This window comes from Luteibacter anthropi (genome assembly GCF_011759365.1).
GTDB lineage: Bacteria > Pseudomonadota > Gammaproteobacteria > Xanthomonadales > Rhodanobacteraceae > Luteibacter > Luteibacter anthropi.
The window spans coordinates 56,136-171,478 of the sequence record NZ_JAARLZ010000001.1 but is presented as its reverse complement, the minus strand read 5'-3'; the positions used below and the strand labels follow the sequence as shown (position 1 = coordinate 171,478).

General features: G+C 63.9%; 84 protein-coding genes and 1 pseudogene (2 of these 85 cut by a window edge). 52 read left to right on the top strand and 33 right to left on the bottom strand.

The features are described from left to right. The 3 genes from HBF25_RS00675 to HBF25_RS00665 form a co-directional block, all read left to right on the top strand. Positions 1–384, top strand: partial view of an SDR family oxidoreductase gene (locus tag HBF25_RS00675; protein ID WP_166945604.1) — the 3' portion only. It extends 357 nt beyond the left edge of the window; 384 of the gene's 741 nt are visible here — the last part of the coding sequence; its start codon lies off the left edge, out of view; its stop codon occupies positions 382–384. Between the two features lie 31 nt (positions 385–415). Next, entirely contained in the window at positions 416–1,186 is a 771-nt protein-coding gene (locus HBF25_RS00670) for an SDR family NAD(P)-dependent oxidoreductase (RefSeq protein WP_166945602.1), read from the top strand. Positions 1,187–1,825: 639 nt separating this feature from the next. Then, positions 1,826–4,648, top strand: coding sequence for a TonB-dependent receptor plug domain-containing protein (locus HBF25_RS00665; protein WP_166945600.1), 2,823 nt, complete (start codon positions 1,826–1,828; stop codon positions 4,646–4,648). Between the two features lie 38 nt (positions 4,649–4,686). On the opposite strand, the gene pdxR is transcribed toward HBF25_RS00665, so the two are convergent. After that, complete coding sequence (gene pdxR, locus HBF25_RS00660; RefSeq protein ID WP_166945598.1) at positions 4,687–6,171, bottom strand: MocR-like pyridoxine biosynthesis transcription factor PdxR; 1,485 nt, start codon at positions 6,169–6,171, stop codon at positions 4,687–4,689. 102 nt (positions 6,172–6,273) lie between these two features. On the opposite strand from pdxR, the gene HBF25_RS00655 reads away from it, so the two are divergent. The 7 genes from HBF25_RS00655 (at position 6,274) to HBF25_RS00625 (ending at position 25,883) form a co-directional block, all read left to right on the top strand. Further along, positions 6,274–7,008: a GNAT family N-acetyltransferase gene (locus tag HBF25_RS00655; protein ID WP_166945596.1), complete on the top strand. Its 735-nt coding sequence runs from the start codon at positions 6,274–6,276 to the stop codon at positions 7,006–7,008. A 349-nt stretch (positions 7,009–7,357) separates the two neighbouring features. Next, the gene (locus tag HBF25_RS00650; protein ID WP_166945594.1) at positions 7,358–14,203 is read left to right on the top strand and encodes a beta-1,3-glucanase family protein; all 6,846 of its coding nucleotides are present in this window, start codon (positions 7,358–7,360) and stop codon (positions 14,201–14,203) included. Between the two features lie 365 nt (positions 14,204–14,568). Next, on the top strand, positions 14,569–16,044 hold the full coding sequence (locus HBF25_RS00645) for a DcaP family trimeric outer membrane transporter (protein WP_166945592.1): 1,476 nt from the start codon (positions 14,569–14,571) through the stop codon (positions 16,042–16,044). A 12-nt stretch (positions 16,045–16,056) separates the two neighbouring features. Beyond that, positions 16,057–17,400 carry an arginine/agmatine antiporter gene (adiC, locus tag HBF25_RS00640; protein WP_166945590.1) on the top strand — a complete coding sequence of 448 codons (1,344 nt, stop codon included), beginning with the start codon at positions 16,057–16,059 and terminating at the stop codon, positions 17,398–17,400. Between the two features lie 3 nt (positions 17,401–17,403). Beyond that, entirely contained in the window at positions 17,404–19,707 is a 2,304-nt protein-coding gene (locus HBF25_RS00635; protein ID WP_166945588.1) for an Orn/Lys/Arg family decarboxylase, read from the top strand. 258 nt (positions 19,708–19,965) lie between these two features. Then, complete coding sequence (locus HBF25_RS00630) at positions 19,966–20,505, top strand: hypothetical protein (RefSeq protein WP_166945586.1); 540 nt, start codon at positions 19,966–19,968, stop codon at positions 20,503–20,505. Positions 20,506–21,206: 701 nt separating this feature from the next. Then, positions 21,207–25,883, top strand: coding sequence for an autotransporter outer membrane beta-barrel domain-containing protein (locus HBF25_RS00625; RefSeq protein ID WP_166945584.1), 4,677 nt, complete (start codon positions 21,207–21,209; stop codon positions 25,881–25,883). 144 nt (positions 25,884–26,027) lie between these two features. Here the strand turns inward: HBF25_RS00625 and HBF25_RS00620 are convergent, their stop codons facing one another. Together HBF25_RS00620 and HBF25_RS00615 are read right to left on the bottom strand one after the other, a co-directional pair. Next, positions 26,028–28,136, bottom strand: a complete 2,109-nt coding sequence (locus HBF25_RS00620; protein ID WP_166945582.1) for a TonB-dependent receptor — start codon at positions 28,134–28,136, stop codon at positions 26,028–26,030. Between the two features lie 163 nt (positions 28,137–28,299). Continuing rightward, a complete protein-coding gene (locus HBF25_RS00615) occupies positions 28,300–28,998 on the bottom strand; it encodes a lipopolysaccharide kinase InaA family protein (protein WP_166945580.1) in 699 nt (232 codons plus the stop codon). A gap of 133 nt (positions 28,999–29,131) precedes the next feature. Between HBF25_RS00615 and HBF25_RS00610 the strand changes: the two genes are divergently transcribed. After that, a complete protein-coding gene (locus HBF25_RS00610; protein WP_166945578.1) occupies positions 29,132–30,205 on the top strand; it encodes an NAD(P)H-dependent flavin oxidoreductase in 1,074 nt (357 codons plus the stop codon). Between the two features lie 237 nt (positions 30,206–30,442). On the opposite strand, the gene HBF25_RS00605 is transcribed toward HBF25_RS00610, so the two are convergent. Continuing rightward, entirely contained in the window at positions 30,443–31,750 is a 1,308-nt protein-coding gene (locus HBF25_RS00605) for a lytic polysaccharide monooxygenase (RefSeq protein ID WP_166945576.1), read from the bottom strand. Between the two features lie 223 nt (positions 31,751–31,973). Here HBF25_RS00605 and HBF25_RS00600 point away from each other — a divergent pair, with 223 nt between their 5' ends. Together HBF25_RS00600 and HBF25_RS00595 are read left to right on the top strand one after the other, a co-directional pair. After that, positions 31,974–32,636 (top strand): M24 family metallopeptidase, encoded by a 663-nt coding sequence (locus HBF25_RS00600; protein ID WP_243852910.1) that lies wholly within the window; start codon positions 31,974–31,976, stop codon positions 32,634–32,636. A 67-nt stretch (positions 32,637–32,703) separates the two neighbouring features. Continuing rightward, the gene (locus HBF25_RS00595) at positions 32,704–34,977 is read left to right on the top strand and encodes a CocE/NonD family hydrolase (RefSeq protein ID WP_166945574.1); all 2,274 of its coding nucleotides are present in this window, start codon (positions 32,704–32,706) and stop codon (positions 34,975–34,977) included. Between the two features lie 76 nt (positions 34,978–35,053). Here the strand turns inward: HBF25_RS00595 and HBF25_RS00590 are convergent, their stop codons facing one another. The 3 genes from HBF25_RS00590 to HBF25_RS00580 are packed head-to-tail and all read right to left on the bottom strand — an operon-like array spanning position 35,054 to position 37,178. Continuing rightward, positions 35,054–35,323: a DUF3325 domain-containing protein gene (locus HBF25_RS00590; protein ID WP_166945572.1), complete on the bottom strand. Its 270-nt coding sequence runs from the start codon at positions 35,321–35,323 to the stop codon at positions 35,054–35,056. Then, the gene (locus HBF25_RS00585) at positions 35,320–36,873 is read right to left on the bottom strand and encodes a PepSY-associated TM helix domain-containing protein (RefSeq protein WP_166945570.1); all 1,554 of its coding nucleotides are present in this window, start codon (positions 36,871–36,873) and stop codon (positions 35,320–35,322) included. The genes HBF25_RS00590 and HBF25_RS00585 overlap by 4 nt, the downstream gene beginning before the upstream one ends. After that, the gene (locus tag HBF25_RS00580) at positions 36,870–37,178 is read right to left on the bottom strand and encodes an iron transporter (protein ID WP_166945568.1); all 309 of its coding nucleotides are present in this window, start codon (positions 37,176–37,178) and stop codon (positions 36,870–36,872) included. The genes HBF25_RS00585 and HBF25_RS00580 overlap by 4 nt, the downstream gene beginning before the upstream one ends. Before the next feature lie 214 nt (positions 37,179–37,392). Between HBF25_RS00580 and HBF25_RS00575 the strand changes: the two genes are divergently transcribed. Further along, the gene (locus tag HBF25_RS00575) at positions 37,393–39,504 is read left to right on the top strand and encodes a TonB-dependent siderophore receptor (protein WP_166945566.1); all 2,112 of its coding nucleotides are present in this window, start codon (positions 37,393–37,395) and stop codon (positions 39,502–39,504) included. 86 nt (positions 39,505–39,590) lie between these two features. Here HBF25_RS00575 and HBF25_RS00570 read toward each other — a convergent pair whose 3' ends face one another. Beyond that, a complete protein-coding gene (locus tag HBF25_RS00570) occupies positions 39,591–40,811 on the bottom strand; it encodes a chitinase (protein WP_208392351.1) in 1,221 nt (406 codons plus the stop codon). Between the two features lie 335 nt (positions 40,812–41,146). Here HBF25_RS00570 and HBF25_RS00565 point away from each other — a divergent pair, with 335 nt between their 5' ends. Next, positions 41,147–41,731 (top strand): TetR/AcrR family transcriptional regulator, encoded by a 585-nt coding sequence (locus HBF25_RS00565; protein WP_166945564.1) that lies wholly within the window; start codon positions 41,147–41,149, stop codon positions 41,729–41,731. Here the strand turns inward: HBF25_RS00565 and HBF25_RS00560 are convergent, their stop codons facing one another. Next, the gene (locus HBF25_RS00560) at positions 41,732–42,655 is read right to left on the bottom strand and encodes a patatin-like phospholipase family protein (protein ID WP_166945562.1); all 924 of its coding nucleotides are present in this window, start codon (positions 42,653–42,655) and stop codon (positions 41,732–41,734) included. It lies immediately after the preceding gene. Positions 42,656–42,764: 109 nt separating this feature from the next. Continuing rightward, on the bottom strand, positions 42,765–43,790 hold the full coding sequence (locus HBF25_RS00555; RefSeq protein ID WP_208392350.1) for a class 1 fructose-bisphosphatase: 1,026 nt from the start codon (positions 43,788–43,790) through the stop codon (positions 42,765–42,767). A 131-nt stretch (positions 43,791–43,921) separates the two neighbouring features. Here HBF25_RS00555 and HBF25_RS00550 point away from each other — a divergent pair, with 131 nt between their 5' ends. The 7 genes from HBF25_RS00550 (at position 43,922) to HBF25_RS00520 (ending at position 49,596) form a co-directional block, all read left to right on the top strand. Next, the gene (locus HBF25_RS00550) at positions 43,922–44,095 is read left to right on the top strand and encodes a hypothetical protein (RefSeq protein WP_166945558.1); all 174 of its coding nucleotides are present in this window, start codon (positions 43,922–43,924) and stop codon (positions 44,093–44,095) included. After that, the gene (locus HBF25_RS00545) at positions 44,092–44,733 is read left to right on the top strand and encodes a glutathione S-transferase family protein (protein ID WP_166945556.1); all 642 of its coding nucleotides are present in this window, start codon (positions 44,092–44,094) and stop codon (positions 44,731–44,733) included. The genes HBF25_RS00550 and HBF25_RS00545 overlap by 4 nt, the downstream gene beginning before the upstream one ends. 69 nt (positions 44,734–44,802) lie before the next feature. Beyond that, a complete protein-coding gene (locus HBF25_RS00540) occupies positions 44,803–45,501 on the top strand; it encodes a helix-turn-helix transcriptional regulator (RefSeq protein WP_166945554.1) in 699 nt (232 codons plus the stop codon). A 212-nt stretch (positions 45,502–45,713) separates the two neighbouring features. Beyond that, the gene (locus tag HBF25_RS00535; RefSeq protein ID WP_166945552.1) at positions 45,714–47,438 is read left to right on the top strand and encodes a DUF885 domain-containing protein; all 1,725 of its coding nucleotides are present in this window, start codon (positions 45,714–45,716) and stop codon (positions 47,436–47,438) included. A 332-nt stretch (positions 47,439–47,770) separates the two neighbouring features. Further along, on the top strand, positions 47,771–48,172 hold the full coding sequence (locus HBF25_RS00530) for an MbcA/ParS/Xre antitoxin family protein (RefSeq protein WP_166945550.1): 402 nt from the start codon (positions 47,771–47,773) through the stop codon (positions 48,170–48,172). After that, positions 48,169–48,870, top strand: coding sequence for an RES family NAD+ phosphorylase (locus HBF25_RS00525; protein ID WP_166945548.1), 702 nt, complete (start codon positions 48,169–48,171; stop codon positions 48,868–48,870). The genes HBF25_RS00530 and HBF25_RS00525 overlap by 4 nt, the downstream gene beginning before the upstream one ends. Before the next feature lie 18 nt (positions 48,871–48,888). Beyond that, positions 48,889–49,596, top strand: coding sequence for an SGNH/GDSL hydrolase family protein (locus HBF25_RS00520; protein ID WP_166945546.1), 708 nt, complete (start codon positions 48,889–48,891; stop codon positions 49,594–49,596). A gap of 867 nt (positions 49,597–50,463) precedes the next feature. On the opposite strand, the gene HBF25_RS00515 is transcribed toward HBF25_RS00520, so the two are convergent. After that, positions 50,464–50,694 carry a hypothetical protein gene (locus tag HBF25_RS00515; RefSeq protein ID WP_166945544.1) on the bottom strand — a complete coding sequence of 77 codons (231 nt, stop codon included), beginning with the start codon at positions 50,692–50,694 and terminating at the stop codon, positions 50,464–50,466. Positions 50,695–50,764: 70 nt separating this feature from the next. Beyond that, positions 50,765–51,655 (bottom strand): phenylalanine 4-monooxygenase, encoded by an 891-nt coding sequence (gene phhA / locus HBF25_RS00510; protein ID WP_166945542.1) that lies wholly within the window; start codon positions 51,653–51,655, stop codon positions 50,765–50,767. 139 nt (positions 51,656–51,794) lie between these two features. On the opposite strand from phhA, the gene HBF25_RS00505 reads away from it, so the two are divergent. The 12 genes from HBF25_RS00505 (at position 51,795) to HBF25_RS00450 (ending at position 60,403) form a co-directional block, all read left to right on the top strand. Continuing rightward, the gene (locus HBF25_RS00505) at positions 51,795–52,274 is read left to right on the top strand and encodes an Lrp/AsnC family transcriptional regulator (RefSeq protein ID WP_166945540.1); all 480 of its coding nucleotides are present in this window, start codon (positions 51,795–51,797) and stop codon (positions 52,272–52,274) included. 83 nt (positions 52,275–52,357) lie between these two features. Next, positions 52,358–53,158 carry a lysophospholipid acyltransferase family protein gene (locus HBF25_RS00500; protein WP_166945538.1) on the top strand — a complete coding sequence of 267 codons (801 nt, stop codon included), beginning with the start codon at positions 52,358–52,360 and terminating at the stop codon, positions 53,156–53,158. Beyond that, positions 53,155–54,156, top strand: coding sequence for a YheT family hydrolase (locus HBF25_RS00495; protein WP_166945536.1), 1,002 nt, complete (start codon positions 53,155–53,157; stop codon positions 54,154–54,156). The genes HBF25_RS00500 and HBF25_RS00495 overlap by 4 nt, the downstream gene beginning before the upstream one ends. A gap of 55 nt (positions 54,157–54,211) precedes the next feature. Further along, on the top strand, positions 54,212–55,306 hold the full coding sequence (locus tag HBF25_RS00490) for a PQQ-dependent sugar dehydrogenase (RefSeq protein WP_166945534.1): 1,095 nt from the start codon (positions 54,212–54,214) through the stop codon (positions 55,304–55,306). Positions 55,307–55,319: 13 nt separating this feature from the next. Continuing rightward, the gene (locus tag HBF25_RS00485) at positions 55,320–55,961 is read left to right on the top strand and encodes a YbhB/YbcL family Raf kinase inhibitor-like protein (protein ID WP_166945532.1); all 642 of its coding nucleotides are present in this window, start codon (positions 55,320–55,322) and stop codon (positions 55,959–55,961) included. Positions 55,962–56,075: 114 nt separating this feature from the next. Beyond that, positions 56,076–56,234 (top strand): DUF1328 domain-containing protein, encoded by a 159-nt coding sequence (locus HBF25_RS00480; RefSeq protein ID WP_166945530.1) that lies wholly within the window; start codon positions 56,076–56,078, stop codon positions 56,232–56,234. Positions 56,235–56,315: 81 nt separating this feature from the next. After that, positions 56,316–56,705 carry an ElaB/YgaM/YqjD family protein gene (locus HBF25_RS00475; protein ID WP_166945528.1) on the top strand — a complete coding sequence of 130 codons (390 nt, stop codon included), beginning with the start codon at positions 56,316–56,318 and terminating at the stop codon, positions 56,703–56,705. A gap of 23 nt (positions 56,706–56,728) precedes the next feature. Then, entirely contained in the window at positions 56,729–57,217 is a 489-nt protein-coding gene (locus HBF25_RS00470) for a phage holin family protein (protein WP_243852909.1), read from the top strand. 3 nt (positions 57,218–57,220) lie between these two features. Beyond that, on the top strand, positions 57,221–57,538 hold the full coding sequence (locus HBF25_RS00465; protein WP_166945526.1) for a hypothetical protein: 318 nt from the start codon (positions 57,221–57,223) through the stop codon (positions 57,536–57,538). Beyond that, a complete protein-coding gene (locus HBF25_RS00460) occupies positions 57,535–58,695 on the top strand; it encodes an AI-2E family transporter (protein WP_341778000.1) in 1,161 nt (386 codons plus the stop codon). The genes HBF25_RS00465 and HBF25_RS00460 overlap by 4 nt, the downstream gene beginning before the upstream one ends. Positions 58,696–59,810: 1,115 nt before the next feature. Further along, entirely contained in the window at positions 59,811–60,101 is a 291-nt protein-coding gene (locus tag HBF25_RS00455; protein ID WP_166945524.1) for a hypothetical protein, read from the top strand. Next, positions 60,101–60,403 (top strand): hypothetical protein, encoded by a 303-nt coding sequence (locus HBF25_RS00450; RefSeq protein ID WP_166945522.1) that lies wholly within the window; start codon positions 60,101–60,103, stop codon positions 60,401–60,403. The genes HBF25_RS00455 and HBF25_RS00450 overlap by 1 nt, the downstream gene beginning before the upstream one ends. 780 nt (positions 60,404–61,183) lie before the next feature. Here HBF25_RS00450 and HBF25_RS00445 read toward each other — a convergent pair. Genes HBF25_RS00445 through HBF25_RS00430 form a run of 4 tightly spaced genes read right to left on the bottom strand, consistent with a single transcriptional unit; the run spans position 61,184 to position 67,789 of the window. Then, positions 61,184–61,957, bottom strand: a complete 774-nt coding sequence (locus HBF25_RS00445) for an SDR family NAD(P)-dependent oxidoreductase (protein WP_166945520.1) — start codon at positions 61,955–61,957, stop codon at positions 61,184–61,186. Continuing rightward, a complete protein-coding gene (locus HBF25_RS00440; protein WP_166945518.1) occupies positions 61,954–63,387 on the bottom strand; it encodes an efflux transporter outer membrane subunit in 1,434 nt (477 codons plus the stop codon). The genes HBF25_RS00445 and HBF25_RS00440 overlap by 4 nt, the downstream gene beginning before the upstream one ends. 3 nt (positions 63,388–63,390) lie before the next feature. Beyond that, complete coding sequence (locus HBF25_RS00435; RefSeq protein WP_166945516.1) at positions 63,391–66,582, bottom strand: efflux RND transporter permease subunit; 3,192 nt, start codon at positions 66,580–66,582, stop codon at positions 63,391–63,393. A 7-nt stretch (positions 66,583–66,589) separates the two neighbouring features. After that, positions 66,590–67,789: an efflux RND transporter periplasmic adaptor subunit gene (locus tag HBF25_RS00430; RefSeq protein WP_166945514.1), complete on the bottom strand. Its 1,200-nt coding sequence runs from the start codon at positions 67,787–67,789 to the stop codon at positions 66,590–66,592. 185 nt (positions 67,790–67,974) lie between these two features. Between HBF25_RS00430 and HBF25_RS00425 the strand changes: the two genes are divergently transcribed. Continuing rightward, on the top strand, positions 67,975–68,958 hold the full coding sequence (locus HBF25_RS00425; RefSeq protein ID WP_166945512.1) for a LysR family transcriptional regulator: 984 nt from the start codon (positions 67,975–67,977) through the stop codon (positions 68,956–68,958). A 15-nt stretch (positions 68,959–68,973) separates the two neighbouring features. Here HBF25_RS00425 and HBF25_RS00420 read toward each other — a convergent pair whose 3' ends face one another. The 3 genes from HBF25_RS00420 to HBF25_RS00410 all read right to left on the bottom strand — a co-directional run bounded on the left by HBF25_RS00420 (position 68,974) and on the right by HBF25_RS00410 (position 73,233). Further along, a complete protein-coding gene (locus tag HBF25_RS00420) occupies positions 68,974–70,443 on the bottom strand; it encodes an alpha/beta hydrolase (RefSeq protein WP_166945510.1) in 1,470 nt (489 codons plus the stop codon). Between the two features lie 129 nt (positions 70,444–70,572). Beyond that, positions 70,573–72,174, bottom strand: coding sequence for an alpha/beta fold hydrolase (locus tag HBF25_RS00415; RefSeq protein ID WP_166945508.1), 1,602 nt, complete (start codon positions 72,172–72,174; stop codon positions 70,573–70,575). A gap of 264 nt (positions 72,175–72,438) precedes the next feature. Then, positions 72,439–73,233: an undecaprenyl-diphosphate phosphatase gene (locus HBF25_RS00410; RefSeq protein ID WP_166945506.1), complete on the bottom strand. Its 795-nt coding sequence runs from the start codon at positions 73,231–73,233 to the stop codon at positions 72,439–72,441. A gap of 154 nt (positions 73,234–73,387) precedes the next feature. Here HBF25_RS00410 and HBF25_RS00405 point away from each other — a divergent pair, with 154 nt between their 5' ends. From HBF25_RS00405 to HBF25_RS00395, 3 genes are read left to right on the top strand one after another with little or no spacing between them, the layout of a single operon-like run. Next, a complete protein-coding gene (locus tag HBF25_RS00405; RefSeq protein ID WP_166945504.1) occupies positions 73,388–74,884 on the top strand; it encodes an efflux transporter outer membrane subunit in 1,497 nt (498 codons plus the stop codon). Continuing rightward, positions 74,881–76,284 carry an HlyD/EmrA/EmrK family protein gene (locus HBF25_RS00400; RefSeq protein WP_166945502.1) on the top strand — a complete coding sequence of 468 codons (1,404 nt, stop codon included), beginning with the start codon at positions 74,881–74,883 and terminating at the stop codon, positions 76,282–76,284. Before HBF25_RS00405 ends, HBF25_RS00400 begins: the two co-directional genes overlap by 4 nt. Before the next feature lie 3 nt (positions 76,285–76,287). Then, positions 76,288–77,829, top strand: coding sequence for a DHA2 family efflux MFS transporter permease subunit (locus HBF25_RS00395; protein ID WP_166945500.1), 1,542 nt, complete (start codon positions 76,288–76,290; stop codon positions 77,827–77,829). 151 nt (positions 77,830–77,980) lie between these two features. On the opposite strand, the gene acpA is transcribed toward HBF25_RS00395, so the two are convergent. Next, positions 77,981–79,648 (bottom strand): acid phosphatase, encoded by a 1,668-nt coding sequence (acpA, locus tag HBF25_RS00390; RefSeq protein ID WP_166945498.1) that lies wholly within the window; start codon positions 79,646–79,648, stop codon positions 77,981–77,983. Positions 79,649–79,995: 347 nt separating this feature from the next. Between acpA and glnA the strand changes: the two genes are divergently transcribed. Beyond that, a complete protein-coding gene (gene glnA, locus HBF25_RS00385) occupies positions 79,996–81,408 on the top strand; it encodes a type I glutamate--ammonia ligase (RefSeq protein ID WP_166945496.1) in 1,413 nt (470 codons plus the stop codon). Positions 81,409–81,460: 52 nt separating this feature from the next. Here glnA and HBF25_RS00380 read toward each other — a convergent pair whose 3' ends face one another. The 9 genes and pseudogenes from HBF25_RS00380 to HBF25_RS00340 form a co-directional block, all read right to left on the bottom strand. After that, positions 81,461–83,011: an alpha/beta hydrolase gene (locus HBF25_RS00380; protein ID WP_166945494.1), complete on the bottom strand. Its 1,551-nt coding sequence runs from the start codon at positions 83,009–83,011 to the stop codon at positions 81,461–81,463. Positions 83,012–83,143: 132 nt separating this feature from the next. Continuing rightward, the gene (locus HBF25_RS00375) at positions 83,144–84,673 is read right to left on the bottom strand and encodes an alpha/beta hydrolase (protein ID WP_166945492.1); all 1,530 of its coding nucleotides are present in this window, start codon (positions 84,671–84,673) and stop codon (positions 83,144–83,146) included. A gap of 168 nt (positions 84,674–84,841) precedes the next feature. After that, the gene (locus HBF25_RS00370) at positions 84,842–86,395 is read right to left on the bottom strand and encodes an alpha/beta hydrolase (protein ID WP_166945490.1); all 1,554 of its coding nucleotides are present in this window, start codon (positions 86,393–86,395) and stop codon (positions 84,842–84,844) included. A 9-nt stretch (positions 86,396–86,404) separates the two neighbouring features. Then, positions 86,405–86,641: pseudogene (locus tag HBF25_RS00365) on the bottom strand (hypothetical protein); the annotation flags it as partial. A 12-nt stretch (positions 86,642–86,653) separates the two neighbouring features. Continuing rightward, positions 86,654–88,018, bottom strand: coding sequence for an alpha/beta fold hydrolase (locus tag HBF25_RS00360; RefSeq protein WP_166945486.1), 1,365 nt, complete (start codon positions 88,016–88,018; stop codon positions 86,654–86,656). Positions 88,019–88,162: 144 nt separating this feature from the next. After that, positions 88,163–88,939, bottom strand: coding sequence for a 3-hydroxybutyrate dehydrogenase (locus tag HBF25_RS00355; RefSeq protein ID WP_166945484.1), 777 nt, complete (start codon positions 88,937–88,939; stop codon positions 88,163–88,165). 46 nt (positions 88,940–88,985) lie between these two features. Continuing rightward, complete coding sequence (locus HBF25_RS00350; protein ID WP_166945483.1) at positions 88,986–91,160, bottom strand: glycoside hydrolase family 3 N-terminal domain-containing protein; 2,175 nt, start codon at positions 91,158–91,160, stop codon at positions 88,986–88,988. A gap of 150 nt (positions 91,161–91,310) precedes the next feature. Further along, positions 91,311–93,791: a hybrid sensor histidine kinase/response regulator gene (locus HBF25_RS00345; RefSeq protein ID WP_166945481.1), complete on the bottom strand. Its 2,481-nt coding sequence runs from the start codon at positions 93,789–93,791 to the stop codon at positions 91,311–91,313. A gap of 55 nt (positions 93,792–93,846) precedes the next feature. Beyond that, positions 93,847–94,656 carry a BUD32 family EKC/KEOPS complex subunit gene (locus tag HBF25_RS00340; protein WP_166945479.1) on the bottom strand — a complete coding sequence of 270 codons (810 nt, stop codon included), beginning with the start codon at positions 94,654–94,656 and terminating at the stop codon, positions 93,847–93,849. Between the two features lie 352 nt (positions 94,657–95,008). Here HBF25_RS00340 and HBF25_RS00335 point away from each other — a divergent pair, with 352 nt between their 5' ends. The 6 genes from HBF25_RS00335 (at position 95,009) to lanKC (ending at position 104,119) form a co-directional block, all read left to right on the top strand. Then, entirely contained in the window at positions 95,009–95,740 is a 732-nt protein-coding gene (locus HBF25_RS00335) for an ABC transporter ATP-binding protein (RefSeq protein WP_166946370.1), read from the top strand. After that, positions 95,737–98,103 (top strand): ABC transporter permease, encoded by a 2,367-nt coding sequence (locus tag HBF25_RS00330; RefSeq protein WP_166945477.1) that lies wholly within the window; start codon positions 95,737–95,739, stop codon positions 98,101–98,103. The genes HBF25_RS00335 and HBF25_RS00330 overlap by 4 nt, the downstream gene beginning before the upstream one ends. After that, positions 98,046–99,530 carry a sigma-54-dependent transcriptional regulator gene (locus HBF25_RS00325; RefSeq protein WP_243852907.1) on the top strand — a complete coding sequence of 495 codons (1,485 nt, stop codon included), beginning with the start codon at positions 98,046–98,048 and terminating at the stop codon, positions 99,528–99,530. Before HBF25_RS00330 ends, HBF25_RS00325 begins: the two co-directional genes overlap by 58 nt. 10 nt (positions 99,531–99,540) lie before the next feature. Then, the gene (locus tag HBF25_RS00320) at positions 99,541–100,905 is read left to right on the top strand and encodes a sensor histidine kinase (RefSeq protein ID WP_166945475.1); all 1,365 of its coding nucleotides are present in this window, start codon (positions 99,541–99,543) and stop codon (positions 100,903–100,905) included. 211 nt (positions 100,906–101,116) lie between these two features. Continuing rightward, positions 101,117–101,239: a hypothetical protein gene (locus tag HBF25_RS22345; RefSeq protein ID WP_279588113.1), complete on the top strand. Its 123-nt coding sequence runs from the start codon at positions 101,117–101,119 to the stop codon at positions 101,237–101,239. A gap of 159 nt (positions 101,240–101,398) precedes the next feature. Continuing rightward, positions 101,399–104,119, top strand: coding sequence for a class III lanthionine synthetase LanKC (gene lanKC / locus HBF25_RS00315; protein ID WP_166945474.1), 2,721 nt, complete (start codon positions 101,399–101,401; stop codon positions 104,117–104,119). On the opposite strand, the gene HBF25_RS00310 is transcribed toward lanKC, so the two are convergent. The 3 genes from HBF25_RS00310 to HBF25_RS00300 form a co-directional block, all read right to left on the bottom strand. After that, complete coding sequence (locus HBF25_RS00310; RefSeq protein ID WP_166945472.1) at positions 104,116–106,413, bottom strand: TonB-dependent receptor; 2,298 nt, start codon at positions 106,411–106,413, stop codon at positions 104,116–104,118. The two genes, lanKC and HBF25_RS00310, sit on opposite strands and share 4 nt — an antisense overlap. Before the next feature lie 42 nt (positions 106,414–106,455). Further along, the gene (locus HBF25_RS00305) at positions 106,456–106,815 is read right to left on the bottom strand and encodes a DUF2946 domain-containing protein (RefSeq protein WP_166945470.1); all 360 of its coding nucleotides are present in this window, start codon (positions 106,813–106,815) and stop codon (positions 106,456–106,458) included. Between the two features lie 100 nt (positions 106,816–106,915). Further along, positions 106,916–108,052, bottom strand: a complete 1,137-nt coding sequence (locus tag HBF25_RS00300) for an FAD-dependent oxidoreductase (RefSeq protein ID WP_166945468.1) — start codon at positions 108,050–108,052, stop codon at positions 106,916–106,918. 103 nt (positions 108,053–108,155) lie between these two features. Between HBF25_RS00300 and HBF25_RS00295 the strand changes: the two genes are divergently transcribed. Then, positions 108,156–108,992 carry an AraC family transcriptional regulator gene (locus tag HBF25_RS00295; protein ID WP_208392349.1) on the top strand — a complete coding sequence of 279 codons (837 nt, stop codon included), beginning with the start codon at positions 108,156–108,158 and terminating at the stop codon, positions 108,990–108,992. On the opposite strand, the gene HBF25_RS00290 is transcribed toward HBF25_RS00295, so the two are convergent. Further along, positions 108,937–109,827, bottom strand: a complete 891-nt coding sequence (locus tag HBF25_RS00290; RefSeq protein ID WP_166945464.1) for an acyltransferase — start codon at positions 109,825–109,827, stop codon at positions 108,937–108,939. The genes HBF25_RS00295 and HBF25_RS00290 overlap by 56 nt on opposite strands. A gap of 130 nt (positions 109,828–109,957) precedes the next feature. Between HBF25_RS00290 and HBF25_RS00285 the strand changes: the two genes are divergently transcribed. The 6 genes from HBF25_RS00285 to HBF25_RS00260 form a co-directional block, all read left to right on the top strand. Beyond that, positions 109,958–110,863 (top strand): LysR family transcriptional regulator, encoded by a 906-nt coding sequence (locus tag HBF25_RS00285; RefSeq protein ID WP_166945462.1) that lies wholly within the window; start codon positions 109,958–109,960, stop codon positions 110,861–110,863. 72 nt (positions 110,864–110,935) lie between these two features. Then, complete coding sequence (locus HBF25_RS00280) at positions 110,936–111,406, top strand: VOC family protein (protein WP_166945460.1); 471 nt, start codon at positions 110,936–110,938, stop codon at positions 111,404–111,406. A 64-nt stretch (positions 111,407–111,470) separates the two neighbouring features. After that, the gene (locus HBF25_RS00275) at positions 111,471–111,737 is read left to right on the top strand and encodes a DksA/TraR family C4-type zinc finger protein (RefSeq protein ID WP_166945458.1); all 267 of its coding nucleotides are present in this window, start codon (positions 111,471–111,473) and stop codon (positions 111,735–111,737) included. A 43-nt stretch (positions 111,738–111,780) separates the two neighbouring features. Beyond that, positions 111,781–112,386, top strand: a complete 606-nt coding sequence (locus HBF25_RS00270) for a histidine phosphatase family protein (protein WP_166945453.1) — start codon at positions 111,781–111,783, stop codon at positions 112,384–112,386. Between the two features lie 116 nt (positions 112,387–112,502). Beyond that, positions 112,503–114,299, top strand: a complete 1,797-nt coding sequence (locus HBF25_RS00265; protein WP_166945451.1) for a GGDEF domain-containing protein — start codon at positions 112,503–112,505, stop codon at positions 114,297–114,299. A 102-nt stretch (positions 114,300–114,401) separates the two neighbouring features. Continuing rightward, on the top strand, positions 114,402–115,343 hold the 5' portion of the coding sequence (locus HBF25_RS00260) for a methyl-accepting chemotaxis protein (RefSeq protein ID WP_166945449.1). 618 nt of this gene lie beyond the right edge of the window; only the first 942 of its 1,560 coding nucleotides appear in the window; the start codon lies at positions 114,402–114,404; its stop codon lies beyond the right edge, outside the window.

The following is a 115,343-nucleotide window of genomic DNA, read 5'->3' as shown; positions in this document are numbered from 1 at the left end:
GCGGTGTCGCCGCTGTTGCGCGAGGGAGCCTCGGTGATCCTCAACACCTCGTGGCTCAACGAAGTGGGCACGCCAGGCCTGTCGATGCTGTCGGCATCCAAGGCAGCCGTGCGTTCGCTGGCGCGCACATGGTCAGCAGAGCTGCTGGCGCGGCGCATCCGCGTCAATGCCGTCAGCCCTGGCGCCATCGACACGCCCATTCACGGCAGCGCATCCGATGCGGATGTCTCCGCTGCGAAGGCCCGCATTGCGCAACGCGTACCGCTTGGAAGGCTTGGTTTGGCCGACGACATCGCGCAGGCCGCGCTTTTCCTCGCCAGCGACGACTCCCGCTACATGCTGGGCGCAGAGATTGCCGTCGACGGCGGCTTTGCCCAGATCTGATCTCCCTTTAAAGACAACAGGACACAACGACATGCGTTTCGAAAACAAGGTCATCGCCATCACGGGTGGCGGTTCGGGTATCGGCAAGGAAACCGCACGGCGCTTCGTCGCCGAAGGCGCGAAGGTGGTCATCAATGGCCGCGATCGCCAGAAGCTTGTCGCCGCGGCGAAGGATATCGACCCGTCGGGCAGCCACGTGATCGTCACCGACGGTGACATCGCCGATCCGCGCACGGGGCAGGAGCTCGTGGACACCGCCGTGCGTCGCTTCGGTCGTCTCGACGTGCTGGTGAACAATGCGGGTGTGTTCAATCCGAAGCCCTTCCTCGACCTCACCGAAGCCGACTACGACTGGTACCTGGACACGATCCTCAAGGGCAAGTTCTTCACGGCACAGGCCGCGGCGCGTGCCATGAAGGATTCTGGCGGCGGTGCCATCGTGCAGACCGGTTCGATGTGGGCGATCCAGGCCATCGGCGCCACGCCGTCGGCGGCGTATTCGGCGGCGAATGCCGGTGTCCACGCCATGGTGCGCAACCTGGCCATCGAACTGGCACCACATCACATCCGCATCAACGCGGTGGCACCTGCCGTGGTCGAGACCCCGGTGTACAACACCTTCATGAGCGACGCGCAGGTGAAGGAAGTGCTGCCCACGTTCGATGCCTTCCACCCGCTGGGCCGCAACGGCCAGCCCGGCGATGTGGCCGAAGCCATCCTGTTCCTTGCCTCCGAACAGGCTGGCTGGATTACGGGTACGGTGCTTCCGGTGGACGGTGGCGTCACCGCCGGACGCCAGTAAACGATCCGCGCGATGGCTCGTTCATAGGTCGCCGTACCCTGCCAGGTGTCGGTCGTATCGACGGTCGAGTGCGCGTTTCAAGGGCTGGATGACGGCAGTCACCGGCCCTTTTCTATATGGTCATTTCTTATGTACTTATAACCATCGGTTATAAGACGGGTCGCTCCAGATCCTGTGCACGTAGCGGTCACCTCAATCCATGTCCATGGTTTTGCCGGTGATTTCTGGAAACGCGGCCGCCTCCGTCCTGCGGCGCGACTTTCGTGATTTCCTGCTCCGGGCCGCCACGTTGGTCCATGTTCCGCAAGTGCGCTGCGGAACTTTATTGACACCATGAAAAATAGATGAAGAGAATGATCGTGCCGGACATCACGAATGATGATCCGTGCCTGTTCCCCCACCTCTTCACGACCACGAATGGCTATGAACATCCAGTGCCTGAAAATCGCTACCTGCGACGCTTGTTGTCGTGGCGTCGCGCACTGTTGTTGATCGGGTCGTTACGTACGGCTGTCCCCACAGCCTGATTCCTGCTCCACCTCCCATGCCCACTGACAGCGCACGCTGTCGATCACCTTGCACCCTGAAATCCTGGCCCTGATGCCGGGACGGGTTGCCGAACCCAGGATTTGCCCTCCCATGTCCAGTCCAGGCTTTACTTCCACTCGCGCTACCCGGGTTTTCCAACGAACGGCCCTCGCCGTCGGCATCATGCTGGCGATGCCGGCATGGGCACAGACGGCGACGGTACCGACGTCCGACGCCGCACCTTCGTCAGCGCCCGGCGATGGCAAGGATTCGCCGCGGCAGTTGCAGGAAGTGGTGGTTACCGGTTCGCGCATTCCACGCACCGAACTGGAAGGCGCATCGCCCGTTACCACCATCACGGCCGATGAAATCGACGCCCGTGGTTATCGCAATGCCTTCGATGCCCTGTCGCAGCTCACGCAGAACACCGGACAGGTGCAGGGTCAGGATTTCGGCAGCACCTTCACGCCGGCGGGCAACTTCCTCAACCTGCGCAACCTTGGTGCCAACCACACCCTGGTGCTGGTCAACGGTCATCGCCTGGCGGAGTATCCGGTGGCTTACGATGGCCGCGTCAATGCGGTCAACCTCGCCAATATTCCCTCCGAATCCATCGAGCGCATCGAAGTGACCGATGCGGGTGCGTCGGCAATCTATGGTTCGGACGCCATCGCCGGCGTCGTCAACGTGATCCTGAAGCAGCACTACGACGGCACCGACATCAAGGTACGTGCGGGCGGAACACAAGGTGGCGGTGGCGCCAACCAGCGCCTCCAGCTCACCCAGGGTATCGATGCGGGCAAGCTGACCGGTGTTGCCGGGCTTGAATTGAACAACACCCAGCCGCTGGAGTTCGGCGACCGGCACCTGAGTTCGTCCTACACGCGTAATGCGATTGACCCCACCACCTCCGTACCGGGCGTGGCGACCATTCGCGATCCGATATCCGGGCGTTATCTCGCGCCACCCGATGGCGCATGCCAGGGCCTCGGCGGCCTGATGGGCGGCAGCGTCGGCCTGGATACCAGCAATAATCCGAAGCGCCCTGGCACGTACTGCGGGAGCGACCGGTACTACAACGTCGGCACGCTGGGAGCGGCCAAGAAGCAGGCCTCCGGTTTTGCCAGCCTGCAGTACAAGATCAATGACCACACCTCGCTCTATGGCGACTTCCTGGCCGACGACACCCGTGTCACCAGCCACCTGATCGGGCCGCCCAGCTGGTCCAGTTCGTCCGTCGCAGGTCCGTTCTGGGATACCCAGACCCAGCGCCTGGAAAACCTCACGCGCGTCCTTGCCCCGGACGAAGGCATCGGCCTGCAAGGGTACGACCGCACCTATCTGGAGCGCTCGTTCACGGCGTCGGTGGGTGCCCGGGGTGACTTCGGCAGCAGCGACTGGCACTACGATGCCAACTACACGTACTCCCATTACAGCAGCGACCAGACGCGGCAACGCTTCCTCAATAGCGTGGATACGTACTTTCTCGGCCAGCAGGTAGGCAGCCACGTTGTCGATGGCACGACGTTTCCCTCCTATGCGCCGAACCTGGCCAACTTCTATAGTCCGTTATCAGCAGCGCAGTACGAAAGCCTCGCGGCATCCAGCACGAGCAAGAACAGTTCATGGACGCAGACCGCCAGCCTCGCGGTAAACGGCACCCCATTCACACTGCCCGGCGGTGATTTTGGCGTAGCGGCGATTGCGGAGCTGGGCGACCAGGGCTACCACCAGCACCCGGATCCACGTATCGACCAGGGCTACTTCTGGAACACGGGTACCGCCGATTCGTCCGGGGGCACCCGGCGCAACCAGGCCGTAGGCGTGGAATTCAATGCGCCCGTGCTGTCGTCACTGACGGTGTCGGGTGCCGCGCGCTACGACGTCTTCCACTTCGCCGGCAACAGGATCAGCAAGCCCACCTTCAACGTGGGCCTGGAATACCGACCCGTGGAAAGCCTGCTGATTCGTGGCAACTACGCCACCAGCTTCCGTGCGCCGGACATGAACTACATCTTCTCCAATGCCACGCTGGGCTATAACCCCGGGCAGACCGATTATTACCTGTGCCGCCTCGGCAACCAGCCGTACGGAAGCTGCGACCAGACCTACAACATCAACTACACCCAGAGCGGCAACAGCAAACTGAAGCCGGAGACGGCCCGCTCCTTCACCTATGGCGTAGTGTGGTCGCCCAGCAGGAACTTCGATCTGTCGGTCGATTACTACCATATCGCCATCACCGACGAGGTGACGAACCTCAGCATGGACCAGCTGCTGCGAACCGATGCCGACTGCCTTGCCGGCCAGACCCTGTCGGGTACACCGGTGGACCCGCAGTCCTCGCTTTGCAGTGATGCCATTGCCCGTGTCCACCGTGTTGCAGCCAATGCACTGGTGAATGCCAATGGCGTGACGAGCGTGGACGTCAATCCGATCAACGCTTCCAACGAACACACCAGCGGACTGGATGCAAGTTCAAACATCCGCTGGGGCGGTGACCGCTTCGGCCTGTTCGCCCTGAAGCTCGATTACACGACGGTGTTCAGCCACAAGTACGAGCAGTTCGGTGGCGATGCGATACAGGACTACCTGAGCCCCGCCTACCAGACCGAATGGCGCAGCAAGGTCAATGCGGCACTGAGCTGGCATCGCAACGACTGGTCGGCCACGGTCAACGGCATCCGTTACGGAAGAATCCCGTACGGAAACCAGCTGGGTTACCGGGCGCCGTACACGTTGTTCAATACGAGCGTGGCCTACCAGTTGAACAAGGAGGCATCCGTCTCTCTCGTCATCAACAACATCGCCAATCGCATGCCCGTGGATCGCACGCAGGGATGGCCCAACTATCCGTCCAGCATCTACGACATCTACGGGCGGCAATGGTGGATCCAGTTCGACTATCACTTCGGTGGCAAGTCGAAGGCCTGACGACACCGCCAGGAGGCAGCGCGATAAGCGCTGCCTCCCTAGCGCGTGACCGCTCGTTCGATGAGCGTTGCAAGGCTGCGCACTAGTGCTTTCATCCGTGAGGCATCGGTATTTCCATAGCCGAGTACGAGCCCGTTGCATGTGGGATGCGCTGAGGACGCGAAGGCGGACAAGGGCTCGGGCGCCATGCCGTGTTCCCGCGCCATGAAGGCCAGCCGGCGGTCGGGGACATGAGCCGGCAGGTGAAGGCTCAGGTGCATGCCGCTGTCGCCACCGGTGATCCGGTGTGGCACGGACAGCTGCGTCGCCAGGGCCTCCTGCAATGCATCCCGGCGCTGACGGTAGAGCCGGCGCATGGCGGAGAGGTGGCGACCGAAGCCGCCGCCGTGGATGAAGTCTGCCAGGGCCAGCTGTTCCACGCGTCGCCCCCCACGCAATAGTTCGGCCAGCACAGGCGCCATCACGGGGCGCAAGGCCTCGGGCAGTATCATGAAACCCATCCGCAATGCAGGGAACAGTGTCTTGCTGAAGGTGCCGACATAGAGCACCGGCGCGTCCGGGAGCATGCCCTGCATGGCACCGATGGATTCGCCCGAGCGGCGGAACTCGCTGTCGTAGTCATCCTCGATGATCCATGTGCCGTGCGAGGTAGCCTTCTCTATCAAGGCCAGCCGACGTGCCGCGGAAAGCACCGAACCGAGCGGATACTGGTGCGATGGCGTGGTGTAGACCAGCTTCGGCGAACGTGCCTGCCATGCTTCGTCTGCGATGACGATGCCAGCGTCGTCCACCGGACAGGCCGTGACGTCCAGTGCACCCGCGGCGAAGGCCTGCTGTGCACCGCGATAACCCGGGTCCTCGATCCACCCCGCATCTCCGGCATCGGCCAGCAGGCGCACGCAAAGGCCAAGGGCCTCCTGCGCGCCAGTGGTGATGACGACCTGCTCCGGCGTCGCCCGTACGCCACGCGAGAGGGTGAGATGCCGCAACACAGCGGCACGAAGCGCCGGTTCGCCGAAAGGATCGCCGTGGCCCAGCAACGTGTCGCCATGGGCTGCCATGGCCTTGTCCATGCAACGCTTCCAGGTTCCTGCCGGAAAGTGATCCAGGGCAGGGACGCCAGGCCGGAAGGCCAGCGTATCGTCTGCCGTAGCGGCACGACGAGGGATGCGCATGGCGCGCTCCGACAGCACCGGCGCCCGCGCCACGCGGACGTCGGCAGGTGATGTTCGCAAACGGGGCAGGGCGGCGACGCGGGTGCCCTGGCGGCCGGCAGCGATGAACCCTTCGGCTCCCAGCAGTTCGTAGACAGCCGTGACGGTATTGCGCGATACGCCTACGGCATCCGCCAGCGCACGCGAGCCGGGCAGTCGGCTGCCCGCAGGCAGCCGGCCGTCGAGGATGCCCGCGCGCAAGTGGCGCAGCAGCTGACCTTGCAGGGATGCACCATCGCGGCGCAGGGGCGGCGATCCGGCGAGGAAGTCGGACCAGGCGGCGTCATCGGCATGGGGTGGCATGGGCATGGCGATCCTGCAGTGTGGCTCCATCATAGTGCCAGCATGTGGCACTACCGGAAGAGCCACGAAAGCCTAGCCTTGCTGTCGAGCCCTTCTCCGGAGAACGACATGGCAGACACCCTTAATTCCCTCGGCCAACCGGTTGGCATCGCCCTGCCGGACTGGCGCCCGCGTACCCGACCCGCCCGCGTCAGCCTGGAAGGGCGCTTCTGCCGGCTGGAGCCCCTGGAAGCGGAGCGCCACGCTTCCGAGCTGTGGAATGCCCACGCGATGGCACCGGATGCCTCGGGCTGGACCTATCTGCCGGTGGGGCCGTTTACCAGCGAAGCCGCCTTCGCAGGCTACGTGCGCGATGCGGCAGCCAGCAGCGATCCGTTGCATTACGCCGTGGTGGACCAGCGCACGGGGGCAGCCGTAGGCACGATGTCACTGATGCGCATCGATCCGGGCAATGGTGTGATCGAAGTAGGTCATGTGGTGTTCTCGCCCCGGCTGAAGCGCACGCCCATATCCACCGAAGCGCAGTATCTGCTCATGAGCTACGTGTTCGATGAACTGGGGTATCGCCGTTACGAATGGAAGTGCGACAGCCTCAACGCGCCCTCGCGCGAGGCAGCGTTACGACTTGGCTTCATGTTCGAGGGCATCTTCCGGCAAGCGAGCGTCTACAAGGGACGCAGCAGGGACACGGCGTGGTTTTCGGTGATCGACGGCGAATGGCCTGCGTTGCGCGATGGATTCGTCCAATGGCTGTCCGAGAGGAATTTCGACCGCGACGGTCAGCAGCGCCAGTCACTGGCGGCGATACGCACTTGTGCGCCCATGCAAGTTCCTGAGGGTTAGTCCAGCGCTCGAAATATCGTGGCAGGTGGTCCGGTCGTCTTGGATAAACCTGTCGGCACCACGCGTTGTGCGGGCCGGTTCATGGAACGGCATCGTGGAGCAGGCGATCAAGGGCGTACACCCCTGAATAGGGTATGCCGGTGGATGAACGCATCCATACGCTCCCCCGCGACATCGTCCCGATGCCCTCGTCCACCCGACACGGTGGGAGTGCTTCGACGCGCAAACAGGGGAATCACCGCTGTGCACCGTCGGCGACATCGACGGTGATTGCAACGGCCTCCGGCCATGCCCGGACCTGGGGCGGGAGTTGTCCTCACCGCGACTTCAACCAGGGAACGTACACCCCATGAAGAGTCACCCCGCGTCACCACCGGGCAGCCCGGGGCGAGGAAGGCTATCCGCCTTCATCGCCATGGCGCTCCTTGGTGCGACGGTCACGGCCCACGCCGTGACACTCGCGCCTTCGGATCGCCAGGACATCAACATCGGCGCCACGCCGTGGAAGTACATCAAGCAGTACATCAACCAGTCGGGTCATGCCGCCGTGCCGAACGGCGACGACGGCGCGAATCCGTCCTATGACGATTCCCAGTGGGAAGTGGTGGGCCTGCCGCATGCGGCCAACGACTTCACCACCTTCATCAACCAGGAATCCGGTGGCGGCCAGGGCAGCCTCGACGGTAGCCTGAGCTGGTACCGCAAGGTGCTGACCGACTCGGCGTCGTACCGTGGCAAGAAAGTGATGATCGAGTTCGAAGGCGCGCACACGGGCGACCGTGTCTACGTCAACGGGCAGTTCATCCCGGGTACCGGCACGCTCAACCAGCCGAACCAGCCCAATGCCAACGCCACCCATGTATACGGATTCATTCCGCATATCGTGGACCTGACCCCATACCTGCGTTACGACGGCACGGACGTCATCGCGGTCAAGGTCGAGCGCGATGGTGGTGACATCTTCCAGGACCCGGGCTTCGGCGGTGCCTTTCGCTTCGGCCAGTCCGAGGCGGGTATCTTCCGTCCGGTGAAGCTGCACGTGACCAACCTCGTGCACATTCCGGAGAACGTGTACGAAGGCCAGAACACCTGGGGTACCTACGTCGGCACCCAGAGCCTGGGTGCGAACAACCAGTCGGCCGTGATCGACGTACAGACCAACGTCGTCAACGACACGGACGTACCGAAGACCGTCACGCTCACCACGCAGATCGTGGACGAGAACGGCAAGGTGGTGGCCAGCGACCAGAAGCAGCAGGAGCTGGCTCCGCACCAGGCACCAAATGACGTCGCGCCGGTGTTCGACCAGCACCTGACGGTGTCGGGCGCCGACCTGCACCTGTGGTGGCCGAACGGCAGCCTGCACAACGTGGCGCGGCCTGGCGACACCGGCCGTCCGCGTCCGTACATGTACAAGGTGTTCCACACCGTCAGCATCGACGGCGCCATCGTGGATGCCAAGCAGAGCCCTCTGGGCATCCGCATGATCACCTGGGACAAGAGCTATCCCTACGTCAACGGCGAGCGCTTCCGCGCCGATGGCGCTTCGGGCCGCTACGATTACCCGGCGCTCGGCTCGTCCGTGCCGGAAGAACAACAATGGCGCGACCTGCAGCTGTTCGCCGCCGGTGGCGGTGACATGTGGCGGCCTGGCCATTCGTCGTCGAGCCCCGAGTTCGTCGAGGCGGCCGATGCCCTGGGTGTATTCATCATCCAGCCCAGCGGTGACGGCGAAGGCGGCTTCGACAAGGAGTGCGCGTCCAAGGGCGACGCCACCGCCGTGTCGCAGTGCCTGTACATGCGCAACGTCAAGCGCGAAGTGCATCGCGACATGGTGATCCGCGATCGCAGCCACCCATCGATCCTTGCATGGGAAACCGACAACGGTGCGATCCTGAACTCGTTCGCGCTGGAGCTGCGTGCCCTGGCCGCGAAGTGGGACAACATCGCTCCCAGGGCAGCGTCGGATCGTAGCGGAGCAACCGATCCCACGACGGGCCAGCCCATCATCAACGGTGACCTGTTCAGTTGCAGCAAGGCCGGCTGCGAGACCTCCATGAAGGCTGGTGCCTTCAAGAACCTGCCCGTCTGGGGCGCCGAGTACTGGGGTATCGGTTCCCAGCGCCAGGCCTACGACGCGCAGCTGGCGATGTTGCTGAACTACATGGTGCCGTACTCGCAGGCGCGAAGCGTAGGTACCTTCGGCATGTCCCAGTGGTACTTCGCGGATACCCCGGGTGAAACCGGCAATTTCGACGAAGGCACGGAAGACTCGACGCACTGGACCTACCAGCATGTGAACGGCGATCCGAACCAGCCTATCGCGCAGTATCCCGATGGCACGCAGATCAAGAACTTCGCCCACAACGTGCGTTCGCTGGGCGATTCCATGGTCGACCAGAATCGTTTCCCGAAGCTGATCTACTACGCATACGATGCCCTCTGGACTCCGTTCCAGCTGCAGCCGGTCGTGAAGCTCGCCAACACCTGGAACCGGTCGGGTGACATCCGCGTCAGCGGCTTCACCAACTGCCCGGCCGCCCGCCTGCTCATCAACGATGTGCAGCAGGGCACCGACCAGCAGCCGAACGACTGGACCAGCATCGACCAGGCTTCTTATAACCTCGTCAACGGCAATGCGGGCGATCCGAACGGTCCCAGCGAGACCACGGGCAAGATGCAGAACGTGGCCCAGGCCGCCGCCACCACCAAGCTGCCCCAGCAGGTGCACTGGGACGTGACCTGGCAGTCCGGTACCGCCAAGCTGCAGTGCATCGGCACCGACGGCAACGTGGTGCAGGACGCCAATAACCAGCCGGTAGAGGATGTGCTGAACACGGCCGGCAAGCCGGACCACATCCTGCTCACCGTGGTGCCCGACGTGGCATTGACGAAGCCGGATGGCAGCTCCTTCGCCGTGACCGCGAACGGCTCCGACGCCGCGTTCATCGAAGCCCGCGTGCTCGATGCCAACAACGTGCTCGTGCCGGTCGAGGGTGACGTCAACGTGACCTTTACCGTCACCAGCGGCGACTCGCTGGTGACCTACCAGGGCGGTACGCAGCAGCTGGTGGACTGGTCCGCCGGTTCGACCACGAACTTCGATGGTTCGCAGGAACCGATCCACGGTTACCACTCGCCAGGCGATCATGAACTGAAGTTCGAGGGCGGCCTGCAGAAGATCGCGCTGCGCACGAAGTTCACGCCAGGCCAGGTGACGGTCACCGCCACTGCGACGGGCATGACGGCCGGCTCGGCGACGTTCCAGATTTCGCCGGTGCAGCAGCCGTCGACGCCGCTGGGGCCGCCTTCGCTGATCGCCACTCCACAGGATGATTCGGTCACCGTGGGAAGCAGTGGGCATTTCGAAGCCGCCGTCTCCGGTGCCCAGCCGATGACCTTCACCTGGAAGAAGAACGGTGTGGTGATCGATGGTGCGACCACGTCGGCCTACGACACGCCGGCTACCGTACAGGGTGACGATGGTTCGACCTATACGGTGTCCGCGCACAACAGCCTGGGCGACACGCCGGACTCGGCACCTGCCACGCTGCACGTGTTCGCGGCGCAGGCCGTGACCATCACCCAGCCGTTACAGGCCGTGACGGTGGATGCCGGCCAGCCAGCGCACTTCCAGGTGGCCGCCGGTGGTTCGCCGAAGCTGAGTTACAAGTGGTTCCACAACGGAACGCAGATCGTCGGTGCAGATGGTCCGTCGTACGACATTGCGGCGGTGCAAGCCTCGGATGCAGGCAATTTCTCGGTCGAAGTGGACAACCCGGTGGCTCCCGCTACGTCGGGCCCGGTGGCGCTGACCGTGAATGCGGCTCGTCCGCCGGTTTTCACCGCCTCGCTGGGTGATGTCCGCGCGAACCTCGGCCAGTCTGCCTCGTTCACCGCAAACGTGGCCGGCTCCTCGCCGTTCCACTACCAGTGGATGCACGGGACCCTGGCTGTCGGTACGGATTCGCCGACGCTCACCATTCCCGCCGTCAGCCAGACCGACGTGGGCGGCTACCAGGTCATCGTGACCAATATCCTGGGTAGTGCTTCGGCTGCCACCAGTAATACGGCACAGCTGACCCTGGCTCCCCCGGGCGCCAATCTGGCGCGTGAGAAGGTGACCTATGCCAGTGGCGTGCAGGATGCGAACGGTACGCCGTCCTCCTATGCCGTCGATGGCGATGACACCACGCGCTGGGCATCGGAGCAGGATTCCGATCCGGCCAAGACGGATGCCGCATGGTTCGAAGTGGACCTGGGTGCCGTGCAGACATTCGATCACGTGGTGATCAAGTGGGAAGCGGCTTATGGCGCCGACTACAAGATCCAGGTGTCGAACGACAAGGACACGGGTTTCACCGATGTACTGGAGAACTCGACCGGTACGGGCGGCACGGATGACCTGAGCTTCCCCCACCCGGTCAGCGGTCGTTATGTCCGCATGCAGGGCGTGAAGCGTGGTACCAACTACGGCTACTCGATGTATGAGTTCGAGGTGTTCAACACGCCCAGTTGCTGCGATGCGCCGTCAAGATACATCGTCCAGGACGATAACCACGTCACCGACACGCTCAGCGGCCTGACCTGGGAGCGTCACGAACGCAGCCTGGCCGACGAAGGTGCGCAGTACAAGCGTTCCAAGGCGGCCGACGACTGCGCCCAGGTGAATGCACGCCTGCCATCCGCTGCCGAAGCACTGGCCATCAGCGGCAAGAACCTGTCCACCAATGCCTTCCCGCAGGACTGGTCTACCTGGACCACCGACAATGATCCGGGCGATGCCGACAAGGCACTGATGGTGAGTCGATCCGGTGATGTCACGCCGCAGCTTGCCGAAAACTATCCCGGTAGCGCCATCTGCGTCTCGGGTTCGGCGACGGCACTTCCGGCACCGCTGATCTCGGCACCGCTCGTGGCCCAGACCGCCGGCGTGGGTCGTTCGGCGCACTTCGCCGTGGCGGCCACCGGCACCGGTCAGATGACCTACGAGTGGTTCAAGAACGGCGACTCCGTGTCGGTGACCTATGACGGCACCTACGCGACGCCGGCCCTGACCGCGGCCGACAACACGGCGCAGTACCAGGTGAAGGTCACCAACGCACAGGGTATCGCCACGCTGAGCAACGTCGTGCAGCTGACGGTGGACAACTCCACCAGCGGCTTCGACCTGCCGCCGTGGGAAACCCCTCCGCAGAACACCGGTGGCAATCAGGGCAACAACGGCGGCAACTCGGACAATCCGGGTACGCCGGGTGACGGCCAGAACGGCGTCAACGTTGCGCTGCATGCGTCGGCTACCTCGCTGAAGAACGAGAACGACACCTACCTCGGCCCGGGCAATGCGGTCGATGGCGACTTCACCACCCGCTGGGGTTCGTCGTTCGATCCGGAAGCCTGGATTGCACTCGACCTAGGTTCGCAGCAGACCTTCGACCACGTGATCCTGCGCTGGGAGAATGCCTACTCGACGTCGCACAACATCGAGGTGTCCAACACTGGCAACGGCACCGACTGGCAGCCTGTGACGGCCCAGCCGTTCACCGGCCAGGGCGGCGTGGAACGCGTGGATTTCCCGGCGCAGACCGCACGTTACGTGCGCATGCACAGCCTGGCGAAGAATACGGTGGGCTACGGTGTATCGCTGTGGGAATTCGAGGTGTACCAGCCGGTGACCCCGCAGTTCGTGTCGCAGCCTTCCGCGCAGGCCCTCACGGCCGGCCAGACGGCGACCTTCACGGTCAGCGTCAAGGCCTCCGGCCAGCCCACCTACCAGTGGCGCTTCAACGGCGTGAACATCCCGGGTGCGACCCAGGCCACCTACACCAAGGTGGTGGCCACGACGGACGCGGGTAGCTACGACGTGGTGGTGACCAATGGCCTTGGCCAGAGCGTAACCAGCAATGCGGCCGTACTAAGCGTGGCAGCGGCACAGGGCTCGGGCAACCAGGGCACCGGTACGGGCACGGGCGGTACGGGTACCAGCGGCACCGGCAACGGTGGCAGTAGTGCGAACAATGATCCGCCGGAAGGTTTCAACTACGACATCTATCCGGGTTTCGTCGGCGTGCAGCTGCGCAACACGACCAATGGCAAGTGGAGCGACGACCAGATCTACGTCGAAGTGATCGCGAAGGATCCGGCAACCCAGCAGTACGCCTGGATCGATCCCAACGGTGACATCGCGCCGATCACCGTGGCCGACAACACCGCCACGGGCCACCTGACCAAGAATGGAAATCCGTACCCGAACTATGCGTTCACGCTGGCGCAGACCAAGCTGCTCAAGCTGCCGAAGTCGTTCGCGGGCCGTATCTTCATCTCGTTCGGCGAACCGCTGTACATGGCCAACAACGTCGCGGCGGATGGAACCGTCGGCTTTGCGGGTCCGAGCCTGACCAACGCCACCGATCCGAACATCAACACCTACTACGACTGGTATGAGTACACCTGGGCCGACAACGGCATGTGGATCAACACCACCCAGGTCGACCAGTTCTCGTTCCCGTTGGTGGTCGATCTGTACGGCGACAACAAGACCACGCACCAGACCGCAGGCATCACGGAGACGCGTTCGCAGATCTTCACCGAGTACAATCAGGAAGTCGGCCCCGAATTCCAGATTCCGAACCTCGGCGACAGCTCGCTGCGCATCCCGGCTCCGAACGACGATGCATTCCAGGCCAGTGGTTCGCAGGCCCACTACTTCGATCCGTACATCGACGAAGTGTGGCAGTACTACACGACCAACAACCTGCACATGACCATGGGTGCCATGCAGTTCGATGGCAAGGTGATCGACGGCGTGCTGACCCTGACCCACACCAACTGGGCCGATACCCAGCAGCCGGGTGAGGAGCAGGGCAGGCTCTACCAGATCAAGAAGCCTGCCTCCGTGGACGTGTTCGGCGGCGAAGGCCATCTCGCCGACGGTACCGATCCGTGGGGCATCGTGGAGCAGCTGGAAGCCCAGATGGCGGGTGCGTTCAACCGCCACGTGATGGAAGACGTAACGAAGTGGAACGACGACACGCAGTACTACCTGCAGGCGCCGACGAACTACTACGCCAAGTTCTGGCACAAGCACAACATCGGTGGGAATGCCTACGGCTTCTCCTACGATGACGTGGCCAACCACAGCTCGTCGCTGCAGAGCACGCAGCCCGAGCACCTGGAGCTCAGCATCGGCTGGTAAGCCGTTGCAGGGCATGCTGTAAAGAAAAGGGCGGTGGAGCAATCCACCGCCCTTTTTGTTTTCTGTAGGAGCGCGCGTGCGCGCGACCGGTGATATCGCAAACACTGGTCGCGCGCAGGCGCGCTCCTACAGAGGAGGTGATTGCTTGCGGTCCGGTGTCGCACCGCCCGGACAAAAGGAGGGCCCTTGCGGCTGCGCCACTACCATCGCCGTGCGACGGCCAGGCTACTGTGAGAGCTGTCACAACCTTGCCGCAAATGAGCGGGTAGGGTGGGCTGAAGGCTCCTATATTTCGTCGAGGCAGGCACCGCGTTCTTATACGCGGGCGGCGTATTTCCATGGGTGGGAAAGGAGGCATCCGGTACATGAAACGGATTCGATGGCTTGCCCTCGCGGCGGGCATGGCGTGTTTCGCCATGGGGGCCCAGGCGCAGGACAGCGGTGAGGCGCAGCTGCGCAAAGAGAACGCACAGCTGCGCGCCGAGGTGGATGCCTTGCGTGACGTGGTCAAGCGCATGGGTGAACGGCTGGACGCGGTAGAGACCGCGCAGGTACAGAAGGCGGCACCGGCCTCGGTTCCTCCAGCCGGGGCCGTTCCCGGCAGCCAGCCCATCGTGGCGACGACCCCGGCAGAAAAGGTATCCACGGCGACGGCGGTCGGTGTGCCCGCGTCACGTCTTCCCTCACAGAACTCGGTCGCTGACCAGGGCGCCGGTGCCTCGCGTGTCAATAATGCCCCCCCGCCCACGGACCCCGAGCTCAAGGGGTTTTTCGACGTGCCGGGTACCGAAACGAAGATCCGCATCGGCGGGTACGCGAAACTGGATGCCATTGCCGACAACCACGATGCCGGCAACGACGAGCAGTTCATCCCCGGGGCGTTTCCCGCGGGAAGCACCTCGCGCGACCACGAGCATTTCAACATGCACGCGCGTCAGACCCGCTTCACCTTCGAGGCGCGCCGGCCCACGGAATACGGCAGCCTGCGCTTCTATCTCGAAAACGACTTCTACGGTGGCGATGCCAACAGCTACCAGTTCCACCTGCGTCACGCGTATGGGCAGATCGGCAATACCTATGCGGGCTATGGCTATTCCGCCTTCATGGATGCGGATGCGCTGCCGGACACGCTCGACTTCGCGGGTCCGGGCGGGCAGATGTTCGTCCTGCAGCCGGGCATCCACCAGGCGTTCCCGTTTGGAGAAGGCAACAGCCTCACGATCTCGGGCGAGCGGCCGCAGTCCGAGGTGGCATCCACGGTAACGCGGGCGGACATGAAGGGGGCGACGCGGGTGCCGGACCTGGTGGTCGCCCTGCGTCGCGAGCGCGACTGGGGCCATGTGCAGGCCGGCATGCTGTTGCGCAGGCTGGGTTATACGGACGGCAAGTCCGATGGTTACGCCACGGGCTGGGGCGTGGCCCTCAGCGGCACCTTTGCCCTGATCGACAAGGACCTGCTGATGATCAGCGGCGTCTATGGCAAGGGCATCGCCCGCTATCTCTCCGACACCAGCGGCAGCCGGCTCGATGCCACGGTGGACGATGCCGGGCGCCTGCATGCCCGCAAGGCCTGGGGCTGGTATGGCGCATACACCCATTACTGGTCGCAGCAGTGGCGCTCGAACCTGGTCTACGGGCAGGCGCGCGTACCGTCCAATCACCTCAACGACGATACCGCGTTCGCCATGACCGACTACGCGGCATTGAACATGATCTGGAGCCCGACACCCACCTGGACGATGGGCATGGAACTGCTCCACGGCACGCTTGAGCAACGCAATGGCAGCCGGGCCAACGATACCCGGCTGCAAGGATCGGTGCAGTACAGCTTCATCAAATAACAGGAGCATCCCATGGCGGCTGGCGACAAAAAGATAGGCGTGGTGGCAGCCACGTTTCTCGTGGCAGGCAACATGATGGGGTCGGGGGCGTTCCTGCTGCCCGGCAACCTGGCCAAGCTGGGTTCGGTATCGATGTGGGGCTGGACGGTGACCACGCTGGGTTCCCTGTTGCTGGCGTTTGTTTTCGCCAAGCTCGGCAAACTGGCGCCGAAGGAAGGTGGCCCTTACGCCTACGCACGTGATGCCTTCGGGCCTTACATGGGCTTCCAGACCAACACCATCTACTGGTTTGCGAACTGGATCGGCAACGTGGCGCTTCCCATCGCGGCCGTGGGGTATTTCAGCTACTTCATTCCCGCATTGGCGAATCCCTGGATACGTACCCTGGCGGTGGTGGGCCTGATCTGGCTGTTCACGTTTGCGAACATCGCCGGTGCGCATGTGGTGACGCGCATCCAGTCGATCACCACGTCGTTTGCGCTGATACCGCTTTTCGGCGTGGCATTGCTGGGCTGGTTCTGGTTCAAGTCTGACGTATTCACGGCAGCCTACAACGTCTCTGGCAAGAGCGATTTCCAGGCCATCTCCAGTTCGGCATCGTTGACACTTTGGGCATTCATCGGCGTGGAGTCGGCATCGGTGTCCGCCGGTGTGGTGCGCAATCCCGAAAAGAATGTCGCCATCGCGACGCTCGCGGGCGTGGCGCTTGCTGCCGTCGTATATATCGCCAGTTCGGCGGTGATCATGGGCATGGTGCCCAACGACCAGCTCCAGGTGGCCGATGCGCCGTTTGCCCTGGCGGCGCAGGTCGCCATCGGCCAGGTCGGTGGCGGCATCGTCAGCCTGTGCGCCACGCTGGGCGCGGCCGGTTCGCTGGGCGGCTGGATCCTGCTGACGGCGCTGTCGGCCAAGGCGGCGGGTGACGACGGCCTGTTCCCGGCCGTGTTCAGCCGCACCAACAAGGACGGCACGCCCGTGAAGGGCCTGATCATCGTGGGCGTGCTGATGTCGCTCGTGGTACTGGCCACGGCCACCTCGCCGTCGGCATCGGCGCAGTTCGGCCTGGTGACGTCGGCGGCCGTGGTGCTGACCCTGCTGCCGTATATCTATTCCTGCGTGGCCTGCTACTTCGTCGTGGAGCAGAGCCATAGCACGGTGCATGTGGGCGTGTACTGGGTGCTGACCAGTATCGTGGTCTGCTACTGCCTGTGGGCCATCTTCGGCACCGAAGGCCAGCTCGTTACCTGGGCCTTCCTGTTCATGCTCTTCATCACCGTGTTCTACCCGTTCTTCAGCGAGGAACGGCGCAAGAAGACGCTCTCCCAGAAGATCGCATCCCCGTCCGCCCGGAGCTGAGCCATGTATTTCAATTCGCTGGATTACCCGATCGTCATCATCGACGACGACTTCAACTCGCCGCGCATCAACGGCATCCTGATCCGCGCGCTGGCCGAAGAGATCGCCACGCATAACCAGCGTGTGCTCACGGGCCTTAACATGGCCGATGCGCATGCAGCCGGTCGTACCTACACGGCCGCGTCGGCCGTGTTGATCTCCATCGACGGCACGGAAGAGGGGCCGTCCCAGTTCGACGACCTGTACCAGTTCCTGGACGAGCAGGATGCCCGTCGTGGCGACCTTCCGGTGTTCCTCTACGGTGAACGGCGCACCATCGAGCAGGTGCCGACGAAGCTGCTGGGGCGCGTGCACGGGTTCATCTATCTTTACGAAGATACCAAGGCGTTTATTGCGCGGCAGATCATGCGCGCCGCCGACGATTACATGGAGCGTCTGCTTCCGCCTTTCTTCAAGGGGCTTCTGATCCATTCCTCGCGCTCGAACTACAGCTGGCATACGCCGGGTCATGCCGGCGGCATCGCCTTCACCAAGTCGGCGGTGGGTCGTGCGCTTCACCAGTTCTTCGGCGAAAACACCTTGCGCAGCGATCTTTCCATTTCCGTACCGGAGCTGGGCTCATTGCTGGACCACAGCGGCCCCATCAAGACGGCGGAGCAGGAAGCCGCCCGCAACTTCGGCGCCGACCATACTTTTTTCGTCACCAACGGAACATCCACGTCGAACAAGATCGTATGGCATGGCGTCGTGGCCCGTGGCGACGTGGTATTCGTGGACCGTAACTGCCACAAGTCGCTGCTGCACTCGATCATCATGACCGGCGGTGTCCCGGTTTACTTCCGTCCGAGCCGTAATGCCCACGGCATCATCGGCCCGATCAGCCTCGACCAGTTCGACCCGGCCGATATGGCCGCACGTGTCGCAGCACACCCCTTGGCGAGCAAGGCCCATATGGACGGTGCGAAGGTGCGCATCGCCACGGTCACAAACTCTACCTACGATGGCCTGTGCTACAACGCCGAGTCCATTGCCGAGCGTATCGGCTCTGCCGTGGATTACCTGCATTTCGACGAAGCCTGGTATGGCTATGCAGCGTTCCACGAGCTGTATGAAAACCACTATGCGATGGGCAAGGGCAAGGAGCGGACGCAGGACGCCGTGATGTTCGCCACGCAGTCCACGCACAAGCTGCTGGCGGCGTTTTCGCAGGCATCGATGATCCACGCGCGCGACGGTCGCGAGCACAGCCTTGATGCCGAGCGCTTCAACGAAGCGTTCATGATGCACACGTCCACGTCGCCGCACTACGGCATCATCGCTTCCTGCGACATCGCCTCGAAGATGATGGAAGGCAAGGCGGGTCGTTCGCTGGTACAGGAGACCCATGACGAGGCCATCGCCTTCCGCCGGGCCATGCTGCATATCGAGCGCGAGCTGTCGCGCGAGGAGTGGTGGTTCCAGGTATGGCAGCCGGATGCATTGCGCAGCCAGCTGGAAAAAGATCTCGACACCATCGGCCCGGTGACCACGGCGCAGAAGGACTGGTCGCTGGCATCCGGTGCGGCCTGGCACGGTTTCGGCGACCTGCCCAACGACTACGTGATGATCGACCCGATCAAGGTCACCGTGCTGACGCCTGGCCTGGACATGCATGGCAAGTCGACCGAAGAGGGCGGCATCCCCGCCGCCGTGGTGACCAAGTTCCTGTGGGAGCGCGGCATCACCGTCGAGAAGACCAATCTCTATTCCTTCCTGTGCCTGTTCTCCATGGGCGTGACCAAGGGCAAGTGGAGCACGCTGGCCACTGAGCTGTTGTCGTTCAAGGGTCTTTACGATCGCAATGAATCATTGCGTAATGCCTTGCCGTCGCTGGTGGATGCTTATCCGGAAGTGTACGAGGACGTCGGCCTGCGTGATCTTTGCGATGCGTTGCACCGCTTCAACGTCACCCATGATGTCGCCCGGATCATGAGCGAGATGTACACCGAACTTCCCGAGCCCGTCGTTACGCCGGCGGAGGCCTATGACCGTCTTGTCCAGGGCAAGGTTGAGCGCGTGGATATCGATGCACTCGACGGCCGCATTGCGGCCACGATGATCGTGCCTTATCCGCCCGGTATCCCCACGATCATGCCTGGCGAGCGTTATGGCGGTACGAACCACGCCATCCTTGAATCGCTTCAGCTCGCGCGCGAGCAGAACCAGCAGTTTCCAGGCTTCGAATCCGACGTGCATGGCCTTATCGTCGAGGTGGACGAGGACGGCCGGGATCATTACGTGGTTGAGGTTCTCTCCGTCGACGCCTGATCGATATATACGGTGAGAACCGGTCGCGCGCGAGGCGCGCTCCTACAGAGCATCTTGTGTAGGAGCGCGCCTCGCGCGCGACCAGGCCAGCAAAGAAACGTACAAGGTACCGACAGACAAATAAGCCATAAATCCAGTGTCCGCGACTCCCGTCACAAAACAACCATAGGACTAGTCCGAAAAACCGATTTTGGCGATGTATCCGACAGACACATGCTGGCCTCCTGCCGACAGTTCGCCTTTTGCCAGGAACGCCGCATGCACCATACGATGGGCGAAGACACGCCTTTTCGAGGTATCGAAAGAGGCCACCATGTCAAACTGTGGTGCACTGGCGGAACACATGTCCTGGGGATGGTCGACGCGGTTGACGCGCGAAGCCGCGTCCTACGGTTCGACTATCCCAACCCGTTGCCTTCCCATGGCATGAATGAGCACCGGCAGACCGAGGTGCCTTTCGATGGCGTGCTGGCTATCCGCCATTTCTCCAGCACCGCAGTGGCAGCGCTTGAAGCTCGCCTGACCCGGCTTTGCATCGGTCACCACGTGGTGGCGTCATTTCTCCGCCACCGGAGAAACAGCACACGGAAATGTCGCGGCATGCTCCACGACGTGGACTGGTCCCAGCGCAGACTGACGTTGATCGAGACGGGCGATGCGATGGTGGTGGCCTTCGACGATATCGCCTGCATCGAGCGGCGAAGGGGCTTTATCTGCCTGGACAGCAATCCGTTGCCCGCACAAACACCCGACTGGATACGTCGCTACGGCGGCGGCTGGCTCCGCAAATCCAGCTGATCGCGAAACCCCTGTAGGAGCGCGCCTTGCGCGCGACAGGTTGCGTTGAAGGTGGCATACGTTCTAGTCGCTTCGCCTCGCATCGGTCGCGCGCAAGGCGCGCTCCTACAGGGGCGATGTGCGCATGTACGGCCCATGCTTAATTGGCAAATACCGCGTGTCCATGCGCCTTATTGCCGGTAATGCAGGTATCGCCGGCACGAAGTGGGGACACCATGAGTTCCGAAGGGCATCAAGCATCCAACGTGTGCGAAGTCATACACATTCGTGCACGTGGCGTGAATAAAGATAATGCATCTCCTGAATAACGAAGCCCTTTCAAATAATGAGACGTTTCGTAATTCAGGGTGATCCGATGAAAATTCCCGGTAAATGAAGGCGCGGGCGTCGCCAGCGGAAAACCAGATGTATCAAGGCATTCAAGGGTGCGCCATGCGCCTGCCGTGCATATGGACGCCGGCATATGACGCAGACACGGCGTCGCGGCAACGCTGAATGCTTCCAGGAAAAGGAGGTGCCAGGCACTCATCACACCCGCTGATTCGGCAACGCAATGGTAATATTGTGATCTGGGTCACATTTTTGATTAGGCGCTAGCGCTTCAAGCGCGCCCTGGCCCCCGCTCCCCAACAACACAGCGAATCGCTGTCCGTGCCTTTGCACGGGCACGGGCTGTTGCGCCTGTCCAGAAGGAGGAAATCATGTTGCTCAGTCCGTCGCCGCGCGATGCGCATGGCGCTCTTACGTCGTCCCTGCTCGTGGGCCTGCTTGCTTTCGGTGTGCTCTATGCGGAGCCGGGAAAGGCCACCTGTGTCACCAATGGCAATGCCACGACATGCGATGCCAACGCCCCCAATCCCTATACGTCGATCATCGGTAACGGCCCCAATACGGCTTCGGGCTCTACCGTAACGATGTCGCCCAACGCGCAGCTCACCGTGGGCAACACCAGCGCCATCAGCCTCGGTGACAACGTGGCGATCACGCTGAACCAGGGTTCGAGCGTGCAGAACAATGCCAGTTCCGGTGCGGGCCTGTGGAACGCGGGCAAGAACACGATCGAGTTCGGTTCCAACGGCACGATCAATATCGCGCAGGGTGCGCAGGTCATCGCTACCGGTACGCAGACCAATGCCGAAGCGATCAACGTCATGGGGTCGGGCAACCGCATCGTCAACAACGGCCTCATTGCCGCACAGAACGCCGCGGCCATCTGGTTCGAGGATCGCTCGACGGGCGCATCGAACGTAGTGGACAACTACGGCATCATCCGCAGCAGCGCCTCGGCCAATGCCAATGTCATCGGCAATAGCGGCAGCGGCAATGTCACCTTCATCAATCGCAGTGGCGCCCGCGTGGAGGGCAGCCTGTCCTTCGCGGGGGGCAACGACAACCTGACGCTGGAAGCGAATTCGGTTATTACCGGCAGCTTCGATGGTGGCGGCGGGACCAACACGCTGACCCTGGCGGGTGCCTCCGGATCCAGCGACTCGCTGGCGGGCAATATCAGCAACTTCCAGACGCTGACCAAGACCGGTGACGGCATCTGGACGCTCTATGGCTCCATCGGCAATGCGGGTGGCAGCCCGCTGGCGGTCAACGTGCAGCAGGGCACCCTGGCCCTGACCGGCAACAATACGAACTTCAATGGCAGCGTGCAGGTGGATGCTGCCGGCATTCTGGAGGCGCGGGCACAAAGCCTGCCCGAGGCCATCGCCAATGGTGGCCTGGTGCGTTTCACGCAGCCTGACGACGGCACCTATACCGGTGTCATCAGTGGCAGCGGTGCCGTGGAGAAGACCCAGGCGGGCATTCTTACGCTGACCGGCATCAATGGTTACACCGGCGGAACCACGATCCAGGGCGGTGCCATTGCCATCAGTGCCGACAACCAGATCGGCGCGGGCGGCAGTGCGGTAACGCTCGATGGCGGTGCGCTGAGTTTCATCAACAGCTTCGATCTCGGCGCACAGCGCGCCGTCTCGGTGACGGCAAACAATGGTGCCATCGATACCGCCGCGGGGGTGACGACGACGCTTTCCCAGCCGGTGACCGGCGCAGGCCAGCTCGGCAAGACAGGCGATGGCACGCTGATCCTGACCGGCACCCATGCCTATACCGGCGGCACCGCCGTGACCGGCGGTGTGCTGCAATTGGGTGATGGCGGCACCAGTGGCAGCGTGCAGGGCAATATCATCAACAACGCGCAGCTGTGGCTTGATCGCGCCGATACGGTGGCCCTGGGCAACACGATTTCAGGAGCAGGTGCCGTTCGCCAGGCAGGCACGGGCACCACCGTGCTCACCGCAGACAATAGTTATGCCGGCACCACGGACGTTGATAGCGGTGCGCTCTATGTCAACGGCAATCAGTCCGCCGCCACGGGTGATACGAACGTCGCCAGCGGTGCGACGCTGGGCGGCCGTGGCACGATCGGCGGATCGGTGATTGTCGCCGATGGCGCCACCCTGTCGCCGGGCGACAACAGCATCGCGCCGGGTACGCTCACCATCGGCCGTAACCTCAACCTGGGCAGCGGCTCCATCCTCGACTACAGCTTCGGGCAGGCCAACGTGGCAGGCGGTCCGTTTAACGATCTCACGCGCGTGGGTGGCGACCTCGTGCTGGATGGCACGCTGAACGTATCGGTGGCGCAGGGCGGCACCTTCGACACCGGTCTGTACCGGGTGATCGACTACACCGGATCATTGACCGACAACGGACTGGACATCGGCACCATTCCCTCGCCGGATTTCTTCGTGCAGACCTCGGTGGACAAGCAGGTCAACCTGGTCAACACCAACGGCCTCACCCTCAATTACTGGGATGGCGCGGCAGGCCCCAAAAACGACGGCCACATCGACGGTGGCGACGGCACCTGGCAGAACTTCAGCGGCAACGACAACTGGACCGACGCCAGTGGCGCCGTCAACGCGCCGTTCTCGGACCGCGCCTTCGCCATCTTCTCGGCCGCCCCGGGGACGGTCACGGTGGACAACAGCCTGGGCAACGTCAATGTCGCCGGCATGCAGTTCGCCAGCGATGGCTATGTCGTCACCGGTGATCCCATCACCATGGTCGGCACGGCAGCTGATCCCGGCCAGTCGACCATCCGCGTCGGCGACGGCAGCTCCCTCGGTGCGGGCTATACAGCCACCATCAACAGCGTCCTGACGGGACAGACCGCACTGCGCAAGTCCGACCTGGGCACGCTCGTGCTCGGAGCCGACAATACCTATACGGGCGGTACTGCCATCGACGGTGGCACGGTGCAGGTCTCGAAGGACACCAACCTGGGTGCCGCGAATACGGGTGTCGACTTCGACCAGGGCACCCTGCGTACCACGACGAATTTCGGTACGAACCGTACACTCACCCTGCATGACGGCGGTGGCACGCTCGCCACGGCAGCCGGCACCACCTTCACGGTGAACAGTGCCATCGGCGGCAACGGTGCATTGACCAAGAGCGAAGGTGGCACCACCGTACTGACCGCCGCCAACACGTATACCGGCGGCACCACGATCAGTGGCGGCACCTTGCAGCTCGGCACGGGTGGCACCAGCGGCAGCATCCTTGGCAATGTCGTGGATAACGGTGCACTGGTCGTGAACCGTAGCGATACGCTGTCCATGGGTGGAACCATCTCGGGCAGCGGCACGCTGACCCAGGCAGGAGCCGGAACGACGGTGCTCAATGGCGCGAACACGTATACCGGCCTGACGACGATCGCCAGGGGCAACCTCGTCGTCGGTGATGCACGGAACGCGCAGGCCACGATCTCTGGCAATGGCGGCGTGCAGGTGGCCGCCGGCACCACGCTGGGTGGCTATGGCGCCGTGTCCGGCACGGTAAACAATCTTGGCACCGTCGCGGTAGCCGACGCCATGCCCCTGTTCGCAGGGCAGGCAAAGGGCAACTTCACGGTAAACGGCACGCTGGTCAACGCCGGTGCGCTCAACCTTGCCGGCACGGGAACCGGCAATACGCTGACGACGACGAATTACGTGGGCCAGAACGCGGTCGTCAACATGAACACGGTGCTGGGCGGCGACAATTCGCCGACCGATCGCATCGTGATCAACGGTGGCCAGGCGAGCGGCCGCTCGACATTGAACGTGACCAATGTCGGCGGCCTGGGGCAGGCTACGCCGGGCAACGGCATCCTGCTTGTCGACGCCCAGCGCGGCGCGACGACCATGGCCGATGCCTTCGCGCTTGGTGGCCGCGCGATTGCAGGCCCCTACGAGTACGCGCTGTATCGTGGCGGCCGCGACGGTGCCACGCCGGAAGCGTGGTACCTGCGCTCGCAGTACAACGGTCCGGATACCAATGGCATCGATGGCGGAGAGGGTGACAATGGCGGTGATCCGGATACGGGCCCGGGTCCCGGTCCCGATCCACGCCCGGACTACCGTCGCGAAATCTCCGACTACACCGCGCTGTCGTCGATGATGGTGAACTATGGCCGCGCCACGCTGGGCACCTTGCATGAGCGCATGGGCGAGCAGGCCGACCTCACGGCCGACCAGAGCAATGGTGTCTGGGCCCGCGTGATCGGCCAGGATGGCAAGTGGAATGCGCGTCGCGGCGGCTTGTTCAACGAAGGGCCGTCGTTCGACGACAACTTCGTGGCCTTGCAGGCAGGCGGCGACCTCGTCCACGAGCGTTTTGCCGACGGCTCGCGCAATCGTGCCGGCCTGTATGCCACCATCGGCCACAGCAACGGCAGCGTCACCCACTACGACGGAAGCCGTGCGGGCACGAACAAGTTCGATGCCTACACCTTCGGTGGCTACTGGACGCACTATGGCGCGAAGAACTGGTATCTGGATGCCGTGATGCAGGGCACCTGGTACACCGCTCGCTCGGGTTCGGGCCAGCTTGCCGACCTGAAAACCGATGCCTTCGGTTTTGCCGCCTCACTGGAAGCCGGTTACCCGATCCAGCTGCGGGATCACTGGATCATCGAGCCGCAGGCACAGCTGGTTTACCAGGGCGTTACTGCCGATGAGGCCTCCGACCCCGTGGCTACCGTACGTTTCGGTACCGCCAATTCACTGGCCGGCCGCGCGGGTGCACGACTGGCACGTACCTGGGCACTCGACGACGGCATGCAGCCACGCCTGCTCACGACGTGGTTGCGCGGTAACGTATGGAAGGAGTTCTCGGCGAATCCGCGCACGGAGATTTCCTCCGAAGATGGCTTCGTACCGTTCCATTCGAACCTGCGCGGCAGCTGGTACGAAGTGACGGCGGGTGTCAGCGCACAGGTGAGTCGCCTGACGTCGATCTACGCCAACCTCGGTTACCAGAAGGCCTTCGGCAGTGGTATCCAGGCGGTGAACGGCACGATCGGCGTGCGCGTCAACTGGTAAGAAAAGAGGGGCCGGACGCTGATCCGGCCCCTTGCTTCTGTAGGAGCGCGCCTGCGCGCGACCGGTACAAGCGATGTCTTCAAATCACCCATACCCTCTTGCCTGACCGGTCGCGCGCAAGGCGCGCTCCTACAGGGCCACGGATTACAGATCCAGTGTGGCGCTGACCATCGCCGTACGGCCCAGGCCCACGGACAGCAGGTTGGAACCCGCCGCACTCCAGTAGCGCTTGTTGCCGAGGTTCTCCAGGTTCAGCTGGAAGGTGACGGGCTTGCCGGATAGCACCGTGCGGTAACGCGAGCCGGCGGAGAACAGCGTATAGCCGCCGATCCATGCCTGGTCCTGGTCGTTGATCGGCCGGCTTGCGGTGTAGAACGCACCCGCGTTGACATCGAGCCCGGGGAGGGACGCGATATCGTAGGCGAGAAACAGGCTGGCGCTGGTGTGGGGGGTGTTTTCCGGTGTCTTGCCCTCGATGGTGGGATCGGTCGAAGCCACCTGGCGCGCATGCAGCCACATGGCAGAGGCCGCCACCGACAGCTGGGTGGTGACATGTCCTTGTGCCGAGAATTCCATGCCGCGATAGCGGGCACGGCCGTTCAGCGCATACACGTTGTTGGCGTCCACGCCGGCCGATGGCTGGCGGATGTCGAACGCACCCACCGACACCAGCATCTCGTTGTCGAAGCGGTGCCGGTAGCCGATCTCACTCTGCCGGCTCACGGCGGCGGGCAGTACCTGGTAGGGGTTTTCCGCCGTACCTGGTGCGCTGCCGGCGGACTCCAGGCCTTCGATGTAGCTGGCATACAGGCTGCTCTGGCTGTCGAGGCGATAGACCACGCTGGCCGATGGTGTGTTCTTGGTGATATCCGTGGAAGGCGTGCCGAACTGCTGGCTTTCGTAGGTGGAGCGACGCAGGCCGCCAGTGACTTCCCAGCTTTCGCCCAGCGAGACACGGTCGAATACGTAGGTGCCCGTGTTCCACACCGTCTGCGCATAGAAGGGCTTGGGTGCGCCGGATGACTTCAGCACCAGGTTCTGTGTCGGGTCATAGAGAGACTGGCTGGCGACGAAGAAATTCGTGGTGAAGTCGGGCTGGAAAAGACGATTGCGCGAGAAGCCGATGGTGACGTTGTGGGTGACCGGGCCGGTATCGAAGGCGCCATTGATCTCCGCGCGGCCATTGGTGTTCTGGTAGCGCTGGCCGTTCTGCTGGCTGGCCTGGAGCTGGCCCTTGCCGGTGACGAGGCTGTAGTTGCGGAAGATCCAGGCCCAGCGGTCGCGCTCGGTGGTGGAGCGGCCGATCGACACCATGCCTGCCCAGTTTTCGCTCAGGGCGAAGTCGGCGCGCAGCAGGTGCGTGTCGGCACGCGCGCGGGTGTTGTGCTGGCTGGAAGACAGCAACTGGCCGGGGTCGGGAAGCCTCGGCAGTGTCACCTGGCCCTTTACGGCAGGCAGCGGCGTGATGCCGGCCTGCTCGGGCAGGTCCTGCTCCACATGTTCGTAGTCGTACTTCAGCAGCACGCTATCGGAGACCTTCCAGTCGGCGGCGAGGCTCGCCATGTGGCGATTGCCGTGCGCGTCGTCGATAGGGGCGTGGATGCTCTGCGTGGCGGCGTTGACACGTACACCGAACTGCTGGTGGTCGCCAAAGCGGCGGGCGACATCGATCGTGCCCTTGACCGAGCCGTTGTTGTCCACCGACGTACCGATCTGGGTTACTGGCGTATCGCCAGCGCGTTTCGTGGTCATGTTGACGATGCCGGCGGGCACGGCGAAGCCGTAGTAGAGCGCCGATGCACCCTTGAGCACTTCGAAGCCCTGCTTGTCCTCCATGGGAATCGCAATATTGTTGTCGAACGGCAACACGCCGTTGAAGTAATAGCTGGAGCGGTTGTCCAGCGCGATGCCGCGCAGCGACAGGTTGTCGTACGCCAGGCCGTTGAGCTGGAGCCGGGTCACGCCGGCCACGTTGCGCAGCGCGTCGTACAGGCCGGACGGCTGCTGCAGGTCGAGCAGGTCGCGGGTCACCACGTTTACCGTGGCGGGAATATCCAGGATGTCCTGCCCCTGGAAGGGACCCACCTCGACCCGGCGGGCCGCAAAGCCCTCCGTACGGGTGGCGGTGACGCTGACTTCCTTGAGCGCGGTGGGGCGGGTGTCGGTGGGCGCATCGTCGGCAAGGGTCACCGAGCAGAGCGACAGGCACGAAAGGGCGGCCGCAAGCGGGCGCCGCGCAGGCAGGAAAGGCATGGACGAACCGGTAGGGAAAGGACGCTTGAATGATAACGGTTATCATTTAAGTGTCAATTCCGTGATGGAATATTTCGAGCTGGCGCAAGACCTTACTGGCGGTGACCTACCCATGTCGGCCGAGATGCCTCACCAGGAGGAAATGGCGCGAATGAGCCCGTCTTCAATAAGCGCGTTGCCTTGCGCGTGGTGCGATGCGCTCGTCGCGCAAGGCGATACCGTTACGTCTGTAGTGATCCACCATGGCCTGGCACAGGGGAGCCTCTACACCCAGGTTGCGCAGCGATGGCAGCAGATGGCGAAGATCGGATTCGGCAGCATCGCGCACGCGAAACTGGCGACGGCTCAGCTCAAGATCGAGAAAGCACAGTCGTGGTTGCGTGCCGCGATCATCAACGAAGATTTCCTTGGGATAGAGGTGGCCATGCCGGCGTCGTGCACGGTGCAGTATCTCCGTGGCATCGGTGAGAAGGCGAAGGATGGCCTCCTTCTGTGCATGGCGCCAGCGTGCAGAAAGCAGGCCATCCTGCAGGCTGACGTAACCTTCGAGTGCATGCGTGACAAGTACGGCTTCCCACGCGCCATCGCGGTAGCGCATGTCGAAATACGCCACTTCAGGTGTTGCGATGCCGAGCTTGCGCAAAGCACGCATGGCAAGCATCTCGCGTAGCGCGGTGGGCCTTCCGAATGGATGGCGAAGGCTGCGATAAAGGTATCCACGCTGGCGTTTCACGTAGAACGTACCGGCACCGTGAATGGTGCGTCGCTTCACCCAGCTGGTGCCACCACGGCCTTGATTCGCAGGCTCAACCAGTTCACCTTCGTCGTTCCACCAGATATCCGCTGGTATGCCTTGCACCATCGTCCTGCCCTGCCAGCTGCACACTTCAATGCGGTGACATGGGAGCTCGGTCCGTGTGGATCAAGAGGCGTATACTCGGACGGATGCGTGACGCTCCCCTTCACGCGCCTGCCAATCATGTAAAGGAGTCGTCATGACCGTCTGGACGGACCGCCGCGTCCTCGATCTCCTCCATGTGTCGCAGCCCTTGCTGCTGGCACCCATGGCCGGTTCCGGCCTTGCCGATCTCGCCATTGCGGTGGCGAAAGCCGGCGGACTTGGTGCGATACCGTGTTCGTCCATCAGCGTCGAAAAAGTCACGGCGGAAGTGGAACGCTTTCGTGCAGCGATAGACGCACCGGTCAACCTCAACTTCTTCGCGCATACGCCCATCGCCCCTACCGATGAGGACATGCAGCGCTGGTTGTCGCGTCTTGAACCTTACTTCAAGGAATTCGCTGTCGATACATCGGCCATCGCCGCCGCGGGGGGCCGTGCGCCGTTCGACGACACCATGTGCGCGATGGTGGAGCGACTGCGGCCGGAAGTGGTCAGTTTTCACTTCGGCCTGCCGGATACGGCGCTGCTGAAGCGCGTGAAGGCGACCGGTGCAAAGGTGATCGGTTGCGCGACGACCGTGCAGGAAGGCCGCTATCTTCAGCAGCACGGCTGTGATGCTGTGATCGCACAGGGATACGAAGCCGGCGGGCACCGTGGCAATTTTCTTACCGACGACATGGCGACCCAGCCGACCACGCTGGCGCTTGTTCCGCAGATGGCCGATGCGCTGGATGTGCCTGTGATCGCGGCCGGTGGCATCGGTGATGGTCGCGGCATGGCCGCTGCACTTTGCCTGGGTGCGGCGGCGGTGCAGGTGGGTACGGCGTTCCTGCTGTCCGATCAATCCACCAGCGCTACGGTACACAAGGCTGCGCTGCGTGTTGCCAGGGATGACAATACGGCGGTGACGAACGTGCTCACCGGGCGTCCTGCGCGTGGTGTGATCAACCGGGTCATGCGTGAAGTGGGGCCATTGTCGGACGATGCGCTACCGTTTCCCCTGGCGGGCGGACCGCTTGCACCGCTGCGTGCGGCGACGGAGCCCCAGGGCAAGGGAGATTTCCAGCCGTTGTGGTCGGGGCAGGCCGGGGTTTTTGCGCGGGAGGAATCGGCCAGTGTCATTGCCAGGCGCATGCTGGATGAGGCGGTTCGCATCCTGCGTCTTTAAGGGGGGGGCGTTATTCCACGCCTTGTTCAGAAGCCGATGTGACGTTCTCGCCGTGCTGGCGAACCGGGGCGCTGGGTTCCAGCTTTCGCTGGAACGACGGGTAGGGAGATTACCTCCATCTCCCAACCGGCGACTTCGGTAGGGTTACCGCCACCTTCCTACCCGTCGTTCCTGTGAAAACAGGAACCCAGCGCGAGGCAGCCGGTTTTAGCGACTACCTCCCCTACGAACCAGCGTTCAACCAGCCCTCACCCAGGCACGCTGATCCTCATCGGCGGGCATGGCCGCGCTACCCGGCGCATAAGGCCACGACTCCGGTGCCGTGTTCGGCTTGATATTGCACCAGGCGCCGTGAGGGTGGCCCTTGCAACGCCACAGGTTGCCATCGATGCCCTTCACGACATCGCCCGCCTTGTAAGCACCCAACCCCTCGGGCCATGCAGGATGATCACCCGGGCCAGGTCCCGGGCCATCGGCCGGGATGATGCGCATGGCGCTGCTGGAACCCTCATCACGCAGCCACACCTTGTTCGCATAAATGCTGGCGCCATCGAAGCGCACGGCATCGCCGTCACGCACGCCCACCTGTACATGCGCGGCATGCGAAAGGTTCAGTACGGAAGCCAGCTCGGCAACCCACTGCACGGGATGCCTGTTGCCATCGGTAATGGCCAGCTTCACATCGACCACTTCCCTGCCGGATGCATCGCCACCGAGCACGCGAAACTGCACCTGCTCGCCCGGTACAGGCTTCATCGATTCGGCGACGAACGGCTTCTCTTCGACCCACGGAAAGTCCGGAATGCCGGCATCCTGGATGGTGACGTCACTGCAGTTGAAAAAGCCTTCGTTACCCGGATCGCGGCGCTGCCAGACGCTGTACACCATCGCATCGCCATGCCGGCCTGCCGGAAACGGCACGCGGTAGCGGTACACGTTCGGGTATACGCTGCGATCCGGCTCCGGCGATTCGCCCTTGTAGATGAGGTCGAGATCTTCCCAGTGCAGCTCGCTGCCCGGCGACCAGCCCGGCTTCGTCAGGAACACCATGAGGAAGGACGGGTTATGTGCCGCCGTAGCTTCCCATGCCATGTCGACGAAACCGCCTGCCGGGCGCAACACCGACTTTGCCCAACCCTTCGACTGCGGGACATCGAGACCGCGCTTGCGCGGATCGCCGCCTGCGCACAGCAGGCCATTGGGAACCGTGACCATGATCGATGCCATGTCCTCGTAGCGCGGGGGGTTGGCAGCTACCTCGTTGTACTGCTGGAACGGATAGATGCCGGCCTGCTGGCCTTCGGTGGCGGCGACGGCGAGATACGCCGCACGGCAGCCCGCATTGGGAATCTTCGAACCGTCAACGGCACCCCAGTAACCCTCGTCCTTCTTGCACTGGTACTGCCGGGCGATGGGACGCGAGGCCATGCCATGGGCGTCGACGGCGGACGGCGCCCACTGGGCGCACAGGCCCACGATGACGGATGCCAGGCCGACTTTCAGGGGGACGCGCGCACGCGACGGCAGCGGAACGGATGTATTCACTCTTCACTCCTTTGATGAGACGGAAAACCGAAGGGTGGCGCGATTCTCGCTGTGAGGCGTCTATCCCGATATCCGGTGTTGTCCTAATTGCATCAGTGGCATTCGCTGACGTGGCACAGCTCACAAATCCGCTTGCCCGCCTTGCACAGGACGGCGCTATGGCCCATGCAGCAAATCGGCACTAAGCGGATAATGTCCCGCTCCGCCAGAGCAGGATGTCCCCATGCCCGTCGCCACCGCCGAGAACGTAGGCTCCTCCTTTTCCCATGAGCACATGCTGCATGCCCGCGAGCAGGCCTGGGTTGCCCTGCGGGACATCGCATCGCGTATCGCGCCGGGCATGGCCGAAGCCGACGCAGCCACGATGGCCGGTGAGCGCCTGCATGCCGCCGGCATGCAGCGCATCTGGCATCCGAGCATCATCCGTTTCGGTGCCAACACCCTGAAGACCTTCCGCCAGCGCTCCGAGCCGGACACGGTGCTGGGGCAGGACGATATCTTCTTCGTCGACCTGGGCCCTGTCTTCGATGGTCACGAAGGCGACGTTGGCGACACCTTCGTGGTCGGTGGCGACCCCGTCATGCACGCCTGTGCGGAAGCCGCCCGCGAATTGTTCCGGCGCACTGCCGCGCGCTGGCACGAGGGGCTGGATGGCATCGCGCTCTACGCCTATGCCGGGAAGGAAGCCGAAGCCATGGGCTGGCGCCTGAACCACGAGACCAAGGGACACCGGGTGGGCGACTTCCCGCATGCCGTACACAAGGCCGGTTCGCTGGGCAATCATGACGCCGTGCCGGTGTCGGGACTATGGATCCTGGAGATCCAGATCGCCCATCCCGAACGCGCCATCGGCGCCTTCTACGAAGACCTGCTGGTTCGCGACTAAGGGCACTGGCGTCGGGCAATCGGGCGCTGGCAGCATCGGCCTTCCTCATACCCGTCGGAAACGAGCCATGCGGAAGGGAATGCTGTGCTGGACGGTATCGCTGGGATTGGCATGGGGGATTCCCGCATGGGCGGCGGACGATACGCCCATCGCCTGGAGCGTGCCCCATGGCACGGACAACGGCGAGGCGCTGCGCCAGCTCGCCGCGGGCCTGATTCCGCGCTACAACTCGCCCGATCCCGTCATCCTGCTCGACACGCGCGCTCAGTTGCAGATAGCCGCCGGTCGCTATGACGACGCCCTGAAGACCCTCGCCGAACTTCTGCCGCTGCGTCGCGACAGCGTCCGCCCCCTGGATGCGGCGGGCACCGTCCGCTGGCAGATCTACGCGCGGGCGCGCCAGATCGAGGCGAAGGAGGGCACCGCCTTTGGCGACGCATATGCGAATGCGTTCCACGAGATCGTTCCACCCCTGGAGAATGTGCTGTCCTCCCAGGTCATGGCCAGCTTCGGTTCCGACGACGACCCGTACAACGTGCAGCCGGTGGAACTGCGCCGCGACTTCGGCACGTTGCTGAAGGCGCAGGTGGGCAAGGACAGCATCACGCAGGACAACGCGGTGGCCCTGGTCAAGGCGCATCTGATGGCCGAGGCCTATACCGCTTTCCGTCCCTATACGGCCAAGCTGGTCGCCGAAGACGACGCGCGCCGTTATGACGTGCACGCACCCGTGCTGGTGCGCACGCCCGATGGCGCGCAGGTCACGGCACTGGTGATGCTGCCGAAGAAACACGACAAGCCGTTGCCTGCCTTGCTCGGCTTTACGGTATACGCCAACCCGGTGTGGTCCGAGCTGGAACTGCGCCTCACCGCGGCGCACGGCTACGCGGCGGTCGTGGGTTATACACGCGGCAAGGGCATCAGCCCGGATCAGGCCGTGCCTTACGAGCACGATGGCGCCGATGCCGACGCAGTCATCGAATGGATCGCGAAACAGCCATGGAGCGACGGCCGGGTAGGCATGTACGGTGGCAGCTACAACGGCTTCACCCAGTGGGCGGCAGCCAAGCACCGGCCGAAGGCATTGCGTGCCCTCATGCCTTCGGTGACGGCGGCACCGGGCATCGACGTACCCATGGAAGGCAATGTGTTCCTGAGCTTCGTGTATTCGTGGGTGCCCTACGTCACCGAGGGCAAGGCCCTGGACCAGGTCGCCTACGACGACAACGCACATTGGCAGGGCCTGTACCGGCGCTGGTACGAGAGTGGCAAGGCGTATCGCGATCTGGACGTACTCGACGGAAAGCCCAATCCGGTCTTCCGCCGCTGGCTCGATCACCCGTCCTACGATGCCTATTGGCAGGCGATGATTCCGTACAAGGAGGAATTCGCGAACATCGACATCCCGGTGCTCACCACGACCGGCTACTTCGACGGTGCACAGATTGGCGCCCTGTACTACCTGACCCAGCACTACCGCTACAACCCGAAGGCGGATCACTACCTGCTGCTCGGCCCCTGGGACCATATCGGCGCACAGCGCAGCGCCCGCCCGGTGGTAGATGGCTATGCCATCGATGCGGTGGCAAAGCAGGACATAGGCAGGGTCTTGCGCTACCAGTGGTTCGACTACGTCTTCCGTGGCGCACCCAGACCCGCGTTGCTGGCTGACCGGATCAACTATGAGGTGATGGGCGCAAACATCTGGAAACATGCACCGACCCTGGCGGCCATGGCGCCGGGTCATCGTCGCCTGTATCTCGCCAACGATGGAAAGGCACTGACGCTGGCGGATGGCAAGGGCACCACGCCAGCCACACTCACGGTTGATCTGGGCAAGCGTGACGACCTGCCGGCACCGGACGCGAAATCTCCGGAGCTGGACGATCGCAACGCGCTGGTGTTCACGAGCGAGCCGTTGCCCGACGGAACGGAACTGAGCGGCCTGTTCTCAGGCCACCTCGACCTGGTGACGAACAAGCACGACTTCGACCTGATGATCACGCTGTATGAAAAGAAGGCCGACGGAAGCTATTTTCAGCTGTCCTGGTACGAAACGCGTGCCAGCTACGCTGCCGACCGGTCGGTGCGCAAGCTGCTCACGCCAGGCAAGCCGATCGCACTGGACTTCACCAACAGCCGTACCACCAGCCGCCGTTTCGAACCCGGCAGCCGTCTCGTGGTGACGGTGGCCGTGGTGAAGGGCGCGGGGCAGCAGATCAACATGGGTACGGGGAACGACGTGAGCGCCGAGACGGCGGCCGACGCCGGGGAGCCCTTGAAAATCAACTGGTTGCCTGGAAGCTTTCTGGATCTGCCTATCGGTTCTTTCCGGCACTGAGCCGCTCACAGGTAGAAATACACGGAAGTTCGAAGATGAAGGGCGCAGGAGAAAAGCCCGCGACGACGATATGTTCTCAGCGACGCGACAGATAAGTCACGCTCACTGAAACCGTGATAGCACATAGTGTATAGATGCCCACGGCATAAACCGCGCCGAGGGCGGCGCCTTCCACTTCCATGGCAACGGCCAGCGTCGCGCCCAGTGCGAGCCATCCGCACGTTGAAAGCACACGTGACAGGCGTGCCGGGAGCATGCGGCCCAGCACGTCGCGCTGGTGACGCGCCATGGCCAGGCACAGGCAAAGAAAGCCTGCCAGCGCGCACGCCAACGAGACCAGGATCATGCCGTCACCTCCCTTGCCGCGCGGGATTTGCGCATGGCCTGTGCCGGGCGCGTGTACAGCTTCCATGCCATGAATCCGAACGTTGCCGCCAGCACGATCATGGCCAGATCGAAGCCGACGAAAACCATGTCGCCATCGCGCAGGCTATTCCACAGTCCGCGATTCGTCGTGAGTGCATTGACGACAGGTACGGCGATGAATGCCAGTGCACCTGCCGATATCGTCTCTATCCAGGCCCTTCGCGTGTTGCGCGCGCAGGCATAAATAAGCGTCAGTCCCCAGGCGATGAACAGGCAGTGCACTTCCCAATCCGCACGTCCGGCCATGTGGATCGGCAGAAGCCGGTTGGCGAGGAAGTACACGGCGATACCAAAAGGCAGCCCGGCAATCGTGGCGATGTTCAGCCGCTCGACGAGGCGAAAGCCAAGGTGTGGGCGTTCCGGATCGGGCAGTTGCAGCCGGCGCTTCGAGGTCCACAGCACCAGTCCGGTCGCGACCATCGCGGTGCCACCCAGACCGCAGAGGAAATACAGCCAGCGCAGCACGATGGGAGCATAACGTCCCGCATGCAGGCCGATCATCACGCTCTCGGTTTCAAACGCAGGGCCTTTGAGCGACGGTGGCGTGTGCATATGGCCCGTCGCGGCATCGAAGACCAGGGTCTGTCCACGTACACCCATCGCCTCGCCACCGCCGCGCATCATGCGAACGGTACCGTTCGCGTCGCCGGGAAGGGAGATATCGATATAACCCGGATCGGCACCGTGCCATTGCTGGCGCGCCTGGCGGATCATGTCGGCGATGGGAGCCATGGGTGCGTGTTTTCCGGATCGCTCCGGTGTTGCCTCGATGCCGAAGGCGTCCGCGAAGTATTCGGCGCGATCCTTGTAAACAGCGGTTACGCCCCAGGGCATATACATCGAAGCCAGGGTGACCAGGCCCGTGTAGGTAATCATGAGGTGGAAGGGCAGGGCGAGCACGGCGGAAAGATTGTGCGCATCCAGCCACGAGCGTTGCCCCTTGCCGAAGCGCAGGGTGAAGAAGTCCGTGAAGATCTTCTTGTGCGTGATCACGCCGCTGATGATCGCCACCAGCATGAACATGGCGCAGAAGCCGACGATCCACCGTGCCCAGATCACCGGCAGGTAATGCAGGTCGAAATGCATGCGGTAAAGAAAGAAACCGCCCAGCGTCTCGCGCGCGTCCACGCGATGGCCCGCACCGTCCACGATGAAGCTGTTGTCGCGCCAGCCGCCGCGGCGCGCATCGGCGTCTTCCCAGTACGCCGTGGTGGCGATCGCCCGGTGTCCGGGCAGCATCATCGACCAGCTTGCAGCATCCGGTGCGCGTTCGCCCAGCCAGCCGACGACGCCTTCGGCTGCTGCGACGGGATCGCGCTCACCATGGATCTCCGGCTGCATCCAGCGAGTGATCTCGTCCTGGAAATAGGCACTGGTGCCGGTCATGAAGATCGCCAGCAGCAGCCATCCCACCAGCAGGCCCGTCCAGGTATGCAGCCAGGCCATCGACTGGCGCAGTCCACCCTTCATGGCGTCATCCCCGGTCCGGTGCAGGCCAGGGCAATGGCCAGCGGCACACCGGCAACGGCGAGATACAGCCAGATGCGCCACGCCCGGGTCACGGCGAAGGCCACGATGGCCACCGTGGCATAGATGGCGAAGGACGACAGCATTCCGGTCATGACCGCTTCCACGCGGGGCAACGGCAGCCAGCGGGAGAGGCCGGCCGTGGTCATGGCCGCCAGCGCGTAACCGCCGAAAAGGGCGGCAATGGCGCGTGACGCCACCTGCATGGCGTAACGGACGTCAAAAGCGGTGTGGTTGCGCTTGCTCATAGCTCGCGATCAGAGGGCCCCGGTGCTGGCGCGGATAGCTACCCGGACGAGGGGATGGCGCGCGGCGATATCGGCAAACGCCGAAGTGTACGCGAATGCGATTCGTTCGCAATATTGCACGAATCACGCGTATCCGGCATCATGTAATGCGATTCATTCGCAATAACTGCCGGTCGCGGAGAGAAGGGTTCCGCGGCCCGCTCCGGGAAAGTCCATGATTCTGCGTAAAAATTCGCTGTCCCTGCTGATTGCGGGGGCACTGCTTCCTTTTGCCTTGCAGGCACAGACCGCCCCGGACGGCGCGACCACTAAGACCGACGACAAGGCCGTGCAACTGGCCCCGGTCGCGGTCAGCAGCACGCGCCTGGCCGAGGGCTATGCCAGCTCGAACGCCTCCAGCGCCACCAAGACCGACACGCCGCTCATCGAAACGGCGCAGGCGATTTCCGTCGTCTCGGCGGCCCAGATGCTCGACCAGGGCGTACTCACCGTGCAGGACGCGCTGCGTTACTCGGCCGGTGTGCGTGCGGATTCCTATGGCGTGGACAGCCGTGGCGATGACGCCATGCTGCGCGGTACGTCGTTCGTGCAGTACCTCGACGGCCTGCGGCAGTCTTTCGGCGGTGCCTATGCGCGCACCGAGCCGTACTTCGTGGATCACCTGGAAATCGTGCGTGGACCGTCGTCGGTGCTGTACGGGCAGGGCACCACGGGCGGTCTTATCGCACTGACCTCCAAGCGTCCCCAGTTCACCGCCTCGCACGAGGTGGTGGCGCAGCTGGGCAACCATGCCCGCAAGCAGCTGGCCTTTGACTTCACCGGGCCGCTGGATACGGCAGGCCACTGGGCGTATCGCCTCATCGGTGTGTACCGGGATTCCGATTCCCAGATCGACCATGTGCCCGACGACCGCAAGGCGATCTCGCCGGCCATCACCTGGATGCCGGACGAGAACACGCGCTGGACGTTGCTGGCGAATCTCCAGTTCGACCACAACGGCAGCACGCTCAACTTCCTGCCGCACGCGGGCACCATCTACCCGAATCCCAACGGACGCATTCGTACGAACCGTTTCGTCAGCGAGCCGGGTTTCGACCGCTACGATACGAACCAGCGTTCGATCTCGTCGTTCTTCGAGCATCGCTTCAACGACACGTGGAAGATCGTGCAGAACACGCGCTTCTCGCACGACAACGTGGACTACCGCTCGGCTTATCCCAACGTGTACGGCAAGCCGGCCGACCCGTTCCTGGATGCGGACGAGCGCACGGTATCGCGGTATTCGTGGGTGGCGCTGACCCGTTATCGCCGCTTCACTTCCGATACCCACGGCGAAGCCGACTTCGACCTGGGCCCGACCCATCACAAGGTGATCGTCGGTCTCGACCTGGGCTACTCGCACAGCGATGCGAAGCAGGGCAGCGGCGTGGACCTGACGCCGTTCGACCTGTACGCACCCGTGTACCACAACGGCTTCGTGGCGCCGGAGGTGGCGAAGTCGCCTTCGTCGCGCTCGCGCCAGACGGGTGCCTACGTGCAGGACCAGGTGAACTGGGGCGAGCACCTGATCGGCACCATCGGCTTCCGGCATGACCGCGCCACGCAGACCACGGGCAACCAGCGCCTGGTGGATAACGCCACCACCGCGCGCTATGGCCTGATGTATCGCTTCGACAACGGTATCGTTCCCTACGTGAGCTATACGGAGTCGTTCCAGCCGCTGGGGCAGCTGGATGTCTACAACCGTCCGTACCAGCCGCTGCGCGGCAAGCAGTACGAGGCAGGCGTGAAGTACCAGCCGGTGGGTAGCCCCACGCTGGTCACGGCGACGTACTTCGACCTGCGCGAGGAAAACCGTCTGGCGCCGGACCCGGTCAATCCGCTGAACCAGATCCAGGCGGGCCGTGCGCGTACGCGCGGCGTGGAACTGGAAGCCTCCACCCGCATCGCGCGACACGTGGACCTGATCGGCACCTATACCTGGACGCATGCACGGCCGAGCGACGGTTCCACCATCGCCGGGCTACCGGAGAACCAGGCCTCGGCCTGGGGCGTGTACCACGTCAACGATGTCGATGGCGACGGCCTGAGCTTCGGCGCGGGTGCGCGCTATATCGGCGTGAACTACGACGAGACGCACACCATCCGCGTGCCGAAGAAGGTGCTGTTCGACGCGATGGTGGCGTATACGCAGGGGCCGTGGCGCTTCTCCGTGAACGCGGCGAACCTCACCAACCAGATCTACAACGCCAGCTGCCTGGCACGCGGCGACTGCTTCTACGGCCCCCGCCGCAGCATCATGGGCATGGCCCGCTACCGTTTCTGACAAGCCCATTGTAGGAGCGCGCCTTGCGCGCGACCGGTGATGCGATATCGCCGGAATGGTCGCGCGCGAAGCGCGCTCCTACATGTTCAGCTCTTGGTATCGTCCACGATTTGCACGTCAGGGAATGAGGCGCGTACACATTTCACGTAGTCGCCGGGCTTCAGCGCCGAGTTCGGCGTCTGGTAGTTCACCAGCTTGCAGCCGGGGTTTTCGGTCCAGTTGTTTTCCCAGTAGATCGGCAGCGCGCCTGCGCTGTCGGCCGTGAACTGCTGCATGTTGCGGCAGCCGAGTTTTTCGCTCGGATCGATGGGCACGCCGAGCTTGGCGGCGAATGCGCGGTAATACGTGATGCGGTTGGCCGATGCCGGGTGCTCCGGGCCGGTGCCACCGCATTCGATACCGCCATTCATGATCATGGTGGTGATACCGAAGCCGGATACGCGTCCCGCTGCACGATCCGCGGCATTCGGTACCCACGTGCCGTCGACGGCGAGCAGCATCGAGGGTTTCGGCGGCTGCGGATAGACGAGGAAGAAGGTGGCGCTGGCGAGGTTGAGCCACGTATCCGCCACGCGTTCCGGCGCATCGAGCAGGACATGCACATCGCCATACATGGCGTCGGAGAACGGACCATAGTTGTAGTGATACGACAGCTGCTTCGCGCCACGGCCGAAGTAGCTCTTGAAGCGGCCATCCGGCCAGCGGCCACAGGGCCACGTGCGCGTCATCCAGGTATCCGCCGAGCATTCGCCGTTGTATCCGTTGGATTGCTCGGTAAAGCCGGCCTCGCGCACGTACATGAGGCCCTGGCGATAGCCTTCCTCCGGCCGCCAGTCTTCGTGGCCGCCCGTTTCCTGGGCGAAGTGGGCGAACATGGTGGCAAGCGTCTTGCGACAGAAGGCATCCGCATTGCGGCCATCGGTGTAGCTGCCGCATACCGCAGGGAATTTCGCCACGGCCTGGAGAAATCCCCGATACGTGTATTCCGGCCGGCGCAGCGGAAAGATGTAGTTGAACGTGGCTTCGTCCACGATGGATTCCACGCGGCGCACGTTGGCCGGGTTCTGCGCGCGCTTCGGCGACACGGCTTCGACGGAGGCGTTGTCGAGCGTGCGCACGGAGGATTTCACCGACTGCATGAAAGGTGCTTTCGTCTGCGCGGCCTCGTCGGCCAGGAGCTTGCTGAGCAGGACGGTGCGCTGGGCGGCCTGCAGGCCTTGCGCATCCTGTGCCATGGCGAACGGAGCGACAGCCAGGGTCATGCAGGCGAACGCGAAACATTTGCTGCGGTGCATCGTGCGCTTCAAGTGAACCTCCTTGGGATGTAGGCAATGCATCGCGCGCGTGGGCGCGGCGCATTGCGTGAAAGGTGGTCATCATCCAAAAAGTGGGCAAGCAGATCATCACGTTTCCGGCAAGGTTTCGCGTCGTTTTCGTGCGAAACAAATCGTTGCCACATAGTTATTTGCGCAATGAAACAGCATGTTTTCACACGCGCGGGTACTGTCCTTGGATGTGTGAAATGAAAAATGTCGAACACAAAAAGGTATGTCGCACAAGGGCCATGCCGCCCATCATTTCAATGCGCAAGGACCAGCTACAATCGAAAGAGGGCCGGGGAACGAACCCTAGGAGCAACAGCATGCGTTACGAGAAAGGCCATAAGGAGCAGACCCGCCAGAAGATCATCGAGGCGGCTTCCGAGCGGTTCCGCTCCGATGGCATCGATGCCGTCGGCGTCGTCAGCCTGATGAACGACGTGGGTCTCACGCAGGGTGGTTTCTACAACCACTTCGGTTCGAAGGAAGACCTTGTGCGCGAATGCGTCGCCACCGGTGCCAGCACCGCGGCCGAGCGCATGGCCGCGAAAGTGGCCGCTTCACGTGGCGACAGCTACCGCGCGCTGGTCAACAATTATCTGTCGAGCGATCACCGCGATCATCCGGAAACCGGTTGTGTCGCCGCGACGCTCTCCGCCGAAGTCGCACGTCGTCCCAGCGAGACGCGCGCCGCCTTCACCGAAGGCTACGGCGGCATGGTGGAACTGATCGTATCGACACTGCCCGACGCCGTACGCGGCAAGCGCCGTCGCGCGCTGGCGATGTCGGTGTTTTCCTCGCTCGTCGGCAGCCTCTCGTTGGCGCGTGCGGTGGACGACACCACGCTGTCCGATGAAATCCTCTCGCTTGGGCGTCAGTCCGCGATGGAACTGGTGGAAACCGCCTGATCAGTGCGCCGGGACAGGCGGCTTGCCCATGGCAGCCGTCTTCTCGGCGATCTTCGCGCGGATGGCGGGAATGGCCGCCAGGGCGGCACGTTCGCCTTCCAGGATCGCGACGTTCTTCTGGTCGAAGTCGGTGGGACCGATCTGGCCTACCTTCGGACGGATCACGATGTCCGCACGAGTCAGTTCCTGCTCGGCCAGCTTGCGACCCATGATCGTGATCGACTGGCCCACGATGCCGACCATGTTGCCCGGGTTGCTGCCATCGGGGCGAGCCGAGATATCCACGGCGATGACGATGTCGGCGCCGAGCTGGCGCGCGGCGTCCACGGGCACGGGGCTTACCACGCCGCCGTCGACGAAATGCCTGCCGTTGATTTCCACCGGCTCGAACACGCCCGGGATGCTGCTCGATGCGCGCACGGCCTGGCCGGCATTGCCCTTGATGAAGATGGCGCGCTCGCCGTTTTCCAGCTCCGTGGCCACGGCGGCGAAGGGAATGCGCAGCTTTTCGATGGGCTGCTGCTTCACCAGCTGGTTCACGTAGTCCTGGAGTTTCTGGCCCTGCACGAGGCCACCGGAAAAGATACGCACGTCGCGGATCTTGCCCTCGTCCAGCGAGAAGGCTTCCTGCTGCAACGCGAAGGCGTCCATGCCGCTGGCGTACAGCACGCCCACGACACTGCCGGCGCTGGTGCCGGATACCACGTCGGCATGGATGCCGCTGGCTTCCAGCATCTTGATCACGCCGATATGCGCGAAGCCCTTCGCCGCACCACCGCCCAGTGCCAGGCCGATGCGCGGCTTCGCCGCCAGCACGGGCACGGCCGTGTCCAGGCGGGTATCGGTCTTGTGGCCGCCGAGGCAGCCCGAAAGCAGGGCCGTCAGAAACAGCGGAAGCCAGGTGCGGGCGCGGCGCAGGGACATGGTGATGACCGGGAAGGGGGCTGGCGGATGATCGGGCCACGCGGCGGCAGGCCGGTGGCCGGGGAATGGCGGATCCGGGGCGACGCGTGCCGCCCCGGACCGGGCCGGCTCAGACGCGGGTCTGGTCGGCTTCGAGGTGGTAGCGCGTGGCGACTTCCACTTCGTTCTTCGAGCCGAGGAACACCGGCACGCGCTGGTGCAGGCCGCTGGGCTGGATGTCCATGAGGCGCTCGCGACCGGTGGTGGCGGCGCCGCCGGCCTGTTCCACGATGAAGGCCATCGGGTTGGCTTCATACATCAGGCGGAGCTTGCCGGTGCCACCCTTGGCGGTGATCTTGGCGTCCAGCGGATAGAAGAACACGCCACCGCGGGTGATGATGCGGTGCACGTCGGCCACCATGGAGGCCACCCAGCGCATGTTGAAGTCGCGGCCACGCGGGCCGGTGGTGCCGGCCAGCAGCTCGCCGATGTAACGCTGCATCGGGGCTTCCCAGTGGCGCTGGTTCGACATGTTGATGGCGAACTCGCTGGTGTCGGCAGGAATGGTGATGCCGCGCTTGGTCAGCACGAAGCTGCCGTGCTCGCGGTCGAGCGTGAACTCGTGCACCCCGTGGCCGAACGTCAGCACCAGCAGGGTGCTGGGGCCGTAAACGACATAACCGGCGGCCACCTGCTCCGTGCCCGGCTGGAGGAAATCCTCCGTGGTGGGCTCGGTGACGCCATCGGGGCAGCGCAGCACCGAGAAGATGGTGCCCACCGACACGTTCACGTCGATGTTCGAGGAGCCGTCCAGCGGATCGAACAGCAGTAGGTGGTGGCCCTTCGGGTAGGCGTCGGGAATCGGCTGCGGGTCTTCCATTTCCTCCGAGGCGCAGGCGGCGAGATGACCGCCCCAGGCGTTGGCTTCGAGCAGGATCTCGTTGGAGATGACGTCGAGCTTCTTCTGGGCCTCGCCCTGCACGTTGTCCGAGCCGGCATTGCCGAGCACGCCGCCCAGCGCACCCTTGCCGGTGGCGACGGAGATGCGCTTGCAGGCGCGGGCCACCACTTCGATGAGCAGGCTCAGCTCGCCGTACACATGGCCGGCGCGTTTCTCTTCGATCAGGAACTGGATCAGTGAAATCGGTTTCGACATCGGGACGGACTCTGGCGCGAAAGCCTGCATTGTCCGGGTGCCGGGTGAACGGCGCCAGAGGGCTGCTGACAGAACGTTGTCAGTAGCCCCCCGGCAGACTTCCTTCCATCGAGCCACGGGAGGGGACCTGCATGAACCGCATTCTCGAACGCCTTGCTGCTGCCTTTGCCCCCATGGGCCATCGCGGACGACTGATGGACGGCCGATTCCGTTTCGCACCCGACCGCCCCGGGGGCCAGAAGGCCACCCGGCCGCGGCCTGCCGCCAGGACCACGATCCATCGCTTGAAGGAATTGCAGGCATGAACACCACGCATCGCATCGTTTTTCACCATGCCCCGAACAGCCGTTCGACCAGCACCCTGATGCTGCTGGAAGAGCTGGGCGCGCAGTACGACATGCACGTGATGAACCTGGCCGCGGGCGAGAACCGCCGGCCGGCCTATCTGAAGGTCAACCCGATGGGCAAGGTTCCGGCGATCGAGCACCGGGGCGGCCTGGTGACGGAACGACCGGCGATCTTCGCCTACCTGGCCGACATCTTCCCCGAAGCGGGCCTGGCGCCCGGCCTGAGCGATCCGCTGCGTGGTCCATACCTGCGCTGGCTGGCCTTCTATGGCACCTGTTTCGAACCGGCGCTGATCGATCATCTGCTGAAGCGGCCGGCCTCGCCGGTAAGCCAGTGCCCCTACGGGGACTACGACACGACCATGCAGACGGTGGCGACCCAGCTGTCGAAGGGGGCGTGGTTGCTCGGCGAGCGTTTCAGTGCCGTGGATGTCCTGTGGGGGCATGCGCTGGCCTGGGCCATGGGCACCGGTATCGTGGCGCGTCAGGAGGTGTTCGAGACCTACGTCGAGCGTCTGATGGCCCGCCCGGCCATCCGGCGTGCCGCCGACCAGGATGCTGCCCTGGCCCGTTCGCAGATGCTGGCGGCCGCGTGAGGCCGGGACGATGCGCGGTCGTGACCTTCATCGCTTTCCGCGCGTTGCTGTCAGGGCGATGATGTGCCGATGCGTCGCGCCGATCGCCTTTTCCTCATCATCAACGCCCTGCGCGGGCGTCGCACGGCACTGCCCGCGCGACAGCTCGCCGACATGCTCGAGGTCTCGCCACGCACGGTCTATCGCGACGTGGCGGATCTCCAGCTTTCCGGTGTGCCCATCGAGGGCGAGGCCGGTGTCGGTTATGTCCTGCGCAAGGGCTCCGACATCCCGCCGCTGATGTTCTCTGCCGACGAACTCGAAGCCCTGGTGGCCGGCACGCGCTTCGTCCGCGCATTTGCCGGCGAGCGGCTGGCGCGCGAGGCGCAGTCCGCGCTGATCAAGATCGAGGCGGTGCTGCCCCCGGAACTGCGCGAGCGTTCGGCACAGGCGAAGATCTTCGCGCCGATCTGGCGCGATCCGGCGCAGAACCGCATCGCGATGATGCTCGACCGCCTGCACGAGGCCGTGCTGAATCGCTTCGTGCTTTGCCTGGAGTATCGCGACGTGGAAGGCCGCGCCAGCACGCGCGAGGTGGAGCCACTTTGCCTGTCGTTCTGGGGCGGCTCGTGGACGCTGGGCACCTGGTGCCGGCACCGGCAGGCCTTCCGTAACTTCCGCCCCGACCGCATCGAAGACTGCCGCCATTCGGGCGAGGTGTTCGTCGACGCAGCCGACCGCAACCTCAAGGCCTACCTTGACACCATGCGCGACTACTACGCCATGTAGGTATCGCGGCGCCAGATACCCCTGTAGGAGCGCGCCTCGCGCGCGACCGGTCATGCCACTCCGTCAGGTGTTGCCGGGCCTTCCCGGATATGCGCTGGCGTAGGGTCGCGCGCAGGCGCGCTCCTACAGGAGCTGGGCATGACCCTTGGCGGTGGAGCAGGGCACGGGGCGGTGCCATCATCGGGGTTTCCCCGCCGCCACCCGGAACCCGCATGTCTCCCTGGATCCGCGCCATTGCCTTTGCCGGCCTCTTCGCCGGTGCCGCCCACGCCGCCTCGCCTGACGACACCTTCCGTTCCATCTATGAGAAGGAATGGGCCTGGCGCAACGGCCAGGCCGGCATCCTCACCTCGGGCGAGGCGCAGCCGGGCAGTGGCCAGCTCAATACCGTGGATGCTGCCAGCCAGGGCAAGCGCCTGGCCTACTGGAACGACGTGCTCGCCCAGCTCGACCGCATCGACCCGAAGACGCTGAGCGATGCGGAGCGCGTGAACTACGAGATCTACCACGAGCAGATCCATAACCTTGCTGCGGCCCAGCGGTTCCACCAGTGGGAAATGCCGTTCAACAGCGACTCCGCGTTCTGGTCCGATATCGGCTACGTGCTGCGCGGCAACGATCTGCACACCCGCGAGGACTATCGAAACTACATCGCACGCCTGAAGGAAATACCGCTGTGGATGGACCAGGAAGTCGCGAACATGCGCCTGGGCCTGGCACGCGGTTTTACCGTGCCGCGCGAAGTACTGAAGGGGCGCGACGTGTCCATCGCCGCCGTGGCGGAGCTGAAGAAGCCCGAGGACAGCGACCTGTACAAGCCGTTCGCCTCGATGCCAGCCACCATGCCGACCGCCGATGCCGCCGCGTTGCAGGCCGAGGCGCGCAAGGCCATCGTCGATGATGTGATCCCGGCCTACGCGAAGCTGCTGCATTTCTTCCGCGACGAATACGTGCCAAAGGCACGGCCCACGCTGGCCGCCGAAGCGCTGCCCGACGGCAAGGACTATTACCGCCAGCAGATCCGCGAATACACCACGCTGGATCTTTCGCCCGACGACATCCACGCCATCGGCTTGCGCGAGGTAGCGAAGATCCACGCCGAGATGCTCGACACGATGAAGCAGACCGGTTTCAAGGGCGATTTCCCGGCCTTCCTGCAATTCCTGCGCACCGATCCGCAGTTCTACGCCAAGACGCCCGACGAACTGCTGATGCGCACGGCGTGGGTTGCCAAGCAGGTGGACGGCAAGCTCGACAAGTACTTCGGCCTGCTGCCGCGCCAGCGCTTCGCCATCAAGCCGGTGCCGGCGGATATCGCGCCGTACTACACCTCCGGCCGTGGTGGTCCGGATACCTATCTGGTGAATACCTACGATCTGCCGTCGCGACCGCTGTTCAACATGCCGGCGCTGACCTTGCATGAGTCGATGCCGGGGCACGCCTTGCAGCTGTCGTTGTCAGACGAGCAGCAGGGGCTGCCGCCGTTCCGGCGTGACGGTTATATCTCGGCCTATGGCGAGGGCTGGGCGTTGTACTCGGAGTACCTGGGCGAGGAGATGGGCATCTATCACACGCCGTACGAGCACTTCGGTTATCTCACCTACCAGATGTGGCGCGCGTGCCGCCTCGTGGTGGATACCGGCATCCATCACCTGGGCTGGACGCGCCAGCAGGCCATCGATTACCTCACCCAGAACACCGCCCTCAGCCAGCGCGAGATCGCCAACGAGGTGGACCGCTACATCAGCTGGCCGGGACAGGCGCTGTCGTATGAGCTGGGTTACCTGAAGATCCGTGAGCTGCGTGCGCGTGCGGAGAAGCAGCTGGGCGAGAAGTTCGACCTGCGGGCGTTCCACGACACGATCCTGGCGCTGGGTTCGGTGCCGTTGCCGGTGCTGGAGGAGCGCATCGACGGGTGGATCAAGTCGCGGCAGTGAGGCGGCTTGCCTTGGTGGTCGCGCGCAGGCGAGCTTCCAGGGCATCGCTTCGTAACGGTCGCGCGCAAGGCGCGCTCCTACATGGGATGTCTGGACCTGGCATCGCTTCGTACCGGTCGCGCGCGAGGCGCGCTCCTACATGGGATGTCTGGACCTGCACCGCTTCGTACCGGTCGCGCGCAAGGCGCGCTCCTACAACGCGGCTTGTGTAGGAGCGCGCCTTGCGCGCGACCGGGCCAGGCGACACGTCCCACCCACCGAAAACACCCCACGAATCGCAAAAACTCCACCTGTGGCGTATACTCCATCACAACTCCACAGGTGAAGCCGTGATGCAGCCCGCACGCCATGCCGAACCGATCCATGCCGGTGACCTGGGCGGCCCCGCCCTCCGGGCCTTCTTCGCGCTGGCCGAGCACTGGAAACTCAAGGCCGCCGAGCAACGCACACTGCTCGGCGATCCGCCGGAATCCACCTACTTCAAGTGGAAGAAACAGCAGGACGGCGCTCCCTCGCGCGACGTGATCGAGCGCATCAGCTACCTGCTGGGTATCTGGAAAGACCTCCAGATCCTCTTCCCCGACCCGGCCCAGGCCGACGCCTGGGTCCGCAAGCCCAGCACGGCCCCCCTGTTCGGCGGCCGCTCGGCCCTGGAGCGCATGCTTTCGGGCAACGTGGCCGATCTCTACGTCGTCCGGCAATACCTGGACGCCCAGCGCGGCTGGAACGGATGAACCCGCTGCCGCCGGTGGGGCGCATCCGCTGGACCCAGGCCTACCGCATCGTCCCCAGCCGGTTTCCACCCGTGGGCCTGTTCGACCGCATCGCCGATGCGAAGGACATCGACGCCGTCATGGCGATCGAATCCATCACCAATCCCCGCCTGCGCGACGAAATCGGCGCGCTGAGCCTGGTGCCTCCGGAACGCCGCATCTCGGGCCCCGGCACCACCCCCGTCATGGCGGCATTCGCGCACATCCCGCCCGAGGGCAGTCGCTTTTCCGACGGCCACTGGGGCGTGTTCTACGCCGCCCACAGCATCCCCACGGCCATCGAGGAAACGGTGTTCCACCGCGAAGCGTTCCTCGCCGCCACCCATGAACCGCCCACCGACGTGCAGGTGCGCTGCTACAAGACCGCCATCGCCGGATCGTTCCACGACATCCGTGGCGGCTGGTCCGCCGAACACGATCCGGATTCCTACGCTGCCAGCGTGAAGCTGGCCAGGGCACTTCGCGAGACGGGCTCCAACGGCATCGTCTACGACAGCGCCCGGCACGCGGGTGGCGAGTGCGTGGCCGTGTTCTATCCCGACCTCGTGGCGCCCTGCGTGCAGGCCGCGCACTACATCTATCGCTGGAACGGAACGCGCATCGAAGCGGTGCTGAAAGTGACTGCCGTGGAGCGTGAGAATTTGCCCGGAAGGGCGTAAGCGTTTACGGTCGTCCGTATGAAACGCCTGACGATCCTCCTTACCCTGTTGTTCCTGTCCCTCGGCGCGCTTGCGAAGGATGCCGACCACGCCAAGTGGGAACCCGATATCCAGGCGTTCGAGGCCTCGGACAAGAACAACCCGCCGCCGGCCCACGCCGTACTCTTCATCGGCAGCTCGTCGATCCGCATGTGGACAAGCCTGGCGAGCGACTTCCCCGGGTACCGCGTGATCAACCGCGGCTTCGGCGGCTCCGACCTGGACGACTCCACGGCTTTCGCCGACCGCATCGTGAAGCCGTACCACCCGGTGGCCATCGTGCTCTACGCGGGCGACAACGATCTCCAGGGCGGCGATACGCCGGCCCAGGTCCGCGACGACTTCGCGGCCTTCGTGGCGAAGGTGCGCCAGGATCAGCCCGAGGTGCCCATCGCCTTCATCTCGATCAAGCCGAGCGTGGCCCGCGAAAACCTGCTGGCGCAGATCGCCGAAGCGAACAAGCTGGTGCGCGACTGGTCGATGCAGCAGAAGGGCGTGGCGTTTCTCGACGTGGCGCCGGCGATGCTCGATAAAAACGGCCAACCCAGGCCGGAATTGTTCAAGGAGGACGGCCTGCACATGAAGCCGAACGGCTATGCGCTGTGGATTGCGCAGGTGCGCCCGTGGCTGGCGGAGCACGCGACGGCTGCCGAAGTTAAACAGAACCCGAACGCGACCATGAAGTGATACGGGAACTTCACGGCTTCGCCCCTATCTAAGTATTCGATCGCCGAGAGGCGACCCGTTGGCAATCGAACGGATATTCGACGATTGTCCCGGGTCCCGCTATTTCCCCTGATAGCCTGGACCCGACGCGACCCCGGTAGCTCCTCCCCTGGCTGCCGGGGTTTTATTTTGCCCGAAATCCGACGAAGTCCCGGGCCCACCCCCGTCGTTCCTGTGAAAACAGGAACCCAGCGCCGCGGTTCGCCAGCACGGCGAGGGCGCTGCACCGGCTTTGGCGTAGGAGATTCCCTCGCGACAACCCGCTGCACCGCGCTAGGTTCCAGCGTTCGCTGGAACGACGGTAGGTGGGGGGACGGTTGCCTTTAGCTCGTCGTTCCTGTGAAAACAGGAACCCAGCGCCCCGGTTCGCCAGCACGGCGAGGGCGCTGCATCGGCTTTGGCGTAGGGGACTCTCTCGCGACAACCCGCCGCACCGCGCTAGGTTCCAGCTTTCGCTGGAACGACGGTAGGTGAGGCAACGGTTGCCTTTAGCTCGTCGTTCCTGTGAAAACAGGAACCCAGCGCCCCGGTTTGCCAGCACGGCGAGGGCGCTGCACCGGCTTTGGCGTAGGAGATTCCCTCGCGACAACCCGCTGCACCGCGCTGGGTTCCAGCGTTCGCTGGAACGACGGTAGGTGGGGTGACGGTTGCCCTTAGCTCGTCGTTCCTGTGAAAACAGGAACCCAGCGCCCCGGTTCGCCAGCACGGCGAGGGCGCTGCATCGGCTTCAGCGTAGGAAATTCCCTCGCGACAACCCACCGCACCGCGCCAGGTTCCAGCTTTCGCTGGAACGACGATGGGCAGCGTGTGTTACCCGGTGATGCCGGGTCAGTTCACGTAAGGCTTGATCGACGTATCGAACGCCCGCCAATGACCGTCATTGCCCTCGATGTTCAGCACCACCCGCGCACAGCGGCTGGCCTCGATGCGGCGGCCCTCGTTCAGGGCGTGGGCGAGCGCGTCATCGCGCGAGCAGAACTCGGCGTACTCGGTCTCGTTCTTCTGAAGGAGCCACAGCCCCGGCGCGACGGAGTCGAAAGGGATATCGAAGACGACCACGGTTGATCCACCCTGTTTTGTGCAACGTAGGTGCATCGTAGACGGCGGCTTGTTAGGCCGCCGTTGAGTTTCAGTTGTCGCCGCTGGTGGCAAAGCCTTCACGCGTGCCGCGCTGGTACACCTTGTCGGTATCCAGCACCTCGGCGGCCGACGTCGCCTCGCCCGTGGCCAGTTTCGCGTAGATCGGCGTGAAATCCGGTCCGGTGGCATCGAACAGCTGCTCGAAGTCGTCAATCACGAAGTACGTCTGCTGGAAGGTGTCGATGCGGTACTTCGTGTTCATCACCCGCTCCAGGTCGAAGCCGATGCGGTTGGGCGCCGTCGAATCGATGGAGTAGATGGACTCACCCTTCGAGCTGACGATGCCGGCGCCGTAGATGCGCAGGCCCTCGTCGGTGCGGATCAGGCCGAACTCCACCGTGTACCAGTACAGGCGCGTGAGGTTCATCAACGCCTCCGGACCGATCGCATGCGCCTTCATGCCGCCCTTGCCGTAGGCCTGCATGTAGTCGGCGAACACCGGGTTCAGCAGCAGGGGCACGTGGCCGAACAGGTCGTGGAACAGGTCGGGCTCGGAGAGGTAGTCCAGCTGGTCCGGCTTGCGGATCCACCAGCTCACCGGGAAACGGCGGTTGGCCAGGTGGTCGAAGAACACCTCGTCGGGCAGCAGGCCTTCCACGGCGACGATCTTCCAGCCGGTGGCCTTGCCCAGCACCTCGTTCAGGTCGTCGAAGCGGGGAATGCCGCCTTCGCCAAAGCCGAAGCGCTCCACGCCCTCCAGGAACTCCTTGCAGGCATAGGCCGGCAGCAATGCCTTCTGACGGCGGTACAGGGTGTCCCATACCTCATGGTCGGTGCTCGAATAGCTCGCCCAGGGCTGCTCCACCGTGCCGGTCGCGTAGACGGGCACATATCCACGATCGGTCTGCTGATGCTCGACGCGACGGGGAGTGGTGTCCATGGCGGGCCTCCTTGGGGCTGTTTGCTGGTGATGGAACAACAGCTTAGCGAGTAAGGCACGCAATGAGCTTGTTTTGTTGCATGACTGAGAGCTTGATATGCAATGATCCATCGATCTGAATCGATCTGAGGAAATAATCGTGCAAACGAACCTCGACCGCACCGACCTGCGCATCCTCACCACCCTCCAGGCCAACGGCCGCATCACCAACGCCGAGCTGGCCACGGAGGTGAACCTCTCGCCGTCGGCCTGCCTGCGCCGGGTCCAGCGGCTGGAAGCCGAAGGGGTCATCGCCGGCTATGGCGCCCGGCTGGAGCCACGCACCCTGGGCCTGGGCCTGCAGGCCTTCGTCCGCGTGCAGTTGCGCCAGCACGAATCCGAAGCCATTGATGCCTTTCGCGAGCACGTGGGCGCCTGGGAAGAGGTGGTGGCCTGCTACGCCCTCACCGGCGACATGGACTACCTGCTCCAGGTCTACGTGGCCGACCTGGACGACTTCTCCCGCTTCCTGCTCGACCGGCTGCTCAACGCCGCCGGAGTGGCCGACGTCAATACGAGCTTCGTCCTGCGCACGGTGAAGGCCTCGGCGGCCCTGCCGCTGGGCAACGTTGCCGGGTAGGGGTACGCAACTGCCTTATAGATAAAGACAATAGCTATTTCCCCTAGCGGGCGGGACCGCCCCTCGTTAATCTTGTGCGCTCGATGGAAGCCGCCACCGCCAACCCGACCCCACGTGACCGTCTGCGTCCGCTGCGCTATGTATGGCGGGTGCCGTTGCTGTTGCTGCATGTGCTGTTCGGCATCCTGGTCTGCACGCTCATCCTGAGCTGGGCCGGCGGGGTGATGAAGAACGGCCGGGAGCCGCTCGCCCACCGCACCATCCGGCTGTGGTCGACCATGCTCCTTGGGGTGTTCGGCTTCCGCAGCCGCCGCTTCGGCACGCCATTGCCCGACCCCGTGCTCTTCGTGGCCAACCACACCTCGTGGCTGGACATCGAACTGCTGCATTCCCAGCGCGCCGCCTGCTTCGTGGCCAAGGCCGAGATTGCCCGCTGGCCGCTGGTGGGCTGGATGGCTGCGCGCGGGGGCACGATCTTCCACCGCCGTGGCAACAACCACTCCCTGGCCTCGGTCATGGCGGTGATGGTGGAGCGCCTGCGCGAAGGCCGTTCGGTCGCCGTGTTCCCCGAAGGCGGCACCGGCCACAACGGCGTGCTGCGCGTGTTCCATGCCCGCATCTTCCAGGCGGCACTCGACGCCGAGGTGCCGGTGCAGCCGGTGGCCCTGCGCTTCACCCGCAACGGCCAGCGCCTGATCGACGCGGGGTTCCGCGACGGCGAAAGCTTCCTGGGCAACTTCATCCGCCTGCTGGGCGAGCCGCCGCTCGATGTCGAGGTGCACTTCCTCGAACCCGTGCCGCTCTCGCCCGACGCCCGTCGCCGCATGGCCGAGACGGCCCGTGAACGCATCGCCGCCGCACTGGATAGCGGCCCGCGCGCATGAGCCTGCCGAGGGGCTCGGACTTCCAGCCGCCCTGGCCGCTGCGCAGCGGCCACATCCAGACCATGCTCTCGTCCAGCGGCATCCGCCGGCGCCTGCTGCCGCGCCGCGCGCAGCGCGTGCAGGAAAACGCCCGGGATGTATTGATCGACGTGGGCAACGGCGACCGCCTGAGCGGGCGCTACACCGCGCAGACCACGGGCCGCGAGTCGCGTGGCCTGGCCATCCTGTTCCACGGCTGGGAAGGCAGCGTCGATTCCACCTATGTACTGCAGACCGGCAGCCGCCTGCTGGAAGACGGCTGGGACATCTTCCGCCTGAACTTCCGCGACCATGGCGACAGCCACGGCCTCAACGAGGCGCTGTTCCATTCCTGCCGCATCGACGAGGTGGTGGTCGCCCTCGGCGAGATCGTGAAGATGTTCCCCTCCCGCGCGATCGGCCTCGCCGGTTTCTCGCTGGGGGGCAACTTCGCGCTGCGCGCCGCCATGCTGGCGCCTTCGCTGGGCGTGGCGCTCGACTACGTGCTGGCGGTGTGTCCCATCATCGACCCGTCCGAAGGCCTGTTCTCGCTGGAGAAGGATGCGCCCTGGTTCTACCAGGCCTACTTCATGCAGAAATGGCGCCGCTCGCTGCGCCTGAAGCAGGAAGCCTTTCCGCAGCAGACGTACTTCGAGCTGGCCGAGCTGAAGCAGAACATGCGTGACCTCACGCGCTCGCTGGTGCTGCGCCATACCGATTTCGAATCCCTCGAAGCCTATCTCGACGGCTACTCGGTGGCGGGCAACCGCCTGAAAGACCTGCACCTGCCGGCCACGATCCTCACGGCACGCGACGATCCCGTGATTCCGGTCGGCGCGTTCGACCAGCTCGACCTGCCGCCGAACATCGAGCTGGACATCGCCGCCTATGGCGGCCATTGCGGTTTCATCCGCGACTACGGCATGACCAGCTTCACCGACGATTACATCGCCGCCCGATTCGACGCGATCCAGCGCTGACGCCGCGTTCGCACGATAGGGTCCATCGTGATCCATGCATCCGGGAGTTCGTCACATGCGCAGTGCCCTCGTCCTCGGTCTTTCCCTGTTATTCACCGGTGCGGCACTCGCCGCGCCACCGCCGATGGAGGCGCTGAAGCTTCCGGCAGGTTTTTCCATCTCCCTGTGGAGTGACCAGGTACCCAATGCGCGCGAGATGGCGCTGGGTACGAAGAACACCGTCTTCGTCGGCTCCAACGACGCCGGCAAGGTCTATGCCGTGACCTACGGCGACGACGGCAAGGTCACCAAGGTGCGCAGCATCGCCACCGGTCTGGAGCTTCCCGTGGGCGTGGCGTTCCGCCATGGCGACCTCTACGTGTCGGCTGTAAGCAAGATCTACGTGCTGCGCGATATCGAGAACCATCTCGATGCACCGCCGAAGCCCGAGGTGATCACCGACAAACTACCGACCGAGACCCATCACGGATGGAAGTTCATCGCCTTCGGTCCCGATGACAAGCTCTACGTACCCATCGGTGCGCCCTGCAACATCTGTGACCGCGATAGCGAAGGCTTTGCGCAGATCACGCGCATGAATCCCGATGGCAGCGGTTCGGAAGTGGTGGCGCGCGGCGTGCGCAACACGGTGGGCTTCGACTGGCGCCCCACCGACAAGACGCTGTGGTTCACCGACAACGGTCGCGACATGCTGGGCGACGACCTGCCCAGCGACGAGCTCAACCATGTCACCAGGCCGAAGGAACATTTCGGCTACCCGTACTGCCACCAGGGCGACACGCTCGACCCGGACTTCGGCAAGGGCAGGAGCTGCAAGGATTACACCCCGCCCGTGCTGAAGCTCGGAGCGCACGTGGCTGCTCTTGGCATGCGCTTCTATCAAGGCACGCAGTTCCCGGCCAGCTACCGTGGCGCGATCATCGTTGCAGAACATGGTTCGTGGAACCGCACGAAGAAATCCGGCTATCGCGTGATGACCGTGCGCTTGAACGGCAACAAGGTTGCCAGCTACGAGCCGCTGGTGGAGGGCTTCCTTGCCGACGAGAAGGCGCTGGGTCGCCCCGCCGACGTACAGGCGCTGCCCGATGGCAGCCTGCTCGTCAGCGACGATCTCAACGGCGCGATCTACCGCGTGACCTACAAGAAATAAGAAGGAGACAAGCATGCGCCTCAAGAGCGACAACTTCGAACACGGCAAGCCGATTCCGGCCGACAACGCCTTCATGGAGATCGGCGAGCCGGCAAAGCTCGCCGCCAACAAGACACCGCACCTGGTGTGGACCGAAGTCCCCACCACCGCGAAGTCGTTCGTCATTGCCGTGATCGACACCGACGTGCCGTCGAAACCCGACGACGTGAACGTCGAAGGCCGCGAAGTGCGCTACGACCTGCCGCGCGTGGAATTCGTGCACTGGCTAATGGCCAACATTCCGCTGGAGTGTCGTGAGCTGGGCGAAGGTGCCTGTGGCGAAGGCATCGTGCCGCGCGGCAAGGGCAACGGAAAGCTGAAGGATGATCTGACGGGCCCGGGCAAGGCCGTGCAGGGTCTCAACGACTACACCGGCTGGTTCAAGGGCGACAAGGACATGGACGGCCATTACCATGGCTACGACGGCCCTTGCCCCCCGTGGAACGACACCCGCATCCACCACTACCACTTCCATGTCTATGCACTGGATGTAGAGCACGTGGCACTGGAAAACGGCTTCACCCTGGCCGAGCTGCGTGATGTCATCAAGGGGCATGTGGTGGACGAGGCCGTGCTTACCGGCACCTACACCCTCAACCCGAAGGCGAGGGCGTGATCGGTACGTGAAGCCGAAGCCTGAACGCTGCGCGAGTGGCGTCGGGCAGATTCACATGGCATGCGCGGGGCGCGGGACTAAATGGTTCCGCGCCAACCCACCGGAGAACCCGCCATGCTGCACTACGCCCTTGTCTTCCTGGTCATCGCGATCATCGCCGCCATCTTCGGGTTTGCCGGTATCGCCGGTACGGCAGCGGGTATCGCGAAGGTCCTGTTCGTGATCTTCCTGATCCTTGCGATCATCTCGTTCTTCCGCGGCCGCAGTGTGTAGCCGTGGGTCCGCGACGATGACTTCCGCGTCACTTATCCTCCCCTAACCTGATTTGCCCAGTTTTCGACGGAGAAACCTGTCATGACCAAGTCCGCCGACCATGTCGCCAACGCAGCCACCGCTGCGGCCAACACCGTCTCGGCCGCCGAGCGCATCGAGGATCGCGCCGAAAAGGTGAAGCAGGCGACCACCGACGCCGTGGACCGCACCCGTGAGGCGGTCGATCGTGCCGCGGACAAGGTCGAGAGCACCCTGCACTCGGCGACCGACAAGGCTGCCCATGGCGCCACCCGCGCGGCCGAGAAGGCCGAGGAAGCCAAGCTGCGCGGCAAGGAGGCCTATGACGACGCCCTCGACAAGGCCAACGACTGGCTCGACGTGGCCCGTGATTACGTGCGCGAAAAGCCGGTACAGTCGATCGCGCTGGCCGTGGCGGCTGGCTGGCTGGCGGGCCGCATCCTCCGTCGTTGATTCCATCCACCCGGGGGTGAGGCATGCTGGAAAACGATCCCTCGGGGCGTAGCGAAAGCGAGGAACCCATCGGCGGCGGCGCAGAACGCGCCGCCCGTCCGAAGCTGTCGATGCCGGACTGGATCGACGATGTACGCCGTCTCGGCACTGGCCTGAAGAACCTGTTCGGTGCCCAGCTGAAGCTGGCGCTGGCGGAGATCGGCCTGGCGCGAAGCGGCATCGTCATGATGCTGTTCATGGGCCTGGCTGCCATCGTATTTGCCGTGGCACTGGGCTTTACCTTGCTGGCACTGGCCGGCTGGGGATTGGCACAGTGGTTCGGGTCCTGGGCCTGGGCACTCACCGCCCTGGCCGGTATCCAGTTGCTGTTGCTGGTGCTGTCGATCCTGGTATTCCGCCGCGGCATGCACTGGCTGACCCTTCCCGCCACCCGGGCCGAGTTTGCCCTGCTGGCGAAGGAAGCCGTCAAGCGGGGCAAGGCGGAAGGCGAACGCGCCGAAGGCGAGGGCTAAGCGATGGGTATCTTCAGCAGCATGGCCAAGGTGACCGAGGCGCGGGCAAAGGTTGCCATTGCCCGCGAGGAGACCGTGGCTCCGGCCGCTGCGCTCATCGCACGGGGCTACGAACACCCGCTCACCGTGCTCGGCCTCGCGGCCGGCTCGGGTTTCCTGCTCAGCAACGTCAACGTGAATCCGCTGGCCGTACCCGGGGTGAGCAGCCTCGTGGCGGGCGGCAGCGCAGACCTCATCGGTAAGATTATTTCCATGGCGGCCGGCGGTATCCTTGGCGACTTCGCCGGCGATCCGGCCGACACCGCCACCGACCCGCCGTGAACGACCCGCTCAGTACCCACCTGCCGCTTGCCTCAGCCGCGGCGCCCGGCGTTGCCGTCTCGACGCTCGCCACCCGTCCACGTCGCAGATCGAATGCCGGCCGCAGCACGCGGCGCGTATCCCGGCACCTGAAGTCGATCCGCATTTCACTCACCGGCATGATCCTGCTGGCGCTGGTCTATACCGTCGCCATCGGCAAGTCGTTGCTGGTGCCGCTGGTGCTGGCGGGTTTCATCGGCCTGGCGCTCAATCCCATCGTCGCGTGGGCCGCACGCTGGCGCATTCCACGCTGGTTCGCCGCCGTCACCGTGATGTTGCTGCTGGGCACCGGCCTGGTCGCCGGTGCCGCCACGCTGTCGCAACCCGCACTCAACTGGCTGCACCAGGCACCGAGCGCCATGCGTTCCATCGCGCCGCGCATCAAGCCGATGACGCAACAGATCGAAGCCGCGAGTCGTGCCACGCAGACGCTCGTGGGCGGCAGCGCCGCGCGCAACCAGCCGCAGGCAAACAGCGACATCGCATTCACCGCATGGGATGTGATGGCCGGTACGCCGAAGGTGGTGGCAAGCGTGCTCACCGTCGCCCTGCTGGTGTTCTTCTTCCTTGTATACGGCGATGAAATCCTGCGCCGCGCTGTGGAAATCTCCCCGACGTTCGCCTACAAGCGCCACACGGTAAGCATCGTACGCAGCATCCAGATCGAAGTATCGAGCTACCTGCTGCTCACAGCGGCGATCAACGTCACGCTCGGCCTGGTCACATCGGGCATGTTGTATCTCTACGGCGTTCCCGACCCCCTGCTATGGGGCAGCTTCGCCACCATCGCCAACTTCATTCCCTATGTCGGCGCCATCACGACGACAACGGTACTGGCCATCGTCGGCGCACTGCACTTCCAGGACCTCGGCACGGCATTGCTTCCCGCAGCAACCTTCGCCGGCATCACGGCAGTGGAAGGCAACCTCCTCACCCCGATGCTGCAAGGCCGCCGCTCGCGCCTGAGTCCCGTCGCCATCCTGCTCTGGCTACTTGTCTGGGGCTGGCTCTGGGGCATCCCCGGCGCCATCCTCGCGGTCCCGATGCTCACCTGCGTCAAGCTCATCACCGCAAAACTCCGCGGCTGGCAATGGTTCGCGCACATGATCTCCCGCTAACCCCGCACCCCCCTGTAGGAGCGCGCCTCGCGCGCGACCGGCTGAAACGTTCCGCTCCGTAGTAAAACCAAGCTCCCTACCGAAGGGGGTGTGAGCCAATCGCATCGGCGATTAACGCTCCGTAGGAAAGCAGCCTTTGGAGGCTTCGCTCCGTAGGAAGGGCTCGCCTATTGGCCTCGCTGCTCGGCGCTCGAACGTGGCCAAGACCGAGCCGACGGGGGCGGCCCTTGTCGCGCCGGCCTGCGGTGTCCCTCGGGAAAGGAGAGCCGCTGCGCGGCTCGGTGTCTTATGGCTGCGCCCCTTCGGGCCCGGTGAGCGTGCGGGGTTTTTCGACTCGGCTCCTGCCTCGGCGAAAAATGCCGGTCATCCTGACCGGCACCCTACGGGCCTTATCCGCCCACTCCCCTCACCTCCATCAAGTCGCGCCAAGGGCCGCCCCCGCCGGCTCTCCCAAACGGTGCGGTAGACGTGCGGATGAAATCGCGAACACGACAGATGCGCCCTACATCGCGACAACCCGCTTTTGTAGGAGCGTGCTTGCGCGCGACCGGTTGTCGCGAATGATTCGATGGTTTCGTGCTGACCGGTCGCGCGCAAGCACGCTCCTACAGGGGGCGGTGATCGTGTAAAGGATGTCGCGTTGGCAAACACATCAACGCGATTTTTCAGAATCCTTCCATATCCAAACGCGGCCGCAATTTGGTACGGTGTGTGCGTTGCCCACGCGTCCGTGTCATGTCGTGGTGGGCAACCATCGCTCGATGTGTCGAGAAAGTCGCGAGCCAGAGGTGTTTGCACCACCCCTGACCCGCTAACCAAACCAACCTCATAGGAGTTGATATGGCTATGCCAAATACTAAGGCATTCTCACGCCCACCGTCTGTTCCGGACGGTCCAGGGACGTCCTAAACACCTGTCAGGACGCGGCTAACGCCCGCGTTCGTCCTGATTTCTCACGGTTTCTGGCTCTGCCGTCCTACCCGGCGCGTAGCGCCCTGCCTGTGAGAAAACCGGACAAAATGCGGGAATCGTGAGATCTCGTCGCCCGAGTCGATGAGGGGCACGGCCCTTGGCGTGCCCCGCTCGGAAGCGGCGTACCAGGGAAAAACCAAACCATGAGTGATCCGAAAGACGATGGCGTCCTCGGCGAGGGGAGCTTTGGCCTGAATACCGAGGCCAGTATGGACACGCTGATGAATGATGCGACGGCGTGGCAGGCGTATGCCGAGGCGATGCAGTCGGTGCTTACCGAGTACATGGCCGAAAGCGAATTGCCGAATCAGCGGTGTGTCGCCAGAGCCATGTCCGGTGTGAACGTGCTTTATCGCATGAGCCTGCAATGCACCAAGCAAGCGAACGTGCGGCGTATGTGGGATGAGGTGCGCGCGTTGGGAGGGGCCAAGTGATGGCGCAGCGTGTCGAGATCGCCAAGGCCATGTGTGGGGTGGTGCTGCTGGGCATCAATATCGCCGTCTTGATGGGGAAGCGCGAGGATGGCGATCCGCTATCGAAGGGGGCGAAGTGGAATGTGGCGTTGGCGTTTAGTGCATTCGTGGTCGGCGCGTTGGCCGTGGCGGTGTTTGCGTCGGAGTCGTGTACGGTGATTGAGCCGGTGTGGACGTGGACGTTGGATATCGCCGGGGCGACGTTGTTTGGGGCGACGATGGCGGCGTTGTGGTTGGGGTGGTTGGCGCCGGGGCCACGGTAGGCGTATCGCGAGCGCCTATCGCGGATGCGATCCGCTCCCACCCCTTCGGTAGCAACCTCTCTACGGTGTGGTGGTAGCCGATCGCATCGGCGATCAACCTCGCGATCACCTGCTTGTGTAGGAGCGCGCCTTGCGCGCGACCGGTCAGGGCGAAACCATCATGTCATTCGCGACAACCGGTCGCGCGCAAGCACGCTCCTACACAAGCAGATGGTCGCAACGTGGGGAGCAAAAGCAGGTTGTCGCAGCGTTTGGCTAGCAAGCAGATTGCGGCGGCGTGGGGAGAGCAAGCAGGCTGTCGTAACGTAGGCAGAGCAAACAAGTTGCCGCAACGTGTGGAGAGCCGGCGGGGGTGGCCCTTGGCGCGACTTGATGGAGGTGAGGTGAGTGGGCGGAAAAGGCCCGTAGGGTGCCGGTCAGGATGACCGGCATTTTTCGCCGAGGCAGGAGCCGAGTCGAAAAACCCCGCACGCTCACCGGGCCCGAAGGGGCGCAGCCATAAGACACCGAGCCGCGCAGCGGCTCTCCTTTCCCGAGGGACACCGCAGGCCGGCGCGACAAGGGCCACCCCCGTCGGCTCGGTCTTGGCCACGTTCGAGCGCCGAGCAGCGAGGCCGTAAGGCGAGCCCACCCTACGGAGCGAAGCCTCCAAAGGCTGCTTTCCTACGGAGCGTTAATCGCCGATGCGATTGGCTCCCACCCCTTCGGTAGGGAGCTTGGCGTTGCTACGGAGCGCGCCGTTTCAACCGGTCGCGCGCGAGGCGCGCTCCTACAGGGGAGTTACCAGCCGATTTTGGCGCGGTCGCGGTAGAACTGGCCGTTGCCGGAGTCGCGTTCGGGGAGTAGGGCGGCCCATACGATGCCTTCCGCACCCTCGGCTACGGGGCGGCCGCCTTTGCCGCCCATCGTCGTTGCGGTCCAGCCGGGGGAGACGGCGTTGATGAGGATGCCGCTGCCGCTCATTTCGCGTGCGATGACCTGCGTGTACGCGTTGAGTGCGGCTTTCGATACGCGATAGGCGGGTGCCTTGTCGCCGCACATCGCGACGGTGGCGCATTCGCTTGATACGTTGACGATGCGGCCGTAACCGTGGCGGCGCATCAGGGGTAGTGCTTCGGCTGTGAGCATCCATACGCCGAGCAGGTTGACGTCGAGGGCGCCGCGAATGGCGTCGATGTCCGGGCGTTCGGCGCGGGCGTCGTGGTCGAAGTAACCACCGGCGTTGTTCACCAGGATGTCCAGGCGACCGAATTTGCCGTCGATGGTGGCGATGGCGGCTTCGACATCGGCGGCCTTGGTGACATCCAGTTTCAGTGCGTAGGCATCGCCACCGAGTTCGCGAACCGCTTTCACGGCCTTGTCGTTCTTGCCTGGCTCGCGCATGCCCATGAAGACGGTGACGCCGAGCGAGGCGAGCTGCTTGGCCACTTCCAGACCGATGCCGCGATTGGCCCCCGTCACCAGCGCGATGCGCTGGGTGAGCGGGGGTTCGACGGCGGTCGGAAGGGCCCGCTTGCCGGTGACCGGCAGGCGGTGGACCTTCGCTACGTTCATGGGGCAGCCGCCACCTGGGAGCAGGTGGTGTCGCCGCAGGCCTGCCAGCCGCCGCCCAGTGCCTTGTACAGCTGCACGGCACGGGTGTTGATGGCGGCTTCGGCCTCGGCGAGCTGATCTTCGGCCGAGAGCTGCGTACGTTCGGCGTCGAGCAGTTCGAGGTAGTCGGTGCGGCCGGCGTCGTAGCGCAGCTTGGCCAGCTGTGCCGCCTTGCGGCTTTCGTCGGCCTGCACGATCAGCTTCTGCACGCGCTCGCGCTGAAGGTTGAAGCCCACCAGCGAGTTGTCTACGTCTTCCAGTGCGGAGAGCACCGTGCGGTCGTAGTTGGCGCGGGCTTCTTCGGCTTGCGCCTTGGCACCCTTCACACCGGCGTTGACGCGCTGCACGTTGAGGCCGGCCCAGGAGATGCTCGGGGCGATGGACCATGCGCGCGATTGCGCACCGCCGAAGTCGTTGCTGCGACCGGCAAGGAAACCGACGAAACCACCCAGCGAGATGTGCGGGAACCAGTCGGCCTTGGCGACGCCGATGCGGGCATTGGCAGCAGCCAGCTGACGCTCTGCGATGCGGATGTCCGGACGACGCGAAAGCACTTCGTCGGCACCACCGATGGCGAGGCTGACGTCGATGGGCTTGAACGTGGCCGGCGACAGATCGACGTCCAGTTCGCCCGGGCGTTCGCCGAGCAGCACCGCGATGCGGAACTGGTCGGCCTTGGCCTGGGTTTCTAGTACCGGAAGCTGTGCCTCCACGGCGGCAAGACGTGCCTTGGCGCTGGCCAGATCCTGTTCGGCACCCGTGCCGATCTCGACACGGGCGGCGATCACCTTCAGCGAATCCTGCTGGTTGGTGATGTCACGCTTGGCCACGTCGATGCGCAGCTGGGTGCCACGCAGGTCGAAGTAGTTGCGCGCCACTTCGGCGAACAGGCTCACCTGCGCATTCTGCAAGGCGGCCATGCTGCCGTCCGCATCGGCGCGGGCAGCCTCGACCGAACGGCGGATGCCGCCGAACAGGTCGAGTTCCCACGAGGCGTCGAAGCCGGCCTGATAGCTGGTAACGGTCGAACGCTGGTCGCTGAAGCCCGGCTGCTGCTGGCGTGCCCGCGAGTAGGACACGCCGGTTTCGACATCCGGAATCTGCCGCGACTCTTCGCTGCCCAGCGCCGCACGCGCCTGCTTCAGGCGAGCCACCGCGATGCGCAGGTCAGGCGCGTTCTTCGCGGCGCGTCCGATTAGCGAATCGAGGGTGGGATCACCGAACTGCTTCCACCATTGCGCCTGGAAGTCGGTGGCCTGCTGCTGCGACGGATCGACGCCCTGCAGGGTTACCGGGCTTTCTTTCGGTGCGTGGTAGTCCGGCCCCACGCTCGCGCAACCGGCGAGCACGAGGGCGGTGAACAGGGCAGTGCTGCGGAACAGCGTTTTCATGACTTACGACTCCCGTGCTGCATGGGCGGTGAGGCGGCGTTCGCGGCGGATGGCGCGACGGGCCTCGGTGCGCTCGTTCCACGCGCGGATCAGCACATAGAAGAGCGGGGTGAAGATCAGGCCGAAGAAGGTGACGCCGAGCATGCCGGAGAACACGGCCACACCCATGGCGTGACGCATTTCCGCACCGGCACCGTGCGAGGTGACCAGCGGCACCACGCCCATGATGAACGCGAAGGACGTCATCAGGATCGGGCGCAGTCGCAGTCGGGCCGCTTCGAGCACGGCATCCACGCGGTTCATGCCTTCGATTTCGGCTTCGCGGGCGAATTCCACGATCAGGATCGCGTTCTTGCACGCCAGGCCCACCAGAACGATCAGGCCGATCTGGGTAAAGATGTTGTTGTCGCCACCGGTGATGAGCACACCGAAGATGGCGGACAGCAGCACCATCGGCACGATCAGGATCACGGCCAGCGGCAGGCTGAGGCTTTCGTACAGCGACGCCAGCACCAGAAACACGAGCAGCACCGACAGCGGGAACACCAGCACCGCGGTGTTGCCGGCGAGGATCTGCTGATACGTCAGTTCCGTCCACTCGAAGGTCATGCCGTTGGGCAGGTTGGCCTTCACCAGTGCTTCCATCGCATCCTGCGCCTGGCCCGTGCTGTAACCCGGGGCCGGGCCGCCGTTGATTTCGGCGGTGGGGAAGCCGTTGTAGTGCTGCACGCGATCCGGGCCGTTGGTCTGGCGCACGGTGAGGAACGAACCCAGCGGAATCAGATCGCCGTTGGCGTTGCGCGTCTTCAGGCCCACGATGTCCGAGGGCTCATGACGGAACGACGGCTCCGCGGACACGTTCACCTGGTAGGTGCGGCCGAAGCGGTTGAAGTCGTTGACGTAGAGCGAGCCGAGGTAGGCCTGCATGGTCTGGAACACGTCGCCCAGGTCGATGCCTTCGGACTTGGCCTTCTCGCGATCCACGTCGGCGTCGAACTGCGGCACGCTCACCTGGTAGCTGGTGAACAGGCCGGCAAGCTCGGGCGTCTTGTGGCTGGCGGCGATCACGCCCTGGGTCTGCTTGAACAGCTCCTCGAAGCCAAGGTCGGCGCGGTCTTCGATCTGCATGCGGAAACCGCCGATCGTGCCGAGGCCGTTCACGGGCGGCGGCGGGAAGATCGCGATGTACGCATCCTGCACCGACGCGAACTTGGCATTCAGGGCAGCGGCGATGGCATTGGCCGAGAGGTCGGCCGAACGACGCTCCTCGAACGGCTTCAGCGTGACGAACACGATGCCGGCGTTGGTGCTGTTGGTGAAGCCGTTGATCGACAGGCCCGGGAACTGCACGGCGCTTTCCACGCCAGGCTGTGCCAGCGCGATATCGCCCATGCGGCGGATCACGTTTTCGGTACGATCGAGCGAGGCGGCATCGGGCAGCTGCGCAAACGACACCAGGTACTGCTTGTCCTGCGGGGGCACGAAGCCGGTCGGCGTCTTGGAGAAGCCGAGGAAAGCGAGGCCGACGAGGCCCGCGTAGATCACCAGCACGATGGCCGAGAAGCGCAGGATCTTCTGCACGCCGCTCACATAGCCATTGGCTGCACGTTCGAAGGTGCGGTTGAACGGACGGAACAGCCAGCCGAGGCTCTTGTCCATCCAGATCGTGAGCTTGTCCTTCGGCTCGTTATGGCCCTTGAGCAGGATGGCCGACAGCGCCGGGCTCAGGGTCAGCGAGTTGAAGGCCGAGATCACCGTCGAGATGGCGATGGTCAGCGCGAACTGGCGATAGAACTGGCCGGTGAGGCCGCTGATGAAGGCGGCTGGCACGAACACGGCGCACAGTACGAGGGCCGTGGCGACGATGGGGCCGGTCACTTCGGTCATGGCCTGGCGCGTGGCCATCTTCGGATCGAGGCCATGCTCGATATGGCGCTCCACGTTTTCCACCACCACGATGGCGTCGTCCACCACGATACCGATGGCCAGCACCAGGCCGAACAGCGACAGCGCGTTGAGCGAGAAGCCCGCGATGTACATGATCGCGAAGGTGCCGATCAGCGAGACGGGCACGGCCACCAGCGGGATGATCGAGGCGCGCCAGGTCTGCAGGAACAGGATCACCACCAGCACCACGAGCACGATGGCCTCGAACAGCGTGTGCACCACGGCGTCGATGGAGCCGCGCACGAACACCGTCGGGTCGTAGACGATGGAGAAGTCCACGCCCTGGGGGAAATCCTTCTTCAGCTCGGCCATCTCCTTGCGCACTTCGTCGGAGATCGCGATCGCGTTCGAGCCCGGGCGCTGGAAGATGGGAATCGCCACCGCCTCGCGGTTGTTCAGCAGGCTGCGCAGCGCGTAGTTGTTCGAGCCCAGTTCCACGCGTGCGACGTCGCGCAGGTGGGTGACCGAACCGCTGGCATCGCTGCGGACGATGATGTTGAGGAAGTCGTCTTCGGTAATGAGACGGCCGCGCGTGTTGATGTTGACCTGGAAGGCATTGCTGTTCGGGCCCGGGGGCGCGTTCAGTGCACCGGCGGCCACCTCGATGTTCTGCTCGCGGATCGCCTTCACCACGTCGCCCGTGGTGAGGTTGCGGATGGCGAGCTTCTCCGGGTTCATCCAGATGCGCATGCTGTATTCGCCGGCGCCGAACAGCTGCACGTCACCCACGCCGTCCAGGCGGGCGAGCTGGTCCTTGATGTGCGTGCGGGCGTAGTTCGACAGGTAGAGCATGTCGTAACGGTGATCCGGCGAGGTGAGGTGAACCACCATCGTCAGGTCGGGCGAGCTCTTGTTGGTGGTGACGCCGAGGCGCTGCACTTCCTCGGGCAGGCGCGGCAGCGCCTGCGACACGCGGTTCTGCACCTGCACCTGGGCGTTGTCCAGGTCGGTGCCGAGGGCGAAGGTCACGGTGAGGGTCATCGCGCCGTCGCTGGTGGACTGCGACGAGGTGTAGAGCATGCCTTCCACGCCGTTGATCTGCTCTTCGAGCGGCGTGGCGACGGTTTCGGCGATCACCTTGGGGTTGGCGCCAGGGTAGGTGGCTTTCACCACCACCGTGGGCGGCACCACTTCCGGGTATTCGCTGATCGGCAGCTTGAACACGGCGATACCGCCCGCGATCAGGAACAGCACCGACAGCACGCCCGCGAGGATCGGCCGTTCGACGAAGAATTGGGCGATTTTCATGGAAGGATCAGTCCTGGTTCTGGGCGACGCTGTCCACGCCTGCCCGGCGTGACGCGACGCTGCGTCCGTTGTCTGGCGTGAGCGAGGTCATGGCGACGCGCTTGGCGTTCACTTCGACGCCGGGACGCACGTGCTGCAGACCGTTCACCACCACCACGTCTTCGGCATTCACGCCCTCGACGACACGCAGGCCATCGACGAGCGCGCCGGTGGACACGCGGCGGTATTCCACCTTCTTGTCCTTGCCGAGCACGTAGACGAACTTGTTGCCGAGATCGGTGCCCACGGCCTTGTCGTCGATGAGGGCACGCGGCTGGGTATCTCCGCTTTGCAGTTCGACGCGTGCGAACAGGCCGGCGGTGTAGGCACCATCGGCATTCGGGAACACCGCGCGCAGGCGGATCGTGCCGGCGCCGCTGCGAATCTGGTTGTCGACGAAATCGATCTTGCCCTTGTGCGGGTAGCCGTCTTCGTCAGCCAGGCCCATTTCCACTTCCGGCGCGCGGCCGTTCTGGCGGCGCAGGCGATCGAGTTTCAGGAAGCTCTGCTCGTCCACGTCGAAGTAGACGTACATCGGGTCCACGCTCACCACGCTGGTCAGCGTGTCGTTCGGGGTGACGAGGTTGCCCGGGGTAATCAGCTGATTGCTGACCTTGCCGTCGACCGGTGCGCGCACCTGGGTGAACGAGAGGTTGAGCTGGGCGGCGTCGAGCGCAGCCTGGGTCGAAGCAACCTGGGCGCGGGCGCTGGCCGAGGCGGTGTCGAGGCTGTCGGCCTCTTCACGCGACACGGCGTGCTGTTCCACCAGCTTCGTGCCGCGGGCGGCGTTGGCATCGGCGAGCTTCGCCTGGGCCTTGGCCTGGATCAGGTTGGCCGCCAGGCGGTCCACTTCGGCCGTGTACGGGCGCGGGTCGATGGTGAAGAGCAGGTCGCCCTTCTTCACCGAGGCGCCTTCGCGGAAATGGGCCGAGTCGATATAGCCGCTGACGCGGGGCTTGATCTGGATGGTGTCCACCGACTGGATGCGGCCGGTGAAGGCGGCAGTGTCGGCGACCGGGCGCAGGAGGACCTGGGCGACGGTGACTTCGGGGGCTGGCATGGCGGCCGCCGGCTCGGCGGCGTGGCTGGGACCACCCGCGCTCAACCAGAGGGCCGACGCAATCGCAACCGCCAGGGCGGACGAACCGAACAGGATTTTCTTCTTCATGGTAGTCCTGGGAGCTGATCGGAATGGCGTTGCGGTGCCGCATGATCGAGCCTCAACTTAAGTTGAGGTCAAGGCGGTCCGCTTCAGGTGGCGAAATCTAGGTCTTGCCCGTCAAGCGAAAAATGGGTCTACAATCACCTCGCCTGTGACGGCCAGTCACGAATGCATCCTTTGGGGAGTCGGCGATGGAAGACTTTTCCGCTATCAGCGTGTTTGTCCGGGTGGTCGAGGCGAAGAGTTTTTCCGCCGCGGCGCAGCATCTGGAGATGACCCCCTCGGGGGTGAGCCGGGCTATTTCCCGCCTGGAAGAAAACCTCGGGGCGCGCCTTTTCTTCCGCTCGACACGTTCGCTGCGGTTGACCGACGATGGCTCCGCGTTCTACGCACGATGCAAGGAGATACTTGCAGATCTCACCGAGGCCACGGAGGCCCTGGGCTACGCCAGGACCAAGCCGGCGGGCAAGCTGAAGGTGGCCGCGTCATCGGCCGTGGGGCGTGCCGCGCTCATCCCGAATCTCGCGGAATTCGAGCGCCGTTTCCCCGATATCCGCCTCGAAATGACCATGTGCGATTTCCCGTTCGACCTGAACGAGGAAGGCTTCGACTGCGCCATCCGCATGGGCGAACTGGCCGATTCGAGCCTCATCGCACGCAAGATCGGCCACTTCAGCAACGTGCTGTGCGCCTCGCCAGGCTACCTCGGCCGTCACGGCACGCCCTCGACCATCGAGGAGTTGCGCCAGCACAAGACGGTGAACTTCGTGCACCCCAGCACGGGCAAGCCGTCGCAGTGGCAGTTCGACACTCCGGGCGGCCGCGTCTCGGTGGACGTGGACGCACACATGCTGATCAATGACGGCGAGTCGGTGATCCAGGCCGCCATCGCGGGCCTGGGCATCATCCAGGCGCCGCATTGCCTTGCCGCATGCGCACTGGAGAAGGGCATGCTGGAAATTATCATGACTGACACGATTTCCACTGGCTCCAACCTGTGGATCGTCTACCCGCAGAAGCGCCACCTTTCGGCGCGCGTGCAGGCCTTTATCGAGTGGACCAGCGAGTTGTTCCAGCGCACAAGCGAACCGCAGTGCAAGATCGTGGAACAGCAGCAGGCCGAACTCATGAAGATGCAGAAGATGGCGATGCCGGCGGTGGCGAAGGTCGCCTGACCGCCGGCGGTCAGGTCACTCGGCGGCGCAGTTCACGAGGGGCGTCGCCGGGCGATGCCCGTCGATGAGGAACGCCCGGGCAAGGTGCGCCGCACAGGCGTCATGCATGACGGGGTCCTTGCTCATGACCAGCGTGCCATGGCGTGTCGATGCCATCGCCTTGACGATATCGGTATGCATCGCCGCGGTATCGCCTTCCTTGCGCAATGCCAGCACCGGCGTATTGCCGGCATCCGGATGTACCGGCGTCGGCGCCACGTTGCGCAGCCAGTGCGAGCAGACCATGCCGACGAAGCCTTCGCCGTATTGCGCCAGCGGTGCCTCACGATCCAGCCCGACGATGCGTTGCTTCCATAGGCCAAGGGGAGCGCGATAGGAATCGTCATCCACGCATGCGCGAGCGATGACGTCACGCGTATGGGCCTGCGAGGTGGGTTTGCGCCCGCTACCGGACAGGTTCTCCTGGTCGGAAGGTGAGTCCGACGCAATCAGGCGGAAGGTGGCGTCCGGAAGGAAGTCCGCCCCCACTGGGCCGTAGCCTTTTGCACAGTAGGGCCGCAGCTCGGGCGATGCCGATGCCATGCAGCGGCCGACCTCCAGTGCGTTCTTCAGGACGCGGGGTTCGGCGATATGGTCGTCCACCAGTACGCGGAACCAGGCGGGAAGTCGTGCAAATCCCGCCGTCGCATCGATGGATGCATCGACGAGAGATAATGCATTCCGGTAGAGCGCGCCGCGCGCCATCAGGCCCGATAGTGTGGCCCCCCAGCGGGTGGCGGTGAAATCCACGGGGCTGTCCAGGACCACGGGAGACATGGCGCCAGGATGGACGGCGAGATACCGGGCGACGACCCAGGCGCCTTGCCCCGTGGCGTAGATGGCGCCGAAGTCTTCACCCAGCCGGCTGCGCAGACTCTCGATGTCGCCCAGGCGCTGGCGGATGCCTGCGTAGGGGGCCATGGAGTCACCGGAACACGTGAAGGCCAGCAGGACGGCACGATTGGCCGCCGCATCAAGATTGGCCGCTGAGGTATCGATGCCGAAGCGGCGGTAGGTAGCGAGGCCGCCCTCGTCGGCTGCCGACAGGCAGGCATTGTCGGCACCGGGTGTCAGTCCGCGAGGGGCGACGGTGACCACATCGAAGGTGCGTGCCAGCGCCTTCCAGTCGTCGAGCGTGCTCTGCCTCCAACGCTCGACCTGCTGGCTAAGCGCCTGGGCAGGTGTCAGGTCGCTCTCCCCTGGAACCAGCAGCATGACGCCACGTCGGTGTGCCGGTTCCGCCGGACGCATCCGACAGACCTCGATCTGGCGGGTTTCCGCTGTATCGCCGTGATAATCGAGTGGAACGGAGAGGCTGGTGCAGTCAACGCCCGGCGTGGCCGAAGGGGTCCAGGCGACAGGTGTGGCGCCAGCGTCCTGGCTGGCCGCCAGAGCAAGCAGCGGCAGCCAGGCGTGGCGAAAAACGGAAGGCACGATGCGATCCATGAGGGGCGTCCTTGTCCATTCAAACCCATGACACTAGGGTTGGCGCCCGCCATCGGATAGAGGTGCCGGAGGACGCTTGTGTAGTCCTCCGGCAAGGAAGCCAGGTCAGCAACGTCGATGGGAAGGCGTTCAGCGTTTGTCGGGCATGGGCTCGTAGTGGCACTTGGTGACGGCGCTGGCCGGCAGTGCGCCGGTCAGCAGGTAACGGGCGGCGGTTCGTTCGATACACGGCGAGAGGCTCTTGCCGAGCAGGCCATGATCGCTGGTGTCGCGTGCGAGCACGGCCCGTGCTCGGGGCATCAGTGCCATGGTGGCACGGGCACCCTCCCAGGTCGTGGTGCGGTCGTATTCGCCGTTGAGGATGAGTGCCGGAGGCAGTTTCGCCAGCTTGCGGACATCAGGGAAACGATTCTGCGTGCGTGGCCATTGGGCGCACACCAGCGAGGTCACGATATCGCCTTCGCCCAGACTGAACGACCAGCCGATACTGTTGAGCAGGAACCGCCGCCAGGTATCGACGTTCCGTTCCCAGGGAGCATCGTTGCATTGCACGGCAAGGTTGGTGCCGGTAGAGATATCGGATTCGTCGTTGCCCGTGCGGTGAAGCATGGGCGGACGCGGAATAGCCGCGTACAGATGCGCAGCTGCCACGATGGTGGCATGGTTGACCTGCGTGTCCTTGCTGAAGTCGTGGGTGTCGAGGGCTGCGCGCACCTGGCGTAGCGTCATCCCGTTCGTCAGCCAGTTCGACAGCGTGACGGCAGCCAGCACGTCTTCGGGCGTTTCGATGTCGGCCTGCCACGCCACCCGCAGCGACAGCGGCATGCGCATGAGCTTCACCAGCACGCTGCCGGCCTGCATCCCCAGCCCGTAGGCCTGAGCATCGTTGGCGGCAGGCTGCACCGCTGCGTCGATGAGGGCCTGGTCGCGGCGCGCGAGGTCCGTCTTGACGATGTCGTTCCACGTCCTGGTGACGTCCATGACACCGTCCAGCACCATGTGGCTTACCCGGTCCGGATAGCTGGCGCCGTACCAGAGCGCGGTCAGCGAACCATAAGATGCTCCGTAGAACGATAATTTGTCGTAACCGCTGGCCATGCGAAGGGATTCGATGTCTTTCACATAGGTATCGGTGTCCACACCCAGTGCTTGCGAGGCGGGGCCACAGTTCCTCGCATAGTTTCGTGTCAGCTCCAGGAGTCCACGCCATGCACGGTTGCTGTCACGGTTTTCATACAGCTCATGCAGGGGGAGTTCGCGATCGTAGTCGCACTCCAGGCGGTTATCGGGGTTCATGCCGCGGGGCACGAGCGTGATGAGATCGAACTGCCCGGCGACCTTGTTGAATTCGCCGAACACTTCGTCATCCGGCGCGACATCGACCCAGTTCACGGCGGTTCGCTCAAGCGTTTCACGCGGGTCGTGGCCGGGGCCACCGAAGTTGAAGAAGATGGCCTTGCGTGGCGTGTCGATGTGGCCATGACGTACGCGCATGACCTGCACCTCGGTCGTCTTCCCGGTGGGGTTGCGGTAGTCCAGGGGCACGCGGAGACTGGCGCACAGCACGCTGGTGCCCGGATGTTCCTCGCCGATATACGGATTGGAGCGCTCGCAGGTATCCCAGTCGAGATCGGTCGTGGAGGCCAGCGTATCGCCTGCATGGAAAAGACAGGCAGCCAGGATGCCCATGGCCAGCGGATGACGTGTGGAGCGGGGTTTGCGTTCCTGCATGAAATGTCCTTGTTCGTTGCTGGAACCATCGGTACGCGATGTGGCGTATCCGATGGTGCGTCCGAACGTAGGACATGGGCGTTGCGTGGCCTATAGGTGCATGGAGGGACGCGACCGGCCAAGGGGCGACAACGCTGTCATGAAATCCTTGATGTGCGTGTCATCCGCCGCAGTGAGCCATTGCTGGCCCAGCGTTGCCGGACGACACCGACCTGTCGTTGGTCGCGCACCGTGCATAGGCATTCCGGTGCGCGAGCTTTGCGCTCACACGCCCGAGGGCAGGAACAACAGCAGCGCAGCACCCAGGGCGATGCGATACACCGCGAAGGCCGTGAAGCGATGCGAGCGGATGTAGCCGAGCAGCCACTTCACGGCCGCGAAGGCGACGATGGTCGAGACGACGAAGGCCACGGCCAGGCCGGTCCAGTCCTCACCGGCGGCTCCGCCATTGTGGAAGGTCTTCAGCAGCTCGTAGCCCGTAGCGGCGTACATCGTTGGGATGCCGACGAGGAAGGCGAATTCCGTGGCGGCGGCGCGATTGCTCGTGCCGGCCAGCATGGCGACGAAGATGGTGGCCGCCGAGCGCGACGTACCCGGGAACACGCCGGCAACGATCTGTGCGAAGCCGACGAGGATCGCTACCTTCCAGGTTACCGTCGTGCGATCGGGCTGCTTCGCGGCGAGGCGTTCGGCCACGATCATCCAGATGCCACCGATGATGAGCGCCCATGCGATCGGCGTGATGTTCTCGGGCAGCTTGAAGCCCAGCTTGGTCACGATAAGGCCGAGCACCGCGGTGATGAGAAAGGCCACGGCGAGCTTCGCGATGTAGGCGCGGGTTTCCGGGCGCCGCCAGTTCAGCACGAAGCTCCACAGCGTGCGCCAGTAGATGAAGGTGACGGCGAGGATCGCGCCGGCCTGGATGGCCACGTTGAACAGGTCGGAGCGTGCACCGAGCCAGCGTTCGGCGATCAGCAGGTGACCCGTGCTGGAGACGGGCAGGAATTCGGTGATTCCCTCGACGATGCCGAGCAGGATGGCGCTGATGAGGTCGTTCACGTGACTCGCTTTCTCGTTGGGGCGGCGCCATAGCTTAGCCGCTGAGCGGCCTGCACCGTCACATCGTGCCCACGCGGGGCACTGTTACTTTCGCCCGACGCATGGACGACCCCGGCGGTCGTCCATTCGCAAGAATTCGCATACGGACCTGCCCATGGCGCCTCCCACTTTCCGGATACGCGTCGCCATCCTGGCGGCGACCCTGACCCTCGGCGCCTGCGCGCCGCCGGTCCGGCCACCCAGCTTCGTCCCGCGTGACGAGGTGCCCCTGGCCGGCCTGCCGACGGGCAAGGCCGGCTGGCCCGAGCCCGACTGGTGGCATCGCTATGGCGATGCCCAACTGGACCGGATCGTCGATCTCGCCATGCGCGGCTCGCCCAACCTGGAGCAGGCCGAGGCCCGTTACCGCGCGGCATCGCGTGCCGTGGATTCGGCCCGCGCCGAGCTGAATCCGCAGGTGCGCGGGCTGCTGGGCGGCTCGCATGGCTACAGCGACGTCACGCTGCGTGGCGAGGCGCCCGGTGCCACCGGCAATGCACAGGGCTTCCAGTTGAGCCCAGGACATAGCTGGAGCAACAGCGGCGTGGCTGGCGCGCTGGCCACCTGGGACATCGACCTGTGGGGCAAGCAGAAGGATGCCGTGGCCGCCGCCGTGGGCCAGGCCCGGGCGGCCGAGGCCGAGCGGGCGTCGGCCGCCGCATCCCTGCAATACAACGTCGTGAACACGTATTTCGACTGGCAGGCACAGCAGGCGCGCCTTGCGGTGGCGAAGCATGCAGCGGACAGCGCCGCGCAATACCGGGAACTGGTCGAGCTTCGCGTGCACGGCGGGCTGGACGATCCGACCACGCTCGACCAGGCCGATGGCCAGCTGGCGCAGCAGCGCGGCGCCGTGGCGCAACTGGAGGGCGCGTCGGCGCTGGACCTGGCCCAGCTCGCCGCGCTGGCCGGGGTGTCGCCGACGGCACTGGGTACGTTGTCGTCCGTGCCGTTGCCCACGCCCGATACCGAACTGCCGCCCGACGCACGCCTGGGCCTGCTCGCCCGTCGTCCTGACATTGCTGCCGCGCGCTGGCAGATCGAGGCCTCGTCGCGGCAGATCGACCAGGCACGCAAGGCCTATTACCCGGACGTGAGCCTGATGGCCCTGGGTGCATTCCTGCGCACCTATCCGAACCTCGGCTCCGGTACTCGCACGGACCTGACCCTCGGCAACATCGGTCCATCGGTGCAGTTGCCCATTTTCAGCGGAGGCCGGCTGAAAGCGCAGTTCGAGAGCGCCCAGGCGCAGCTCGATACAGCGGTGGCGCAATACGACGGTGCCGTGGTGCAGGCCGCCGGCGATATCGCCCAGGGTGTGGCGCGGCTGCGCATGCTCGATGCCCAGAAGCAGCAGCAGGACCGCCAGTTCGATGCCGCGCAGGCACAGCAGCGCAAGGCGGGTGACCGTCGCTCGAAGGGACTGATCGACGACCGCAACTGGCTCAATGCCGACATGCAGGTCGACCAGCAACGCGATGCCCGCCTGCAGCTCACCGGCCAGATGATTTCCGCGAACCTCTCACTCATTCATGCGCTGGGTGGCGGCTACCACGCCGACGACCTGCCCGATCTACCGGCCACCGCCGCCGGCAAGGAATCCACGCGATGACTCCCGAAAACGACGATCCCCGCGACGAAGGCGCGAGCGAACCGCTGCCCTACAAGTATCGCTACAAGTACCTGCACAAGTACGGTGATGAATCGTCGCCGGAGGAAAAGGGCGACGACAGGCATGCCGATGACCGCAGCAAGGCGGACGACAAGGATCACGCCGCTGGCGGTGACAAAGACAAGGGCAAGGATGGCGACAAGGAAAAAGACGAGAACAAGAAGAAAGAAGATGATCCGAAGGCGAAGCGGAAGAAGATCCTGATTCTTTCGATCATCGCCGCCGTCTTCATCCTGGCGGGCATTACCTGGCTGTTGCTCTACCTCTTCGTATTCTCCCTGCGCGAAACCACCGACGATGCCTACATCAAGGGCGACATGGTGACGGTCTCGTCCCGTGTGGCGGGCACCGTCGTCGAGGTGGCTGCGGAGGAAACCGATCGCGTCCATGCCGGGCAGGTGCTGATCCGCCTCGATCCGGTGGATGCACGCGTGTCGCTCATGAATGCCGAAGGCCAGCTGGCGCAGGCCGTGCGCGAGGCACAGGCGAAGATGCAGCAGGCCAACCAGGCCGATGCGGCCATTCCGCAGCGACGTGCCCAGTACGAACAGGCGCGCGATGAGTACAACCGTCGCCATCCGCTGCTGGAGCGTCGTGCGGTATCGGCCGAGGAAGTCGACACGGGCAAACGACAGATGCAGCAGGCACAGGCTGCCTTGCAGGCCGCCGAACGCGAGGCCGCAGCGGCCCACGCGCAGGTGGATGGCACCACCGTGGAGAATTTCCCCGCGGTGGTCCAGGCCCGGGCCCAGTTCCGTAACGCCTGGGTCAACAACGGCCGCAACGCCATCGTCTCGCCCATCGAGGGGTACGCAGCCCGTCGTCAGGTACAGGTAGGCCAGCGCATACAGCCGGGGCAGGACCTGCTCACGATCGTGCCGTTGTCCGATCTGTGGGTCGATGCCAACTTCAAGGAAACCCAGCTCCAGCACATCCGTATCGGCCAGCCGGTGAAAGTCACTACCGATATGTACTCAGGCGTGGAATACCACGGCAAGGTCATCGGCTTGAATGCGGGCACGGGTAGCGCGTTCTCGCTGCTGCCGGCCGAAAATGCCACGGGCAACTGGATCAAGGTCGTGCAGCGCCTGCCGGTACGCGTGTCGCTGGACGCGGAAGACCTTCGCAAGCATCCGTTGCGCGTGGGCCTGTCCGCGGATGTGACCGTCGATACGCATGATCGCGATGGTCGCGTGCTGTCCGAGACACCACGCAGCAAGCCGCTGATGACCACCAACGTCTACGAGCAGGAAATGGGCGAGGCCGATCAGCACGCACTGGAGATCATCCGCGCGAACACCGTGCAGGTGCCCGCGCCCGTGCCGGCGAAGCGCAGCTAAGCCATGGCAGGCGGCAGCACTTCACTGGCGCCGCTGCGAGGCGGCCAACTGGCCTTGCTCACGGCGGGCGTCGCACTGGCGACGTTCATGGAGGTGCTCGATATCTCCATCGTGAACGTCTCCGTGCGCACCATCGCGGGCAATCTCGGCGTCAGCAGCAACGAAGGCACGATGGCGATCAGTGCCTATTCCATGGCCAGTGCGGTCATGCAGCCGCTGACCGGATGGGTGGCGAAGCGTTTCGGCGAGGTGCGGACGTTCAGCGTCTCTGTGCTGCTGTTCGTGGTCTTTTCGGCGCTGTGTGGCCTGGCGCAGAGCATGCCGATGCTCATCGTGTTCCGCCTGTTGCAGGGTGCCGTGTCGGGGCCAATGGTGCCGTTGTCGCAGACCCTGCTGCTTAACAACTATCCGCCGGCCAAGCGCCCCATCGCGCTGGCGCTATGGGCGATGACGGTCGTGGTGGCTCCCGTCTTCGGCCCGATTCTGGGTGGCTGGATCACCGACAACTATCACTGGTCGTGGATCTTCTTCATCAATATTCCCGTGGGCCTGTTCGCCCTGATCATCACCATCACCCTGCTGCGCGGCCGGGAATCGAAGGTGGTGAAGATGCCGGTGGACGCCATTGGCCTCTTCCTTCTGGCGGTTGGCGTGGGCTGCCTGCAGTTCATGCTGGACAACGGCAACGATGATGACTGGTTCACCTCAAAGACCATTACGGTGCTGGCGATCGTGGCGCTGGTGTGCCTGACCTTCCTGGTGGCATGGGAACTGATGCACAAGAACCCCGTGGTGGAGCTGCGCCTGCTGGGCAAGCGCAACTTCTTCATCGGCGTGCTGTGCCTGTCGCTGGGCATGTTCGCGTTCTTCGGCGGCACCGTGGTGATGCCCATGTGGGTGCAGGAGGTGATGGGCTATACCGCCACCTGGGCCGGTTTCGTCGTGGCACCCATCGGCATACTTGCCATCTTCATGTCGCCACTGGTCGGCGCGTTCCAGAACAAGTTCGACCTGCGCCTGCTGAATACGCTGGGTTTTGCGATCTTTGCCGGTGCTTCATTCTGGATGGCGACGTTGAATACGACGGCGCCTTATGCGGAGCTGGCGCTGCCGCGCTTGATGATGGGTGCGGGCGTGGCACTGTTCTTCGTGCCGGTGAACCAGATCATCCTGTCTGGCATCCCTGATGAGCAGGTGGCCAGTGCATCGGGTCTGTCGAACTTCTTCCGCACGCTGGCAGGGAGTATCGCCACGGCGGTCAGTACGACGATGTACTCGCATCGCACCACGTATCACCATGCGACGCTGGCGGAACACATCGGCTCGGGCGATCGTACAACGATGGAATACCTCGACCGTTTCCAGACCTTCGGCGTGCAGGGCCCCACGGCCAACGCGGCGCTTAATCGCATCGTGGACATGCAGGCCGCGACGCTGGCGGTAAACGATGTGTTCTGGCTCTTCGGCCTGATGTTCGGCCTGGCGATGATCGCGATCTGGTTTGCGAAGCCGCCGTTTGCTTCGGGTGGCACGCCGGCACATTGAGCCTTTGTATCCAGGCCGGCTGCCGCCGGATCGCGGATGCGATGGCTACGAAGCGAACTGTAGGAGCGCGCCTTGCGCGCGACCGTTCGGAAGCGATGACTGCATGGCTCCGGGCCGGTCGCGCGCGAGGCACGCTCCTACATGGTTACGATCAGGTGAACTGGAGGGTTTCGGTCAGGTCGCCGGGGGGCGGGCCACCAGCGGCCGTCATGGCGTCTTCGCGCATCTTCAGGCCCGGCAGTTTTTCCAGCTTGAACCGGCGCGTGATGAAGCGCGCGATGGAGCCGGTGTCGTAGATGGTGTGCTCGACATGGCCCTTCTTCGCGAACGGCGACACCACCAGCGCGGGAATGCGTGTGCCCGGTCCCCAGCGGTCGCCCTTGGGGGGTGCCACGTGATCCCACCAGCCGCCGTTCTCGTCAAAGGTGATGACCACCAGCATGTTCTTCCACTGCTTGCTCTGGCGCAGCTCGTGGATGATGGCGCCGATATGGCGGTCACCGGCTTCCACGTCGGAATAGCCGGCGTGCATGTTCAGATCGCCCTGCGGCTTGTAGAAGGCTACCGGCGGCAGCTTGCCGGCTTTTGCATCGGCGAGGAAACGGTTGGTCTTCGCCGTTTCGCCCAGGCCGCCGTCCAGCAGGTGCTTCTTGCGTGCGTCGGTTCCCGGGGCGAGGCTCACGAAATAGTTGAGCGGCTGGTGGTGCGCCTGGAAGTTGGGCGTGGAAGGGAAGGTGCCGTTCTCGCTGTCGCCCTTGCCATCCAGTGCGGCCTGGAAGGCACCGCCGTACCAGGCCCAGTCGATGTTCTTCGCCGAAAGCATGTCGCCGATGTGCTTGTGCGTCTGCGGCACCAGGGTGTTCGGGCTGCTGGCGTCGGCGAGCGCCGGGTTCTTGTGGTCTACGTTGAAGCCCGGCGAATACGGCGGACCCATGGTGTTCACCGCGTAGAAGTCCGGGGTGAGCTGGTTGTGATGGGCGAACTTCGGCTTGCCCTGCATGGCGCTGGCCGGGGAGTCGTCCGCCATCTTCAGGCGGTAATCAGTGGCCGAGCCGCTCTGCGTCACCGCGATGCCGAACTGGGCCGGGCTCTTGTCGGCGTTCGGGTAGAACGGCGGCTGGGCGGCCACGAGGTACTGGTGGTTGAGAAACGAACCGCCGAAGGCGCCCATGAAGAAGTTGTCGCAGAGCGTGAACTGCTCGGCCAGGCGCCACAGGCGCAGGTGCACGGGTGCTTCATCGTAGTGCCCCATGGTCAGCGCGCCGTTGTCACCCCAGGCCACGAAGCCATCGTTCTTGCCGCCGTTGATCTGCAACTGGTTGTTGTAGAAGGCATGGACCAGGTCGCGGGTGACCACGCCGTGGGGCAGGGGCTCGCCGTCGGGCATGCGCAGGGCCCAGGGGGCGTTCGGCAGGTCGGTGAGGTCCTTTTCCGCGACCTTGTAGACGCGGTGGTTGACCGTCTGCGACTCCGGCACCATGCCGCCCCAGATCGGCGGCAGCTTCGCGAAGGGTTTGCCGTCGCGATCGCGCTGCACGTAGCGTTCCTTCGGCACGGCCGACAGGGGCTCCTTTACGCCCGGGAAATTGCCGAACAGATTGTTGAAGCTGCGATTTTCCGCATAGATCACGACCACGTTCTGGATGTGCTTGTCCAGCAAGGCATCGAGTTCGGTCGGGGTGGGCGTGGCCGCAACAGCCTTGCCGGCGGCGATGACATCGCTGCCGCCACCCAGCGCGATCAGCGCGCCCGTGGTGGCCATGCCGCCAAGGAGGCGGCGACGCCCGGCATCGGGCTTGTCGTCTTCGGGTTTGCTCATGATCTATCTGTCTGCCGAGGTGGTGGGGGACCGTGAGTGTCCGCATCCATCCATGCATGGGGTCACGATAGACCGGGCAGGGTAAACGAAAGGGGCTTCGGGGTCATGCCGCATCCATCCACATCGCCACGATGCCATTGCGTGAGTGATGAAGGGCAATTCTGCACGGCTGGCTGCATCCGGAATGGTGCACGGCAGCCCATAAAGCACCATATTGGTGCAATCATGCAGCCGTAGCATACCCGTTCTATGATGCCCCAGCTTGATCCAGGCCGGTCCGTCGCAGGCACCGCCGCTGGCATAGCGATTGCTTTACGCATTCCGCCCCATACCTATCCGAGGTTTGTATGTCCGCCGCTTCCAAAGTGCTGAACCTGATCCAGGACGAGAACATCGAGTTCGTCGACCTGCGCTTCGCCGATATGCTCGGCAAGCACCACCATGTGACCTTCCCGGCCCATGCCATCGATGAAGGCACCTTTGAAGACGGCAAGATGTTCGACGGCTCGTCGATCGCCGGCTGGAAGGGCATCAACGAATCCGACATGGTGCTGATGCCCGACCCGGAAACGGCGCATCTGGATCCGTTCAGCGCCCACAAGCAGCTGATCCTGCATTGCGACGTGCTGGAACCGAGCACCATGCAGGCCTACGGCCGCGACCCGCGCTCCATCGCCAAGCGCGCCGAGTCGTACCTGAAGTCCACCGGCATCGCCGACACCGCCTTCTTCGGTCCGGAGCCCGAGTTCTTCATCTTCGACTCGATCCGCTGGCAGAACGACATGGGCCGCGTGTTCTACGAGATCAACTCCGAAGAGGCCGCCTGGTCGTCGCGCTACAAGTACGACGGCACGAACACGGGCCATCGTCCGGGCGTGAAGGGCGGCTATTTCCCGGTCAGCCCGGTCGACAGTCTGGGCGACCTGCGCGCCGACATGTGCAAGGTGCTGGAGTCGCTGGGCCAGGTGGTCGAAGTGCACCACCACGAAGTGGCCAACGCCGGCCAGTGCGAGATCGGCACCCGCTTCAACACCCTGGTGAAGAAGGCCGACGAACTGATGACCATGAAGTACGTCATCAAGAACGTCGCCCACCAGCAGGGCAAGACGGTCACCTTCATGCCGAAGCCGATCGTCGGCGACAACGGCTCGGGCATGCACGTGCACCAGTCGCTGTCGAAGAACGGCGAGAACCTCTTCGCGGGCGACCTCTACGGCGGCCTGTCGCAGACGGCGCTGTGGTACATCGGTGGCATCTTCAAGCATGCCAAGGCCATCAACGCGTTCGCCAACTCCACCACCAACAGCTACAAGCGCCTGGTGCCGGGTTACGAAGCGCCGGTGATGCTCGCCTATTCGGCCCGCAACCGCTCGGCCTCGTGCCGTATTCCGTACGTGTCGAGCCCCAAGGGCCGCCGCATCGAAATCCGCTTTCCGGATCCGATGCAGTCGGGTTACCTCACCTTCGCCGTGCTGATGATGGCCGGCCTCGACGGCATCCTGAACAAGATCGACCCGGGTGCGCCGGCTGACAAGGATCTCTACGACCTGCCGCCGGAAGAAGAGAAGAACATCCCGCAAGTCTGCGCGAGCCTCGACGAGGCGCTGGTCGCCCTCGACAAGGACCGTGAGTTCCTGAAGGCCGGTGGCGTGTTCACCGACGACTTCATCGACGGCTACATCGCGCTGAAGATGCAGGAAGTCACCCGTTACCGTGCCAGCACCCACCCGCTTGAGTTTCAGATGTACTACGCGATCTGATCGCGTCGGTGGGTAAATAAAAAGGAGGCGCGAAAGCGCCTCCTTTTTTTGTTTATGGTGTGCCTTGCGCCGGGCAGGCGGTAACACTCTGGGATGGGGTTTCGCCCGTGAGAAGATAATGCGCACCGATCTGGCCCGCACACGGCTGGGCCGGGCCGAGCGCATACAGGTTCGGCCTGCCGTTCACCACCGCCTGCGGGCCGCCGATCACCACCTGCCTAACATTGGGCAGCTCGTCCAGATAGGGCTGTACCGCCGCAAGGGGGTAGGTCCGGTGCTCGCCGTAATGCAGCCATACGAAAGGTGGCAGTTTCGACAGTGCATCGAGGGTGGCTTTCGGCTGGCTGCTTTCCTTCCACTGGCTGCACACGACCATCGCGGCAATCATCCGCTGATCCCAGTGAAGCCATTGGTCCTGGGCACTACGCAGCCACTGGCGCACGCCCTCTTCATCGCGCCGGAGCGAAAGATCGTTGCATAGCGCCGGAAGGAACGACGCACGGAATGTGCCCAGACGCCAGATGCCTTGCTCCGGAAATGCGGCGACCATGGCTCGTGCCGTGCGACGCACACGAGCGTCATCGGCATCATCGATCATGAATCGATGATGCTCCACCTGTGAGAGCATGTCCTTGCGCGCTACATCGTCGGCGTTGAGATAGAGACGTGCGACCTCCACGGCAGCGCGAAGATCGGCCGGTTCCCACAGAAGCCCTGCCCAGCGCGTACGAAAGAGCATAGGAACCCGGCCGAAGACGTTATCCCGTACTTCCTGGGCCGAGTCACCCAGCTCCCAGCGGCGGGGTTCCATGGCGGCGGGCACATAGGCCTGCCGATGGCGTTCACGCTCCAGCGATTCGGCGGATCCGACGAAGTAGCGGTCCCAGCCGTGGTCCAGGTTGATACCGTTGTCGATGAGCACGCGACCTGTGGACTGCGGATATTGCGTTGCGTAGGAGGTCACGAGCCCGGCGCCGTGGCCACCGGCGAGAATATCCAGCTTGTCGATACCCAGCGCCCGGCGAAGCCACTCAACGTCGGCCGCACGCTGCGACGTGCCAAGGTGCTGCGCTTCATCCGCACATCGGCCCGCATAGTCTTTGAAATAATCCCATGCCTGGTTGTCTTCCGGATCGGTCGAAACACGTTCAAGTGCCGCGAGATCAAGCGTGGCGCAACCGGCGGAAGGCTTCCAGATGTCATGGCGATTGGCCAGCGCCACGATGTCGAAGGCATCTGCGAGGTCGCCCAGTGCCCCGTTGCTGGCGCCGGACATGGCAGCATCCCATGCTTGTACCGCCCTGGCCGGGAGGTTCGCGTGCTTTTCACTGCCTTCGAGAAGCAGTGTGCGCTGCGTAGCAGAAGGTGCGCCTGCCGTGGCAAGAACGACATCCAGTGCGAGGGTGCGACTATCGCCGGGGCGGGCATGGTCGAACGGTACCTCAAGCTTCCCGCATTTCAATCGCGGGCCCAGCGCTTCGATGTCCTGATGATCGACGATGCCATCGCAGGTTCGCCATGCGATGGTGGCGGAATGTGAGGCATGTGCAGAAAAACACCCCATGAGAAGAAGGGGTAACGTACGTAGAGCAAGTCCTTGCATGCGATATCTTCCTTGTGATCGCGGTCGGGAAACGGATGCCGGGTGACCGCGAACGCGCGGCATCCGGACGATATGCCATCCCTCTCCATGGAATGGACGGGCATCGTCAGGCCCTCGTGCGGAGACGTCCGGCTAACAGCGGGTGATATGGGTGGCGGGCAACCGGCCTGTCATGAGGTAATCGAGAGCCATGCGCGTTGCACACTGGCTTGCGGGGTGTCCGAACACAGGGCGAGCTGCCAATGACGACTCAACTACAAGATAGGCATTGGGGTAATCGTGTGCCACACCTTCTACTCCGCCCGGTGGCGCCATATGATCGACACCGGCGTGAATCATCATGATGGATGGAGCCTTTGAGCTTGTCTGCGGAAGCGGACGATTCGATGATCCGAAGGGCCATGCATGACACGCCACTCCATGCACGATGGCATCCGTATCGGGTAACGAGAAGACATCACGATGAAAGGATTCGTCGGCACGCAATGCATCAACATCCGTCTGGTGAGGTGAATCGTTGCATAGCGTCGCAAGTGTCGCGCCATCGATCCCCTGGCGATCCCATGCGGCGTGGTCGGCGGGCATGGCTTCAAGGAGATCGCCGGCAGCATGGCGAATCCTTGCATTGAGCGCTGGGTCTGGATGAAAGCGGTGACGATTCATTTCCCGGATACGCTCGCCGGAAAGAAGGAGGGGCCATCGGTCCGCCACGGCAAGCGCAGCCATGATATCGGTGGGTTGATTCAACCGGTCGTGCCAGGCGCGCCGAAATACAAGTGGCATGTGCCGGAGGCGCTGCATGATGCTGGTGGTCGTCTGCTCCGGGACGTCGCCAGTAGCAAGGTCGATGGCGGGACGCACAAGGCTTTCGCGCAGCATGCGCTCACGGTACACCTGATGGACGTTGGTCTGCCAGGGAAAGCGGCGCAGATGAAACGATATCGCACCATCGAGCAGCATTCGTGCTGTCGTGTCGGGATGTGCGGCGGCATACCAGGTCGTTATCCAAGCCCCACGCCCCTGTGCATAAAAATAAAGGGACGGCTCGCCGAGCATGGTACGCAGTGCATCGATATCATTGACGGCCTGCGTGGTCCCAAGGAACGCTGCATTGGGGCCACATGACATGGCAAAAGCGCGAGCTTCTGCCACCCACTGATGCCATGCCGCGTCATCAGACGGATCGAGCAGGTAGCGACTGGCAGCGCCTGCCGACATCTGCGTGCACCGGAGTTGCGTGTCACCCGTGCCTCGCGGTTGAAGGGTCACGAGGTCGAAATGATCGGCCAGCGTCAACAGTGATTCGGGTTCCGATGGTCCCGGGCGTTGAAACCTCTGCTCCGCAACTTTCGTGAGAGATGCCAGGGGGTCCTGGTTGAAGCCATCAGGCTGTACCAGAAGTGTTCCTATGCGCGACTGAGGAAGGCGTGCTGCGATCCTGTAAACGGCAAGCCGGATGCGCGCTGGATTCGAGGGATTGGTGTGATCGAGCGGGACGGACAAGACATGGCATGTGATGCGAGAGGCCATCAGGGGCGAACTGGCGATGGCGCGATCACAGGTGACCGGCACAAAGCCGTCACCGCTCGCAGGAGTGGTGACGGATGCGCAGGCACCGGAGGTGATGAGAAGGGTAAGCAGGAGCAGCAGCGCATTCCTCATGACGAACTCCTTTTGACGCGACATGGCCGCCCGCGATCTTTTCGGCGGAGGGTGGCCAGACTAGCCAGTAGAAGGACGCAAGCCTGTGGGATCTTGCCTACGCTCAGCGTAGGCAGGTCAATTCCATGTCTGAAGGAAATGCATGTCGGCCGCGGATGTCGGCGGCTTCTACGGTGATGTCTTTCGCGATTGGCCCGGGCACGACGTATGTTTCAGCGTTGGCAGCTCGCCACTGAGCAGATAGCGGCCGGCTGCCTGTTCGATGCACGGTGTATCGGTACGGTCGAAAAGGTAATGGCCTTGCAGGCCGCGACCGACCACGAGGTGGGCACCTTCCATCCGGTCGGCCATGCGGGCAGCGCCCCGCAATGGCGTGTAGGCATCGTACTCGGCCTGAATCATGAGAAAGGGTCGGGGCGGCATGACCGGCACGGATGCTGCCGGACGCTGGAGGCGATGCGGCCAGTGGGCACAAACGAGCTTCTGGGCCGCTTCGCGCCCGTCCCACGTGATGTGTCGCCGGGCCAGCATGGACGTCATGTCACGGATCTCATCGGTGGATGTAGTCCAGCGCTCGTCGTTGCAGAGGGTCATGAGGTTGACGGACAACGCCGAAAGCTCGTCCGCATCGATATCAGGCCGTTCGCCGGCATGCATTTCCACCAGCCATTCGGCACGTGAGCGGATCAACTGATGGGTGTCGTCGTCAACGTGAAACCGGTATTCCGCCACGCGCTTCCTGAGATCATCGGCAGCTGCATGGGCCGTGCCGGCCATCCAGTCCGAGAGCGTGAGGGCGGCAGCCAGTGTTTCCGGTCCGTCCAGCCATGGCACGACGTTACCCCGCAGGTCGCCCGGCATCTGCTTCACGCGCAGGCGTATCGCCTCTCGATCCGCGCCAAGCTGCCAGCGTGAAGGATCATTCGCTGCCAGCCCGATGGCCTGCCGCGACACGATGCGGTCACGCTCTTCCACGCCCTGGTCCAGAAGCGTTGCGACGCTCACGGTGGGATCGATCGAGGAATCCAGCAGGAGTCGGCGGACCGATCCGGGATACCGTGAAGCGTAGGCCATCGCAACCCGGGTGCCGTAGGAGGTTCCGAAGTAGTTGACGTAAGGCTCTCCGAGCGCCACGCGTACAGCTTCCGTATCGCCTATGTGTTGATACGTGTCGATAAAGGGTGCCAGGGGTTCGTTCTGGCATGCATCGACCACGGCCCGCGTGTAGCCGAGCATCTCCTGCCATTGGGCATCATCCGGCGGACGCGATGGTCGCCGCGGTTCATCCTGCGCCAGTGCCTCGCAACTGACACGGGTGCCACCTGGCAGGCCTCGCGGGATGACGGCGATGGCATCGTAGCGTTCAGCGATCCGTCGCTTGTCGCCATGCAGTGGATCGGCGGCGTCGTAGGTTTCCCAGCGCGCGATCATCGAAGGCAGGAAATCACGGGGATGCAGGCCGGGACCACCGAAGTGAAAGAAGATCGCTCCTTCACGTACATCGGAACGCATGGCAGGGATGCGCATGATCCCGATGTCCATGGCCGGGCCCGTGGGTACATCGTGGTCGACAGGCACCCTCAGGCGGCTGCACGTCACGCGTGAAGTATCCGACGGTGACGACCAGGGGCACGGGCCCCAGAGGAGTTGCGTTGCTTGCGTGTTGCCGCTGAAAGCGAAGGCGAGGGCAACGGCCATGAGTCGCAGGCGGGTATGTGACATGTCCTTTCCTCAGCGCAGTTCATCACGACCGACGGCAGGCATGGTCGTCGTGCGGTTGTCCGTCTCCAGCTCGCACTCGGTCGTGCGCAGTGGAGGCAGGCGGTCATCGAGCAGGTAACGGCCAACGTCATGCTCTACGCATGGCGCCTCCCTCAGTCCTACCAGGCCGTGCATGGCCGAGCCGCGGAGCTTCACCGCACGGGCACGCGGGTAGCGGTCGAGCAGACGCTGTACCGACGCCCACGGCGTGACGCGGTCTTACTCGCTGTTGACGATAAGCAGTGACGACAGCTTCGCGATGTTGTCGATGGGCGGTGCAGGTATGTCCTGGCGCGGCCATAGCGCACAGATAAGCGGCACCAGCATGTCGACGGTACGCGCGCTGACCGTCCAGTCCAGGCTATGGGTGGCGAAGCGCTTCCAGTTGTCCAGCGAACGGTCCCATGGTGTGTCATTGCAATGCACAGCGTAGTTCACCGCAATGTCCATGCCTTCGGCCGCATCGAAGGGCTGTGCGCTATGCAGGGCGGCGACCCCCATGCGTTCGAGGTATGCGCGGGCGCTGCTCCGTGCACGGCGGTCGACCTCGGCGGAGGGACTGAAGCGATAGGTCTCCACCAGGCGGGAGACTTGGGTGGCGTCAAAGCGATCGACCCATTCGGCAACGCGGATCGCGGCAAGAACGCTCGGTGCCCCGTAGAACAGGGATGCAAAACCTACCCGGAGCGAGCGATCCATGCGCAACAACTTGCCCGCGATGGCTACCATATTGTCGCCAAGACCGTAGGTCGCCGGGGAATCTGCCATGGGTTGCAAGGCGGAGACCACCAGCAGGCGATCCTTTTCTTCCAGATCGTCGATGACGGCCTTGTCGAGACGGCGTCCGATATCCATGGCACCGTCCAGGACCGTCCTGCCTACCTGGTGTGGGAAGAGCGAGGCATACCAGAGCGCCACCCAGCTTCCGTACGACTGGCCGAACAGGTGAATGCGATCCAGCGCCATGGCAGAACGCAGGCGATCGATATCGCGTGCATGCGTATCCGTGTCAACCTGGGCGTTCATGGCCTGTCGGCCACAAGCCATTGCGAAACGACTCGCCTCGCGGACAAGGGCATTCCAGCGAAGGTCGACAGGCTGTTCGAGGAAGGACTCCCAGGCCCTGGTGTCCAGCGCATCGCACTGCATGGGACGATCGGGATCCAGGCCGCGTGGAAGCACGAAAGTCAGGTCATAGGTATCCATGATGCGGCGAAAGGATCCCAGCTCGACGTCATGTGCGGGGATAGATAGCCAGACGCTTGCCAGGTTTGCGAATGCCTGGCGGTTGTCCGATCCCGGACCGCCGAGGTTCACCGAGATGGCGGGCTTGATCTGCACATCCGGACCGCCATGCACGCGCATGACCTTCACCCGGGTAGTCTGGCCGTCGTCGTTGCGATAGCTCAGGGGAACGTCCAGCTCGGCGCATTGCAAGCGGGCATCGCTGCCTTCACCAGGGTGAAAGAAATAGCTGGCAGGGCAGCGTTCCCATGCCACGCTGGGCGTAGCCATCGAGGGCGATGCCAGGGCACCCATCAGGGCGAAGAGGTATGCGGGTTTCGCGGGGTGTCGTCGTGACAAGCTTCATCCTCCTGACGAAGGGGCCTTCATGGCCATCCTTCTTTCCGTTAGCGGCCCATCAGGCTACGGAGGGCAAAGCGTGTCTTCTACAGGAGGCAGCCCCGGTCGGCTGGTACCAGGAGCTGCCTGCCATGTGGGCGATATCTACTGCATGTACCAGCCATGGCTTACCACGATCGATTGGCCTGTAAGCGCGTTCGAGCGGAAACTGGCAAGAAACAGCGCCGTATCGGCGATATCAGCGAGGGTGGTGAATTCGCCATCCACCGTGTCACGAAGCATGACATCGCGAATCACGGCATCCTCGTCGATACCCAGCTCCCTGGCCTGCTCAGGGATCTGCTTGTCCACCAGCGGCGTCCGCACGAAGCCGGGGCACAGCACATTCGCGCGGATGCCATCCGTGGCTCCCTCCTTTGCGATGGTGCGTGCCAGCCCCAGCAGGCCGTGCTTGGCGGTGACGTAGGGCGCCTTCAGTTTCGAGGCGACATGGGAGTGGGCCGAACCCATGAGGATGATCGCTCCACCGTGGCCTTTTTTCTTCATCTGCCGCATCGCCGCACGTGAGGTAAGGAAGGCGCCATCAAGATGGATGGCCAGCATGCGCTTCCAGTCGGCGAAATGGAAATCCACCAGGGGGGCGACGATCTGCACGCCGGCATTGCTGGCCAGGATGTCCACCGGCCCAAGCTCACGTTGCGTGCGCGCGAAACCGTCGTCGACCTGTTCTTCGTCGGTGACATCCATGGCGATGCCCATGGCACCGTTTCCTATCGCGCGTGCGGCTTCGCTGGCCTTGTCGTGGTCGATGTCGGCGATGACGACGCGTGCGCCGGCTTTTGCATAGGCTTCGGCAATAGCGCGACCGATACCGCTGGCCGCGCCGGTGACAAGGGCAACCTTGCCTTCCAGATCGTGCATGGTGTGGCTCCGTCAGGGGACAGGACGAAGCTTAGACCATGTCGTATCAGGGTTTCGTCAGCGTGAACGACGCCATGTCACCCGTGGTGGACGAACCACTGATCCACACGTCGAACAATCCGGGTTCCGCCTCGAAGGTGCGTCCGTCGACGTGGGTGAAAGCCAGGTCGCGGCGGGTCAGTTCGAACGACAGCTCTTCCGATGCGCCCGGTGCAAGGAGGATCTTGCGGAAGGCCTTCAACTCACGCACGGGCCTCACGCGGCTGGCGACACGATCGTGGATATACAGCTGCACCACTTCCTCGCCGGTGACCTCGCCGGTATTGGTGACCGTGGCGGTGATGACGATGGTGTCGTCCCAGGCTGCCGTGGTCTTTACCGATGGCGGTGTATAGCTGAAGCGCGTGTAGCTGAGGCCGTGCCCGAAGGGATACAGCGCCTCGAAGGTGGCTTCGCGATAACGTGCCTTGAAGGCCGACGGCTGGTCTGTCAGTTCGGGACGGCCCGTGCGCGCATGGTTGTAGAAGAAGGGCTGCTGGCCCGAGTCCTGCGGGAAGCTGACGGGCAGGCGGGCGGACGGGTTGTAGTCACCGAAAACAACGTCACCGATAGCGTGACCTGCCTGGGTGCCGAGGAACCAGGTGACGAGGATGGCGTTCGCATCGCGAACCGCCCCCGACAGGGCGAGGGCGCGACCGTTCTTCAGCAGCACGACCACGGGCGTACCGGTGGCGGCTACGGCTTCGGCGAGCGCCTGTTGGGCAGCGGGCACCACGATCTGCGTGCGGGACTGGGCTTCACCGGAATAGTTCTGCGGCTCGCCGATGGCCAGCAGCACCACGTCGGCGCGCCGGGCGGCGGCGACGGCGGCTTCGATGCCGCCATCGATGGCTTCCTCGATGCCGCTGCCGGCCACGATGTCCAGTTCACTGCCCTGAAGTGCATCGCGGATGCCGCTGGCGATGTCGACATAACGCGTCTTGTCGCCGAAGAGCGTCCAGCATCCTTCGATGTGGTCGCGGTCTTCGGCGAACGGGCCGATCAGCGCGATCCGCGTACCGGACTTGCGCAGGGGAAGCACGCCATCGTTCTTCAGCATCACGATGGAACGACGGGACGCATCGCGCGCCAGGGCGTCGTGCCCAGCGAGCTTCGAGGTATCGGCTTCCACATCGGGGTCAAGCGAACGATACGGATTATCGAACAGGCCGATGGTTTCCTTCACCCGCAATACGCGCCGCACGCCTTCGTCGAGTACGTCCATCGGAACATCACCGCTCGCAACAAGATCGGCCAGGTGCTCTGCGTAGTATCCGCTCTGCATGCTCATGTCGACGCCAGCAAGAAAAGCGAGGCGCGCGGCGTCTCGCTCGTCGGCGGCATAGCCATGCGCGATCAGTTCCATGTCCGCGGTGTAGTCGGACACCACAAACCCGCCGAAGCCCCACTCGTCACGAAGAACGCCCGTCATCAGCTCGCGATTGGCCGAGGCGGGTACGCCGTTGATGTCGTTGAACGCGCTCATGATGGTGATGGCGCCGGCATCGAGCGCCGCCTTGAACGGCGGCAGGTGCACGTCACGCAGGGTTTGCGGTGCGATGTCCACGGTGTTGTATTCCATGCCGCCGGCAACCGCACCATAGGCGGCAAAGTGCTTGGGCGTGGCGAGCAGCGAATCCGGGGCCGTCAGGTCCGTGCCCTGGAAGCCACGTACACGCGCAGCAGCAAAGGCCGAACCCAGCACGACATCCTCGCCGGAGCCTTCCGCGACACGTCCCCAGCGCTGGTCGCGCGAAATATCCACGGCCGGAGCGAATGTCCAGTGTACGCCGGCAGCCGTGGCCTCGACGGCGGTGACGCGCGCCGTGCGCTCGGCAAGATCCGGTTCGAAGCTGGCGGCTTCGCCCAGCGGAATAGGAAACACCGTGCGCATGCCGTGGATGACATCGGAGCCGAAAAGCAGGGGAATCCCCAGGCGGCTCTCCTCGATGGCGACGCGCTGGGCTTCGCGTCCTTCCGTGGCACCCACGCCATTGAACAGTGCGCCGACCGTGCCTGCACGGATCTGCTCCAGCACTTCGGCCGCGCCACGCGCGTTGACCTCGGGGTTGATGTCCGGGGCGAAGGGGCGCACGGCATCGGCGAAGATGCCGAGCTGGCCGACCTTTTCCTCCACGGTCATGCGGGTGATGAGGTCTTCGATGCGGGAGTCACGAGTCATGTCGGTGCGTTCTGCAAAGCGTCGGCCGTGGCCGGAAGCGGGCTAGGATACCGGCATCGATCCGTGCAGTGGGCACGTAAATGACGTTACATGTAAACGATTACGTCGTTGGGCGCCAAGACCTTCACTGAGGTGAAGGCACGAGGCTTCTCAGGCTGCCGGCCGGGATGGGAAAAGGCGGGCGATGGCACCGGCAAGGCCATCCGAACCATAAGGCTTACCGAGGATCACGGTGCGCGCATCTGCCGTGGCACCGGCGGCATGCGCATGCCCTGTGGCGAAGATGACGGCCAGTTCCGGCTGGATATCCCTCGCACGGGCCGCAAGCTCGATGCCCGACATGCCGGGAAGACCGACATCGGCGATCAGCAGGTCGATGCCCTGACTGGCAAGCAGGTCAATGGCATGGGCGGCATCGCCGGCCTCGCACACATCGTGCCCACGTAGCTGCAGCATTTCGACCACCGTCGTGCGCACCAGCCAGTCGTCTTCCACGACAAGGATGCGCACCCTTGGCGGCGAATGGATCATGGTGAACGTGTGGGCGGGCCGTGCCGCGTTGCGCTGGGCTTGTGCGACAAATACCTGGCGAAGTTTCCTGGCGAGGGTTTCACGTGTATAGGGCTTGCTCAGCAATTCCACGCCTTCGTCGAGGCGTCCGCCATGCACGATCGAGTTTTCCGTATAGCCTGACGTGAAAATCACGGCCATACCGGGAAGTCGCTCGCAGGCCTTGCGGGCCAGCTCGGTGCTCTTGAGTGGGCCAGGCATCACGACATCGGTGAACAGCAGATCGATGGGAATGCCGCTGTCCACGATGGACAACGCGCTGGATGCATCACGCGATTTCAGTACGCGATAACCCAGGTCGACGAGCATGGCGACGACCGTATCGCGTACGGCATCGTCGTCTTCGGCCACCAGGATGGTTTCGTTGCCGCCGGTCACCGGACCCGCATCGATGTCGACGATCACATCTTCCGACTGGGTCGTGCGCGGCATATAGAGCTTCACTGTCGTGCCGTGGCCCGGCTCGCTATAGATGCGGATATGGCCGCCGGACTGTTTCACGAAGCCGTAGACCATCGAAAGCCCAAGGCCGGTGCCCCGGCCTTCCGGCTTGGTCGTGAAGAAGGGATCGAATACCTTGTCGACAATGCCTGCCTCGATGCCGTGTCCTGTGTCGGTGACGGCCAGCAGCACGTACTGTCCTGCGTTCACGTCGTCGAGTGCATCGACATAGTTGGCATCAAGATAGGCATTGCCAGCCTCGATAGTCAGGCGTCCCTGGCCGTCCATCGCATCGCGTGCGTTGATGGCGAGGTTGAGCAACGCGTTCTCGATGTTGCCGGGGTCGATAAGCGTGTTCCACAGGCCGCCGGCGATGATGGTCTCGATCTCGATGGCCTCGCCCAGCGTGCGCCGGAGCAGGTCGTCCATGTCACGGATGAAGCGGCCGATGTTCACCACTTTCGGCGCGAGCGGTTGCCGCCGGCCGAAGGCCAGCAACTGCGAGGCCAGCTTGGAGCCGCGTGCCACGCCTGCCAGCGCATTGGATACACGACGGGCGGCACGCTCGTTGTCACCTACGTCGTCGGCAAGCAATTGCAGATTGCCGCTGATGACCTGCAGCAGATTATTGAAATCGTGCGCCACGCCGCCGGTGAGATTGCCAATGGCTTCCATCTTCTGGCTCTGGCGCAGGGCATCCTGCGTGCGCAGCAGTTCGGCGCTGCGCTGGGCCACGCGCTCCTGCAAGGTGGCGGCGAGATCGGCCAGCTCGGCCTCGGCCCGCTTGCGTTCGGTGATATCCATGGCGATGCCGATATAGCGGCGGCGTGCCCGACCCTCATGGCGCACTACCTCGCCCCGTCTTGCAATCCAGCGGATCTCGCCGGTGACGGGATCGACGCGGCGGTATTCGATGTAGTCGAGCGGATTGCCTTGCTCCAGGCGATGCATGGCGGCCACGGTGCGATCATCGGGGTGCAGGAGCATGTAGAGCATGGTGTCGGTGACGGGTCCATGCTCGGGCAGTCCCCAGATCTGCCGGTACTCGTCGGACACTTCCAGGCGCCCGGTTTCGGGAAACCACTCGAAGGTGCCTACACCGCCGGCCTGCTGGGCGATACGCAGGCGTTGCTCCACCTCTACCCGATGGGTGGTTTCCTTGATCTGTACGAGTACGCAGGCAATGACGCCATCGGCACCAACGATAGGACTGTAATCCAGGTGCAGCCAGACGTCCTCGGGCTCGCCGGTGCGGTTGAGCACCACGTGCTGGTCGCGATAGGAGAGCGTGCCACCCGCCAGCACCGTGTCGAGCACACGCCGGTTGAACGGCGCCACCTCCGGCCAGCCGATGGTGACGGGCTGGCCCAGCACGGAGGGATGTCGCAGCCCTGCGATGGAACGGTAGGCATCGTTGTAGAACAGCACGCCTTCGGTGCCGTGGAACAGCGCCATGGGGGCTTCGGTGCGGAGCATCGACGCCAGGGTGTGGCACAAGGCATCGGGCCAGCTATCCAGCGGGCCCAGCGAGGTGTGTGTCCAGTCCTGCTCGCGAATCAGACGCCCCAGTTCGCGATCGGCAGGCAGGAACCAGGGATAGTCGGTCGGCAGGGAAGACATGCGGCGGGCCTGTGCGGGTCACACGGTTGACCCGCGATGGTAGCGCGCGACGGAGTCAGATAGCGCTATGGCGTACGACGTCGACCAGGGCCAGCCACATGTCGCAGTCGCCATCACTGAGAACGTCCACGAGGATGGCGGCGAGCGCCAGTGTGGCAAAGCCCTTGCGGATGGCACCAATGGCGGCGCCCATCGCCGACGCCTTGCGACCCAGGAAACGCCCTGTACGTTCCAGGAAGCCCAACCTGCTGGCGATGCGATGGACTTCCCGGGCGACCTGTGGCTCGGCCTGGCTTGCCTGCTCGCGGATCAGTTCACTCAGGACATCCATGCGACCCGTGAAATAGGGGCCTACCCCGGTGGTAAAGAGCACCCAGTCCCGCGCCTGGGCCTGGGCGAGGCTCATGATCTCGCTGGGGTCTTCCTCGAAGTCGATGAAGCCGACGCCGGTGTCGCCGACGGTGATGTTCCGGGCGAAGGCCTGTCCCAGGTAACCGCCGTGGCGATGCAGCTCGCCGATGGCATGCACCGTCTGGCGCACGAGGATGTCAGCGTCGTTGGCACTCTTGAGGCGCTTCAGTCGATGAGCGAGGGTGGGACCCATGTCGCTCAGGATGAGGCTGCGAGGGCCCTCGCCAAGAATACGCGGCACCGGCGCACCGCAGGCCCGCAGCGCTTCGAGACGGCGAAGTTCGATTTCCTTGGCCTGCTCGCCGGCATAGCGAGGCGGAGAGCGTAGCGCGGCCAGCTCCAGGCGCGAGGCCAGACCGTTCCAGAGACGTACCATGGCAGGTCTCAGCCAGTTGTCCGGGTCGTAGCGTTTCAACCAGGCGGTGCGACCGCCCAACGAGAATTTCTGCACCATGCGGGGCTCTCCGTACACAGGCTGCCTGCACGGTCACCCGCGTGGCCTGCCTGCGCGCCAAGAAACACCGTGACCCTGCGGTCACGTCCCAACCCCGTAAGCCTAATTCTAAGCTTAGTTTTTGCTTAGATCATCCTTTAGGTTTCTTTTGTAAGAAAATGGTTAAGTCCTGACGTTGTCTGTGCCGGTTCGGCGCATTCACTAAGCGTATTCGGCATATAAGCAAAAACTGCTTTGACGCAGTCTTCGCGGTACCGCGACAACCGACATGATCCGGGCGTAGGCTCTCCCGTACTTGCCTCACCAGCGAGGTCATGCCGTGTTGGCGGAAACCGTCCCCTCCGTCGTCGAGATGCGCGGCATCGGTAAGGTGTTCCATGCCGGTGCGATGGAAAACCACGTGCTGACGGATATCCATCTGGATATCCGTCGTGGCGAGTTCGTTTCCATTGCCGGCCCTTCCGGCTGTGGCAAGACGACGTTGCTGTCGCTGATGGGGCTCCTGGATACGCCGACCCATGGCGAACTGCAGGTCGTCGGGCACGATGTCGCCGGGCTCGGCAGGCATGCCCGTGCGGCGCTGCGCAACGCCTACATCGGCTTCGTCTTCCAGTCGTTCAACCTGCTGCCTGACCTGACCATTGCGGAGAATGTGGAGCTTCCCTTGACCTTCCGGCCGGGCGTGGGCCGACGTGAGCGCATGGAACGGGCGGCCGAGGCATTGGCGAGCGTGGGCATGGCCCATCGCATAAGTCACTTCCCGGCCCAGTTGTCGGGAGGTCAGCAGCAACGTGTCGCGGTGGCACGTGCGCTGGCGGGGGATCCGGCCATCCTTCTTGCAGACGAGCCGACGGGAAACCTCGACCTGCGCAACGGCGAGAACGTGATGGTCCTGCTGGCCCGCCTGCATGCGGCGGGGCGCACCATCTGCATGGTGACGCACGACGAGCGCTTCGGTTTCATGGCCGACCGGGTCGTACGCCTGCTGGATGGGCGCGTCGTCGATGAAAGCACGTTCCAGCAGTTGCGGCGGGAGGCCGAATGCGGCCTAGACGAACGTCGGGCAGCAGAGTCGTTTCTGTGACGAGCCGCCTGCCCGATCTGATCGGCCGCTTGCGCGGTCTTTTCCGTCACCCCGGCTATCTGGCCATGGCGTCGCTTACGCTGGCGCTCGGCGTCGCCGCCATGGTGAGCGCCTTTGTACCTGTCAACGGCTTGCTTCTGAGGCCGCCGCCGTTTCCGAATCACGAACACGTGGCTTTCTACGGCAGGGGAGCAGAATATCGGTCGATATCACCACGGTTGTACAACCTGCTGGCCACGCCTGAGGGTGTACGTTCAACCGGCGTGGCGCGTGTATCCGAAGCGATCAATGTCAGCGTGGGCGAACATATACTTCTGCTGCGCGGGCAACGGGTGAACATGGGCTTTCTCCCGACCCTTGGCGTGATGCCCGAGATAGGTCATCCGTTTTCTGGTGATACAGATGAAACCATGGTTTCGTGGGATTTCTGGCGAACCTGGCTGGAAGCCGATGCGCATGCCATCGGTAGCACGATCCTCATCAATGGACGGCCCTTCCATGTCCGTGGCGTGCTGCCGCCAAGCTACCGGCTTTTTGAGGACGTGGACGTCCTGCTGCCCCTTGGCAATGAGGGCGACGTTGCGGACCACGCTTCCAATCTGATGGCCGTGGCATGGCTTGCACCGGGCACATCCATCGACTCTTTCGCAAGACAGGTCAACCAGGTGGCCACGCGCCATGCCGGAGAACTGGGCATTCCAAAGGATCAGCTTGGTGGCTATGGCGCGACATCACTTGCTGCACAGGTAACGGCATCCTCGCGTCCGACGCTGCTGCTATTCCTCGGATGCGGTGCGCTCGTGCTGCTTATTGCAGGCCTCAATCTGTCCAGCCTCATGCTTGTACGCGCGATGGCCAAGTCGCGCGAAGTGGAACTGCAGGTGGCGCTGGGAGCTCGTGGCTACCGCCTGTGGCTGCCACTTGCCGCAGAAGCAACGCTGATCGGCACATTGGCCGTCACCATGGGGCTGCAACTGGGCGGCTTTCTGGCACACATGTTCACCCGGTTTCTGCCGGGCGCCTGGTTTGCACCGGACGCCCTGGTCAGGATCGACTGGCGTGTTCGACTGTTTGCCGTCGTCGTGGCAATGATCGTGTTGGCCATCGCAACCTCGGGAAGGCCGCTCTATCGACGACCAGAGGGGATATCCAGGCGCCACCATGACGGTGCTCCGCGTAGCGGCGCAGTTGTTGTCCATGCGCGACGCATCGTCGGTACCGCGCAGACGGCACTGGCCACGATCCTGCTCGTGCTGAGCGTGGGCATGATCGTTCGCTGGTGGAACCTGGACCAGGTGCCACTGGGATTTCGTGCGGATCAGGCCCTGCTCTTCGAGGTATCGCCCGATGAGGTTCAGTATCCATCATTGAATGACGTCGTAACCCTGGCCGACCGCCTTCGCCATCACCTGGGGGCCCTGCCGGGGATCGATAGCGTGGGCTTATCCAACCACCTGCCCATAACGGGGCGTTTCATCATGCCCTTCAAGGCAACCGATGGCGGGGTCCAGCACATTCAGTATGCCGTGATCACCCCTGGCGCGATGGAGGCCATGGGCATGGAGATACTGCGCGGACGGCAGCTGGAAGAAGGAGATACGCCGGATACCTTGCCTGTGGCCCTGGTGAACGAGGCGTATCTGCGGGCATTCGGGTCCGATGACGTGGTGAGGCCTGCCTTGCCCGGCGACACGATCGACCCCCTGCATATCGTGGGCGTGGTTGCCGATACGCGGCATGCTGGACCCGACAGGGACCCTGAGCCCACGGTATTCCTTCCGCTGGCGCAGGTGCCGCGCTCTACGTTTACCTTTGCCCGCCGGTTCATGGCGATGCACGTCATCATGCGTGGCCCGGGAGCGTTGACACTCGATGCGACGACGATTGCATCCGTCGTCCACTCCGTGGCGCCTGCATTGGCGGTTTCCGATGTGCGTGCATTGCAAAGCGACATCAATGCGGTACTGGATCCGTCACGCCGTGACGCGGTGCTGTCCACCGCCTTTGCGATGGTGGCCGTGATACTGGCATGCATCGGCCTGTATTCCAGCCAGTCGGTGGACGTTGCGATGCGGCGTGGGGAGTTTGCCATGATGGGAGCCATGGGAGCCACGCCAGGCGATCTGCTGGGCAGGGTGCTTTCCCGGGGCTGCGGACCTGCGTTCGCCGGTGTAGCCATCGGGCTTGCCATCGCCGCCTGGTTGTCCGGAAGGGGATGGATGGATCGACTGACGAGCTGGAAGATCGTGGATACGACCGTCGTGACCTTTGTAAGCCTGGTCATGGTTTTGCTGACACTCGCTGCATGCGGAATCCCGGCGATGAGGGCTGCCCGGATCGATCCGCTTCATGTAATCCGCTGACAAACGTCCTGCCAACCAAAAGCCAAAAGCCAAGAGACAGGAGTATGCGAATGACTGGTCCGGATCACAGCCTGCCTGTCCTTGTCGTGGATGACCATTCCGATGTGCGACTGGCGATGCATATCCTCCTGCGCACGGAAAACATCCCGTCCGTCCAGGTCGAGTCCCCTGCCGCTGCCCTGGCCGCCGTGGCTTGCTCCGCATTTTCCTGTGCCGTGCTTGACCTCAACTACGGCGCCGATACCACGTCCGGTCATGATGGCCTCGCACTGGTTGCGAAGCTGCGCGAAACCTATCCGGAGCTGCCCTTGCTGGTCATGACCGCATGGGGAAGCGTGGATATCGCCGTAAAGGCGATGCAGCTCGGCGCGGCGGATTTCATCGAAAAGCCGTGGAACAACATGCGGATGCTGCAATCGGTAAGGAACCAGATCGCGCTGGGGCAGATGCGGGACGAAAACCAGAGGCTCAGGAGCGAAGCCGCCCTGTCGAGGCAGGACAATGATGTCCTGCGAGTTTGTGAATCGTCGTCGATGCGACGAGTGGTCGACCTGATATACAAGGTCGCCACTACGCACTCGAACGTACTTCTGCTAGGTGAGAATGGCACGGGAAAATCGGTATTCGCCAGGGAAATTCATTCCCTGTCGCCGCGTGCCGAGCAGGCGGTCATACGCACCGATATGGGGAGCCTTCCCGAATCACGCTTCAATGAAGACATGTTCGGCGAAGACAAGCCCATGTCGCGGCCGGGGCGATTCGAGCTGGCACATCAGGGTACGCTCATCATGGAGGAGGTGGGGAACATTCCCATATTTCACCAGGTGAAACTTCTTCGTGTCCTGGAAGAAGGCGAGCTGGAGCGCGAGGGGTCGGCCCGAACGCGCAAGGTGGATGTCCGTGTCGTATCCACAAGTAATGCGGACCTCGAGGCGGCGATTCGCGCGAACCGCTTCCGCCGTGACCTGCTCTACCGCCTGAATGCCATGCAGGTGAGGTTGCCTCCTCTGCGAGAACGCGTCGAGGATGTGATACCACTGGCCCGGCATTTTCTGCTACGTGAATGCCGCCGCCTGGGACGATGCGCGATGATCTTTACTCCGTCGGCGGAACGCCTGATGCGCGGCTATCACTGGCCGGGAAATGTGCGCGAGCTCGAACACTCCATCGAGCGTGCCGTACTACTGGCCAGTCATGACGAAATCGATTCCACCGTACTTTCGCTTACCACGCCACCCAATGAGTCGCCACTCCTGCTCGACAGGCTCACCCTTCCCGAAGCGGAAGAGATGCTCATTCGTAATGCACTGGAGCGCAACGATCATAATCTCCAGCGTGCAGCCGACGCCTTGGGCATTTCCCGGCAGGCATTGTATCGTCGCATCGACAAGATGAAGTCCAGGGGCCACTTCGAGCAGACCGGGTAACGGACGCCACATGCCTGATTCCACGGGAGTAGCCACGGCATCCGCGATGCATCCTCGCCTGCTTCGCCGCCGGGCCAAGGTCTGGGCAGGTTGTTTCGCGGCTCCGCTGGCCGTGACAGGGTTTCTGCTTGCGCTGTGCGACGAGCTGTCGTTTGCGACAAGGCTGGGCCTTCTCATCACGGGGCTATCCGGCTCCCTGCTGGTGGGCCGCCTGCTCGGTGGACGATTGCTCTCCTCGCTGGCGACGGCTTTCGATCTCCTGGCGTCATTACGGGAAGGTGATTACGGCTTGCGTGGGCATGTCCGATGGCGGCGTGACCCGCTCCAGGTACTGGTTGCCGACATCAATGCCCTGTCGGATGAGTTACGGCAGGGTCGCCGAAAACGAACGGAAGCCTCGCGATTTCTCGGCAAGACTCTCGTAGCCCTCAACAGTGCCGTGTTCGTTATCGACGACGCAGGCGCGTTGCGCCTGATCAATCCTGCGGCCCGTCGCCTGCTGCGCGCAGAACGCACGGCGGTGGTCGGGCGCGATGCCGCCGAACTGGGGCTGGGTCCGGTGCTGGCAGCAGCGGACGACACAATCGTCAATCACCAGTTCCCTGCGGGAAAGGGGCGCTGGGCCGTTCGTCGTGCATCCTGGTACAGCGATGGAAGAGGACACACCCTGGTCATGCTCCACGACCTGAGCGCGGCACTGAGCGAGGAAGAGCGCCGCGCCTGGCAGCGTCTGATCAGGGTGCTGAGTCATGAACTGAACAATTCGCTGACACCGATCGGCTCGCTGGCTGGAAGCCTGGCCGTACTGCTGGAAAAAGAATCGGCGGAGATGGCGCGGCAGCCTCTGCTTGATGGCCTGGACGCCATAGGGCGCCGCGCTGCGGCCTTGGCGAGGTTTCTTTCGGGATACGGGCGGCTTGCGCGCCTGCCTCCCCAGCAGCGCACGCGATTCAGGCTCGACGAACTGCTTCATCGGGTTGTACGACTCGAGCACCGGCTGGGCATCGACATCGCCGGATCGCGCCCGGTGACCATCGAGGGCGACGAAGATCAGCTCGGCCAGGTTTTTGTGAACCTGTTGCGCAATGCGGTCGAGGCAACCCTGGCCAGGGTTGCCGAAGGCCGTGTGTGGGTGGACTGGCAGGTGGATGTGGACGATGTACTGGTGACGATAGACGACGAGGGCGTGGGTTTACCTGCCAGCGACTGCCTTTTCGTTCCCTTCTTCACCACGAAGCCCGAGGGATCGGGTATTGGCCTGAGCCTGAGTCGCCTGATCATCGAAGCCCACGGGGGTACGGTGGAACTACGCTCCAGGCATGGGGCACCTGGTGCGCAGGCGCTGATCCGCCTGCCCTACGGCATGGCCTCCTGAGCGTCCGCTTGCGGACGGAAGTGTCCATTCGCGGACATGCGCCGTGACCGCTTCCGGCCAGGTGCCGAAGAAAGTCACGCGCAAGGGCCGAAAGCCGCTGATTTTCGCCTCCCGGGCGTTGCCGCTACACGTCGCCGATACGTACATTTCCCCCACGCCCCGGTCTTCCCACGGGGCGTACGGGACGATATCGACATGGAGGACATAGAACATGAATCAGTCATTGGAAGATCTGGTGAAGGGACTGCAGATGCTCAAGGAACCAGAGTCCCAGCAAGCGTTCATCACCGATACCAGCAACATCGGAAGCACGTCCAGCACCGCGGGATGCTGAACATGCCCGTCCAGGGAATGGGCAGGTGATGGAAGGCCGGGATCAGCGAGCGTCATGTCGATCGATATCGTCTGAGTCCGGGAAGGCGGCACGTGGAGGAAGGGGTCCGGCCTTTCTTCCACGTGCCGGTAGTGTTGGGGTAAACGGAAATGGATGGTCATGGAGCAGCGCATCGATTTTTCACCCTTTATAGGTGTCGACAGGGAATATTTCGACGCGCCGGGATACCGGGTGGCACAGGACGAGGACTTTATCGATCCGGTACGCGCGCAGATCGCCCGCCGTCGCCGTCGCACTGTTCCCGTGATGCGCGTCCGGCGCTGGGAGCTTGAACGTTCCGGTATCTGGATGCATTGCCGGCCCGAGGGCATCGTCCTTCCTGCGCAAGGATGGAAAATCCACGTGTCCTCGGTAGAGGCCACCTCACGGATTGTCCTGTCCATCGTGACCGCCCTGCTCGTGGAGCGTGGCGTTGCCTTCAAGTTCGCTGCGGACCTGCGTTTCCTGCGGGTCATCAACGGCAAGCGCTGCTCGCGCTCGGCCTCGGGCAAGTTCATCACGATCTATCCCTGCGACGTGCACGAATTTCGTAGCGTCATGGAAGACCTGTACTCGTCACTATCGGGTTACGTAGGCCCTTGCGTGCTCACGGATCGAGGGTATCGGGATTCGCGTGTACTGCATTATCGCTATGGCGGCATTCGCTCGGACTTTCGCATTCGCGCTGACGCGCGCCGGGAGTGGCTGCTCACGGCACCCGACGGTAGTAAATTGCTCGACGCGCGGGCCCCCTGTTACTGGCTACCGGACTGGCTGAAAGACCCCTTTGGCGAAGACCCTTCGGGAGCCTCGACCGCTGAGATTGCCATTGGCGGCGGTCGATTCCGCGTTCACAAGGCATTGGCCTTTTCTGCCGCCGGCGGTATTTACCTTGCGGACGATCTGCACAGCGGCAAGCGCGTGGTCGTCAAGGAGGCGCGGCCTTACGTCGGTGAAGGCACAGGTGCGACGGCAACCCTACGCAAGGAGTTCCGGTTGCTTCGCCGACTGGCCTCCCTGGATGTGGCGCCGCAACCCTACGCCCACTTCCGGGACTGGGAGCACACTTTTCTGGTGGAGGACTACCTGGAGGGTGACACCCTGCGCAGCTGGCTGGTAAAGAGGTATCCATGGCTGAAGTGCCGCGCAACCCGCGCCGATGTCACCGAGTACCTGCACGAGATCTGCAAGGTGTTCACTCATCTGGCAGAAGCGATGGCGAAGGTACATGCCGAGGGTATTTCCATCGGCGACCTGTCCTCTGAAAACTGCATCGTCGATGCAGGAGGCGGGGTACGATTCATTGATCTTGAAGCGTCGATCGAACACGGCATGGACGAGCCGGTCGATTTGCGCACGCCCGGCTTTGCGTCGGTGTCACCGCAGCGCACGGACCTCGCGTCAGCGATGTCCGAAGACTACTATGCATTCGGCGCCAACCTCCTGGCCGCGGTGATCCCGGTAAACGCCATGATGTACCTGGATACCGGCGCAGCATCACGCTTCGTGGTGATGATGGTGCGTGACATGGGGTATCCCGCCGCACTGGTCGACCTTGTAGCCGATCTGACCGCCGTGAACGCAGCGAGGCGGCCGCGCCCGCAAGATGCCATGGTTCGTTTGCGGGAAGCCGTCCTGCAGATGGACGATGGCAACCTGCCGGTACCTCATCGCAGCGTTGAGTATCCTCCGGTTTGCGATCCGACATCCGAACTGCTTCGTTTCATCGGCGCACGCGCCGCTGAAGCCCGGCCTGATCGATTCGTGCCCGCCGACATCGGCGTTTTCGAGACCCATCCCTGGGGCATCGCTCATGGAGCGGCGGGTGTGATTCATGCCTGCCGGGAGATTTCAGAAAACACGCCGGTGGAGTGGCAGAACTACCTGATCGATGGAGTCTCGCAGGCTCGCGATCGTGGCGCCAGCCTGATGGCCGGCGACACGGGTATTGCCTGGGTCCTGTATGAGCTGGGTGAACGGGCACTCGCCGACACCTTGATGGATAGCATGTCGACGCGAGCGCCTGCCTCATGGGGCGATTATGGGTTGCACGACGGGCTTGCGGGATGGGGGTTGGGTCGCATCAAGGCCTGGCATGCGACTTCGCACGCTGCCTTCCTTGACGAGGCAAGGCAAGCTGGAAGCGCGTTACTGCAAGCGGCAATAAGGAACGAACAGGGCATGTACTGGCCTGCGGGTGAGCAGCAGCCGGTGGGACTGGCACGTGGGGCCTCGGGTATCGCCTTGTTCCTCATGCATCTGCATGTCGCAACCGGTGATCAGGAATTCATGACGGCAGCACAGGCAGCGGTTGCTTTCGACTTCGCCCAGCGTCGCCTGAATCCCGACGGTGACCCTACCTGGCCCGTAGCCCTGGGGCGCCCGGTAACCCAGCCCTATCTTGCGCATGGTACCGCTGGCATCGTTGCCGTCCTGGCGCGCATGTACGCGGTCACGGGCGAGCAGTGCTATCAGGACATGGTGCTCACGGCGGAAGCGGACCTGTTCCGGCACCACGCCATCCATCCCGGCCTTTTCGAGGGACTCGCCGGTATCGGTGAAACCCTTCTGGACCTGGCGGCCTTCTTCCCCGAGCGTTCGGATATCTATCTGCGTGAAGCCCGCAAGCTCGCCAATGGCATCGAGCCGTTCCTCGTGCGCAGGCCTGACGGGCTGGCTGTCCCGGGCGCGCGCCTGCTGCGGCTCAGCTGCGATTTCGCCACGGGCAGTGCGGGCGTGGCGAAATTCTTCCATCGCTTCAGGCATGGTGGCCTTGCATCGTTCATGCTCGACGAGCACCTGCCGGCCATGGCCGGTGCCCGCAGGCTGGCAGCCGCCTAGAGCCGGAACTTCGCTTCCATCAGGTAAGTCCGCGATGGATACGGGTAATAGACGTAATAACGGCGGTTAGTGAGGTTGTCGACACCGGCACCCAGTTCGACGTGCTCGCTGATCTTCCAGTTCAGCTTGGCATCGAAGGTGAGGAAATCACTGGCGCCTCCGAAGGTATCCGGGTTGATATCACTGTGGTCCAGCGTGTTGTACTGCCTGCCGGAGTAGCGTCCGGCCAGCGTGAGGCCGACTCGCTCACTGGCATGCCAGGTGGCCACGATGTTCGCGCGCCAGCGGGGGATACGATAGAACTGCTTGCCTATCGAGGCCGGGTTCTGCGGATTGCGCACCGTGGTGGCCTGCGTATAGGCGGCATTCGCCGTCAGATCGAGCCACGGCCAGAACACACCCGTGCCATCGTAGCTGGCTTCCGCGCCCCGGGTGCGCACCAGCGAAACGTTCTGCACGTTGGTCACGTTGGGGAAGACGGTGGTATCGGTCTGGCTGAACAGTGTATTGCGGGTATCGCTGCGGAACAGGGTGAAGCGCGTCACGCTATTGCCTCGATACCACTGTGCAGAGAGTTCGCGGGACAGGTCGTTCTCGGGCTTCAGGTAGGGGTTGTTGTTGATAAGCGAGATACCGTTGAACGTTCCCTGGAACAACTCACTCACCGTGGGGAAGCGATAGGCCCGCGCGCCGGACAGACGAAGGGTCAGCGAATCGGTAGCGGCGTAACTCAGCGATAGCTTGGGCGAGGTATGCGATTCCTTGCGCTCCGGATAACCCGTGCTGGCAGTGGCGGTGGAACGCGTACCCCCGAAGGCACGCCATTGTTCGTAGCGGGCCCCGGCCACCAGCCGCCAGCGCTCGTCCAGTTGCCAGGCATCCTGCAGGTACATCGCCTGTGTCTGTGTGCTGCCACCATTACCTCCCGTGAAGGCGCCGCTGCCGCCATCGCGCCACTGCGCCAGCGCGTAGTTACCGGTGCGCAGCAGATAGCCGTCGTAGTGGTAACCGAAACTTACCGTATGCGTGTTCGGCCCCTGCGTATCGGGCGTGTGGCTCGCCCGCAGGTCGAACGTGCGCCAGCGGCTGCCGTCGCCCGCGGTGAGCAGGCCGGGGCCGTTGTCGGTGAATGCCGAGGCGACACGGTCGCGGTTGCGGTCCATGTCGAAGTAGGAGGCATTGCCCTCGATATTCCAGCCGGTATCGCGATGCGTGCCCAGGGACACCCCATAGAGATAATTGCGGCTCTGGCGCGTGCTCGGTGCAAAGAAGTTGGCAGGCAGCGTATACGTGCGGCCGCCGATGCTTACCGGGCCGGACCATACGGGTTGTCCGGCGGCATCGCGAAGGAAGGTGTCGGTGCGATGCGAGAGATCCTGGCTCCAGTATCCGGCGGTCACGCCACCGGTCAGTTCCGGCGTGAAATCGTAGGTCAGGCGCAGGTGGGCTTCGTCCTGGCTGGTGGCTTCCTGCCCTTCGCTGTTGATCCCCACGACCTGGCGCGGCAAGCCGTTCGCGCCCGTGTCGCCGATGGCGCCGGTGACGGGAGTCAGCGTCCCTTGACGCGTCGAGAGGTTTTGTGTGGCGTAGACCAGCGGTTGTCCGTTCGATTGCAGGTGCGATACGCCGATGAGGAAGGCAACGCGTCCCACGCGGTCGCCGAAGGTTGCACTCTGCCGGCTGCCTCCGTAGTTACGGTTCAGCCCGTAGCTGTCCACGTGTTGCGTAAAGGCCTGCACCTCGCCCGTGGCTTCCAGCGTGTCGGGCATGCGGGTGCTCATCACCACCGTGGCGCCGATGGAATTACCTGGATACAGCGCGGAATAGGCGCCGTAGATCACGTCCACGCGAGCCAGGTTGTCCGGAAAGGTCATCGACCAGCGCGGCGGATTCGACCAGCTGTTGCCCAGCAGGTTGGAGAGCAGCAGGCCATCGAGATACACCAGGCCGCGCGCGCTTTGCTGGTTGCTGGTGCCGCGTACGGAGAACGTGGCGTTCTCGTCACCGATGAAGCGCTTGCGGATGCCGAAGGCCGGTAGGTATTTCAATGCGTCTTCGGCGTTCACGGCATTGAGCCGGTCGAGCTTGTCGGCCGTGATGGTTTCAACGGCGGCAGGCATGTCCGGATCGATGGCACGGTCCTGCCTGGCGGCGGAAACCCTCACCTCGCGCAGGTTCGTCGCGTTCTGGGGTGTATCGGGCGCATCTGCCGCATGAAGTGCAAACGTCGTGGTGCAAAGGGCGCAGGCAATGGCGCGCGCAAGCGCGCGGCCATCGTGGGCGAGGATGGTCATGACTGGGGTCCGGGAAGTGGTCGGGCGGCGGATCGGTAGCGATCAGGCAGTCACGACGACGGGCGGTCCCCGGGGATGGGTCGGAAAGAAGCTGGCGGTGACGGCGCGTGGCAACGGGGGGCCGGCGGTTTCCACCGGGCCGGCGATGAAGGGCACCCCGGCGACGAACGCGCCGCCGCCCAGCGTCGGTGTGCTGGCAAACAGGGTGCAGTAACCGCAGGCGGCGTCTTCGTCCGTATGCGCGGCAGCACCATCCTCGTGATGATGGCCCACCGGCTCGCACCAGGCACCCAAGTCGGGCAGGGCAAACGCCGCTGCGGCGGTCCGCGAGACCGTCGGGGCGAGCACGGTCAGCCAGACGGCGACGAGCGCCATCCACAGCCAGCCGCGTTTGCCTGTCATGCCACGACGCACCCGGGCGCCCCTTTGTAAAACCCTGGACATGGGTCAAGGGATGATGGCACGAACGACATCCGGGCCGCTGCGGCACGGTGTCGCGTGATCAGGTGGTCTTGCCCAGCAGCCTGTCCATGCCGGCCACCGACACAGCGATCGCCTCATCCGCCCTGCGCCTCATCTCCGCCTCGTAGCGATCCAGGGCATGGGTAAGCCCATAAGGGTTCGCCGGTGCACCGGCAAGGCATGCGGCCAGGGCGACTGCATCTTCCAGCGCCATGTTCGCGCCCCGTCCGCCCGCAGGGCTCATGGCATGGATGGCATCGCCGAGCAGGGTTGCCCGCCCCCGTTTCCAGCGGACGTCGGTACGGCCCGTGCGTACCGGTGCGATGGCGATATCCGACGGCCCGCTACCGCACATCACGCTGCGGAGGGTGGGATGCCATGCATGCGTGATTCGTTCGATGGCCACAGGTACGTCGCCTGCCAGTGCGGCGGACAGGTCCAGGCGTTCGCGCGTGGTGAGCAAGGCCCAGTAGAGATAATCGTCCACCGGCGACACGGTATCGGGCAGGTCATGGCGAAAGCGCATGGCTTCGATGATCGCCGCGCAATCCTGGGCGAGGATGATGCGAGTGCCATCCATGAGGGCCTCGTGCGCATGGGGGGTGGATCTGCCGTAGAGACAGACGGCATCCGTAAGCGTTGGCGTTGCCTCAGGGGCGAGCATCGTCCGCACACGCGAATGCACGCCGTCGGCGCCGACGAGTACATCGGTCGTCACGCTCGTGGTGTTGTCAAAGGCGACACGCACACGCCCATCATCCAGCGTGTCGTATCCAGCGAAAGCGTGCCCGAAATGCACCCTGTCGCGGATGCCGGTCATGAGTACCTCGCGCAGGCTCTGCCGGTGGATACCGAGATCGCTTTGTTCCTCGTCGTCCTGCCAGCTATCCGGCCGCTGTGCATTTATGGGCTGTAACTGCGTGTCCAGTATCTGCCCGGGCGACGTGGCCAGCGATGCCGTGAGGCGAAGCGCATGGTCCATGGCAGGTGTCAGGGACTTCGCCAGCGCACGCTGCCCCGCTGCATCGATCCTGATGCGATATCCTTGCGTCCGTTCGTTCGCCGAACCATCACGCTCGTAGACGTCGCAGCGGATACCTGCCCGGGTCAGCGCCTGGGCGAGGCAAAGCCCGCCAGGTCCGGCGCCTACGATGGCAACGTGGAATGCATCGTTCATGCACAGCGGTTCCGTGAAATGAGGCGTGAACGGTGACATGGCAGTCGCGCGCGGCGGTAACGAAGCGCGGACGACAACTGTTGGAAACCGGCCAGGGTGCGCGATGACGGATCACAGTGAACGTGTCGATGGTCCTTCGCTGATCGTCATCGCAGGCGATGCGTCGGCGGACAACGAATATCGCCTGGGTACGCGCGAATACGACTGGCATGCCCATCACCGCGGCCAGTTGCTCTGCGTCGAGACCGGGCTGATCCATGTGCAGGCGGAAGAGGGCACATGGTTGCTTCCACCGCATCGTGCTGGCTGGATTCCTCCTGGTGTGCGCCATCAGGTTCGCGTTACGGGCGCCCTGAGCGGATGGACGATCTTCGTGGCCCCGGCCGCCTGTGCGAGCCTGCCTGTGGCACCGTGTGTGATCGGTATCAGCGAGGTGCTGGCTGTCCTGGCCCATCGCGCGGCGAGCTGGGAGAAAGCCCGGCCGCTGGCGGCAGATGAAGAACACATCGCACAGGTCATCTGCGACGAGATCGGCCGCGCACCGCACGAATCGCTCAACCTGCCCATGCCACGCGATGCGCGCCTGCTGCGTGTGGCACACGCCATACTCGAAGATCCGGGCCGCGAGCGGGTGCTCGACGAGTGGGCCGCGCTGGCGACCATGTCCGAACGGTCATTGCGTCGTGCCATGCGGGCGGAAACCGGCCTGGGTTTCGCACAGTGGCGCCAGCAGGCGCAGCTGCTGCATGCACTGGACCGCCTTGCGCAGGGCGATGCCGTAGCTGTCGTGGCCGATGCGATGGGCTATGCGTCGCCCAGCAATTTCATCGCAATGTTCCGCAAGGCCCTTGGGGTAACGCCGGGACAGCTGGCAGCAAGGACGCCTACTTCGCCAGCATCGCCGCAATCCGTGCATCCTTCTCGGCCCACAGATCGTTGATCCACGTCTGGAAACGCTCGCGAAAGGCCGTGTCGTTCTCGTAATCGCCACGCATCGCGGCCGGAATGGGCAGGCGACGCGCGTGGATGCGCACCTCGCGGATACGGCCGGCAATCATGTCCATCATCGTGCTCGGGCCATCGGGATACACGATGGTGACGTCGAGGATGTCGCGGATAGCCTCGCCCATGGCATCGATGACGAAGGCAACGCCGCCCGCCTTGGGGCGCAGCAGGTAGCGGTACGGCGATTGCTGTGCGTCGTGCTTGGCGGGAGTGAAACGGGTGCCTTCGGTGAAATTCATGATCGCCACCGGCACCTGCCTGAACTTCTCGCAGGCTTTACGGGTGGCCTCGCGGTCCTTGCCGCGCAGCTCCGGCCGGGCTTCCAGCTGCTGGCGCGAATGGCGCTTCATGAACGGAAAATCCAGCGCCCACCATGCCGGCCCCAGCAGGGGCACCCAGATCAGCTCGCTCTTCAGGAAGAAGCGCATGAACGGAATACGACGGTTGAACACGTTTTGCAGGGCGGGGATATCCACCCAGCTCTGGTGATTGCAAACCACGAGAAAATTCTCACGCGGCCCAAGGCCTTCCGTGCCTTCCACGATCCAGCGGGTCCGCGTGAAGGCACCGAACATCCAGCTGTTGAAGCCAAGCCAGCTCTCGGCGATGCCCACCAGCACGGCGGCGCAGAGGCGGCGCACGGCCGGTAGCGGGACCAGCAGGCGCACGGCGGTCAGGACGAACAGCGGCACCACATGCAGCACCGTGCTGACGAACAGCAGCAGGCAGGCGAGGGGGATGCGCAGGACGGCAGGGAGCGAGGCGAGCATGGGATTGGCTGAAATCGATGAAGGTTCAGTTTACTTGGTCCGTGGCCCCGTTCCGTGAGCGGGGCCAGGACTATTGACGCTACGCCAGGTGACGAGGATCTTTCATGACTCCTGATCACGAGTCTTTGCCATGCCTGCCGATGGCCGCCTGCTGGGCAACCTGAGCGTGCTGGTCTCCGTCGTGGAGACCGGCAATTTTGCCCGCGCCGCAGATGCGCTGGGACTGTCACCCTCGGGTGTCAGTCGCGCCGTCGGCCGCCTCGAAGCACGCCTGGGCGTGCGTCTGCTCCACCGGACGACCCGCTCGGTGACGCTGACCGACGAGGGCCAGCGCCTTTATGCCCAGGTGGGTCCCCTGTTGTCCGGCATCGAGGATGCGGCCTTTTCGGCGGCGGGCGACGGCCAGACAGTGCGCGGCCGCCTGCGGGTGAGCGTCGATCCGATGTTCTCGGCCCAGATCCTGGCGCCCCGCCTGCGCAGCTTTCTCGACCAGCACCCGCACCTGGAACTGGAAATCGTCACCCGTGACGAGCTGGGCGACCTGATCTCCGACGGCATCGACGTGGCGGTGCGCTTCGGCGTGCCGCCGTCGTCGTCGCTGGTGGGCCGCAAACTGCTCGATACCCGCGTGCTTACCGTGGCGACGCCAGGCTATCTCGCCAGCCACGGCCGGCCCGCCACGCCGAAGGATCTGATCGGCCATCACTGCATCCAGTTCCGTGACCCCGTGACCCGGCGCCCGTTCGACTGGGAATTCCATCGCAAGGGCAAGATCGTCACGGTGGAGACCACCGGTCCGGTGCTGGCGACCGACTCCGGCACCATGTACGCCTTGTGCGTGTCCGGCGTGGGCATCGCCCAGATACTTGAGCTGAGCATGCGTGACGCGCTGGCCGATGGCCGCATCGTGGAGCTGTTTCCCGACTGGGCCGAAGAGACCTTCCCGCTTTATGCCTTCTACCCCTCGCGCCGCAACGCGCCGCCCAAGGTGCGGGCCTTCGTGGATTTCTGCGTGGGGCTGGCCGCTGCGCCATGATGTCGAGATAGCCTGCCGCCGTTCGACGTACCGTATGAAGGGCCACGCCGTGGCCTGTCCTGGGAGAACCGCATGTCCGCTTTCCGGCGCATCACCCCGTTCCTCTGGTTCGACACGCAGGCCGAGGAGGCCGCGACGTTCTACACCGGGATTTTCCCGAACTCCCGGATCCTCTCGATCACCCGCTACCCGAAGGAAGCCTCCGCCGCCTCCGGACGTGCGGAGGGCTCGGTGATGACGGTGTCCTTCGAGCTCGATGGCCAGCCGGTGACGGCCTTGAACGGTGGGCCGGTGTTCCGGTTCAACGAGGCCTTGTCGCTGGTGGTGCATTGTCACGACCAGCGGGAGATCGATCATTACTGGGATGCGCTCACCGACGGCGGCAGTCCGTCGGCCTGTGGCTGGCTGAAAGACCGGTACGGCCTGTCCTGGCAGGTGGTGCCAGGGGATATCGCCGATCTGGCCGGCAATGCGGGCTCCATGGGCGCCCTGATGCAGATGACGAAGATCGATATCTCGAAGCTGAAGGCCGCTGCGAGCTGACCTTTGAAACGGCGCGTCCGCCCATAAATCAGTCACTTGGGACCGCATGGCGTGGAGGTGCCCCATGGCGACCGGATGGGCGGGCGATACCGCCGTACAGGACCAGATCGATGCCACCGTGGACGACGCGGTGAAGCGGGTGCGCAGCCGGCTGGCCCATGGCCCCGGACTGGAGCACTGCGAGGAATGCGACAAGCCGATTCCCGAAGCGCGCCGCAAGGCCGTGCCGGGCGTGCGGCTGTGCGTGGCCTGCCAGGAAGCGGCCGATCACGAGGAAGCGGCCTTCAGCGGCTACAACCGGCGCGGCAGCAAGGACAGCCAGCTGCGTTGAAGCGCGCCGTTACAATGAGCGAACTCTCTCCCCAGGCATTCCCATGCTCGAACAAGTGATCCTCGCCCGCCATGGCGAGACGGAATGGAACGTTGCCGGCCGCGCGCAGGGCAGGGAGGACAGTCCGCTCACCGCCGCCGGCCTTGAACAGGCCGAAGCGCTGGGGCGTCGCCTCGCCAGCCTGGGCGTCGGGCACATCATCAGTTCTCCCTTGCTGCGCGCGCGTCGCACGGCCGAGATCGCCGCACTCGCCATCGGTGGCACGGTGAGCCTCGACGAGCGCCTGGTGGAGCGCAGCTTTGGCGAACTGGAGGGGCGTCTGGTCGCCGAGGCCATGGCCGAGAACCCGCGATGGATCGAGGTGCTGCGTGGTACCGAGCCGGGCGCGGCGGCCCGTGGCGGAGAGTCCCTGCACGACGTGGCGGCGCGCATGCTGCCAGCGCTGGAAGCCGCGCGGGCACTGCCTTACCGGCGCGTGGCCGTGCTGTCGCACGGTCATTGCCTGCGTGCGGTGCTAGGCGCCCTGGGCGATGGCAACACGGCGAATTACCACCACGGTAACTGCGCCTATACGCCGCTGGCGCTGCGCGAGGGCCGTTTCACCTTCGACCGCTGGAACCTGAGCGCGCTGGAACTGGCTGACGCTTGAGCGTCACGGCCCATGTCACAAATCAGAAATAATTGATTTCGAAGGGTTTTTACTAAAGCATTCGCTTCGGTGGCCGATTAACGGGGCAGTTCCCCGGCCTTGCCACGACGATGCCCATGAACAGCCCAGCCGGCGGTCGCGAACCGTCGTTGATCGAGCAGGCCCTCGCCGGAACATCCCTCACCGCCGTCTTCCAGCCGGTGATCCGCATCGACACCGGACAGGTGGTGGCGCATGAGGGCCTGATCCGGTCGGCCTTGCCGCAGTTCGACCTGACGCCACCGGACCTGCTGGATCTGGCCCGGGCGCGTGGGCGCCTTGGTGTCTTCGAACTGGCGGCGGTGCGCCGCATCGCGGAGCGCTTCGTCGAAAGCGGCCTGTCGGGGCGCCTGCTGGTGAACCTCAGCGCGCAGGCGCTGGTGCAGGAAGGCGTGCGGGCCGAGGAGGTGATCGAGGCCTTGTCGGTGCACGGTCTCGACGTGAGCCGCGTGACCATCGAGATCACCGAGCGCGACATCGTCGACAACCCGGCACGACTGGCCCACGCACTGGGATTCCTGCGTGCGCGTGGTATCCGCGTGGCCCTCGACGACTTCGGCAACGGGCATTCGAATTTCGAGATGTGGAACGAGGTGCACCCGGAGATCGTCAAGATCGATCGTTACCTCATCAACGGCCTGGCGCACAGCGCCGAACGTCTCGCCATCGTGCGTGCGCTGTGTTCCGTCGCCGAAACCCTCGGTGCCGAGCTGGTCGGTGAAGGCGTGGAGGAAGAAGCCGACCTGCTGATGCTTCGCGAACTGGGCATTCCGTACGCGCAGGGTTTCCTGATTGCCCGTCCCAGCGCGGAGTCCCTGAGCGAGCCGCCATCTCGTGTCGTCGCTGCATTGTCATTGGGCCATGTACCCGTACCACCGCGTCCGCGCGGTCCTGTATCGGGCAGCCGCTTCACGGCAGGGCACATGCTGATCGAGGCGCCCTGCCTGTCATCCGTGCAGCTCAACGAAGACATCGTGGACTTGTTTGCCGCCGAACCGCGCCTGCATGCGGTGGCCATCGTCGACGAAGGTCGTCCCCTGGGCATCGTAAACCGGCGTGTCTTCACCGAACGCATGGCGCAGCCGTTCGCCCGCGAGCTGTTCGGCCGCAAACCCTGCACGACGTTCATGCACGCCGAACCGTTGCTCTGCGACGAGCACATGCCCTTGCAGAACATGGCCGACATCCTGCGCGGCGAAGACCAGCGCTATCTGAGCGACGGTTTCGTCATCACCTCGCGGGGTCGCTACCTCGGGCTGGGAACGGGCGAAGCCCTCGTGCGACGGGTGACGGAAATCCGCGTGGAAGCAGCGCGCTACGCCAACCCGCTGACCTTTTTGCCTGGCAACCTGCCGGTGACCGAACATATCGAGCGCCTGCTGCAATCCGGTGGCGCGTTCGCCGCCGCCTATTTCGATCTCGACAACTTCAAGCCGTTCAACGACCAGTACGGCTATTTCCGTGGTGACGAGATGATCCGATTGCTGGCGAGCACGCTGACCGGCGATCTTCGCCAGGATGCGGACTTCGTCGGTCATATCGGTGGCGACGATTTCCTCGTGGTGTTCCAGGGCAGTGACTGGACGTCGCGATGCGAGGAGATGCGGGTGCGCTTCAACGCGATGGCCGGCAACCTGTTCGATGACGTGGATCGTGCACGCGGTGGCATCGACAGCGAAGACCGCCACGGTCACCAGCGTTTCTTTCCGATCACCACGGTCGCCGTGGGCGTGGCCTGCTTCACGGAAGCCTTTCCGCGCGATGCGGAGACCGTGGCCAGCCTTGCCGCTTCGGCCAAGCGCGTGGCGAAGCATTCGGGCATCGGACTGCACGTGGTGCACTTCGACGGACGCCCGGTGAATGCGTTGTCATGACATCTTCAACTAACTGAAACAAAAGTATAATTTGCCAAAAATCGCTAAAGTTGCAGAAACTCCGGCCGACACGAAGGCATCCCCGTCCCCCGTGAGTGCGCCATGCGATTCTCCCGCCTTCCGTTACCTGAGCTGACGTTGCGCGCGCGCCTGCTCCTGCGCCTTGCCGGTACCATCTGCCTGCTGCTCGCCCTGTGGATCGTGGGTGGCGTGCAGTTGCGTACCGCCAACGAGCGCCTGCAGTCCGTTGTCGGCGACACGCTGGCACCCGTGGCGGACGTCGGCCACATCCAGAACGATTACAACGACCTGCTCGATGCGCTCGTGCATGCCACGCTGATGCGCCTGCCCTCGGCCGTGGACGATGCGGTGACCGCCATCGGTGCGGATCGACATGACATCGACAAACAGTGGAAGTCGCTCGAAGCCAGCGGGCTAGGCGTGGCGCAGAAAAAACTGGTCTCGCTGGCTGCCGAACACCGCAAGGCCGCTGACAAGGCCATCGACGATGTCGTGGAACTGCTCAAGGCCGAACAGTTCGACCTGGCACAGCTTCAGTTGTCCAATGACGTGCAGTCGGCCGTCGTACCGCTGAAGAGCGACTTCTCCAATCTCTTCGCCCTGGCGCTCGCGGGCGGCAAGGCGCAGGCCGAAGCGCAGCACGCGGATATCCAGCGCGGCGCGGCGGTGTCGGCCGTGCTGCTCGCCATCGCACTGCTGGCTGCCAGCGCCATGGATCTGGCGATCATCCGTTCACTTGGCCGGCGGTTGCGCCAGGCGACCGACGTCGCATCGGCCATCGCAAGCGGCACCCTGGGCGCGCGCATCGACGTGGGCCGTAACGACGAGATCGGTGCTTTGCTGACCTCGCTCACCGCCATGGACGCGCAGCTGGGCCATGTGGTGACCCAGGTACGCGATCGCGCAGACCTGGTGGCGCATGCCGCCAGCGGCATCGCGCACGGCAACGATGCGCTCAACGATCGCACGCGCACCCAGGCACAGCACCTGCGGCATACCTCCGCGTCGATGGAAGACATGGCA

What these genes read in the sequence shown, in the direction of transcription:
- HBF25_RS00670 (WP_166945602.1), top strand. Translation starts at nt 416, where the DNA reads ATGCGTTTCGAAAACAAGGTCATCGCCATCACGGGTGGCGGTTCGGGT.
- HBF25_RS00665 (WP_166945600.1), top strand. Translation starts at nt 1,826, where the DNA reads ATGTCCAGTCCAGGCTTTACTTCCACTCGCGCTACCCGGGTTTTCCAA.
- pdxR (WP_166945598.1), bottom strand. Translation starts at nt 6,171, where the DNA reads ATGCCCATGCCACCCCATGCCGATGACGCCGCCTGGTCCGACTTCCTC.
- HBF25_RS00655 (WP_166945596.1), top strand. Translation starts at nt 6,274, where the DNA reads ATGGCAGACACCCTTAATTCCCTCGGCCAACCGGTTGGCATCGCCCTG.
- HBF25_RS00650 (WP_166945594.1), top strand. Translation starts at nt 7,358, where the DNA reads ATGAAGAGTCACCCCGCGTCACCACCGGGCAGCCCGGGGCGAGGAAGG.
- HBF25_RS00645 (WP_166945592.1), top strand. Translation starts at nt 14,569, where the DNA reads ATGAAACGGATTCGATGGCTTGCCCTCGCGGCGGGCATGGCGTGTTTC.
- adiC (WP_166945590.1), top strand. Translation starts at nt 16,057, where the DNA reads ATGGCGGCTGGCGACAAAAAGATAGGCGTGGTGGCAGCCACGTTTCTC.
- HBF25_RS00635 (WP_166945588.1), top strand. Translation starts at nt 17,404, where the DNA reads ATGTATTTCAATTCGCTGGATTACCCGATCGTCATCATCGACGACGAC.
- HBF25_RS00630 (WP_166945586.1), top strand. Translation starts at nt 19,966, where the DNA reads ATGCACCATACGATGGGCGAAGACACGCCTTTTCGAGGTATCGAAAGA.
- HBF25_RS00625 (WP_166945584.1), top strand. Translation starts at nt 21,207, where the DNA reads ATGTTGCTCAGTCCGTCGCCGCGCGATGCGCATGGCGCTCTTACGTCG.
- HBF25_RS00620 (WP_166945582.1), bottom strand. Translation starts at nt 28,136, where the DNA reads ATGCCTTTCCTGCCTGCGCGGCGCCCGCTTGCGGCCGCCCTTTCGTGC.
- HBF25_RS00615 (WP_166945580.1), bottom strand. Translation starts at nt 28,998, where the DNA reads ATGGTGCAAGGCATACCAGCGGATATCTGGTGGAACGACGAAGGTGAA.
- HBF25_RS00610 (WP_166945578.1), top strand. Translation starts at nt 29,132, where the DNA reads ATGACCGTCTGGACGGACCGCCGCGTCCTCGATCTCCTCCATGTGTCG.
- HBF25_RS00600 (WP_243852910.1), top strand. Translation starts at nt 31,974, where the DNA reads ATGCCCGTCGCCACCGCCGAGAACGTAGGCTCCTCCTTTTCCCATGAG.
- HBF25_RS00595 (WP_166945574.1), top strand. Translation starts at nt 32,704, where the DNA reads ATGCGGAAGGGAATGCTGTGCTGGACGGTATCGCTGGGATTGGCATGG.
- HBF25_RS00590 (WP_166945572.1), bottom strand. Translation starts at nt 35,323, where the DNA reads ATGATCCTGGTCTCGTTGGCGTGCGCGCTGGCAGGCTTTCTTTGCCTG.
- HBF25_RS00585 (WP_166945570.1), bottom strand. Translation starts at nt 36,873, where the DNA reads ATGAAGGGTGGACTGCGCCAGTCGATGGCCTGGCTGCATACCTGGACG.
- HBF25_RS00580 (WP_166945568.1), bottom strand. Translation starts at nt 37,178, where the DNA reads ATGAGCAAGCGCAACCACACCGCTTTTGACGTCCGTTACGCCATGCAG.
- HBF25_RS00575 (WP_166945566.1), top strand. Translation starts at nt 37,393, where the DNA reads ATGATTCTGCGTAAAAATTCGCTGTCCCTGCTGATTGCGGGGGCACTG.
- HBF25_RS00565 (WP_166945564.1), top strand. Translation starts at nt 41,147, where the DNA reads ATGCGTTACGAGAAAGGCCATAAGGAGCAGACCCGCCAGAAGATCATC.
- HBF25_RS00560 (WP_166945562.1), bottom strand. Translation starts at nt 42,655, where the DNA reads ATGTCCCTGCGCCGCGCCCGCACCTGGCTTCCGCTGTTTCTGACGGCC.
- HBF25_RS00555 (WP_208392350.1), bottom strand. Translation starts at nt 43,790, where the DNA reads ATGTCGAAACCGATTTCACTGATCCAGTTCCTGATCGAAGAGAAACGC.
- HBF25_RS00550 (WP_166945558.1), top strand. Translation starts at nt 43,922, where the DNA reads ATGAACCGCATTCTCGAACGCCTTGCTGCTGCCTTTGCCCCCATGGGC.
- HBF25_RS00545 (WP_166945556.1), top strand. Translation starts at nt 44,092, where the DNA reads ATGAACACCACGCATCGCATCGTTTTTCACCATGCCCCGAACAGCCGT.
- HBF25_RS00540 (WP_166945554.1), top strand. Translation starts at nt 44,803, where the DNA reads ATGCGTCGCGCCGATCGCCTTTTCCTCATCATCAACGCCCTGCGCGGG.
- HBF25_RS00535 (WP_166945552.1), top strand. Translation starts at nt 45,714, where the DNA reads ATGTCTCCCTGGATCCGCGCCATTGCCTTTGCCGGCCTCTTCGCCGGT.
- HBF25_RS00530 (WP_166945550.1), top strand. Translation starts at nt 47,771, where the DNA reads ATGCAGCCCGCACGCCATGCCGAACCGATCCATGCCGGTGACCTGGGC.
- HBF25_RS00525 (WP_166945548.1), top strand. Translation starts at nt 48,169, where the DNA reads ATGAACCCGCTGCCGCCGGTGGGGCGCATCCGCTGGACCCAGGCCTAC.
- HBF25_RS00520 (WP_166945546.1), top strand. Translation starts at nt 48,889, where the DNA reads ATGAAACGCCTGACGATCCTCCTTACCCTGTTGTTCCTGTCCCTCGGC.
- phhA (WP_166945542.1), bottom strand. Translation starts at nt 51,655, where the DNA reads ATGGACACCACTCCCCGTCGCGTCGAGCATCAGCAGACCGATCGTGGA.
- HBF25_RS00500 (WP_166945538.1), top strand. Translation starts at nt 52,358, where the DNA reads ATGGAAGCCGCCACCGCCAACCCGACCCCACGTGACCGTCTGCGTCCG.
- HBF25_RS00495 (WP_166945536.1), top strand. Translation starts at nt 53,155, where the DNA reads ATGAGCCTGCCGAGGGGCTCGGACTTCCAGCCGCCCTGGCCGCTGCGC.
- HBF25_RS00490 (WP_166945534.1), top strand. Translation starts at nt 54,212, where the DNA reads ATGCGCAGTGCCCTCGTCCTCGGTCTTTCCCTGTTATTCACCGGTGCG.
- HBF25_RS00485 (WP_166945532.1), top strand. Translation starts at nt 55,320, where the DNA reads ATGCGCCTCAAGAGCGACAACTTCGAACACGGCAAGCCGATTCCGGCC.
- HBF25_RS00480 (WP_166945530.1), top strand. Translation starts at nt 56,076, where the DNA reads ATGCTGCACTACGCCCTTGTCTTCCTGGTCATCGCGATCATCGCCGCC.
- HBF25_RS00475 (WP_166945528.1), top strand. Translation starts at nt 56,316, where the DNA reads ATGACCAAGTCCGCCGACCATGTCGCCAACGCAGCCACCGCTGCGGCC.
- HBF25_RS00470 (WP_243852909.1), top strand. Translation starts at nt 56,729, where the DNA reads ATGCTGGAAAACGATCCCTCGGGGCGTAGCGAAAGCGAGGAACCCATC.
- HBF25_RS00465 (WP_166945526.1), top strand. Translation starts at nt 57,221, where the DNA reads ATGGGTATCTTCAGCAGCATGGCCAAGGTGACCGAGGCGCGGGCAAAG.
- HBF25_RS00455 (WP_166945524.1), top strand. Translation starts at nt 59,811, where the DNA reads ATGAGTGATCCGAAAGACGATGGCGTCCTCGGCGAGGGGAGCTTTGGC.
- HBF25_RS00450 (WP_166945522.1), top strand. Translation starts at nt 60,101, where the DNA reads ATGGCGCAGCGTGTCGAGATCGCCAAGGCCATGTGTGGGGTGGTGCTG.
- HBF25_RS00445 (WP_166945520.1), bottom strand. Translation starts at nt 61,957, where the DNA reads ATGAACGTAGCGAAGGTCCACCGCCTGCCGGTCACCGGCAAGCGGGCC.
- HBF25_RS00440 (WP_166945518.1), bottom strand. Translation starts at nt 63,387, where the DNA reads ATGAAAACGCTGTTCCGCAGCACTGCCCTGTTCACCGCCCTCGTGCTC.
- HBF25_RS00435 (WP_166945516.1), bottom strand. Translation starts at nt 66,582, where the DNA reads ATGAAAATCGCCCAATTCTTCGTCGAACGGCCGATCCTCGCGGGCGTG.
- HBF25_RS00430 (WP_166945514.1), bottom strand. Translation starts at nt 67,789, where the DNA reads ATGAAGAAGAAAATCCTGTTCGGTTCGTCCGCCCTGGCGGTTGCGATT.
- HBF25_RS00425 (WP_166945512.1), top strand. Translation starts at nt 67,975, where the DNA reads ATGGAAGACTTTTCCGCTATCAGCGTGTTTGTCCGGGTGGTCGAGGCG.
- HBF25_RS00420 (WP_166945510.1), bottom strand. Translation starts at nt 70,443, where the DNA reads ATGGATCGCATCGTGCCTTCCGTTTTTCGCCACGCCTGGCTGCCGCTG.
- HBF25_RS00415 (WP_166945508.1), bottom strand. Translation starts at nt 72,174, where the DNA reads ATGCAGGAACGCAAACCCCGCTCCACACGTCATCCGCTGGCCATGGGC.
- HBF25_RS00405 (WP_166945504.1), top strand. Translation starts at nt 73,388, where the DNA reads ATGGCGCCTCCCACTTTCCGGATACGCGTCGCCATCCTGGCGGCGACC.
- HBF25_RS00400 (WP_166945502.1), top strand. Translation starts at nt 74,881, where the DNA reads ATGACTCCCGAAAACGACGATCCCCGCGACGAAGGCGCGAGCGAACCG.
- HBF25_RS00395 (WP_166945500.1), top strand. Translation starts at nt 76,288, where the DNA reads ATGGCAGGCGGCAGCACTTCACTGGCGCCGCTGCGAGGCGGCCAACTG.
- acpA (WP_166945498.1), bottom strand. Translation starts at nt 79,648, where the DNA reads ATGAGCAAACCCGAAGACGACAAGCCCGATGCCGGGCGTCGCCGCCTC.
- glnA (WP_166945496.1), top strand. Translation starts at nt 79,996, where the DNA reads ATGTCCGCCGCTTCCAAAGTGCTGAACCTGATCCAGGACGAGAACATC.
- HBF25_RS00380 (WP_166945494.1), bottom strand. Translation starts at nt 83,011, where the DNA reads ATGCAAGGACTTGCTCTACGTACGTTACCCCTTCTTCTCATGGGGTGT.
- HBF25_RS00375 (WP_166945492.1), bottom strand. Translation starts at nt 84,673, where the DNA reads ATGAGGAATGCGCTGCTGCTCCTGCTTACCCTTCTCATCACCTCCGGT.
- HBF25_RS00370 (WP_166945490.1), bottom strand. Translation starts at nt 86,395, where the DNA reads ATGTCACATACCCGCCTGCGACTCATGGCCGTTGCCCTCGCCTTCGCT.
- HBF25_RS00355 (WP_166945484.1), bottom strand. Translation starts at nt 88,939, where the DNA reads ATGCACGATCTGGAAGGCAAGGTTGCCCTTGTCACCGGCGCGGCCAGC.
- HBF25_RS00350 (WP_166945483.1), bottom strand. Translation starts at nt 91,160, where the DNA reads ATGACTCGTGACTCCCGCATCGAAGACCTCATCACCCGCATGACCGTG.
- HBF25_RS00345 (WP_166945481.1), bottom strand. Translation starts at nt 93,791, where the DNA reads ATGTCTTCCCTGCCGACCGACTATCCCTGGTTCCTGCCTGCCGATCGC.
- HBF25_RS00340 (WP_166945479.1), bottom strand. Translation starts at nt 94,656, where the DNA reads ATGGTGCAGAAATTCTCGTTGGGCGGTCGCACCGCCTGGTTGAAACGC.
- HBF25_RS00335 (WP_166946370.1), top strand. Translation starts at nt 95,009, where the DNA reads ATGCGCGGCATCGGTAAGGTGTTCCATGCCGGTGCGATGGAAAACCAC.
- HBF25_RS00325 (WP_243852907.1), top strand. Translation starts at nt 98,046, where the DNA reads ATGCGGAATCCCGGCGATGAGGGCTGCCCGGATCGATCCGCTTCATGT.
- HBF25_RS00320 (WP_166945475.1), top strand. Translation starts at nt 99,541, where the DNA reads ATGCCTGATTCCACGGGAGTAGCCACGGCATCCGCGATGCATCCTCGC.
- HBF25_RS22345 (WP_279588113.1), top strand. Translation starts at nt 101,117, where the DNA reads ATGAATCAGTCATTGGAAGATCTGGTGAAGGGACTGCAGATGCTCAAG.
- lanKC (WP_166945474.1), top strand. Translation starts at nt 101,399, where the DNA reads ATGGAGCAGCGCATCGATTTTTCACCCTTTATAGGTGTCGACAGGGAA.
- HBF25_RS00310 (WP_166945472.1), bottom strand. Translation starts at nt 106,413, where the DNA reads ATGACCATCCTCGCCCACGATGGCCGCGCGCTTGCGCGCGCCATTGCC.
- HBF25_RS00305 (WP_166945470.1), bottom strand. Translation starts at nt 106,815, where the DNA reads ATGACAGGCAAACGCGGCTGGCTGTGGATGGCGCTCGTCGCCGTCTGG.
- HBF25_RS00300 (WP_166945468.1), bottom strand. Translation starts at nt 108,052, where the DNA reads ATGAACGATGCATTCCACGTTGCCATCGTAGGCGCCGGACCTGGCGGG.
- HBF25_RS00295 (WP_208392349.1), top strand. Translation starts at nt 108,156, where the DNA reads ATGACGGATCACAGTGAACGTGTCGATGGTCCTTCGCTGATCGTCATC.
- HBF25_RS00290 (WP_166945464.1), bottom strand. Translation starts at nt 109,827, where the DNA reads ATGCTCGCCTCGCTCCCTGCCGTCCTGCGCATCCCCCTCGCCTGCCTG.
- HBF25_RS00285 (WP_166945462.1), top strand. Translation starts at nt 109,958, where the DNA reads ATGCCTGCCGATGGCCGCCTGCTGGGCAACCTGAGCGTGCTGGTCTCC.
- HBF25_RS00280 (WP_166945460.1), top strand. Translation starts at nt 110,936, where the DNA reads ATGTCCGCTTTCCGGCGCATCACCCCGTTCCTCTGGTTCGACACGCAG.
- HBF25_RS00275 (WP_166945458.1), top strand. Translation starts at nt 111,471, where the DNA reads ATGGCGACCGGATGGGCGGGCGATACCGCCGTACAGGACCAGATCGAT.
- HBF25_RS00270 (WP_166945453.1), top strand. Translation starts at nt 111,781, where the DNA reads ATGCTCGAACAAGTGATCCTCGCCCGCCATGGCGAGACGGAATGGAAC.
- HBF25_RS00265 (WP_166945451.1), top strand. Translation starts at nt 112,503, where the DNA reads ATGAACAGCCCAGCCGGCGGTCGCGAACCGTCGTTGATCGAGCAGGCC.